The 111,047-nt window shown below is 70.6% G+C and carries 107 protein-coding genes and 3 pseudogenes (2 of these 110 cut by a window edge); 70 read left to right on the plus strand and 40 right to left on the minus strand.

The window, feature by feature from the left end; all coding sequences use genetic code 11:
* Positions 1 to 429: the 5' portion of a chitosanase gene (locus tag ACFYSH_RS12615; RefSeq protein WP_388752190.1), read on the minus strand. It extends 375 nt beyond the left edge of the window; the window shows 429 of its 804 coding nt (coding positions 1-429); its start codon is at positions 427 to 429; its stop codon lies beyond the left edge, outside the window.
* A gap of 64 nt (positions 430 to 493) precedes the next feature.
* Between ACFYSH_RS12615 and ACFYSH_RS12620 the strand changes: the two genes are divergently transcribed.
* Entirely contained in the window at positions 494 to 1,177 is a 684-nt protein-coding gene (locus tag ACFYSH_RS12620) for an alpha/beta fold hydrolase (RefSeq protein ID WP_388752192.1), read from the plus strand.
* A gap of 160 nt (positions 1,178 to 1,337) precedes the next feature.
* Here the strand turns inward: ACFYSH_RS12620 and ACFYSH_RS12625 are convergent, their stop codons facing one another.
* Positions 1,338 to 1,946, minus strand: coding sequence for a TIGR03086 family metal-binding protein (locus tag ACFYSH_RS12625; protein WP_359468276.1), 609 nt, complete (start codon positions 1,944 to 1,946; stop codon positions 1,338 to 1,340).
* A 132-nt stretch (positions 1,947 to 2,078) separates the two neighbouring features.
* Between ACFYSH_RS12625 and ACFYSH_RS12630 the strand changes: the two genes are divergently transcribed.
* The gene (locus ACFYSH_RS12630) at positions 2,079 to 3,056 is read left to right on the plus strand and encodes a fibronectin type III domain-containing protein (RefSeq protein WP_388752194.1); all 978 of its coding nucleotides are present in this window, start codon (positions 2,079 to 2,081) and stop codon (positions 3,054 to 3,056) included.
* A 28-nt stretch (positions 3,057 to 3,084) separates the two neighbouring features.
* Here ACFYSH_RS12630 and ACFYSH_RS12635 read toward each other — a convergent pair whose 3' ends face one another.
* Positions 3,085 to 3,690, minus strand: coding sequence for a GPP34 family phosphoprotein (locus ACFYSH_RS12635; RefSeq protein ID WP_388752195.1), 606 nt, complete (start codon positions 3,688 to 3,690; stop codon positions 3,085 to 3,087).
* Between the two features lie 288 nt (positions 3,691 to 3,978).
* Between ACFYSH_RS12635 and ACFYSH_RS12640 the strand changes: the two genes are divergently transcribed.
* The 3 genes from ACFYSH_RS12640 (at position 3,979) to ACFYSH_RS12650 (ending at position 6,575) form a co-directional block, all read left to right on the plus strand.
* Entirely contained in the window at positions 3,979 to 4,416 is a 438-nt protein-coding gene (locus ACFYSH_RS12640) for a DUF2267 domain-containing protein (RefSeq protein ID WP_388752197.1), read from the plus strand.
* 125 nt (positions 4,417 to 4,541) lie between these two features.
* A complete protein-coding gene (locus ACFYSH_RS12645; protein ID WP_388752199.1) occupies positions 4,542 to 5,114 on the plus strand; it encodes a QsdR family transcriptional regulator in 573 nt (190 codons plus the stop codon).
* Positions 5,115 to 5,225: 111 nt separating this feature from the next.
* Positions 5,226 to 6,575, plus strand: coding sequence for a hypothetical protein (locus ACFYSH_RS12650; protein ID WP_388752201.1), 1,350 nt, complete (start codon positions 5,226 to 5,228; stop codon positions 6,573 to 6,575).
* Between the two features lie 32 nt (positions 6,576 to 6,607).
* Here the strand turns inward: ACFYSH_RS12650 and ACFYSH_RS12655 are convergent, their stop codons facing one another.
* The gene (locus tag ACFYSH_RS12655) at positions 6,608 to 7,270 is read right to left on the minus strand and encodes a lysophospholipid acyltransferase family protein (RefSeq protein WP_359467967.1); all 663 of its coding nucleotides are present in this window, start codon (positions 7,268 to 7,270) and stop codon (positions 6,608 to 6,610) included.
* Positions 7,271 to 7,603: 333 nt separating this feature from the next.
* Between ACFYSH_RS12655 and ACFYSH_RS12660 the strand changes: the two genes are divergently transcribed.
* Positions 7,604 to 7,948 (plus strand): hypothetical protein, encoded by a 345-nt coding sequence (locus ACFYSH_RS12660; protein ID WP_359467964.1) that lies wholly within the window; start codon positions 7,604 to 7,606, stop codon positions 7,946 to 7,948.
* 179 nt (positions 7,949 to 8,127) lie between these two features.
* On the opposite strand, the gene aceB is transcribed toward ACFYSH_RS12660, so the two are convergent.
* Together aceB and ACFYSH_RS12670 are read right to left on the minus strand one after the other, a co-directional pair.
* The gene (aceB, locus tag ACFYSH_RS12665; protein ID WP_388752203.1) at positions 8,128 to 9,747 is read right to left on the minus strand and encodes a malate synthase A; all 1,620 of its coding nucleotides are present in this window, start codon (positions 9,745 to 9,747) and stop codon (positions 8,128 to 8,130) included.
* A 254-nt stretch (positions 9,748 to 10,001) separates the two neighbouring features.
* Positions 10,002 to 10,607, minus strand: coding sequence for an NTP transferase domain-containing protein (locus tag ACFYSH_RS12670; protein WP_388752205.1), 606 nt, complete (start codon positions 10,605 to 10,607; stop codon positions 10,002 to 10,004).
* A gap of 147 nt (positions 10,608 to 10,754) precedes the next feature.
* Here ACFYSH_RS12670 and ACFYSH_RS12675 point away from each other — a divergent pair, with 147 nt between their 5' ends.
* A complete protein-coding gene (locus ACFYSH_RS12675; RefSeq protein ID WP_359467955.1) occupies positions 10,755 to 11,075 on the plus strand; it encodes a DUF5955 family protein in 321 nt (106 codons plus the stop codon).
* A gap of 20 nt (positions 11,076 to 11,095) precedes the next feature.
* On the opposite strand, the gene ACFYSH_RS12680 is transcribed toward ACFYSH_RS12675, so the two are convergent.
* Both ACFYSH_RS12680 and ACFYSH_RS12685 read right to left on the minus strand, forming a co-directional pair.
* Positions 11,096 to 11,728: a response regulator transcription factor gene (locus ACFYSH_RS12680; RefSeq protein ID WP_359467953.1), complete on the minus strand. Its 633-nt coding sequence runs from the start codon at positions 11,726 to 11,728 to the stop codon at positions 11,096 to 11,098.
* Positions 11,725 to 12,951 carry a sensor histidine kinase gene (locus tag ACFYSH_RS12685; RefSeq protein WP_359467951.1) on the minus strand — a complete coding sequence of 409 codons (1,227 nt, stop codon included), beginning with the start codon at positions 12,949 to 12,951 and terminating at the stop codon, positions 11,725 to 11,727. Before ACFYSH_RS12685 ends, ACFYSH_RS12680 begins: the two co-directional genes overlap by 4 nt.
* Before the next feature lie 109 nt (positions 12,952 to 13,060).
* On the opposite strand from ACFYSH_RS12685, the gene ACFYSH_RS12690 reads away from it, so the two are divergent.
* Positions 13,061 to 14,149 (plus strand): ABC transporter permease, encoded by a 1,089-nt coding sequence (locus tag ACFYSH_RS12690; RefSeq protein ID WP_388752208.1) that lies wholly within the window; start codon positions 13,061 to 13,063, stop codon positions 14,147 to 14,149.
* Positions 14,146 to 14,826, plus strand: a complete 681-nt coding sequence (locus ACFYSH_RS12695) for an ABC transporter ATP-binding protein (protein WP_359467946.1) — start codon at positions 14,146 to 14,148, stop codon at positions 14,824 to 14,826. Before ACFYSH_RS12690 ends, ACFYSH_RS12695 begins: the two co-directional genes overlap by 4 nt.
* 32 nt (positions 14,827 to 14,858) lie before the next feature.
* Here the strand turns inward: ACFYSH_RS12695 and ACFYSH_RS12700 are convergent, their stop codons facing one another.
* Positions 14,859 to 15,662 carry an IclR family transcriptional regulator gene (locus ACFYSH_RS12700; protein WP_359467944.1) on the minus strand — a complete coding sequence of 268 codons (804 nt, stop codon included), beginning with the start codon at positions 15,660 to 15,662 and terminating at the stop codon, positions 14,859 to 14,861.
* 231 nt (positions 15,663 to 15,893) lie between these two features.
* Between ACFYSH_RS12700 and ACFYSH_RS12705 the strand changes: the two are divergent.
* Both ACFYSH_RS12705 and ACFYSH_RS12710 read left to right on the plus strand, forming a co-directional pair.
* Positions 15,894 to 16,058: pseudogene (locus ACFYSH_RS12705) on the plus strand (allantoinase); the annotation flags it as partial.
* Between the two features lie 239 nt (positions 16,059 to 16,297).
* On the plus strand, positions 16,298 to 16,627 hold the full coding sequence (locus ACFYSH_RS12710; RefSeq protein ID WP_203183414.1) for a putative quinol monooxygenase: 330 nt from the start codon (positions 16,298 to 16,300) through the stop codon (positions 16,625 to 16,627).
* A gap of 30 nt (positions 16,628 to 16,657) precedes the next feature.
* Here the strand turns inward: ACFYSH_RS12710 and ACFYSH_RS12715 are convergent, their stop codons facing one another.
* The gene (locus tag ACFYSH_RS12715; RefSeq protein WP_359467940.1) at positions 16,658 to 17,494 is read right to left on the minus strand and encodes an aldo/keto reductase; all 837 of its coding nucleotides are present in this window, start codon (positions 17,492 to 17,494) and stop codon (positions 16,658 to 16,660) included.
* A gap of 232 nt (positions 17,495 to 17,726) precedes the next feature.
* Here ACFYSH_RS12715 and ACFYSH_RS12720 point away from each other — a divergent pair, with 232 nt between their 5' ends.
* Positions 17,727 to 18,350, plus strand: coding sequence for a dihydrofolate reductase family protein (locus ACFYSH_RS12720; RefSeq protein ID WP_388752211.1), 624 nt, complete (start codon positions 17,727 to 17,729; stop codon positions 18,348 to 18,350).
* Between the two features lie 24 nt (positions 18,351 to 18,374).
* Here ACFYSH_RS12720 and ACFYSH_RS12725 read toward each other — a convergent pair whose 3' ends face one another.
* A complete protein-coding gene (locus ACFYSH_RS12725) occupies positions 18,375 to 19,019 on the minus strand; it encodes a TetR/AcrR family transcriptional regulator (protein ID WP_359467935.1) in 645 nt (214 codons plus the stop codon).
* Between the two features lie 223 nt (positions 19,020 to 19,242).
* Here ACFYSH_RS12725 and ACFYSH_RS12730 point away from each other — a divergent pair, with 223 nt between their 5' ends.
* The gene (locus tag ACFYSH_RS12730) at positions 19,243 to 20,163 is read left to right on the plus strand and encodes a DMT family transporter (protein WP_359468273.1); all 921 of its coding nucleotides are present in this window, start codon (positions 19,243 to 19,245) and stop codon (positions 20,161 to 20,163) included.
* Between the two features lie 10 nt (positions 20,164 to 20,173).
* On the opposite strand, the gene ACFYSH_RS12735 is transcribed toward ACFYSH_RS12730, so the two are convergent.
* The gene (locus ACFYSH_RS12735) at positions 20,174 to 20,377 is read right to left on the minus strand and encodes a hypothetical protein (protein WP_359467932.1); all 204 of its coding nucleotides are present in this window, start codon (positions 20,375 to 20,377) and stop codon (positions 20,174 to 20,176) included.
* A 143-nt stretch (positions 20,378 to 20,520) separates the two neighbouring features.
* Here ACFYSH_RS12735 and ACFYSH_RS12740 point away from each other — a divergent pair, with 143 nt between their 5' ends.
* Genes ACFYSH_RS12740 through ACFYSH_RS12755 form a run of 4 tightly spaced genes read left to right on the plus strand, consistent with a single transcriptional unit; the run spans position 20,521 to position 24,873 of the window.
* Positions 20,521 to 21,738: a histidine kinase gene (locus ACFYSH_RS12740; protein WP_359467930.1), complete on the plus strand. Its 1,218-nt coding sequence runs from the start codon at positions 20,521 to 20,523 to the stop codon at positions 21,736 to 21,738.
* Positions 21,735 to 22,469, plus strand: a complete 735-nt coding sequence (locus ACFYSH_RS12745; RefSeq protein WP_359467928.1) for a response regulator transcription factor — start codon at positions 21,735 to 21,737, stop codon at positions 22,467 to 22,469. The genes ACFYSH_RS12740 and ACFYSH_RS12745 overlap by 4 nt, the downstream gene beginning before the upstream one ends.
* Before the next feature lie 30 nt (positions 22,470 to 22,499).
* Positions 22,500 to 23,672: a cytochrome P450 gene (locus ACFYSH_RS12750; RefSeq protein WP_359467926.1), complete on the plus strand. Its 1,173-nt coding sequence runs from the start codon at positions 22,500 to 22,502 to the stop codon at positions 23,670 to 23,672.
* 10 nt (positions 23,673 to 23,682) lie between these two features.
* A complete protein-coding gene (locus ACFYSH_RS12755) occupies positions 23,683 to 24,873 on the plus strand; it encodes a cytochrome P450 (RefSeq protein WP_388752344.1) in 1,191 nt (396 codons plus the stop codon).
* Between the two features lie 6 nt (positions 24,874 to 24,879).
* Here the strand turns inward: ACFYSH_RS12755 and ACFYSH_RS12760 are convergent, their stop codons facing one another.
* On the minus strand, positions 24,880 to 25,884 hold the full coding sequence (locus ACFYSH_RS12760; protein WP_388752215.1) for a Gfo/Idh/MocA family oxidoreductase: 1,005 nt from the start codon (positions 25,882 to 25,884) through the stop codon (positions 24,880 to 24,882).
* Between the two features lie 93 nt (positions 25,885 to 25,977).
* Here ACFYSH_RS12760 and ACFYSH_RS12765 point away from each other — a divergent pair, with 93 nt between their 5' ends.
* From ACFYSH_RS12765 to ACFYSH_RS12790, 6 genes are all read left to right on the plus strand, one after another.
* Positions 25,978 to 26,739 (plus strand): GntR family transcriptional regulator, encoded by a 762-nt coding sequence (locus ACFYSH_RS12765; protein ID WP_359467918.1) that lies wholly within the window; start codon positions 25,978 to 25,980, stop codon positions 26,737 to 26,739.
* A 241-nt stretch (positions 26,740 to 26,980) separates the two neighbouring features.
* The gene (locus ACFYSH_RS12770) at positions 26,981 to 27,961 is read left to right on the plus strand and encodes a substrate-binding domain-containing protein (protein WP_388752347.1); all 981 of its coding nucleotides are present in this window, start codon (positions 26,981 to 26,983) and stop codon (positions 27,959 to 27,961) included.
* Positions 27,958 to 29,007: an ABC transporter permease gene (locus tag ACFYSH_RS12775; RefSeq protein ID WP_359467915.1), complete on the plus strand. Its 1,050-nt coding sequence runs from the start codon at positions 27,958 to 27,960 to the stop codon at positions 29,005 to 29,007. Before ACFYSH_RS12770 ends, ACFYSH_RS12775 begins: the two co-directional genes overlap by 4 nt.
* Positions 29,004 to 29,864, plus strand: a complete 861-nt coding sequence (locus ACFYSH_RS12780; protein ID WP_359467912.1) for an ATP-binding cassette domain-containing protein — start codon at positions 29,004 to 29,006, stop codon at positions 29,862 to 29,864. The genes ACFYSH_RS12775 and ACFYSH_RS12780 overlap by 4 nt, the downstream gene beginning before the upstream one ends.
* A gap of 132 nt (positions 29,865 to 29,996) precedes the next feature.
* Positions 29,997 to 31,163 carry an ROK family glucokinase gene (locus ACFYSH_RS12785; RefSeq protein ID WP_033300401.1) on the plus strand — a complete coding sequence of 389 codons (1,167 nt, stop codon included), beginning with the start codon at positions 29,997 to 29,999 and terminating at the stop codon, positions 31,161 to 31,163.
* A 71-nt stretch (positions 31,164 to 31,234) separates the two neighbouring features.
* Complete coding sequence (locus tag ACFYSH_RS12790; RefSeq protein ID WP_359467908.1) at positions 31,235 to 31,894, plus strand: hypothetical protein; 660 nt, start codon at positions 31,235 to 31,237, stop codon at positions 31,892 to 31,894.
* Between the two features lie 9 nt (positions 31,895 to 31,903).
* Here ACFYSH_RS12790 and ACFYSH_RS12795 read toward each other — a convergent pair whose 3' ends face one another.
* The 4 genes from ACFYSH_RS12795 to ACFYSH_RS12810 form a co-directional block, all read right to left on the minus strand.
* The gene (locus ACFYSH_RS12795) at positions 31,904 to 32,884 is read right to left on the minus strand and encodes a TIGR03557 family F420-dependent LLM class oxidoreductase (RefSeq protein WP_359468266.1); all 981 of its coding nucleotides are present in this window, start codon (positions 32,882 to 32,884) and stop codon (positions 31,904 to 31,906) included.
* A 112-nt stretch (positions 32,885 to 32,996) separates the two neighbouring features.
* Complete coding sequence (locus ACFYSH_RS12800; protein ID WP_359467905.1) at positions 32,997 to 33,218, minus strand: DUF6480 family protein; 222 nt, start codon at positions 33,216 to 33,218, stop codon at positions 32,997 to 32,999.
* 218 nt (positions 33,219 to 33,436) lie between these two features.
* Positions 33,437 to 34,105, minus strand: coding sequence for an HAD family hydrolase (locus tag ACFYSH_RS12805; RefSeq protein WP_359467902.1), 669 nt, complete (start codon positions 34,103 to 34,105; stop codon positions 33,437 to 33,439).
* 48 nt (positions 34,106 to 34,153) lie between these two features.
* Positions 34,154 to 34,480 (minus strand): plasmid stabilization protein, encoded by a 327-nt coding sequence (locus ACFYSH_RS12810; RefSeq protein ID WP_359467899.1) that lies wholly within the window; start codon positions 34,478 to 34,480, stop codon positions 34,154 to 34,156.
* A gap of 778 nt (positions 34,481 to 35,258) precedes the next feature.
* Here ACFYSH_RS12810 and ctaD point away from each other — a divergent pair.
* Both ctaD and ACFYSH_RS12820 read left to right on the plus strand, forming a co-directional pair.
* On the plus strand, positions 35,259 to 36,992 hold the full coding sequence (ctaD, locus tag ACFYSH_RS12815) for a cytochrome c oxidase subunit I (RefSeq protein WP_359467897.1): 1,734 nt from the start codon (positions 35,259 to 35,261) through the stop codon (positions 36,990 to 36,992).
* The gene (locus ACFYSH_RS12820; RefSeq protein WP_359467895.1) at positions 36,989 to 37,339 is read left to right on the plus strand and encodes a hypothetical protein; all 351 of its coding nucleotides are present in this window, start codon (positions 36,989 to 36,991) and stop codon (positions 37,337 to 37,339) included. Before ctaD ends, ACFYSH_RS12820 begins: the two co-directional genes overlap by 4 nt.
* Before the next feature lie 443 nt (positions 37,340 to 37,782).
* On the opposite strand, the gene ACFYSH_RS12825 is transcribed toward ACFYSH_RS12820, so the two are convergent.
* The 5 genes from ACFYSH_RS12825 to ACFYSH_RS12845 form a co-directional block, all read right to left on the minus strand.
* Complete coding sequence (locus ACFYSH_RS12825; protein WP_359467892.1) at positions 37,783 to 39,009, minus strand: metallophosphoesterase; 1,227 nt, start codon at positions 39,007 to 39,009, stop codon at positions 37,783 to 37,785.
* A gap of 546 nt (positions 39,010 to 39,555) precedes the next feature.
* Positions 39,556 to 40,842 carry an MFS transporter gene (locus ACFYSH_RS12830; protein ID WP_359467889.1) on the minus strand — a complete coding sequence of 429 codons (1,287 nt, stop codon included), beginning with the start codon at positions 40,840 to 40,842 and terminating at the stop codon, positions 39,556 to 39,558.
* On the minus strand, positions 40,839 to 41,660 hold the full coding sequence (locus tag ACFYSH_RS12835) for a Rossmann-like domain-containing protein (RefSeq protein ID WP_359467886.1): 822 nt from the start codon (positions 41,658 to 41,660) through the stop codon (positions 40,839 to 40,841). The genes ACFYSH_RS12830 and ACFYSH_RS12835 overlap by 4 nt, the downstream gene beginning before the upstream one ends.
* 156 nt (positions 41,661 to 41,816) lie before the next feature.
* A complete protein-coding gene (locus tag ACFYSH_RS12840; protein ID WP_359467884.1) occupies positions 41,817 to 42,851 on the minus strand; it encodes a pyridoxal-phosphate dependent enzyme in 1,035 nt (344 codons plus the stop codon).
* 14 nt (positions 42,852 to 42,865) lie between these two features.
* Positions 42,866 to 43,621, minus strand: a complete 756-nt coding sequence (locus ACFYSH_RS12845; protein WP_359467882.1) for a methyltransferase — start codon at positions 43,619 to 43,621, stop codon at positions 42,866 to 42,868.
* Between the two features lie 993 nt (positions 43,622 to 44,614).
* Here ACFYSH_RS12845 and ACFYSH_RS12850 point away from each other — a divergent pair.
* From ACFYSH_RS12850 to ACFYSH_RS12860, 3 genes are read left to right on the plus strand one after another with little or no spacing between them, the layout of a single operon-like run.
* Entirely contained in the window at positions 44,615 to 45,619 is a 1,005-nt protein-coding gene (locus ACFYSH_RS12850; protein ID WP_359468264.1) for an iron ABC transporter permease, read from the plus strand.
* 1 nt (position 45,620) lies between these two features.
* On the plus strand, positions 45,621 to 46,394 hold the full coding sequence (locus ACFYSH_RS12855) for an ABC transporter ATP-binding protein (RefSeq protein ID WP_359467879.1): 774 nt from the start codon (positions 45,621 to 45,623) through the stop codon (positions 46,392 to 46,394).
* Positions 46,395 to 46,410: 16 nt separating this feature from the next.
* Positions 46,411 to 47,421 carry an ABC transporter substrate-binding protein gene (locus ACFYSH_RS12860; protein ID WP_359467877.1) on the plus strand — a complete coding sequence of 337 codons (1,011 nt, stop codon included), beginning with the start codon at positions 46,411 to 46,413 and terminating at the stop codon, positions 47,419 to 47,421.
* 489 nt (positions 47,422 to 47,910) lie between these two features.
* Here the strand turns inward: ACFYSH_RS12860 and ACFYSH_RS12865 are convergent, their stop codons facing one another.
* From ACFYSH_RS12865 to ACFYSH_RS12890, 6 genes are all read right to left on the minus strand, one after another.
* Positions 47,911 to 48,591, minus strand: a complete 681-nt coding sequence (locus tag ACFYSH_RS12865) for an ATP-binding cassette domain-containing protein (RefSeq protein ID WP_388752221.1) — start codon at positions 48,589 to 48,591, stop codon at positions 47,911 to 47,913.
* Complete coding sequence (locus ACFYSH_RS12870; protein ID WP_388752223.1) at positions 48,588 to 49,547, minus strand: ABC transporter ATP-binding protein; 960 nt, start codon at positions 49,545 to 49,547, stop codon at positions 48,588 to 48,590. The genes ACFYSH_RS12865 and ACFYSH_RS12870 overlap by 4 nt, the downstream gene beginning before the upstream one ends.
* Positions 49,537 to 51,288 (minus strand): ABC transporter permease subunit, encoded by a 1,752-nt coding sequence (locus ACFYSH_RS12875; RefSeq protein WP_388752225.1) that lies wholly within the window; start codon positions 51,286 to 51,288, stop codon positions 49,537 to 49,539. The genes ACFYSH_RS12870 and ACFYSH_RS12875 overlap by 11 nt, the downstream gene beginning before the upstream one ends.
* Positions 51,285 to 52,772: an ABC transporter substrate-binding protein gene (locus ACFYSH_RS12880; protein WP_359467867.1), complete on the minus strand. Its 1,488-nt coding sequence runs from the start codon at positions 52,770 to 52,772 to the stop codon at positions 51,285 to 51,287. The genes ACFYSH_RS12875 and ACFYSH_RS12880 overlap by 4 nt, the downstream gene beginning before the upstream one ends.
* Before the next feature lie 236 nt (positions 52,773 to 53,008).
* Positions 53,009 to 53,377: an STAS domain-containing protein gene (locus ACFYSH_RS12885; protein ID WP_359467865.1), complete on the minus strand. Its 369-nt coding sequence runs from the start codon at positions 53,375 to 53,377 to the stop codon at positions 53,009 to 53,011.
* Positions 53,374 to 55,032 (minus strand): PP2C family protein-serine/threonine phosphatase, encoded by a 1,659-nt coding sequence (locus ACFYSH_RS12890; RefSeq protein WP_388752228.1) that lies wholly within the window; start codon positions 55,030 to 55,032, stop codon positions 53,374 to 53,376. Before ACFYSH_RS12890 ends, ACFYSH_RS12885 begins: the two co-directional genes overlap by 4 nt.
* A gap of 303 nt (positions 55,033 to 55,335) precedes the next feature.
* On the opposite strand from ACFYSH_RS12890, the gene ACFYSH_RS12895 reads away from it, so the two are divergent.
* Both ACFYSH_RS12895 and ACFYSH_RS12900 read left to right on the plus strand, forming a co-directional pair.
* Entirely contained in the window at positions 55,336 to 55,572 is a 237-nt protein-coding gene (locus ACFYSH_RS12895) for a DUF2945 domain-containing protein (RefSeq protein ID WP_359468261.1), read from the plus strand.
* Complete coding sequence (locus ACFYSH_RS12900) at positions 55,569 to 55,910, plus strand: DUF3140 domain-containing protein (RefSeq protein WP_359467859.1); 342 nt, start codon at positions 55,569 to 55,571, stop codon at positions 55,908 to 55,910. Before ACFYSH_RS12895 ends, ACFYSH_RS12900 begins: the two co-directional genes overlap by 4 nt.
* Before the next feature lie 847 nt (positions 55,911 to 56,757).
* Here the strand turns inward: ACFYSH_RS12900 and ACFYSH_RS12905 are convergent.
* Complete coding sequence (locus ACFYSH_RS12905) at positions 56,758 to 57,423, minus strand: OsmC family protein (protein WP_388752353.1); 666 nt, start codon at positions 57,421 to 57,423, stop codon at positions 56,758 to 56,760.
* A gap of 156 nt (positions 57,424 to 57,579) precedes the next feature.
* On the opposite strand from ACFYSH_RS12905, the gene ACFYSH_RS12910 reads away from it, so the two are divergent.
* On the plus strand, positions 57,580 to 57,789 hold the full coding sequence (locus ACFYSH_RS12910; RefSeq protein ID WP_359478238.1) for a hypothetical protein: 210 nt from the start codon (positions 57,580 to 57,582) through the stop codon (positions 57,787 to 57,789).
* Positions 57,790 to 57,869: 80 nt separating this feature from the next.
* Here ACFYSH_RS12910 and ACFYSH_RS12915 read toward each other — a convergent pair whose 3' ends face one another.
* Positions 57,870 to 58,010: a hypothetical protein gene (locus ACFYSH_RS12915; RefSeq protein WP_359478241.1), complete on the minus strand. Its 141-nt coding sequence runs from the start codon at positions 58,008 to 58,010 to the stop codon at positions 57,870 to 57,872.
* Between the two features lie 229 nt (positions 58,011 to 58,239).
* On the opposite strand from ACFYSH_RS12915, the gene ACFYSH_RS12920 reads away from it, so the two are divergent.
* The 4 genes from ACFYSH_RS12920 to ACFYSH_RS12935 all read left to right on the plus strand — a co-directional run bounded on the left by ACFYSH_RS12920 (position 58,240) and on the right by ACFYSH_RS12935 (position 61,578).
* The gene (locus ACFYSH_RS12920) at positions 58,240 to 58,851 is read left to right on the plus strand and encodes a TetR/AcrR family transcriptional regulator (RefSeq protein ID WP_359478244.1); all 612 of its coding nucleotides are present in this window, start codon (positions 58,240 to 58,242) and stop codon (positions 58,849 to 58,851) included.
* Positions 58,852 to 59,016: 165 nt separating this feature from the next.
* Positions 59,017 to 59,757, plus strand: a complete 741-nt coding sequence (locus tag ACFYSH_RS12925; protein ID WP_388752231.1) for an NADPH-dependent F420 reductase — start codon at positions 59,017 to 59,019, stop codon at positions 59,755 to 59,757.
* A gap of 81 nt (positions 59,758 to 59,838) precedes the next feature.
* The gene (locus tag ACFYSH_RS12930; RefSeq protein ID WP_388752233.1) at positions 59,839 to 60,546 is read left to right on the plus strand and encodes a nitroreductase; all 708 of its coding nucleotides are present in this window, start codon (positions 59,839 to 59,841) and stop codon (positions 60,544 to 60,546) included.
* 102 nt (positions 60,547 to 60,648) lie between these two features.
* A complete protein-coding gene (locus ACFYSH_RS12935) occupies positions 60,649 to 61,578 on the plus strand; it encodes a zinc-binding dehydrogenase (RefSeq protein ID WP_388752235.1) in 930 nt (309 codons plus the stop codon).
* A 28-nt stretch (positions 61,579 to 61,606) separates the two neighbouring features.
* Here the strand turns inward: ACFYSH_RS12935 and ACFYSH_RS12940 are convergent, their stop codons facing one another.
* On the minus strand, positions 61,607 to 62,782 hold the full coding sequence (locus tag ACFYSH_RS12940; protein ID WP_388752236.1) for an MFS transporter: 1,176 nt from the start codon (positions 62,780 to 62,782) through the stop codon (positions 61,607 to 61,609).
* A 379-nt stretch (positions 62,783 to 63,161) separates the two neighbouring features.
* Between ACFYSH_RS12940 and ACFYSH_RS12945 the strand changes: the two genes are divergently transcribed.
* Positions 63,162 to 64,043 carry a helix-turn-helix transcriptional regulator gene (locus ACFYSH_RS12945; protein ID WP_359478256.1) on the plus strand — a complete coding sequence of 294 codons (882 nt, stop codon included), beginning with the start codon at positions 63,162 to 63,164 and terminating at the stop codon, positions 64,041 to 64,043.
* Positions 64,044 to 64,090: 47 nt separating this feature from the next.
* A complete protein-coding gene (locus tag ACFYSH_RS12950; protein WP_359478259.1) occupies positions 64,091 to 64,822 on the plus strand; it encodes an SDR family NAD(P)-dependent oxidoreductase in 732 nt (243 codons plus the stop codon).
* 203 nt (positions 64,823 to 65,025) lie between these two features.
* On the opposite strand, the gene ACFYSH_RS12955 is transcribed toward ACFYSH_RS12950, so the two are convergent.
* Positions 65,026 to 65,343: a low temperature requirement protein A gene (locus ACFYSH_RS12955; RefSeq protein WP_388752239.1), complete on the minus strand. Its 318-nt coding sequence runs from the start codon at positions 65,341 to 65,343 to the stop codon at positions 65,026 to 65,028.
* A 265-nt stretch (positions 65,344 to 65,608) separates the two neighbouring features.
* Here ACFYSH_RS12955 and ACFYSH_RS12960 point away from each other — a divergent pair, with 265 nt between their 5' ends.
* The 11 genes and pseudogenes from ACFYSH_RS12960 to ACFYSH_RS13010 all read left to right on the plus strand — a co-directional run bounded on the left by ACFYSH_RS12960 (position 65,609) and on the right by ACFYSH_RS13010 (position 75,338).
* Positions 65,609 to 66,490, plus strand: coding sequence for an aldo/keto reductase (locus ACFYSH_RS12960; RefSeq protein ID WP_359478262.1), 882 nt, complete (start codon positions 65,609 to 65,611; stop codon positions 66,488 to 66,490).
* Positions 66,491 to 66,568: 78 nt separating this feature from the next.
* Complete coding sequence (locus tag ACFYSH_RS12965; RefSeq protein ID WP_388752241.1) at positions 66,569 to 67,825, plus strand: MFS transporter; 1,257 nt, start codon at positions 66,569 to 66,571, stop codon at positions 67,823 to 67,825.
* 91 nt (positions 67,826 to 67,916) lie between these two features.
* Positions 67,917 to 68,249, plus strand: coding sequence for a carboxymuconolactone decarboxylase family protein (locus ACFYSH_RS12970; protein WP_359478268.1), 333 nt, complete (start codon positions 67,917 to 67,919; stop codon positions 68,247 to 68,249).
* Between the two features lie 33 nt (positions 68,250 to 68,282).
* Positions 68,283 to 69,128 (plus strand): SDR family NAD(P)-dependent oxidoreductase, encoded by an 846-nt coding sequence (locus ACFYSH_RS12975; RefSeq protein ID WP_359478272.1) that lies wholly within the window; start codon positions 68,283 to 68,285, stop codon positions 69,126 to 69,128.
* Between the two features lie 148 nt (positions 69,129 to 69,276).
* Positions 69,277 to 70,257: an aldo/keto reductase gene (locus ACFYSH_RS12980; protein WP_388752244.1), complete on the plus strand. Its 981-nt coding sequence runs from the start codon at positions 69,277 to 69,279 to the stop codon at positions 70,255 to 70,257.
* Positions 70,258 to 70,386: 129 nt separating this feature from the next.
* Positions 70,387 to 71,160: an SDR family oxidoreductase gene (locus ACFYSH_RS12985; RefSeq protein ID WP_359478278.1), complete on the plus strand. Its 774-nt coding sequence runs from the start codon at positions 70,387 to 70,389 to the stop codon at positions 71,158 to 71,160.
* A gap of 82 nt (positions 71,161 to 71,242) precedes the next feature.
* A complete protein-coding gene (locus ACFYSH_RS12990; protein WP_388752246.1) occupies positions 71,243 to 71,557 on the plus strand; it encodes a putative quinol monooxygenase in 315 nt (104 codons plus the stop codon).
* 298 nt (positions 71,558 to 71,855) lie between these two features.
* Positions 71,856 to 72,740, plus strand: coding sequence for an aldo/keto reductase (locus tag ACFYSH_RS12995; RefSeq protein WP_388752248.1), 885 nt, complete (start codon positions 71,856 to 71,858; stop codon positions 72,738 to 72,740).
* 193 nt (positions 72,741 to 72,933) lie between these two features.
* On the plus strand, positions 72,934 to 73,914 hold the full coding sequence (locus ACFYSH_RS13000) for a hypothetical protein (protein ID WP_359478287.1): 981 nt from the start codon (positions 72,934 to 72,936) through the stop codon (positions 73,912 to 73,914).
* A gap of 287 nt (positions 73,915 to 74,201) precedes the next feature.
* Positions 74,202 to 74,363, plus strand: a pseudogene (locus ACFYSH_RS13005) (FAD-dependent monooxygenase); the annotation flags it as partial.
* A 222-nt stretch (positions 74,364 to 74,585) separates the two neighbouring features.
* The gene (locus tag ACFYSH_RS13010; protein WP_388752356.1) at positions 74,586 to 75,338 is read left to right on the plus strand and encodes an FAD-dependent monooxygenase; all 753 of its coding nucleotides are present in this window, start codon (positions 74,586 to 74,588) and stop codon (positions 75,336 to 75,338) included.
* Here the strand turns inward: ACFYSH_RS13010 and ACFYSH_RS13015 are convergent.
* The 3 genes from ACFYSH_RS13015 to ACFYSH_RS13025 all read right to left on the minus strand — a co-directional run bounded on the left by ACFYSH_RS13015 (position 75,294) and on the right by ACFYSH_RS13025 (position 78,331).
* Positions 75,294 to 75,947, minus strand: a complete 654-nt coding sequence (locus ACFYSH_RS13015) for an NUDIX domain-containing protein (RefSeq protein WP_359478290.1) — start codon at positions 75,945 to 75,947, stop codon at positions 75,294 to 75,296. The genes ACFYSH_RS13010 and ACFYSH_RS13015 overlap by 45 nt on opposite strands.
* A 109-nt stretch (positions 75,948 to 76,056) precedes the next feature.
* A complete protein-coding gene (locus ACFYSH_RS13020) occupies positions 76,057 to 78,045 on the minus strand; it encodes an ABC transporter ATP-binding protein (protein WP_359478293.1) in 1,989 nt (662 codons plus the stop codon).
* A gap of 106 nt (positions 78,046 to 78,151) precedes the next feature.
* Positions 78,152 to 78,331 carry a hypothetical protein gene (locus ACFYSH_RS13025; protein WP_388752251.1) on the minus strand — a complete coding sequence of 60 codons (180 nt, stop codon included), beginning with the start codon at positions 78,329 to 78,331 and terminating at the stop codon, positions 78,152 to 78,154.
* A 477-nt stretch (positions 78,332 to 78,808) separates the two neighbouring features.
* Between ACFYSH_RS13025 and ACFYSH_RS13030 the strand changes: the two genes are divergently transcribed.
* From ACFYSH_RS13030 to ACFYSH_RS13050, 5 genes are all read left to right on the plus strand, one after another.
* Positions 78,809 to 79,180, plus strand: a complete 372-nt coding sequence (locus tag ACFYSH_RS13030) for a tyrosine-type recombinase/integrase (protein ID WP_388752253.1) — start codon at positions 78,809 to 78,811, stop codon at positions 79,178 to 79,180.
* Positions 79,159 to 80,460: an alpha/beta fold hydrolase gene (locus tag ACFYSH_RS13035; protein WP_388752254.1), complete on the plus strand. Its 1,302-nt coding sequence runs from the start codon at positions 79,159 to 79,161 to the stop codon at positions 80,458 to 80,460. Before ACFYSH_RS13030 ends, ACFYSH_RS13035 begins: the two co-directional genes overlap by 22 nt.
* A gap of 12 nt (positions 80,461 to 80,472) precedes the next feature.
* Positions 80,473 to 81,120 carry an MBL fold metallo-hydrolase gene (locus ACFYSH_RS13040; protein ID WP_359478305.1) on the plus strand — a complete coding sequence of 216 codons (648 nt, stop codon included), beginning with the start codon at positions 80,473 to 80,475 and terminating at the stop codon, positions 81,118 to 81,120.
* A 34-nt stretch (positions 81,121 to 81,154) separates the two neighbouring features.
* On the plus strand, positions 81,155 to 81,934 hold the full coding sequence (locus ACFYSH_RS13045) for an exodeoxyribonuclease III (RefSeq protein WP_359478308.1): 780 nt from the start codon (positions 81,155 to 81,157) through the stop codon (positions 81,932 to 81,934).
* 86 nt (positions 81,935 to 82,020) lie between these two features.
* On the plus strand, positions 82,021 to 82,770 hold the full coding sequence (locus tag ACFYSH_RS13050; RefSeq protein WP_359478311.1) for a Clp protease N-terminal domain-containing protein: 750 nt from the start codon (positions 82,021 to 82,023) through the stop codon (positions 82,768 to 82,770).
* A gap of 17 nt (positions 82,771 to 82,787) precedes the next feature.
* Here ACFYSH_RS13050 and ACFYSH_RS13055 read toward each other — a convergent pair whose 3' ends face one another.
* On the minus strand, positions 82,788 to 83,567 hold the full coding sequence (locus ACFYSH_RS13055) for an SDR family oxidoreductase (protein WP_359478314.1): 780 nt from the start codon (positions 83,565 to 83,567) through the stop codon (positions 82,788 to 82,790).
* A 107-nt stretch (positions 83,568 to 83,674) separates the two neighbouring features.
* On the opposite strand from ACFYSH_RS13055, the gene ACFYSH_RS13060 reads away from it, so the two are divergent.
* The 8 genes and pseudogenes from ACFYSH_RS13060 to ACFYSH_RS13095 all read left to right on the plus strand — a co-directional run bounded on the left by ACFYSH_RS13060 (position 83,675) and on the right by ACFYSH_RS13095 (position 89,403).
* Entirely contained in the window at positions 83,675 to 84,136 is a 462-nt protein-coding gene (locus ACFYSH_RS13060) for a DUF6278 family protein (RefSeq protein WP_359478317.1), read from the plus strand.
* Between the two features lie 102 nt (positions 84,137 to 84,238).
* Entirely contained in the window at positions 84,239 to 84,982 is a 744-nt protein-coding gene (locus ACFYSH_RS13065; RefSeq protein ID WP_359478320.1) for an amino acid ABC transporter ATP-binding protein, read from the plus strand.
* Positions 84,983 to 84,993: 11 nt separating this feature from the next.
* On the plus strand, positions 84,994 to 85,908 hold the full coding sequence (locus tag ACFYSH_RS13070; RefSeq protein WP_359478323.1) for a glutamate ABC transporter substrate-binding protein: 915 nt from the start codon (positions 84,994 to 84,996) through the stop codon (positions 85,906 to 85,908).
* A 16-nt stretch (positions 85,909 to 85,924) separates the two neighbouring features.
* Positions 85,925 to 86,569, plus strand: a complete 645-nt coding sequence (locus ACFYSH_RS13075; protein WP_359478326.1) for an amino acid ABC transporter permease — start codon at positions 85,925 to 85,927, stop codon at positions 86,567 to 86,569.
* Positions 86,566 to 87,438 (plus strand): amino acid ABC transporter permease, encoded by an 873-nt coding sequence (locus tag ACFYSH_RS13080; RefSeq protein WP_359478329.1) that lies wholly within the window; start codon positions 86,566 to 86,568, stop codon positions 87,436 to 87,438. Before ACFYSH_RS13075 ends, ACFYSH_RS13080 begins: the two co-directional genes overlap by 4 nt.
* A 204-nt stretch (positions 87,439 to 87,642) precedes the next feature.
* Complete coding sequence (locus ACFYSH_RS13085) at positions 87,643 to 88,167, plus strand: SRPBCC family protein (RefSeq protein WP_359478332.1); 525 nt, start codon at positions 87,643 to 87,645, stop codon at positions 88,165 to 88,167.
* 86 nt (positions 88,168 to 88,253) lie between these two features.
* Positions 88,254 to 88,441 (plus strand): annotated as a pseudogene (locus ACFYSH_RS13090) (VOC family protein); the annotation flags it as partial.
* 89 nt (positions 88,442 to 88,530) lie between these two features.
* Positions 88,531 to 89,403, plus strand: a complete 873-nt coding sequence (locus ACFYSH_RS13095) for an SDR family oxidoreductase (RefSeq protein WP_359478335.1) — start codon at positions 88,531 to 88,533, stop codon at positions 89,401 to 89,403.
* A gap of 59 nt (positions 89,404 to 89,462) precedes the next feature.
* Here ACFYSH_RS13095 and ACFYSH_RS13100 read toward each other — a convergent pair whose 3' ends face one another.
* From ACFYSH_RS13100 to ACFYSH_RS13115, 4 genes are all read right to left on the minus strand, one after another.
* Entirely contained in the window at positions 89,463 to 90,347 is an 885-nt protein-coding gene (locus ACFYSH_RS13100) for a methylmalonyl-CoA mutase family protein (RefSeq protein ID WP_359478483.1), read from the minus strand.
* A gap of 125 nt (positions 90,348 to 90,472) precedes the next feature.
* Entirely contained in the window at positions 90,473 to 90,664 is a 192-nt protein-coding gene (locus ACFYSH_RS13105) for a ferredoxin (RefSeq protein ID WP_359478480.1), read from the minus strand.
* Positions 90,665 to 90,690: 26 nt separating this feature from the next.
* Positions 90,691 to 91,926, minus strand: coding sequence for a cytochrome P450 (locus ACFYSH_RS13110; RefSeq protein ID WP_359478477.1), 1,236 nt, complete (start codon positions 91,924 to 91,926; stop codon positions 90,691 to 90,693).
* Positions 91,927 to 91,981: 55 nt separating this feature from the next.
* Complete coding sequence (locus tag ACFYSH_RS13115; protein ID WP_388752260.1) at positions 91,982 to 93,214, minus strand: cytochrome P450; 1,233 nt, start codon at positions 93,212 to 93,214, stop codon at positions 91,982 to 91,984.
* A gap of 350 nt (positions 93,215 to 93,564) precedes the next feature.
* Between ACFYSH_RS13115 and ACFYSH_RS13120 the strand changes: the two genes are divergently transcribed.
* From ACFYSH_RS13120 to ACFYSH_RS13160, 9 genes are all read left to right on the plus strand, one after another.
* Entirely contained in the window at positions 93,565 to 94,482 is a 918-nt protein-coding gene (locus tag ACFYSH_RS13120; RefSeq protein ID WP_359478471.1) for a proline iminopeptidase-family hydrolase, read from the plus strand.
* Between the two features lie 65 nt (positions 94,483 to 94,547).
* On the plus strand, positions 94,548 to 95,483 hold the full coding sequence (locus tag ACFYSH_RS13125) for an ACP S-malonyltransferase (protein ID WP_359478468.1): 936 nt from the start codon (positions 94,548 to 94,550) through the stop codon (positions 95,481 to 95,483).
* Positions 95,484 to 95,519: 36 nt separating this feature from the next.
* A complete protein-coding gene (locus tag ACFYSH_RS13130; RefSeq protein ID WP_359478465.1) occupies positions 95,520 to 95,771 on the plus strand; it encodes a phosphopantetheine-binding protein in 252 nt (83 codons plus the stop codon).
* A 25-nt stretch (positions 95,772 to 95,796) separates the two neighbouring features.
* Complete coding sequence (locus tag ACFYSH_RS13135; protein ID WP_359478486.1) at positions 95,797 to 97,365, plus strand: AMP-binding protein; 1,569 nt, start codon at positions 95,797 to 95,799, stop codon at positions 97,363 to 97,365.
* Positions 97,362 to 98,888, plus strand: a complete 1,527-nt coding sequence (locus ACFYSH_RS13140; RefSeq protein WP_388752262.1) for an AMP-binding protein — start codon at positions 97,362 to 97,364, stop codon at positions 98,886 to 98,888. The genes ACFYSH_RS13135 and ACFYSH_RS13140 overlap by 4 nt, the downstream gene beginning before the upstream one ends.
* Positions 98,885 to 100,123: a type III PLP-dependent enzyme gene (locus ACFYSH_RS13145; protein WP_359478459.1), complete on the plus strand. Its 1,239-nt coding sequence runs from the start codon at positions 98,885 to 98,887 to the stop codon at positions 100,121 to 100,123. Before ACFYSH_RS13140 ends, ACFYSH_RS13145 begins: the two co-directional genes overlap by 4 nt.
* The gene (locus ACFYSH_RS13150; protein ID WP_388752263.1) at positions 100,123 to 100,572 is read left to right on the plus strand and encodes a cobalamin-dependent protein; all 450 of its coding nucleotides are present in this window, start codon (positions 100,123 to 100,125) and stop codon (positions 100,570 to 100,572) included. The genes ACFYSH_RS13145 and ACFYSH_RS13150 overlap by 1 nt, the downstream gene beginning before the upstream one ends.
* Positions 100,569 to 101,852, plus strand: a complete 1,284-nt coding sequence (locus ACFYSH_RS13155; RefSeq protein ID WP_388752265.1) for a methylaspartate mutase — start codon at positions 100,569 to 100,571, stop codon at positions 101,850 to 101,852. The genes ACFYSH_RS13150 and ACFYSH_RS13155 overlap by 4 nt, the downstream gene beginning before the upstream one ends.
* A gap of 270 nt (positions 101,853 to 102,122) precedes the next feature.
* Positions 102,123 to 111,047, plus strand: the 5' portion of a protein-coding gene (locus ACFYSH_RS13160) for an SDR family NAD(P)-dependent oxidoreductase (protein ID WP_388752267.1). Its footprint extends 1,890 nt past the window's final position; only the first 8,925 of its 10,815 coding nucleotides appear in the window; it begins with the start codon at positions 102,123 to 102,125; the stop codon falls past the right edge of the window.

A 111,047-nucleotide genomic window follows, 5' to 3' on the forward strand; every position in this document is an offset into this window, starting at 1 on the left:
CTCCGCGTCCTGCGACGACCGGAACACCGGATCGGCCGCCGCCTTCGCCCAGGCTTTCGTGAAGGCACCGCCGAGCCCCTCGTGCGAGTCGCCGCCGTTCACCGCTCGCAGCGCCGGCAGGAACTCCCCGAGCGCGTTGCCCGGGCGCTTGGCCGTGTAGCGCTCGACCACTTTCAGCAGGTCTCCGGTGCCGGAGCAGAATCCGATGATGCCGGCGGTGTAGCCCCGGCCGTCGCCGATGTCCTCGATGTAGCCGTACTGCGCCTTCCAGTCCAGTGTGGAGTTCTCCGCGCTGGACACCAGCCGCATGGCGATGTCCTTCTTCGCGGGGTCGCCGAGCCCCTTCTCGGGGGAGCCGGAACCGGACCCTGAACAGCCGGCCAGGACGAGGGCCAGTGTGGCGGCGAGGGCGGGACGTCTGTGCTTCACGCCCCAAGCGTGCCAGGCCGGGGGCGGTGCCGACGGGGGGCCCGGCGCCTGTAGCGTGCACGATATGGAAGATCAGTCTGTTGTGGACGTCGGCGAAGTGCGGCTGGCGTACAGGACCTGGGGCGACCCCTTCGGCTCACCCGTCGTCCTCTTGCACGGCCTCGGTGGCTCGTCCCTGAGCTGGGAGGCGGTGGGCACCCTCCTCGGCGAGGAATGGCGGGTGTACGCCATCGATCTGCGCGGTCACGGCGAGAGCGACTGGCCCGACGAGTACGGCTTCGAGCAGATGCGGGACGACGTCCTGGAATTCCTCGACGCCTGCGATCTCGACCGGGTCGGCCTCGTGGGCCACTCGATGGGCGGAGTGATCGCCTATCTGCTGGCCGAGGAGCACGCGGACCGGGTGGAGCGGCTGGTGCTGGTCGAGACACCGCCGCCGTTCCCGGGCCAGTCGGCCGACGACAGCCGCCCCATCGGCCCGGTCGACTACGACGAGAACGTCCTGGAGGCCGTCCGGGGCCAGATCGCCGAGCCCGATCCCCGCTGGGAGGAGGAGCTGGGCCAGATCGTCGCTCCGACCCTGATGATCGCCGGTGGCCCCGAGAGCGGTATGCCGCAGGAGCGGCTGGCCGACATGGCCTCGCTCATCCCCGACTGCCGGCTGATCACCCTGGGCGGCGGCCACCAGGTGCACAAGAAGTACGCGGACCAGGTGGCCCAGCAGATCACCGAGTTCTTCACCAGCTGAACGGCCCGCCCGCGGCGGGACTGCTGCCCGTGCCGTCCGGCGCCGCGCACGTCCTGCCAGGGAACGCACCGGGCCGGGGGGCCGACGTCGCCCGTACACGCGGGCCGGGAGTGACTCGGTGGCCCGCCCGGCCCGGAGTCCAGACATCGACCGTCACCTCTCAGTCGCCCGGCTGCCAGTCGGGCCGGCGCCCGCTCAGCGCGATCACCCGGTCGACCAGCGGTGCGCCGGCCGGGACCGGGACCGGAGGACCGAAGATCGCGTCGGGGCCGGACCTGTCGTCGTCCCCGGGTGCCAGCATCGCCTCCGACGAACGCAGGCTCGCCTCGTCCGCCCGGAATTCCTGTCCGGTCGCTCTGGCCAGGTCCCAGCCGTGCACGACCAGCTCGTTCCTGGCGATCGCCCCGGCGATCCGGCCGGGCAGGTCCACGCCGCCGGCCCTGGTCATGCCTTCGAGCGCGGCCGGGGACCGCCATGCCGTGACGAGCTCGTCCAGCAGGGGTGGCAGCGTCTCGCGCCAGTCGGCGGGGAGCACCGGCGTGGCCGATGTCGGGGAGGTGTCGGTCGTCGGGCCCAGCTTCTTGTACCCGGCGTCGCGGAAAGCGACGGCAAGCCCCATCAGATGCCCGAGCAGCTCCCGCACGGCGTAGTCGGGGCAGGGTGTCGGGCCGGCCAGCTGCCGGTCGTCGAGGGAGCCGAGCAGCTCCTGGATCTGGTGCGCCGCCGGTCGGAGGTCGATGCCGGGCGCGGTTCCGTTGTGCGTGTCCATGCTCTTGAGACCGCTGCCGGGCAGGAAACTCATCGCGGACATCGCGGAACGTTCCGATCCGCCCTCTTGTCGTGGCCCCCGCCCGCATGGCATATAGGTCTGGACCATTGCTGTCGGACGGAAGGCATCACCGTGCAACGCCCCCACGCACGCACCGCGTCGGCCTGCTCCGCCGGGTTGCTCCTCGCCGCGCTCACCGCATGTGGCGGGCCTGCGGAAGCGGACGCCGAGAAGCCGACAGCCCCCGCAGGGGTGACGGCGCAGGCCGGCAGCGCCACCTCCGTACACGTCATGTGGGAGCGTGCCTCCGACGACGGGAGGGTCACCGCCTACGAGGTCCACCGTGGAGGGAGGAAGGTCGCCACGGTGGACGCGGCGAAGCTGATGACCGACGTCGACGGTCTGGCCGCTTCCACCGCGTACACCTTCACCGTCCGCGCCCGCGACGCCGCGGGTAACCTCTCCGCCCCGAGTGCCGCCGTCCCCGTCACCACGCCCGCCGCCGCCCCCGGCGACGAGGAAGCGCCGACCGGACCGACGGAACTGCGGGGTGAGGCGGCCGACGCCCGGACGGTCACCCTGTCCTGGGGCGGCTCCACGGACGACGTGGGAGTGACCTCGTACGACATCTACCAGGAGGACTCCAGGATCCACAGCGTCCCCGGCACGCGGACGACCGCCCGGCTCACCGGGCTGCGGCCCGGCACCGTCTACACCTTCACCGTCCGTGCCCGTGACGCCGCCGACCGCTCCTCCCCGGACAGCGGCGCGCTCGACCTCACCACCCCGTCCGCCCCGGGCGCACCCGACAGCACCGCGCCCACCGGGCTGAAAGCGAAGACGACGGCGCGGGGCGCAGAGTTTCTGGTCGACCTCTCCTGGGACCAGCCTGACACCGGCGGCACGATTCCCGCGTACCAGCTGTTCCTGGACGGGAAGCTGACCACCACGATCGTCTGGGGCGGTACACCGCCCACCGGCCGCGCGACGTACCGGCTCACCCTGACCGACCCGCCCGGCACCCGCTACTCACTCAAGATCCGGCCCAAGCTCCCCGACGGGACGTGGGGCGACTTCTCCGCCCAACGCACGGTGGTCCTGCACGGCTGACCCGGGCGGGGCGTCCGGCGCAACCTGCTCACGGTCCCCGCCAGAGGTTGGCGAAGGCCGAGTTCTCGATGGTCCGCCTCTGGCGTACGGCCTCCAGCTCCATCACCGCGTCGTGGACGGCGGCCACCACGGTCGTCACCGCCTCGTCATCGAGCCCGGGGTCGTCGTCCGACCGTCCGCCGTCGATGCCCACGGCCAGCGCGAGGGCGGCCAGGACGGGTTCCTTCACCTCCCAGCGGCCGGCTGCCCGGCGGCGGCTGGGCGTATCGACCGGTTCCACGCCTTTCGAGCCGAAGGACAGCCGGCCGCTCCGCTGCCGGGTCAGCTCGCCGTCCTCCTCAAGGGCGGTCCGATATGTGGCCGCGAGGTCGCGGCCCCGGCGCCACAGCCAGTCCTCGATCCGCTCGCCAGGCGTATGCCGAGTGAGCAGCGCCGCGGCCTCGCCGAGGAGGCGATCGTCCGGCGCCGGCGGCCCGCCCGGCACGATGCGGTCACCGTCCACGGTGACGGCCCCCGCACCGATGAGGTCGATCAGCTCGGCTCCCGCGAGTGCGAGCGACAGGTCACCCTGTCCCACGGCGTGGTCCGGCTTCGGGGCCATGGTGATGATGAACAGGTCTTTCGCCGTGGTCATGCCCGGCTCCCCTCGGAGGCATCGGCAGAGGTGCGCCCCCGCCGCCCCGGCCCCTGCCCGGAGCCGGCGCGCGGCGAGGCGGCTGCCACGATCAGTATCTCTCCGCCCGGGTGGCTTCCGTGCTGGTTCGAGCCGCTCCACGCGGACGGCCCCCTCGCCGGGGCCCCGGCTCAGGCGCCAGGCGACGACACAGGACACGTAACATGTCCTTTATGGGCTAGATGTCGGATCACGGGTGCCCGGTGAGCGCCCCCGGAGTACGCCGCGCCTACCGAAGGGGATGGCTTCATGCAGTACGAGGAGCTGATCGGGAATGTACAGGCCCGGGCGCGGTTGTCCGGCAGGGAAGCCGCCGAGCGGGTGACCGGCGCGGTGCTCCGGACACTGGCCGAACGACTGCCCGACGGGCTCACCGGGCACCTGTTCGCCCAGCTGCCGTCGGCGCCGGCCGCATCGGTGACCGACGGCGCCGGAGAGGCCGGAGTGCCCGCCCATGAGCCGGAGCGCAGCGGACATGGCGAGCGCTTCGACCTCACGGCGTTCGCGGGCCGGGTCGCCTGGCGGGCCGGAGTGTCCGAGGAGGTCGCACTGGAGCAGACCGCCGCCGTGTTCGAGGTCCTGGACGCGGCGGTCGCACCCGAGCTGATGGAGAAGCTGGAAGCCGCGCTGCCCGCCGACATCGGGAAGCTGCTGCCCATGGCGCGGGCACGCGAGGACGGGCGATGAGGGGCGGGCACGGCCCGGCTGCCCTTCCGGCCGGCGGCCGGCCGTCCGGCGACTGCTCGTCCCCGGCCCCGCCCGCGCGCTAAGGTACCGGCCCGGCGGAGGTGCGGGGGAGGAGGCGGTCGGTCATGCGAGGCGCGCGCGCTTCCCGGCGGGTGGTCACCCGAAGTCACGTCGTGCACCGCGCCTGCGGGCTCTTCCTGCGGCACGGCACCGTGGACATGGACGCACTCGCCCAGGACCTCGCGGTCAGCCGGGCCACCCTCTACCGCGTGGTCGGCAGTCGGGACGGACTCCTGGCCGATGTGCTGTGGGAGCTGGGGGACCATCTTCTGGACCGGGCGCGACGCCGCCGTACGGGTACGGGCGTGGACGGCGTCCTGGAGATCACCCGGTACTTCGTCACCGCGCTGCGCGGCTCCGCCCCCTTCAGGGACTTCCTGCGCGCCGAACCCGAGACGGCGCGACGCCTGCTGACCGGCGGTCTCGTCCACCGGCGCGCCGTCCTCGCCCAGCGGAGCATCCTGCTGGAAGCGGGGGAGAGGGACCGGCTCTGGCCCCGTTCCGGCATCGACGATCTGGCCTACCTCTACGTCCGGGTCGTCGAATCCGCCCTGTACGCCGAGCTGTTGAGCAACCGACGGCCGGACCTCGGCCTGGCCGAGCGCACTGCCCGCGCCGTACTCCGGCAAACACCTTGAACGTCACCGGGCAGGACTGAGACCGCTGTCTCACCCTCGGTCCTGCGGCTGGTGGGCCCGGCTCCACCGGCCGTAGTTTCCGACTCCGACGACGGCAACTCGGAGGACACGATGACCGGTTCCCAGTCGGCCCGGACGGGCCGGGCCACGCTGCTCGCGGTGTTTCTGGCACTCGTCGGAACAGTCGCGGCCCTGGCGACCCCGACGCAGGCGGCGACCGCACCGCGCACCACGGTCAATCCCGTGATCTTCGTACACGGCCAGGAGGGTTCGGCCCAGCAGTGGCAGTCCCAGGCCAAGCGGTTCTCCAGCAACGGCTACCGCGACGACCTGCTGTACGTCCACGAGTACGACACCTCCGTCGCGACCGACGACCACGCGATCGCCGGGCTGGAGGACCTCGTCGACTCCGTCCGGGCGCGCACCGGCGCACAGCAGGTCGACATCCTGGCCCATTCGCGCGGTACGCGGGTGGTGCACGCCTACCTCTCCGTGCCGGAAAGGGCGGCAGAAGTCGCCAAGTACGTGAACCTGGACGGCCGTACGGCCGCGGCGCAGCCCGGCGGCGTGCCCACCCTCGCCATCTGGAGCAGCCTCCAGCCGAACGGCTCGATCGGCGGAGCGGTCAACGTCCACGAGCCGCAGGCGGGACACACGGAGAGCGCCACCTCCGCCGAGAGCTTCGGCCACATCTACGCGTTCCTCCGTGACCGGCCGCCGCTCACCACCCGGGTGCTGCCCGAGCTGCCCGCCTCGGTGGAGATCGCCGGCCGCGCCGTGCACTTCCCGCAGAACAAGGGCCTTGCGGGCCGCCTGGAGGTGTGGAGGCTCGACCCCGCCACCGGTGCCCGGGCGGGCCTTGTTCCGCAGCACGTCGTGCGGACCGGCGCGGACGGTGCATTCGGCCCGCTCGGAGTGAGCGGACGCGGACACTACGAGCTGGCGTTCGTCCGCCCCGGCGAGCGCACCAGCCACTTCTACTTCGAACCGTTCGAGCGCGGCGACCGCTTCGTGCGCCTGCTGGTCTCCCCACCGGGGGGCGTCGCGGACTCCATCGACGCCTGCTCCGCGCAGACGGCACTCACCATCGTCCGCGCACGTGAGTGGCGGGCCGGGACGGCGGACGACGACAGGCTCCGCATCGCGGGGACCGATGTCCTCAACCCGGCGGTCTCCCCACAACTACGCCAGATACTCGGGTTGTTCGTGTTCGACAAGGGGTGTGACGGCGTCAGCCACCTCGACGCGGCGCTGCCGCCCTTCGACCGGGTCCCGTTCCTGACGGCCACCGACCTCTCACTGCCGGCCGACGACCAGGCAGGCGGAACGATTCCGGTCACCCGGACGATGCGCGGGACAGCCGGCGTGGAGGAGACCATCGCGGTGCCGAACTGGCCGTCCGACCGGCACACCGTGTCGCTGCTGTTCAAGGACTACGTGGACATCCCGTCCGGCGGGTGAGTCGACGGGGGCGACGGTGCCTGCGAGGCTGCTCACGCGGCGAGTGCGGCGGGTTCTCCGAGCCGCGCGGCGGCCGTGCGCCAGGCGGCGGTCACCGCTGTGCGGGCCTGCTCGGTCCGGGCGGCACCGTCCGCGGTCAGCTTCAGGGGCTCTCCCACGTGAACATGCAGGTGCGGACGGCGCAGCGGCGCCGTGAACAGCCCCGCGAGCTGCTTGGCCGTGCTTCCCGAGGTGACCCGACGGGCGCCGGCCTGACCGACGGGCACCACCGGCGCCCCGGTACGCCGGACGAGCCGGGACAGGCCGCTGCGGAAGGCTTCGGGTGCCGCCTCCGCGGCGTCCGCCCGGCGCGGGATGCCGCCCTCGGCGTAGATCAGGACCAGGCGTCCGCGTTCGAGCGCCTCCGCGGCTTCGTCCAGGGCGTTCGCCGCGCGTCGGTCGCCGCGGTGGACGGGGATGTGCCCTTCGCGGGCGAGCGCGTGGCCGAGCACCGGGACACGCCACAGTCCGGCCGCCGCCATGACGACCGGACGGGCCCCGAGGCTGTGCAGCGCGGCGAGCACGATGGCGGGGTCGGCCAACGAGGTGTGGTTCGCCACGATGACGCTGCCGGGGGCGAACGCGGCGCCCGCGTCGGCTGTGATGGTGAGGCGGCCGACGGCGGGCACCAGAGTTCGGGCGAGGCGGCTGAGCATGTCCGGTCTCCTGAGTTCGACTACGCCGATCCCCATCGTCGGCCGCGCGAGCGCCTGGAGGCCTGAGTAGCCGCACTCATCTCTCACGGGCCCGTGCCCATGAGCGGGCACGGCCCTTCCCGGGGAGCACCGCCGGTCGGTCCCGGCGGTCACCTGCCGGGTGCTCCTCCGCTCGCGGGACGCCACCGGGGTTCGCCGCCCACGAGGCGGTGCGCGCCCTCACGGGGCCGGCGCGTCAGTAGAAATGAACGTGTTCAATAATGGAGCGCATGGCCGGTCGCGCCGCAGGGGCGGCTGACCGCACCGCAGGTGCCATGCCCGGGAGGACCCACGATGAGACGTAACCGCCGGCGCCGTGCCGCCCGGATCGGAGCCGTCGTGTACGTCTCCGCGATGGCGGCGGGCGGGCTCGTCGTCGGCGCACACGGCCCCACCCCCGTGGATTCGCTGCTGTCCGGGCTGTCCCAGCCGGGGCTGAACATCCTGTACGCCTTCATCCTCCTCCCGCTCGCCGCCGTGTTCGACGGTGGCGGGGGCGCGGGCGACGCCGGCCACGCCCTGGCGTGCGGGCTGGGGGCGGCTGTGAACGTCCTGCTGCTGCGCACCGTCGTGTGCTTCGCACTCGCGGTCCGCGCCGACCTCCCCGCACGCAGGAAGCGCCGCACCCCGGTGCGGTGACTCCGGGGTGCGGCGCTTTCGTGGTGGGGGTTGCACCGCCGACCCGCAGGTCGGCTATGGGGGTGAGCGCACATCGGTTCACATGTGTCGGCCTGACGCCTTCCTGAAGCCGATCGCATCGCGACACACGCCGCCCCCGGCGCCGTCGGCACCGGGGGCGTTCGCGCACACGAGAGGTGTCAGCCCAGCTGCTCGTACGCCGGCAGCGTCAGGAAATCCGCGTAGTCCTGGTCCAGCGAGACCTGGAGCAGCAGGTCGTGGGCCTGCTGCCACTTGCCGGACCCGAAGGTCTCCTCGCCGATCTCCGCGCGGATCGCGGCCAGTTCCTCGGCCGCGACCTTGCGGGCCAGGTCAGCCGTGGCGTGCTCGCCGTTCTCGAAGACCACGTCCGCGTTGATCCACTGCCAGATCTGCGAGCGCGAGATCTCGGCGGTGGCCGCGTCCTCCATCAGGTTGAAGATGGCGACAGCCCCCATGCCCCGAAGCCAGGCCTCGATGTAGCGGATGCCGACCGCGACCGCGTTGCGCAGGCCGTCGTACGAGGGCTTCGCGTCCAGTGTGTCGATGGCGATCAGGTCACCCGCCGCCACGGAGACGTCCTCGCGCAGACGGTCCTTCTGGTTCGGCTTGGCGCCGAGGACCGCGTCGAAGGAGGCCATCGCGATCGGGACGAGGTCCGGGTGGGCCACCCAGGAGCCGTCGAAGCCGTCGCCCGCCTCGCGGTCCTTGTCGGCCTTGACCTTCTCGAAGGCGACCTTGTTGACCTCGGCGTCGCGCCGCGAGGGGATGAAGGCAGCCATGCCTCCGATGGCGTGCGCGCCGCGCTTGTGGCAGGTGCGCACCAGGAGTTCGGTGTACGCCCGCATGAACGGGGCGGTCATCGTGACCAGGTTGCGGTCAGGCAGGACGAACTTCGAGCCGCCGTCACGGAAGTTCTTCACGATGGAGAAGAGGTAGTCCCAGCGGCCCGCGTTCAGTCCGGAGGCGTGGTCGCGGAGCGCGTAGAGGATTTCCTCCATCTCGTAGGCGGCGGTGATCGTCTCGATCAGGACCGTCGCGCGGACCGTTCCCTGCGGGATGCCGACGTAGTCCTGGGCGAACACGAAGATCTCGTTCCAGAGGCGGGCCTCCAGGTGGGACTCCGTCTTCGGCAGGTAGAAGTACGGGCCCTTGCCGAGGTCGATCAGGCGCTGCGCGTTGTGGAAGAAGTAGAGGCCGAAGTCGACCAGCGCGCCGGGCACCGGCCTGCCGTCGAGCTGCAGGTGGCGCTCGTCCAGGTGCCAGCCGCGCGGGCGTGTGACGACGGTCGCGAGCTCCTCGGCGGGCTTCAGGGCGTATGACTTGCCGGACTTCGGGTCGGTGAAGTCGATGTTCCGGGTGTAGGCGTCGATCAGGTTGAGCTGGCCGGTGATCACGTTCTCCCACGTGGGGGCGGACGCGTCCTCGAAGTCGGCGAGCCATACCTTGGCGCCCGAGTTCAGGGCGTTGATGGTCATCTTGCGGTCGGTCGGACCGGTGATCTCCACCCGGCGGTCATCCAGTGCGGCCGGAGCCGGGGCGACCTTCCAGGTGTCGTCCACGCGGACCGCTTCCGTCTCCGGCAGGAAGTCCAGCGTGGAGGTGCGGGCGATCTCGGCGCGGCGCTCGCCACGGCGGGCGAGCAGCTCGTCACGCCGGGGCGTGAACCGCCGGTGCAGCTCGGCCACGAACGCGAGGGCCGCATCGGTCAGGACCTCGTCCTGCCTCGGCAGGGGCTCGGCATCGACGATGGCCAGCGGGGACGGCGCTGGTGCGGACATGAGCTGTCACTCCTTCAGCGGATGGTGCGGCGGCATCCCTTGGCCGCCGGGTCGCCCGGGACGGCACGGGGTGCCAGGGCTCCGAGATACGGCCATGCATACCGCCGAGGACCGGAAGCGGAACCATGGGCTTCTGATCAGTGGATATTAGTTTCCTCATGGTGGAAGTTCAATGGTTTGTTGATATCGAGACTCTCCGGGTCGACAGACGTGCCGCCGTGGTGGCGCGGAGTGCCAGGTCCGACACGGTCCGTTCACTCCAGGTGTTTCAGATCCTCCGCCGTGTCGATGTCGTACGCCTGAGCCACATCGGAACACTCGACGAGCCTGATCGCATCGCGGTGCGCCCGCAGATAGGCCCGCGCCCCCTGGTCACCGACCGCGCCGGCCGCGATGTCCGTCCACCGGTCGGACCCGAACAGCACGGGATGACCTCGCTCCCCGGCGTACGAGGCTGCCGCCAGAGCGGTCCGGGAGCGGTACGCCGAGCGGACCCGCGCCACCGCCTCCGCCCCGATCCCCGGCTGGTCGACCAGGAGCACCAGGGCCGCGTCCGCGTCCGCGCCGGCGAGGGAGGCCAACCCGGCCCGGAGCGAGGAGCCCATGCCCTGCTCCCAGAACGGGTTCACCGTCACCGTGCACGCCGAGAGGTCCGCCAGGGCCCGTACCTCCTCGTCCGCAGCGCCCAGCACGACATGGACAGGATCGCACCCGCCGTCACGCAGCACCCGTACCGCGTGCTCGACCAGGGGGCTGCCCCGGTCTTCCAGCAGGGCCTTCGGCCGGCCGCCGAGGCGACGGCCGCCACCTGCGGCGAGCAGCACCCCGGCGATGACGGGAGTTCCTCGTGTGAGAGCCATGTGCCCTGGATATCACTGGGGCATGCGCATCGGCATCGGGGCTGTCACCCCCCGGAGGTACGCTGTTTCTTGTTCGCACAGTGGCGCAGGCTCCCTCGGATGGCGTTGACTTGCGGACCGGCACAGTGACGTGCGAGGGGGAGTGCTTTGTTGCGAAGCGTGGGGCAGGAGCGGTTGGCCGGCAGCGACGAGGACCCGAGGGTGACGGAGCTGAGCGCGGCCGTCTCACGGCTCCGCCGCGAACTGGCCGTACTTCCCACCGAGTTCCCGGACCGGGGCATCGCCGACGAGGAGCTGGCCGCGCTGGCCGCCATGGCGGTCGGCGGAAGGCCCGAGATACCCCGGCTGCGCCGTTCGCTGCTCCTGATCGCGGGGGCCATCGGGTCGGTCAGCGCGCTGGCCCCGGGCCTCCGGGCCGTCCGGGGTGCCGTCGATCTCTTCGGCGAGCCGCCGCGCCGTCGTCCGTGATACCCGTGCTGTTCGCGGCGTCAGCGACGGATCAGGCGGCGCGCCGTCGCCGCGGCCACCGCCGATGTCCGTGAGTCGACACCCAGCTTGGCGTAGATGTGTACCAGATGGGATTTCACGGTCGCCTGGCTCAGGAAGAGCTTCTTGCTGATCTGCTGGTTCGACAGACCTTCGCCGACCAGCTGGAGCACCTCCAGCTCACGCTTGGTCAGAGCCTGAGCCGGTGTCCGCATCCGGTCCATCAGCCGGTGGGCGACGGTGGGGGCCAGCGCCGATCGGCCGGCCGCCGCTGTGCGCACTGCAGCGGCCAGTTCCTCCGGCGGGGCGTCCTTCAGCAGATAGCCGCCGGCGCCCGCCTCGACGGCGGCCAGGATGTCGGCGTCCGAGTCGTACGTGGTGAGGATCAGGACACGGGGTGCGTCCGAAACGGCGGTGATCGCCGCGGTGGCCTCCGCCCCGTGCATGCCCGAGCCGAACTGCAGGTCCATCAGCACCACGTCGCACGCGCCGGTCGCCGCCAGAGCGACGGCCCGTTCGGCGGTGGGGGCCTCGGCGACCACCTGGAAGTCGGGTTCGGTGTCCAGGACCGCGCGCAGCCCGGCGCGGACCACGGGATGGTCGTCGGCCAGCAGCAGCCTGATCGGGTCGGTCATACGGCTCTGCCTTCTCCGGTGCTCGGACGGTCCGGGTCCTGCGCTTCGCCGGCCGGAAGTGGCAGTGTGACGGCGACCGCCGTCCCCTGGCCCGGCCCCGACTCCAGGCTCAGCGTCCCGCCCAGCGAACGGGCCCGCGCACGCATCGCGGGCAGGCCGAACCCGCCGCCGCTGCTCGTCGCCGGTTCGGCGGCCGTGTCGAAACCGTGGCCGTCGTCCACCACGTCCAGGGCCACCGACGTCTCCATGAAGCTGAGCGTGATCTCCGCCCGCCGTGCGCCCGCGTGCTGCACCGCGTTGGCCAGAGCCGACTGCGCGGTACGCAGCAGTGTCACCTCGTACGGGGTGGGCAGCTCGACCGGACTGCCGCTGACCGCGAACTGCACGGTGAGGTCCGGTGCCGAGGTGCGGGAGGACATCCGGGACAGGGCCGCCGCCAGGGAGCCCTGCTGCAGGTCCGGCGGGGTCAACGCGCGGACGAAGCGGCGGGCCTCGGCCAGATTGTCCTGGGCGGCCTCGCGGGCCCGCCGGACGTGTGCCGTCGCGGGCGCGTCCTCGGGCAGCGAACGCTCGGCGGCCCGCAGCAGGAGCTGGATGCTGGACAGTCCCTGGGCGAGGGTGTCGTGGATCTCCCGGGCCAGCCGTTCCCGCTCGGCCAGGGTGCCCGCGGAGCGCTCCGCCTCGGCGAGCTCCGCCCGGGTGGAGATCAGCTCGTCGATGAGCTCGCGGCGCCGCTCGCTCTCGCGGAACAGCGCGTCGTAGCCGAGCACGGTCGCCACGGCCACCGCCGCACCGAGCAGCGGACCGATGAAGGTGCCGGGTGAGACGTCCTGCCCGTGCAGCAGGAACCCGGCGATCGCCGCTGCGGCCGTGATCACCACGGCGGGCAGGCCCCAGCGCACCGGCAGCAGGTGCAGCTGCAGGAAGTAGAGCGGGAAGGCCACCCACAGGGCATCGGGCGACAGGGCGAGCATCGCCAGCCACACGGCACCCAGCGCGGCGAGCCAGACGGCGGCGGCCCGGGTGTGCGGCTGGACCACGGGAGCGAGCGCGCCCGCCGCGTACAGCGCGGCCATCACACCCGCCAGTACGACGACCGCTGTGGTGTGTGGGACGCCGTCGCCGGTCGCGCGCAGCGCGGCGAGCACCAGCAGCCCTGCCAGCAGGGCGTGCAGGCAGAGCCGCAGCGCCGTGGTGACCGAGGTGTGCGCACGCGTGTCCATGGTCTTCCAGCGTAGACGCGAGGGGCGACCGGCCGGTCAATCGAAAGGTTGATGTCGGCCCCGTCCGGCGCGTGATGTTTTCGTAGGTCCGGCGCCCGAGGCTGGAATCATGTTCGTTGCATGGAGAGATCTACGGTTCGCCAGGGGCAGATTCGCCCTCATGGGCACGGTCGTCGTGCTGATCACACTGCTCGTGGGGCTGCTGTCCGGCCTGACCGCGGGCCTGGGCAGGGAGAACACCTCGGCCGTCACGGGGCTGGACGCCGACCGCATCGCGTTCGCGGCCCCGCCGGACGGCGGGGCGGTGTCCTTCTCCGATTCCGTTGTGGAGGTGAGTGCCTGGCGCACCTGGGCGGAGCAGCCGGGGGTCACCGCCGCACAGCCGCTGGGGATCCGGACGCTGAACGCCGCTGTCGGCGAAGGCGACGGCGGCCCCACCGCCGCGGTGTCGGTGTTCGGCGTCGAACCGGACGGCGGGCTCGCCCCCGCCGACGTGGCTGACGGTCGGCTCGTGCTCTCCGAGCAGGCGGCCGAGGACCTCGACGCCGGTGCCGGTGACACGCTGGGCCTCGGCGCCGGCTCCCGGCTGACCGTGGCAGCGGTCGCGGGCGATGCCTCGTACAGCCACACTCCGGTGGTGTGGACCTCGCTCGGCGACTGGCAGCGCATCAGTGGCACCGGGAAGCAGGCCACGGTGATCGCCCTGACCACGACCGGCGGCGCCGATCTCTCCGCCGGCGACGAGGCGGCGGGCACCAGTACGTACACCCTCGACGACTCCCTCACGGCGATCGGCTCCTACCAGGCCGAGAACGGCTCGCTCCAGCTGATGCGGGGCTTCCTCTTCGCCATCTCGGCGCTTGTCATCGGCGCCTTCTTCACGGTCTGGACCATCCAGCGCAGCGGTGACGTCGCCGTGCTCAAGGCGCTGGGGGCGTCCACCCCGTACCTGCTGAAGGACGCGCTGGGGCAGGCCGTGGTGATGCTCGCCTCCGGTACAGGCCTGGGGACCGCGCTGGCCGCTGGGATCGGCGCGCTGGTCGGCGGGGACGACGGCGCCGTGCCGTTCGTGCTCGACGCCTCGACCGTTCTCGTGCCGGCCGGCGTGATGATCGTCCTCGGCGTGCTCGGGGCAGCCCTGTCCATCCGGCGGATCACCGCTGTCGACCCCCTCACCGCACTCGGGAGCGCCCGATGACCCTCACCCTCACCGATGTCACCCTCACCTATGCCGACGGCGACACCAGGCTCACCGCACTCGACCGGGTCTCCCTCGAGGTGCCCGCCGGCACGCTCACCGCAGTCGTCGGGCCGTCCGGTTCGGGCAAGTCCAGCCTGCTCGCGGTGGCGGCCACACTCGTCACCCCGGACCGCGGCCGTGTCGTCGTGGCCGGTACGGAGACCGCAGGGCTCGGCCGCGCCGGCAAGGCGGCCCTGCGTCGCGACCGCATCGGCATCGTCTTCCAGCAGCCTCATCTGCTGCCGTCGCTCACGGCCGTGGAACAGCTTCAGGTGATGGCCCATCTGGCACACGGCTCGGTACGCGCGGCCCGGGGCCGGGCCCTGGACCTCCTGGACGCGGTGGGCCTGGCCGACAAGGCGGACCGCAGGCCGCACCAACTGTCCGGCGGCCAGCGCCAGCGGATCAACATCGCGCGGGCCCTGATGAACGAACCGTCGGTACTGCTCGTCGACGAGCCGACCAGCGCCCTCGACCACGAACGCGGCGCGGCGGTCCTCGACCTGTTGCTCGGCCTGACCCGGGAACGCTCCACGGCCACGGTCATGGTCACCCACGACCGGGCGCATCTGGACCGGGTGGACGGGACGGTGAGCTTGGCGGACGGCCGTCTGTCGGAGCCGGCCCCGGCCTGAGTGGAGCGGAGAGGCGTCGGCGCGGGCCGGTGTCAGCTCGCGGAGCCGCCGTTGCTCGCCAGCGCCTCGGACAGTTCCTTCGCGATCTGCTGCAGGATCGGCACGATCCGCTCGGTCGCCGTCTCCGTCACCCGGCCCGCGGGCCCGGAGATCGAGATGGCGGCCGAGGTGGGGGAGTCCGGTACCGGGACCGCGAGGCAGCGGACCCCGATCTCCTGCTCGTTGTCGTCCACCGCGTAGCCCGCCCTCCGCACCTGCTCCAGTGCGTCGAGGAAGCCGTCCGGCGTGGTGATCGTCTTCTCGGTGGCCGCCGGCATGCCCGTACGCGCCAGCAGGGCCCGCACCTCGTCCGCCGGGGTGTGCGCGAGGAGGGCCTTGCCGACTCCGGTGGAGTGGGGAAGCACCCGTCGGCCGACCTCGGTGAACATCCGCATCGAATGCCTGGACGGCACCTGGGCGACGTAGACGATCTCGTCCCCGTCGAGCAGCGCCATGTTCGCCGTCTCGCCCGTCTCCTCGACCAGCCGCTGGAGATACGGCCGTGCCCAGGTGCCCAGCAGCCGGGACGCGGACTCGCCGAGGCGGATCAGACGCGGGCCCAGCGCGTAACGCCGGTTGGGCTGCTGGCGCACGTAGCCGCACACGACCAGGGTCCGCATCAGCCGGTGGATGGTCGGGAGGGGCAGTCCGCTGCTCGCGGAGAGCTCGCTGAGCCCGACCTCGCCCCCGGCATCCGCCATACGCTCCAGCAGATCGAAGGCGCGCTCGAGGGACTGCACACCGCCACTGGGACCGGCGGGCTTGGTGTCGGAAGTGCTGGCGTGGGACGGCGGCACGTCAACGGTCCTTTCGAAGCGGAGGCAAGGCAGCAGCCTACCGGGCTGTTCCCGATCGGCCCACTGCTCCCGGTCCGGCGTCCTTGCCGGTCAGGGCCTGTTTTGTCCTGGTGTCGGCGGTCCGGGCCGCGTTCGGCCCCACGGTGTGGTGGTGCCGCCCCTGGCCCATTCTACGTTCCACATCTCGAAATTGAACTTCTACGGTGTGGAAATCTCCGAGCGGCCACGCTCCTGCTTCCCTGGTTGCCTGAGGGGACCCGCGCCGCAGCGGTCCTCGTCGCCGACGGGACGATCGAGGCGGTCCTGCCGTACGACGCGGAGGTACCGGACGGCGCCCGCCTCGAGGACTTCGGCGACGACGTCCTGCTGCCGGGACTCGTGGACACCCATGTCCATGAGGTCCCTGCACGGTGTCGTCAGATCCACCTGGCTGCGCGGCACACGGATCGCGGCCGACGGCGTACTCGCCGAACCCACCGGCCGGCTCATCGAAAGGAACCACTGACCCGGGACCGTGCACCCGGGGCCACTGACCCGGACGGCGAAACGGCGGAGTGTCCACGGAGGAATCAGGTGACCGTCCTGAGGGATATGCGACTCTGGTCGGTACTTCGCCGTACCGACCAGGAGCCACCATGATCTTCATCGCCGTCAAGTTCACCGTGCGTACCGCCGAGCGGGACAACTGGCTCCCGGCAGTCGAGGACTTCACCCTCGCCACCCGTCAGGAGCCGGGCAACCTCTTCTTCGACTGGTCCTACAGCGTCGAGAACCCGGACCAGTTCGTCCTGCTCGAGGCGTTCGCCTCGCAGGAGGCGGGCGTGGCGCATGTGAACTCCGAGCACTTCAAGGCGGCGATCGACACCATGTCGGAGCTCGTCAGCGAGGTCCCGGAGATCATCAACGTCGAGGTGCCCGGCGACGACTGGTCCCGGATGTCGGAGGTCACACCGCGCAACCGGTGAGCGCCGCGCCCGCGCGGGCGTCGGCCGCCGTCAGAACTCCTCGTGCGTAGCTGGGTCCCCGCCGAAGCGGTGCGGCGGCCGGGCCCCGATGCGGTCCAGTTCCCGTTGTGTCAGCTCGAAGCCGAACAGGTCGAGATTCTCCCGCTGCCGCCCGGGATCGGCGGACTTCGGGATGGGCACCGCACCCAGCTGGGTGTGCCACCGCAGCACGACCTGGCCGGGCGTCACACCATGGGCCTCGGCGGCGGCGACCACCTCCGGCGTCTCGAGCACCTGCCGCCCCCGGGCCAGCGGACTCCAGCTCTCCGTCACGATGCCCTTCGCGGTGTGCAGGGCCCGCAGCTCCTCCTGGGGCAGCAGCGGATGCATCTCGATCTGGTTCACCACGGGGAGCACCCCCGTCTCCCGCTCCAGCCGGTCCAGGTGCTCCGCCGTGAAGTTGGAGACGCCGATGTGGCGCACGAGGCCTTCCTCGCGGAGCTTGATCATCGCCTTCCATGTGTCGACGTACTTGTCCACCCGGGGCAGTGGCCAGTGGATGAGGTACAGGTCGACGTAATCCAGCCCCAGGTTGCTCCGGGACTCCTCGAAGGAGGCGAGCGTCTCCTCGTACCCGTGGTGGCGGCCCGGGACCTTGGTGGTGACGAAGATTTCCCGGCGGGGTACTCCGGAGCCGGCGATCCCTCGGCCCGTGCCGGTCTCGTTCCTGTAGTTCAGCGCGGTGTCCACGAGTCGGTAGCCGAGCCGCAGCGCACCGGCGACGGCCTCCTCGGCCGCGTCGTCGTCCAGTGGCCAGGTGCCGAGGCCCACCGCGGGGATGGTGCTGCCGTCGTGGAGGTTGCGGACCGGGGCCGGTGTCTGGCTCATCGTCTTCCGTTTCGTTCGCGTGCCGTCCCCGTCAGCGTAGGACGGGGCACGGGAGACGGCCCCCTCAGCACAGGTCGTTGTGCCTCCCAGCACGACCGTTGCGGGGGGCCGGGCGGCGGGTCCCGCCGGGCAGACCGATGAGTTCCGGCCGAGAGTGGGGTCGGAACAGGTGGAAGCACGCGTACTGCCGGATGGACCACGGCCTCCGGCAGCGGGACGAAGGAGCGGGACCATGGCGAAGCTGACTCTCACCACGTTCGTGTCCCTCGACGGCGTGATGCAGGCGCCCGGAGGCACCGAGGAGGACACCACCGGGGGGTTCGAGTACGGCGGCTGGGTCGTGCCCTTCGCCGATGAGGGCATGGGGGCCTTCGCCGACGAGGTCTTCGACCGGGCGGGCGCCTTCCTCCTCGGGCGGCGTACGTACGACATCTTCGCTGCGTACTGGCCCAAGGTCACCGACCCGCAGGACCCGATCGCCTCACGTCTCAACACCCTCCCCAAGCACGTCGTCTCCACCACCCTGACCGACCCGGCGTGGGAGAACACCACGGTGATCTCGGGGGACGTGCCCGCCGAGGTCGCACGGCTCAAGGAGCGGACGGCGGAGGGGGAGCTCCAGGTCCACGGCAGCGGCACACTGGCGCAGACCCTCCTCGCGCACGACCTGATCGACGAGGTCAACCTGCTCGTCTTCCCCGTCCACCTGGGCAGCGGCAGGCGGCTCTTCCCGGACGGCGGGCAGCCGACGGCCTTCGAGCTGATCGGTGCCCGGACCACCGGGAGCGGCATCGCGATCCACACCTACCGGCCCGCGGGACGGGCGCAGTTCGGCACCTTCGAGGCCGGGACGTGACGGACGGGGCCCGGGCCCACCGGCTCAGGGGGCGGCCGGCAGCAGGGAAGGGTCGGTGGCCGCGGCACGCAGCCGCCCCAGGATGGCCCGCGCCGCCTTGGTGTAACCGGGGTTGTTGTTGTGCAGTACGGATTCCGCGTTGGCCAGCTCCATGAACGCGATGAGCTCGAAGGCCAGCTGCGAGACGTCCGTGCCCGCGGCGATTTCGCCCCGCACCCTGGCCTCCTCGATGGTTGCCTCCACGAAGGTGACCCAGCCGGTCTGCGTGGCGGCCAGCGCGTCGTGCACCTTGCCCTCCCGGGAGTCGAACTCGGCGATGGTCGCGTAGAAGAAGCAGCCGCCGCTGAACACCCGGCGCTGCGAGTAGGAGAGCCAGCTTTCGCACATCCGCCAGGCGCGCCCCAGGCCGGGTGGTGCCGCCCGGGTCGGAGTCAGCACATGCTCGACGAAGACGGTCACGGCGGCGCGCACGGTGGCGAGCTGCAGCTCCTCCTTGGAGCCGAAGAGGGCGAACACACCGCTCTTGCTCAACTTCAGCTCCGTGGCGAGACGGCCGAGTGACAGTCCCTCCAGCCCCTCGGTCGAGGCGACGTGGACCGCGCGCCCCAGCACCAGCTGTCTGGTCTGGTTCCCCCGCTCGATCCGTCCGTCCAGCCGCGCTCCACCCATGTGCCAACTCCGTGTGTCCGAGCGTCCCGAGACCGACATTCTAGGAGGAGCCCACCCCGGCGGGAGACCGCTTCGACCGGTGACGACCCCTGCGAACACGTGGCCGAGCCGCCCTGTTGACAGAGGTTCCCGAGGGCGGTGTCCGTTCGGTACGGTGAGCGCTCCCCGTGTGAGCCGGCGAGGTCTCCACATCGCTCCGTCCGTGGAGAACCAGGAGAACCAGGTGTCCTCTGCCGTCCTGCCCGCGCTCGCCCCCTCCCGCCGCGCATGGGTCACCGACCTTCCGCTCCTGCTCGTCGCCGCCGTCTGGGGCGCCAGCTACCTCGCGGCCAAGGGCATCACCACCACGCACACCGTGATCGCCGTCCTCGTGCTCCGCTTCGCGATCGTGCTGCCCGCCCTCGCCGTCGCCGGGTGGCGCGGGCTCCGGGCGCTGACCGGAGCGCAATGGCGTGGTGCGGGCCTGCTGGGTCTCGTACTCAGCGGCATCTTCCTGCTCGAGACGTACGGTGTCGTGCACACGTCGGCGACCAACGCGGGTCTCATCATCAGTCTTACGATGATCTTCACCCCGCTGGCCGAGGCGGCCGTGACCCGGGTCCGGCCCCCGGCCGCCTTCCTCGCGGCGGCGGGCCTCTCCGTGGCCGGGGTGGTGCTGCTGACCCAGGGCGGCGGTTTCACCAGCCCCTCCGCGGGTGACCTCCTGATGCTGCTCGCGGCCCTCGCCCGTACGGTGCACGTGCTGGCGATGGCGCGCATCAAGGCGGTACGGAACGCGGACTCGCTCTCCCTCACCACGGTGCAACTCGGCAGCGCGGTCGCCGTCTTCGCCGTACTGGCCGTCGTCCCAGGGACCGGGCCGGCGCCCTGGACGGTGGCGGCGGACTTCGGCGCCGCCGAATGGGCGGGGCTGCTCTTCCTGTCCGTGTTCTGCACGCTGTTCGCGTTCTTCGTGCAGATGTGGTCGGTACGCCGCACCTCGCCGTCCCGGGTCAGCCTGCTCCTCGGCACGGAGCCCCTCTGGGCCGCCGCCGTCGGCATCGCGATCGGCGGCGAGCGCCTCGGCGCGCTGGGCGTGCTGGGCGCGGGGCTCGTGCTGGCGGGCACGGCGTGGGGGCGCCGGAGTGTTGACGGCACCTCCTGAGCGTCCCACGTCAGGTCCTGATCGAGTCCGCGGCGATCATCACGGCTCCGCCCGTCACGACCAGCACGATGTTGACGAAGAGCCCGTAGTCGTCGAGGAAGTCGAGCTTCGCCACGAGGGCCCACAACCGGAACCAGCCCGTCCACTCGTACAGCAGTCCGGCGGCACCCTGCGCGAACACGATGAAGCCCACGGACTCCACGAATTTCTTCATGGTCCGAGCCTGGCGCGGGCCGGCGCCGGTCCGCGTCGGCCACCGGTCTGCGAGGTGCCGACGAAAGTCTCCGATCGTACGACTTCGGTATCTCCCCTCCCCGGAACGGCCGTTCCCCGTCTACCTCTGCGTAGCTTGTCGACATGACACGTACGGAGTACCGCTGGCTGCTGCCCTCGGCCCTGGCCGACGACGAGCTGCCCGGCGACCGGGGCAGAGCACGGCGGACCGTGCGGGACTGGGCCGTCGACATCACCGCCTTCCTCTGCGCCGCGGGTTTCGGGATGGCCGCCCTCGCGGCGATCGAGGCCGACCCGACCACACCGGACGGTGTGGTCCTCGCCGACTCACTCATCGGGGCGGTGTCGTGCTGCGCGCTCTGGGCCCGCAGAAGGTGGCCGGTGGGAATCGCCGTGGCCCTTACGACCCTCTCCCTCGTGGAGCCGGTCGCGGCCGGAGCCATGCTGATCGGTCTGTTCAGCCTGGCCGTGCACCGGCCGTTCAAGCCGGTGGCCCTCGTCGGCGCGGGCGCACTCGTCATCGCCCCGGGACAGCCGATGCTGCGCCCCGATCCCGAGACGTCCTTCGTCGCCTCCACCGTCATCGGGGTGCTGCTGGTCCTCCTCGTGCTCAGCTGGGGCATGGTCGTACGGTCGCGGCGCCGACTGGTCGTCTCGTTGCGGGAACGGGCGCGCCGAGCCGAGACCGAGGCGGCCCTGCGGGCCACGCAGGCCCAGCGGCTGGCCCGTGAGGCCATCGCCCGCGAGATGCACGACATCCTCGCTCACCGGCTGTCCCTGCTCAGCGTCCACGCCGGCGCCCTGGAATTCCGGCCCGACGCGCCCCCGGCCGAGGTCGGCAGGGCAGCGGGGGTCATCCGGGACAGTGCCCACGAGGCGCTCCAGGACCTCCGCGAGATCATCGGGGTGCTGCGCGCTCCCGGGGAGGGGGACGGGGACGACCGGCCGCAGCCCACCCTCGTCACCTTGGACGCGCTGATCGAGGAGTCCCGCTCGGCCGGTATGGAGGTCAGGCTGGACAACACCGTCGCCGATCCGACCCAGGCGCCCGGGGCCACCGGGCGCACGGTCTACCGCATCGCCCAGGAAGCACTGACCAACGCCCGCAAACACGCGCCAGGAGCGCCCGTCCGTGTCACGGTGGCCGGTGGACCGGGCGACGGGCTGACCATCGAGGTCGGCAATCCGGCCCCCGCCGAACCCTTCGAGCCGGTCCCCGGATCCGGCCAGGGACTCATCGGCCTCACCGAACGCGCGAGCCTGGCCGGCGGCAGCCTGGAGCACGGCCCCCTGCCCGACGGCGGGTTCACGGTCCGGGCCCGGCTACCGTGGCCGGCATGAGCACTCCTACGCCGCCGTCGCCGGAGGCACGACCGGTCCGGCTGGTCATCGTCGACGACGACCCGCTCGTGCGGGCCGGTCTCACCCTGATGCTCGGCGGCGCCGACGGCATCGACCTGGTCGGGGAAGCCGCCGACGGCACCGAGGTCGCCGCCCTCGTCGACCGGGCACACCCGGACGTCGTACTCATGGACATCCGGATGCCCGGCGTGGACGGGCTGGCCGCGACCGAGGCTCTGCGGCGCCGGCCCGGCGCCCCCGAGGTCATCGTCCTGACCACCTTTCACGCCGACGAACAGGTGGCCCGGGCCATCCGCGCGGGGGCGGCGGGATTCGTCCTGAAGGACACACTCCCCGCACAGATCGTCGAGGCGGTCCTGCGGGTCGCCGCCGGTGAGCCCGTCCTCTCGCCCGCCGTCACCCGCCGGCTCATGGCCCGAGCGGCGGGAGACCCGGCGCACGACGGTCAGGCACGCAGGGCACGCGCCCGGCAGCGGTTCGCCGAACTGGGCGAACGGGAGCAGGAGGTGGCGTCGGCCGTCGGACGCGGCAGCTCCAACGCCGAGATCGCCGCCGCGCTCCACCTGAGCGTCGCCACGGTCAAGACGCACGTCTCCCGGATCCTGGCCCGGCTCGCACTCGACAACCGTGTACAGATCGCCCTGTTGGTCCACGACGCGGGTCTCCTCCATGAGGACGAGGACGGGGGGCGGGGCGGCAGCCTAGGCTGAACCGATCAGACCGGTTGAGGGGGCGGGACGATGACAGTGGTCGATCTGCGCGGGGCGAGGGACTTCACCGCGAATCCGTATCCGTACTACGCCAAGCTGCGCGCCGAAGGGCCGGCGCACACCGTCCGCACCGACGACTTCGAGCGGATCTGGCTGATCGTCGGTTACGAGGAGGCCCGAGCGGCTCTCGCCGACCAGCGGTTCAGCAAGGACTGGCGGACGACGGAGCTCTTCTCCGCGACGAGCAATCCCATCAACGCCAACATGCTGGAGATGGACGCCCCGCACCACACCCGCCTGCGCAAGCTCGTGGCCCGCGAATTCACCGCCCGGCGGATCGAGGCGATGCGCCCGCGCGTCGAGCAGATCACCGCGGACCTTCTCGACGCGATGGTGCCCGCCGGGAGCGCCGACCTCATCGACGCGTTCGCCTTCCCGCTGCCGATGACCGTGATCTGCGAGCTCCTCGGCGTACCCGACATCGACCGGGACGCCTTCCGCCAGCTGTCCAACGCCGTCGTCACGCCCCTCTCGCCGGAGGAGGAGAGCAAAGCGGTCCACGACATGGGCGCCTACCTCGTCGAGCTGATCGAGGAAAAGCGGCGCGCCCCGGGTGACGACCTGATGAGCGCCCTGATCCAGGCACGTGACGACGAGGGCGACCGGCTGTCGCCGGACGAACTGATCGGCATGGCCTTCCTGCTCCTGGTGGCCGGGCACGAGACCACCGTGAACCTGATCTCCAACGGCGTACGGGCACTGCTCGACCATCCGGAGCAGTTGGCGCTGCTCCGCGCCGAGCCGGAGCTGATCGACGGCGCCGTCGAGGAGATGCTCCGCTACGACGGGCCCGTCGAGACGGCGACCTTCCGCTTCACCCGTGAACCCGTCCAGGTCGGCCCGGCCGTCATCCCGCAGGGCGAGGCGGTGCTGGTGGCCCTGGGCTCAGGGGACCGGGACCCCGGCCGCTATCCGGACCCGGACACCTTCGACATCCGTCGTGAGGCGCAGGGGCATCTGGCCTTCGGACACGGCATCCACTTCTGCCTGGGCGCGCCGCTGGCCAGGATGGAGGGCCGCATCGCGATCCGCACGCTGCTGGAACGCTGCCCGGCACTCGCACATGACCCGGACGAAGGGGAACCCGACTGGCTGCCCGGGCTGCTGCTCCGCGGGGTCCGTCGTCTGCCCGTGCGCTGGTGAGGTGAAGACCATGGAAGCCCTGCTCGATCTCGGCGCACTCGGTGATGACTTCATCCGCGACCCCTATCCGGTCTATGCGGGGTTACGCGCCCGGGGCCCGGTGCACCGGGTCCGTATCCCGGAGGGGGCGGAGGCCTGGCTCGTCGTCGGGTACGAGGCAGGCAGGGCACTCCTCGCCGACCAGCGGCTCTCCAAGGACTGGCGCAAGGCGTCGCCCACGCTGGGGGTCAGGAAGGTGTCCGTGGGGACGTCCATGCTGGGCTCGGACGCCCCGGCCCACACCCGGCTGCGCAGGCTCGTGGCCAGGGAGTTCACCGCCCGCCGGATGGAGCAGCTCGCACCGCGCGTCCAGGAGATGACGGACGACCTGCTCGACTCCATGCTCGCCGGGCGGGGCCGGAGCGCGGACCTGGTCGAGGCGCTGTCGTTCCCCCTGCCGATGGCCGTCATCTGCGAACTCCTGGGTGTGCCGTCCCTGGACCGGCAGGCCTTCCGGGAATGGTCCAACACGGCGGTGTCGTCCCTCGACGCCGAGGCCCGGGGTGAGGCCACCGCCGCCATGACGACGTACCTGGGCGATCTGATCACCGAGAGGCGCGCGGCCCCCGGGGACGATCTCATGAGCGCGCTGATCCACACGTCTGACGACGACGGCGATCGTCTCTCCGCCGAGGAACTCATCGGCATGGCGTGGCTGCTGCTCGTCGCCGGACACGAGACCACGGTCAACCTCATCTCCAACGGCGCCCTGTCACTGCTGAACCACCCGGACCAACTGGCGGCACTGCGCGCGGACTTCGCTCTCATCGACAACGCAGTCGAGGAGACACTCCGTTACGAGGGGCCCGTCGAGACGCCCACGTACCGCTTCACCACCGAACCGCTGGACGTAGCGGGCACGGTGATCCCCGGCGGCGGCGAACTGGTCCTGGTCGCGATGGCCGACTGTGACCGCGACCCGGCCCGGTTCCCGGACGCCGACCGCTTCGACATCACCCGGGACGCCCGCGGACACGTCGCCTTCGGCCACGGCATCCACTACTGCCTAGGCGCACCCCTGGCCCGCATCGAGGCCCGCATCGCCCTGCGGTCGCTCCTGGAACGCTGTCCGGGTCTGCGGCTCGACACCGACCCGGCCGGCCTCTCCTGGCGTACGGGGATGCTGATCCGGGGGCCGCTCGCCCTGCCGGTCGCCTGGTAGGGAAGCTCAGACCGCGGCGATCTCCGTCATCCGTACGGGGCGGTGCCGCGCGCGCGACAACTCGCACGCCTCGGCGATGCGCAGCGCGTGCAGCGCCTCCCGGCCGTCGCACGGGTTCGGCAGCTCTCCGCCCACGACGCGCAGGAACGCGTCGAGTTCCGCCTCGTACGCCGGGGCGAACCGCTCCAGGAAGCCGGGCCACGGCTTGGCCGGTGCGGGCGGCCCCTGCGGCTCGGTGGAGGCCAGCGGCGTACGGTCGTCCAGGCCCACCGCGATCTGGGCCTGCTCGCCCGCGAGTTCCATGCGTACGTCGTAACCCGCCCCGTTGCAGCGGGTGGCCGTCGCCGTGGCCAGTGTGCCGTCGTCCAGGGTCAACAGAGCCGCCGCCGTGTCCACGTCGCCCGCCTCCCGGAACATCGCCGGCCCCGCGTCCGAACCCGCGGCGTACACCTCCGTCACCTCGCGGCCCGTCACCCAGCGCAGGATGTCGAAGTCGTGCACCAGGCAGTCCCTGAACAGGCCTCCGGAGAGGGGCAGATACGCGGCCGGCGGGGGAGCGGGGTCGGACGTCGTCGCCCGTACGGTGTGCAGCCGGCCCAGTGCGCCGCCGCGTACGGCGGCGCGTGCCGCGGCGTAACCCGCGTCGAACCGGCGCATGAAACCGAGCTGGAGCACGCTGTCCGCCCGGTCGACCTCGCGCAGCGCTCCCAGGGTCCCCGCAAGGTCCAGTGCGATCGGCTTCTCGCAGAAGGCGGGCAGGCCGGCCCGTGCCGCCCTGCCGATGAGATCGGCGTGCGCCGAGGTGGCCGAGGCGATCACGACCGCGTCCACCCCCGCCCCGATGACCTCGTCGGCGGACGCGACGGCGGTCGAACCCGTCCGCGCCGCGACCTGTGCGGCACGGACGCCGTCCACATCCGTCACCACCAGGCCGGCGACCGCGGGATGGCGTGCCAGGACGCCCGCGTGGAAGGAACCGATCCGGCCGGTGCCGATGAGTCCGATGCGCATGCACCCAACGTGCCGCCCCCCGGACGCACTGTCAACTATATGTCCTGACAAATTGAAGGGTGCGGCTCGACCGTACGGGGTACGCTCCGTGCCGTGCCCAGACCCGCTGCCGACTCCGCCGCCCTGGGGCTGGGCGTGGACCGCACCAGCCCCGTCCCGCTGTACTACCAGCTGGCCCAGCAGCTGGAGGCGGCCATCGAGCACGGGCGACTCGCACCCGGCACTCTCCTCGGCAACGAACTGGAGCTCGCCGCACGGCTCGGACTGTCCCGGCCCACCGTCCGCCAGGCCATCCAGTCGCTCGTCGACAGGGGACTGATGGTGCGCCGACGCGGCGTCGGCACGCAGGTCGTACACAGCCGCATCAAGCGCCCGCTGGAACTGAGCAGCCTCTACGACGACCTCGAGACGGCCGGCCGACGTCCCGCGACCCGGGTGCTGCGCAACACGGTCGAGCAGGCGACCCCCGAGGTCGCCGCCGCGCTCGGTGTCGAGGAGGGCAGTGACGTCCATCTCGTCGAGCGGGTGCGGTCCGCGCACGAGGAGCCCGTGGCGCTCCTGCGTAACCACCTGCCGCCGGGGCTGCTCGACCTCGGCACCGAGCGGCTGGAGTCGACCGGCCTGTACCGGATGATGCGTGCCGCCGGGATCACCCTGCACAGCGCCCGCCAGACCGTGGGGGCCCGCGCGGCCACCGCCGAGGAGGGCGAGCGGCTCGCGGAGCCCGTCGGGGCACCGCTGTTGACGATGGAGCGCACCACCTTCGACGACGGTGGCCGGGCGGTCGAATTCGGCTCGCACGTCTACCGGGCCTCGCGCTACGCCTTCGAGTTCCAGCTGCTGGCCCGGCCCTGACACCACCGGCCGACAGCCTCGGGTAAGAACGTTCGGACGAAAATATTGACCCGGTCATGCTAGGTCGCTAGAACGACGGGAGGGCGCGGCCCGCGCCCCTGCCGGGCCATGCCGGTACGGGCTCGGGGATACTTGGCCCGCCGGGCGGCGAGTCCGCCCTCCCCGGCTTCACCAGGCAGCACAGCGAGCAGCACAAGAAGGGCACGGCGTCGTGGCAAGGGTTCGGACAGGGGTACGCGCGATGGGCGCCGTGCTGGCAGCGGTACTGGCGGCCTCCCTCGCGGGATGCAGCAGCACCGGCGGCAAGCGGGCGGAGGAGCGCGCCCAGCAGGCCGCCGAGGGCCGGTCCGCGGTGAACACGCCCCGCTGGACGTTCGCCATGGTCACCCACTCGGGTGATGGCGACACCTTCTGGGACATCGTCCAGAAGGGCGCCGACCAGGCAGCCGACAAGGACAACATCAACTTCCTCTACTCGCACAACGACGAGGGCCAGCAGCAGGCCGAGCTCGTCCAGACGGCGATCGACAAGAAGGTCGACGGCCTGATCGTCTCGCTGGCCAAGCCCGATTCGATGAAGGCCGTCGTGGCCAAGGCGGTCAAGGCCGGCATCCCCGTGATCACGGTGAACTCCGGTTCCGCCGAGTCCAAGGCCTTCGGCGCGCTCACCCACATCGGCCAGGACGAGTCCATCGCGGGCGAGGCCGTCGGTGACGAGCTCGACAAGCGTGACCGCAAGAAGGTGCTCTGCGTCCTGCACGAGCAGGGCAACGTCGGCCACGAGCAGCGCTGCGCCGGGGCCAAGAAGTCCTTCGGCGGGACGATGCAGAACCTCTACGTCGACGGCACCAACATGCCCGACGTCCAGGCGTCCATCGAGGCCAAGCTCGACTCCGACCGGAGCATCGACGCGGTCGTCACGCTCGGCGCTCCCTTCGCCGCCGCCGCCGTCAAGGCGAAGCAGACCGCGGGCAGCAAGGCCGAGATCGACACCTTCGACCTCAACGCGAGCGTCGCCACCGGCCTGCAGAACGGATCGCTCGGCTTCGCCGTCGACCAGCAGCCCTTCCTCCAGGGGTACGAGGCCGTCGACCTGCTCTGGCTCTACCGCTACAACCAGAACGTGCTCGGCGGCGGCCGGCCCGTCCTGACCGGCCCGCAGGTGATCACCGCCGACGACGCCGACGCGCTCGCCGAGTACACGAAGCGGGGGACGCGATGACAGCGACCGGGCAACCGGCGGCGCCCCACACCGACGAACGCCTGCTGCGCACCTCCCCGCTGCGCAAGCTGCTGGGCCGGCCCGAGCTCGGCTCGGTCGTCGGGGCCGCGGCCGTCTTCCTCTTCTTCGCACTCGTCGCCGACAGCTTCCTGCAGGCCTCCAGCCTCGGCACGGTGCTGTACGCGGCCTCCACCATCGGGATCATGGCGGCGCCCGTGGCGCTCCTGATGATCGGCGGCGAGTTCGACCTCTCCGCCGGTGTGATGGTGACCAGCTCCGCGCTGATCTCCTCGATGTTCAGCTACCAGATGACCGCCAACGTCTGGGTGGGTGTCTTCGTGTCGCTGCTGGTCACCCTCGGGTTCGGCGCGTTCAACGGCTTCATGCTGACCCGCACGAAACTCCCGAGCTTCATCATCACCCTCGGCACGTTCCTGATGCTGACCGGCCTGAACCTCGGCTTCACCAAACTGATCAGCGGCACCGTGTCGACCAAGGCCATCGGGGACATGGAGGGCTTCGAGTCCGCCCGTAAGGTCTTCGCGTCCTACCTCACCATCGGTGACGTCGAGCTGAAGGTCACCATCCTGTGGTGGGCGGCGCTCGTCGCGATCGCCACCTGGATCCTGATCCGTACGCGCTTCGGGAACTGGATCTTCGCCGTCGGCGGAGAGGCCGACGCCGCCCGCGCGGTCGGCGTGCCCGTGATCCGTACGCGCATCGGGCTCTACCTCGGTGTCGCCTTCGCCGCCTGGGTCTCCGGCCAGCACCTGCTGTTCTCCTACGACGTCGTGCAGTCCGGCGAGGGTGTCGGCAACGAGCTGATCTACATCATCGCGGCCGTCATCGGCGGCTGTCTGATCACCGGCGGTTACGGCTCCGCGGTCGGCTCCGCGGTCGGCGCGATCATCTTCGGCATGACCAGCAAGGGCATCGTGTACGCCGAGTGGAACCCCGACTGGTTCAAGTTCTTCCTGGGAGCGATGCTGCTCCTGGCCACCCTGCTCAACGCATGGGTACGCAAGCGTGCGGAGGCGACGACATGACGGCCACCCAGGCTCCGGCTCCCCGGGACACGGCCGGCCCGGCGCTCGTCCGGCTCGACGACGTCAGCAAGTACTACGGCAACATCAGGGCCCTGGAGAACGTCTCGCTGGAGGTCCGCGCGGGTGAGATCTCCTGTGTCCTCGGCGACAACGGAGCCGGCAAGTCCACCCTCATCAAGATCATCGCGGGTCTGCACCGGCATGATGCCGGCACGTTCCTGATCGACGGTGTCGAGACCACGCTCGTCAACCCGCGCGACGCTCTGGACCGGGGTATCGCCACCGTCTACCAGGACCTGGCCGTCGTCCCCCTCATGCCGGTCTGGCGCAACTTCTTCCTCGGCTCGGAGCCGACGAGGGGATCCGGACCGTTCAAGCGTCTCGACGTACGCCGGATGCGGGAGACGACCCGCGCGGAACTGCTGCGCATGGGCATCGACCTGCGCGACGTCGACCAGCCCATCGGTACCCTGTCGGGCGGCGAACGTCAGTGCGTGGCCATCGCCCGCGCCGTGTACTTCGGTGCGAAGGTCCTCGTCCTCGACGAGCCGACGGCGGCGCTCGGGGTCAAGCAGTCGGGGGTCGTGCTGAAGTACGTCGCGGCCGCCCGGGACGCCGGGCTCGGCGTGGTTCTCATCACGCACAACCCTCATCACGCCTATCTGGTGGGTGACCGGTTCGTGCTGCTCAAGCGTGGCGCCATGTCCGGAAGCCACACCAAGGACGACGTCACGCTGGACGAGTTGACGCGCCAGATGGCGGGCGGGAGCGAGCTCGACGAGCTCAGCCACGAGCTCGAAAGAGCTTCCACACCGGACGGCTCCGGCGGCCGTCCGGCCGAGGACGACACCCCATAAGTCCCTTTTCGGCCCCCCCGCTCCCGGGCCGGACGCCGATCCGGAGGGCGGGGGAATGGCAGAATCGTGCACGGCGGGCGCCGTCCGCCGCCGGACGGATCACCGCCCGGCCCCCCGACCTGCGCAGGGACGATGAGCACGTACCGCGACTTCACCCACCGCGGCTCCGCCCGCGCGACCGTCCTGCGAACCGTCGGCACCAGGGAGCGGCGCTCGCACCTCACGGCGCCCAGAGTCCCGACCGTCGGCATCGACATCGGCGGGACGAAGGTGATGGCCGGCGTCGTGGACGCCGACGGCAACATCCTGGAGACCCTGCGCACCGAGACGCCGGACAAGTCCAAGAGCCCCAAGGTCGTCGAGGACACCATCGTCGAACTGGTCCTCGACCTCTCGGACCGGCACGATGTGCACGCCGTCGGCATCGGTGCCGCGGGCTGGGTCGACGCGGACCGCTCCAAGGTGCTGTTCGCCCCGCACCTCGCCTGGCGCGACGAACCCCTGCGTGACGCCATCGCCTCCAGGCTGGTGGTCCCCGTGATGGTCGACAACGACGCCAACACGGCGGCCTGGGCGGAATGGCGCTTCGGCGCCGGCCGCGGCGAGGACCACCTGGTCATGATCACGCTGGGGACCGGCATCGGCGGCGCGATCCTGGAGGACGGGCACGTCAAGCGCGGCAAGTACGGCGTGGCGGGTGAGTTCGGCCATATGCAGGTGGTGCCCGGCGGGCACCGCTGCCCGTGCGGCAACCGCGGCTGCTGGGAGCAGTACAGCTCGGGCAACGCCCTCGTGCGCGAGGCCAGGGAGCTGGCCGCCGCGGACTCCCCGGTGGCGCACGGCATCATCGAGCGGGTCAAGGGCAACATCCCCGACATCACCGGGCCGCTCATCACCGAGCTGGCCCGCGAGGGCGACGCGATGTGCGTCGAACTCCTCCAGGACATCGGTCAGTGGCTCGGCGTCGGCATCGCCAATCTGGCGGCCGCCCTGGACCCGTCCTGCTTCGTCATCGGCGGCGGGGTCAGCGCGGCCGACGACCTGCTGATCGGCCCGGCGAGGGACGCCTTCAAACGCCACCTCACGGGCCGCGGCTACCGTCCTGAGGCCCGGATCGCGAAGGCCCAGCTCGGCCCCGAAGCGGGTATGGTCGGCGCCGCCGACCTCGCACGCCTGGTCGCCCGGAGGTTCCGCCGGACCAACCGCCGCCGGGTCGAGCGCTACGAGCGGTACGCACAGTTCTACGACCAGGCCGCGAGCACCATCCGTAACACGCGCAGCACCCGTACCGCAGACTGACCGCGGGCCGCGCGCCGCGGCCCGTCCATCCGCACTCCGCTCCGTACCGCAGCTTCGAGGGATCACCGACCATGACCGCAGCCGAGAACCACATCGCGCCGCGCCAGCCCCCTTCGTCAGGCTCCGCGGGTTCGTCCGGTTCCTCCGGTACGCCGGGGTCCACCGGGCCCGCCGCATCCTCCGGGGGCGGTGACGGGACGCCTCCCCAGGACCGGCGCAGGGTGATCCGCCGTCGCCTGATCACGCTGACCATCATCGTGCTGCTCATCGGCATCCCTGCCGGCTACCTGGTGATCTCCGCAGGGCAGAGCCGCCGCTCCGGCAAGGACAAGGAGGCCGAGGCCGCCGCCCAGGGGCTGCGCGAGGACTGGCCGTCCGGTATGCAGCGCCGGATCTTCGAACTGCCCATTCCGGGCAACGCGGTCGGGGTCCAGTACTACGAGACGAACAACTGGAAAGCCAGCCGGATGTACGTGAAGTTCCGTACGACGTCCGCGGGGCTCGACCGCTTCCTGAGCGGTGTCGGCACCGGCCGTGCCGCGCTGGACACCGGCAGGGTCACCATCAGTGAACGGGACGTCAAGATCACCGGGTGGTACTTCGGGCCGGGCGTCGACTGGGCGGGCACGGTCCACAAGAACAAGGACCCGCGCCCCACCCAGAACATCACCGTCAACATGACCGATCCGGCGGCTCCGGTCGTCTACGTGGTCTCGGCGGCGACCCCCTGACGGCCTGCCTCAGGCCTGCGGGCTGTTCGGCCGCAGCCGGCGGATGCGCCCGTCCAGTTCGCCCCGGTAGAAGTCGATGAAGCCGTCGGGGTCCGGGCCGGCGTTCTGCATGACCAGCCTGTCGAATCCCGCGTCGACGAACTTCTGCGCCACCTCGACGTAACGTGCGGGGTCGGTGCCGCACGCGAACTTCTCCAGGATGTCCTCCTCGCGCACCGTCGTGGTCGCCGCGTCGAAGTTGACCGGATTGGGCAGTTCGCTCATGACCTTCCACCCGGTCACGGCCCAGCGGGACGTCTCCAGGGCGGCCCGGGCCGCAGTGTGCTCGTCGGAGGCCCAGGCCATGGGAACCTCCGCGTAGCGCGGGCCCTCACCACCCGCGTCGCGGTAGTCCCGGACGATCTCCGGCTTGTCCTCGGTGGCGAACAGGCCGTCGCCCAGTTCCGCGGCGATCCGTGTCGAGACCCCGCCACTGGCGGCCACCGCGATCAGGGGCATCTCCTGGGGGAGGTCGAAGAGCCGGGCGTCCTCCAGCCGCAGGTGCTTCCCCTCGTAGGACCGGTACCCCCCGCTCCACAGCAGCCGGATGATCTCCAGGGCCTCCCTGAGCATCTCGTGCCGCGTACGGACGGCATCGGGGAAGCCCTGGCCGACCACGTGCTCGTTCAGCCGCTCCCCGGATCCCACGCCCAGGACGAAACGGCCGTCCGACAGCAGCGCCAGCGTCGCCGCCGCCTGCGCGATGACCGCCGGGTGATAGCGCACGGTCGGGCACGTCACACCGGTCGCCAGCCCGATGCGTGACGTCTTGGCCGCGATGCTGCCCAGCACCGTCCAGGCGAAGGGTGAATGGCCCTGGTTGTCGAGCCAGGGATGGTAGTGATCGCTGATCTCGACGAAGTCGAAACCCGCCTGCTCGGCGAGGACCGCCTGCCGTACGAGTTCCGCCGGGCCGAACGCCTCGGCGGCCAGCTTGTAACCGATCTCCATGCTTCCTCGTTCTCTCGTCATGCGGCACGGACTGCGTCACGGACGTGTCGTCCGGACGGCGGTTCCCGTCGGCCCGGGGACGTCACAAGCCCCTTCGTCGTCCTTGCGCCGGTCACAGGAGCAGGGCGTAGACGAGGAAGAAGGCCGCCACCAGCACCACGAGCGTCAGGATGACGATCAGTGGGCCCTTGGCCCATCCTTTGGGTGGTGCGTGTCGCGGTCCCGCTTCCGACGTGCTGCCCTCGCCGGGCGGAGTCTCGCCGGCAGGCACACCGCCACCGGGTTCGAGTCCGGAGGTGTCACGCGGGTCGGGGTCGGGATTCCCAGTGCTCATGTCCTGCGGATACCCGTTCGAGGGTGAAAGCACCACAAATAGTCCTGAACAGGTGCAAAAGATTCCTGCGGTCAGGTGCGGACAGGTGAATACCCCGGCTCGGGAGGGTGAGGGAGCACCGGTCGGCCGGAAGAGTGACGGCCGACCGGTGCCGACACGTTGCTGATCACGAAACCGTCCTGGGCGCCGGGGGATGCGGCGCAGGGCGTGCGGCGGCGTCAGGCCGCCGTCTGTGCGAAGGGGCTGTCATCGATGCGGGCGAGCAGTTCGGCGGCATCCTGGTACACCGCGTCGGCGCCCGCACGCTCCAGGTCGGCCCGTGGGATCCCGCCCGACAGCAGGGCCACGGCCCGCACCCCGGCACGGCACGCCGCCTCCATGTCCCACACGGAGTCACCGACGAACACCGCCTGCCCGGCATCGGCCCCGGCCAGTTCCAGGGCCAGCCGCACGGGCTCCGGGGAAGGCTTCCCCTCCGAGGCGTCGTCCGAGCTCGCCGAGTCACGGATGGCCTCGTCCGCGTCGACGGCCCGGCGCAGGGCCGCCAGCTCCGAGCCGCTCGCCGACGTGGCGAGCACGACCCGCCACCCACGCCCGGCCAGGGTGCGCAGCAGGTCACCCGCACCCTCGAAGGCGGGAAGGCGGTCGAAGTAGGTCCCGTAGAGGGTCTTGTGCGCGGCACTGATGGTGGAGTCCTGGTCCCGGTCCCGGTGGGATCCGAGCAGCCGCTCGATCAGGTCGGTGGAGCCGAGGCCGATCGCCCGGTGGATGTCCGGCATCGGCACGGTGTGCCCCGCCTGCCGGAACGCCTCCCACCAGGCCACCACATGGAGGTGGTTGGTGTCGGTCAGCGTGCCGTCGACATCGAAGATCGCCGCGCCCGTCATGTTCGCCCGCTTCCTTTCCACTGCCGACATGGCACCGGCCCGAGGACGTCACCGCCCGAGGGCCTTGCGCAGTTCGTCCTTGTTCATGGTGGAGCGCCCGTCGATGTTCTTCTTCTTGGCCTCCTCGTAGAGCTGGTCCTTCGTGGGCCCCTGTGCACCCTTGTGGGAGCGTTCACCCCCGCGGCGGTAGGCGGACTTCGTGTCCTGCGTCGAGGTCTTGGAGGCGGTCTTCGACTCGCCGGACCGGGCCCGCTCCTTGTTCACCGTCCTGGCGGCGATCTCCTTCGCGCGCTCCTCGGAGGCGCCCCGTTCTTCCTGGCTGTCCTTGATGTGTTCGTACTGGCGTTCGCGCTTCGCGTTGGATCCAGCAGGCATGACGTCTCCTTCTTCGCCGGTTCGGTCCGGTGCGTCCGGTGGACGCCCCATCCGCGCCCATCCGCGTGTCCCGTACGAGCACCACTAAACAACGCCGGACGGAGCGGGGCATGCTCGCCCGGGGGTTCCCGGCATCTGCCGGCGGCCGACGCCGGAGTGCGGGAGGCGTACACGCACGCCTCCGAGGCGTTCCCGTCCGGCCTCGTCGTGCCCGGGGGATTCCTGCCGAGGAAGTCCCCGCACACCCACTCGGGTGACGCCGCTCGTGACCGACGTCCCCGCGGCGCCGGAGGCAAGCGGTCAGGGATCGCGGGTCCGGGGAGTCGCGGCAGCTCTTGCGCCCGTCACGTCGGCCGCCGTCCCTGCGCGACCAGTCGATCAGCCGGTCCCGGTGGCCGGGTTCGTAGCGGGTCACCGCCGTGATGGACACCCGCCTGCGGGACCGGCCGCGGACACCCGCGCGTTATGGGTGTGGCCGCGCTGTGAGCAGGCCCCGGCGTGCGGCGACGTCATGAGATTCCGGCTTCGTCGTCGAGGACCAACCAGCGCCACGGCCGCCGCGAGCCCTCCGAGCGGGGCCACTTGCCGTGTTCGATGTCTCGCCCGCCCGCCGTCTTCGAGGTCAAGCTCCTGGCCTGGCTGCCGTGTCACCCGTACGCGCGGGTGGTGGACGCACGTGCCGTGGTACCGGTGCCGGTAGACAAGGATCTTCATCGTGCAGCTCGGGGCACGGGATGCGCGCCCGAACTGCTTTCCCGTTGCGTGAGGGAGTCTGCGCATGAACGTTTCCACCACCGAGCCACCCACGTTGGTGCCCGTCGAGGGCCGGGGCGCCGGCAGCGTCGTGATCAGCTGGCTGATCACGACGGACCACAAGAAGATCGGCCACCTGTATCTGGGCGCGTCCTTCTTCTTCTTCATCGTCGCCGGTGTGATGGCACTGTTGCTGCGTGCGGAACTGGCCCGCCCCGGGCTGCAGATCCTGTCCGCGGAGCAGTACAACCAGACCTTCACGCTGCACGGCACGATCATGCTGCTGCTCTTCGCCACTCCGACGTTCGCCGGGTTCGCCAATGCGATCATGCCGTTGCAGATCGGCGCCCCCGATGTGGCCTTCCCCCGCTTGAACATGCTGTCGTTCTGGCTGTTCCTCTTCGGCGGGCTGATCGTCCTCAGCAGCCTGCTGACCACGCAGGGCGCGGCCGATTTCGGCTGGACCGCCTACACACCCCTGAGCAGCGGTGAGCGCGCCCCGTACGTCGGCGGCGACTTGTGGGTCATGGGTCTGGCCCTGGCAGGGTTCGGCACCATTCTCGGCGCGGTCAACTTCATCACCACGATCATCTGCATGCGTTGCCCCGGCATGACCATGTTCCGCATGCCGATCTTCACCTGGAACATTCTTCTGACCTCTGTGCTGGTCCTGCTGGCCTTCCCCATGCTGGCCGCCGCCTTGTTGGTGCTGGAGGCCGACCGGCGCTTCGGCGCCGAGGTGTTCAACCCCGAGAACGGCGGCGCGCTCCTGTGGCAGCACCTGTTCTGGTTCTTCGGCCATCCCGAGGTCTACGTCATCGCCCTGCCGTTCTTCGGCATCGTCACAGAGATCATTCCGGTGTTTTCCCGTAAGCCGATCTTCGGTTACGTAGGGCTGGTCGGCGCCACCATCGCGATCTCCGGACTGTCGGTGACGGTGTGGGCGCACCACATGTTCGCCACAGGAGCGGTGCTGCTGCCGTTCTTCTCCTTCATGTCGTTCCTCATCGCCGTGCCCACCGGTGTGAAGTTCTTCAACTGGATCGGCACCATGTGGAAGGGCTCCCTGTCCTTCGAGACACCCATGCTGTGGTCGATCGGCTTCCTCGTGACGTTCCTGTTCGGCGGGCTGACCGGCGTTCTCCTGGCCTCTCCGCCTCTGGACTTCCACGTCCACGACAGCTACTTCGTCGTAGCTCACTTCCACTACGTCGTCTTCGGCACGGTCGTCTTCGCCACGTTCGCCGGCTTCCACTTCTGGTGGCCCAAGATGACGGGCACGATGCTCGACGAACGCCTCGGCAAGATCCACTTCTGGACCCTGTTCACCGGCTTCCACACCACGTTCCTCGTCATGCACTGGCTCGGCGCCGAAGGCATGCCCCGCCGCTACGCCGACTACCTGGCCGCCGACGGCTTCACCGCCCTGAACACCCTCTCCTCCATCGGTGCCTTCCTCCTGGGAGCCTCCACCCTCCCGTTCATCTACAACGTCTGGAAGACCGCCAAGACTGGGAAGCGCATCGACGTCGACGATCCTTGGGGCTACGGCCGCTCCCTCGAGTGGGCCACCTCTTGCCCGCCCCCGCGGCACAATTTCGTCACTCTGCCCAAGGTCCGCTCCGAATCACCCGCGTTCGACCTCCACCACCCGGCCATCGCCGAGCTGGAGGAGGCCAGGCAGTCAGGCCGACGAGACGTCTTCGAACCCGGCAAAGGCATCGCTCATCCACTGGGCAAGGACCGTAACGACACATGAAGCCCGCACCCGCGGATGACGCCGCCCCAGATCCTGCCGCCGGACTCCACGCGCTCGAGCGCTACCTCGCGGCCGAAACCGAACACACGAGAGCTCGGCGCGCGGCGGAGGCGTTCGCCAACCGCATGCCCCACCTGACCACCACGGAACGCCGACAACTCGTACGTCTTTACGCACATGAGCACCTCCTCTCCTCCCAGCGCTTACGGACGGAGCTGGCCTGGCAGCGCGCCGCTCACGACGCTCGCGATCTGCTTCGCCGCCGGTGCGTCACGGTGGCGCTGCTCGTCAGCACGGCCTGCGGCGGCTTCACACTCCTCACCCTGCAGGCCCTTACGGCCCGCTGAAAGGCCAAGGGAAAGAGGCCCCCGGTCGAGCTCGCCCCACCGATCAATGCACACCGGCATTCCTGCGACACGGTCCACCCGCACGGCCACCGCGAACCGTCCACCGGGGGGCCACCTCGTGCGGAGAGTGCTACCGCGCCCCGTTGCTTTGACCATCAAGTAGGTCTCAGCAATTCCGGCGTTTCTGCCGGGACGAGGAGGATGTGCTGCTGCCCGGCCTGCAGTCCCTGTCCCCCCAGCGCCTGCGCCAATGGGGAGCGGTGTGGGGATCGTGCGGCGGACTGCGCCCACCCATCCGCACCCACGCGTGCCCTGCTCGTCGTCGCCCTACGACGCGCGACTCGGAGAGGCACAGCCAAGCCGAGGTAGTGCGCGACGCTGGACTCGCGGGCGGCAGTGACTAAACCCTTGCAGTGGGATGAGAAGGTTTGCCAGGACCCTGCTCACCGGGGCTGTGCGGGAGGCCGCTGCGGGGAGCGGAGTACGAGCAGGGTGATCTCGCTGGGGGCGAAGACGCGGAACGGCGGGCCCCAGAAACCGGTGCCGCGGCTGGTGTAGAGCAGGGTGCGGGCACCGTGGCGGCTGAGGCCCGCGAGGGCGGGCTGGTCGATGCGGACGAGGTGGTGGAAGGGCCATATCTGGCCGCCGTGGGTGTGGCCCGAGAGTTGGAGGTCGATGCCGCCAGCTGCGGCCCGGTCGATGAACTTGGGCTGGTGGGCCAGGAGCAGGACGGGCAGGTCGGGGTCGGCGCCGTTCAGGGCTCCGGCGAGGTGGGCTCGGTGGCCGGCCAGGCCGGAGGACTCGGCGGTGACGTCGTCCACGCCGGCGACCACAAGGGTGTCGCCGCCGCGTTGGAGCAGCAGATGACGGTTGCGCAGCGGCTCCCAACCGAGCTCGTCCATCAGGTCGACCCAGCCCTGGGCCTCGCTGTAGTACTCGTGGTTACCGGTGACGTAGACCCGGGCCCGGGTGGCTCGCACGGTGGCGAGAGGAGCGGCCTGGGCGCGGCGGCGTTCTGCCGTGCCGTCCGCGATGTCGCCGGTGTGGCAGACCAGGTCGGCCTCCAGGGTGTTGACCTTCGCGCAGACCCGCGCCGACCAGCGGGCGCGGTCGAGTGGGCCGTAGTGGGTGTCGGTGATGAGGACGACGCGGGTGCCGTCCAAACCGGCTCCCAGGCGCGGGAGTCGCACGTCGAGCTGGCGCACCCGTGGTACGCGGCGGGCCTCGGCGTAGCCCCAGGCGAGCAGCGCGGCGGTTACGCCGAGGACCACCCAAGTGACGATCCGGGCGCGGTCCTGACCGTCGCCTACGCCGGTCACGGTCAGGGCGGGGCGCAGCAGGGACCCGAGCAGTACGGACCAGGTGAACAGTACCCAGCTGGCGCCGAGGAGGGTGTCCCCTATGATCGCCGCCCAGTCCTGCTGCCGCCGGCCGTGGCCGCGCGCCATCGCGAGCGGCATGACGATCAGGCCGAGGACGAACAGGGCGGTGCCGCCCAGCGCCACGGGGAACGGCCAGTGCTGGCCGGCGTGCAGCAGCACCCAGCAGGGCACAGTCCACAGCAGGACGGGGGCGATCGAAGGGGCGTAGCGCATCAGGCGGCGCAGTCGACCCTGCTGGGTCGCACGCGCCGCACCGTCCGCGGATCGGGTTTCGCTGGTGTCGGTCACGCTTCCCCTCCTCAAGTAACCAGACTGCCGGCGCGCACTGTACCCGGTCGTCCTGGTGAGGTCGGGCTGGGTGGCGCGGAACTGTTCCGCGCCTGCCGCTGCGCAAGCACCGCTTGACCCGGCTCGCGGAATGCCATGTCCCGCGGACGCTCGCATGGGTGGGTAGGGGCCCGGCTGCTGGGGCGGCCCGGAGCGTCTGGGAAGTGAGGCATCGACGAAACGATCAGTCACCACGGTCACGGACGCGACGCGCACACCGGTGAGCGCACCGTCCGCATCCTGACCCTGCGCACGGCCGACGCCTGCTGAGTGTCGGGGATGCGGATGCCCTTCAGCCTGGTGCCCACAGCCTGCGGCTGCGTGCCTGGCGACGGTCACCGGCCCGCAGCCGCCCCTCCGCGCCGGTGTCCCGGACCGCGCGGTGACGCCGGATCACCCGGCACCGCACCCGTGTCACTGTCTGCCACACGACACCGAGCAGGGAGATCACACTGACCCCGACGTCGTCGACCGCGTAGTGTCGTGTGCCAGGCGGGCGGCGGTGTCTCAGGCCGTGGTGGACGCAGGAGCGGACCGGGCCACCACTCGAGCGAGGACGAGTGCCAGGAGCGTCAGCCCGCCCAGGACCGCCGCCGTACCGGGGTACCCGCCGAGCGTGAGCCCCACGCCGCCGAGACCGGCGCCGAGGAAGACACCGAAGCTCATTCCGGCGGCGTTGACGCTCAGTGCCGTGCCGCGCAGGGAGCCGCATCGGCGTACGAGCAGTGTGGTGACGCAGGCCGCCACCACAGCGTGTCCGGCGCCGGCCAGTGCGGTCAGCGGGAGGGCGAGGAACAGTGACCGCGTGAGGAAGACGCCGACCAGGGCGGACATCGCCACCAGCAGGGCCACTGCCATCAGGCGCTCGCTCGGTATCCTCGGCCGTTCCCCACTCAGCAGCCGCCCGGCGAACAGGTTCCCGAGGAAGAACGACGTGCCGCTGAGCGTCCACACGATCGCGAACGTCTCGGGCCCGAGGCTGAAGCGTTCGTCGTAGAAGGCAGCCAGGTAGGCGAGGTATCCCATGAAGGCCGCCGTCCGCAGCATGGCGACCAGGAGCAGCGGGACCACTCCTGGCAGAGCGCCCAGCAGCCGGAACGATTCCAGATAGCCCGGCTTCTCCACCCGGTGTAGCGGCTCCCCGGCCCCACCGTCCGCATCCTGGCGACGGCCCCGCAGGAGCAAGTAGAGGGCGAGCACGCACGAGATCGCGGCGATGGCCCACAGATCGCCCTGCCAGCCCCACAGCAGGGCCGGCAGGGCCACGAGCGGCGCCGCGAGGAGGGCGGTCAGCGACTGGGTGGCGGTGATCAGGGTCGCCGCGCGCCCCGCGGCGGCGTCGTGGTCGAAGCGGTCGGCGGCGGCCGCCGTGAGCGCCGGGTTCAGCACCGCTGTGCCGGCGCCGACGAGCAGGCAGAACGCCGCCAGGAGCAGGAAGTCACCGCTCGCACCGAGCGCGGCGGAAACGGCCAGGACGGCGAGCCCGCCCGCAGCCGCCCATTCCTTTCGTACGCGGTCGATCAGCGGCGCCAGCGCGGCTCCCACGGCCAGAGCCGCCAGTCCGCCGAGGCCGCGCAGCTGGCCGAGTGAGGCGACGCTCCCGTCAGCCGCGTGGGCGATCGGCACCAGGAAGGTGCTGTAGATGGTGAAGGGCACCAGCCCGACGGCCGAGGCGAGCATGTACGGCCACAGGAGACGGGTCATCTTCAGATCGCCAGGTACCGCACCTTCGCCCGCGTCGGCGGCCGCACCCGGTGCCAGGGGGGCTGCCGCCCCCAGGGGCTCACCGCTCACGCCTCCTCCGCCCGGTACCGGTACAGCGCGGTGGCGTCGGCGCTGAACTGGGAGAAGGGGAAGGGCTCGGCCGACAGCGCGGTCACGCCCGTGCCCAGGAAGGCGCGCGCGACGGCGCTGCCGGTCTGGGCGTACACCACCAGAGGCAGCCCCCGCTTGCGGCAGTGTTCGAGGATCTGGTCGAAGCTGCCGTTGCTGAGGGTCATCCCGGTGGCGACCACGGCATCCGCCTCGGCCAGCACCTGCGTCATGTCGTCGGTGACGGGGTCGCCCCAGTTGGTCGTACCCAGGTTGAAGTCGCAGGGCAGCGGGACACCGCCCCGCTCGCGGATCGCGGCGACGAGCGGGTTGACGACGCCGATGAGGGCGACCTTCGCCCCGTGGGTGATGTCGAGGAGTCCGGCGACGGCCGCGTCCCTGGCCTGCGCTCGCTCCTCCGGCGTTCCGGTGGGCAGGATGACGGTCTCGGCGTTCGCAGCGCTGCGATGTGGCTGTACCCGCCCGAGGTAGGCGTCGAGCGCGGCGACGCGCACCGGCGCGGAGTCGTGCCGGATGAGGGTCTCGAGGGTGTGCCCGGAGGCGTCGGCACAGAAGTCGGGGGTGACCTCGCCTGCTTCGAACGAGCAGGCGCCGAAGGCGTCGCCGGACCTCATCAGCAGGTAGTTGTTGCGGTAGGTGACCTGGCTGCCGGCGAGCCGGGTGGTGTGATGAAGCCAGAAGGCGCTGGTGACGGCCAGCTCCTGTGGACGGGGGCCGTGAGCGCCGTCGAGGACGGCCTGCTGGAGCTCGGGTACGGAGTACGGCTGTGAGGGGGACAAGTCGGTTCCTTCTCGGGCGGTTGACGAAAGAAGTGGAGGAGTCGGGGAGTGAGGGGCGAGCCGCCCGCCCGGTGCCTCGACGGTCACCGTGTCCCTCGGACCGGTACGCGCGGTGTCCGCCGGCCGGGCCGGTGGGCTCGTCTGGGTCCTGCGACGTCAGGCCCTCTCGGGCACCAGCTCAGGGCCGCCACGCACCAATGCGTTGTCACCGGGCGGCCAGTCCATCGCCGACCACGGGTGCCGCAACTCGTCGTGCGCCGTCACCTCATGCGGTCGCATCGATCCCAGGCCCACGGCGTCGGCGTGGTTGGCGTAGGCGCTGTCCACGTAGCGGTGTCCGGTGTCGGCGGCGAGGAAGACGTACGTCCTGTCGGTGTCGCGCCGGAGCTCCCACAGCGTGGCGAGGTACGCGGCCCCCGCCGACAGGCCCGCGAAGATGCCGCCGACCCGCAGGAGTTCGACGGCGCCGGACATGGCGTAGTCGAAGTTCACCCAGTGGATGCGGTCGTACAGGTCGTGCCGGACGTTCTGGAAGGGGATGGAACTGCCGATACCGGCGATGATCATGTCCGGGTCGGAGACGTGCTCGGCGCCGAAGGTGACGCTGCCGAACGGCTGTACCCCGATGAGCGTCACCTCCCGGCCCGCCTCGCGCAGGTAAGTGGTGATGGCGCCGGTCGATGCCCCGGTGCCCACGCCCCCGACGAGCGACAGCGGGCCCTCCGGCACCTCCTTGCGGATGAGATCGGCGACGTCGCGGTACCCCAGGTAATGAATCGAGTCGTGGTACTGCCGCATCCAGTGGTGATGCGGATTCTCGCGCAGCAGTTCGCCGATCCGCTCGACACGCAGGTTCTGGTCGAGGCGCAGGTTCCGGGAGGGGCGGACCTGCTCCAGGGTGGCGCCGAGGATCTCCAACTGGACACGGAGGGTGCGGTCGACCGTCGTCGACCCGACGATGTGGCAGCGGAGGCCGTAGCGGTGGCAGGCCAGGGCGAGCGCGTGGGCGTAGATGCCGCTGGAGCTGTCGACGAGGGTGTCGCCGGGCTTGACCTGTCCGGTGTCCAGCAGGTGGCGTACGGCACCGAGGGCCGAGTACAGCTTCATCGTCTCGAAACGCAGGCAGATCGCGCCCGGCGGGACCGCCACGACGTCTGGTTCCTTGACGGCCTCGGCTATGTGCTCATGCATAGGTGTCCTCCCGGTCAGGCGGCGTCGTGGCGGATGAGCTTGAACAGGTACGCCTGGCAGTCGTCGCCCTCCCACGTCTGACGGTGCACGATCTCGGGACGGAACCCGCAGTCCACCCCGTAGCCGACGATGCGCCTCAGTTCCGCGGTGTTGGACACGATCAGGTAGATCTCACCCTCGGGTGCGAGCAGGTCGCGCGTGACGATCTGGTCGAAGAAGCGCATGACGATCCCGGCGCCCACACAGACGTTGCGGACCACGGTCGGGTCATCGCTGGTCCGTGCGCTGACCGCAGGCGGGTTGAAGGTGATGATGTCCAGGTGGGGGGAGTCCGGGAACTCCTCGAAGAGATTGGACGCCAGGGGTCGGAAGATGGTGTCCGGGCGGTCCCCGACGATGCGCCGGTAGTGCTCGGCGGCCGTTGCCACACTGTCCGGGTGGATGTCGGCGGCGTAGATCTCCTTCGCCCCGAGGGTGCCGGCGATGACGGCCTCGACGCCGAGGCCGACGCCCATGGCCGCGTACGACCGGCCCCTGACGGGAATTGTGCCGTCCAGCAACCGGTCGTGCACGATGCGGCTGGTGTCACCAGGCTTGAAGACGCCCGGCGGCAGTGTGAAGGCCCAGCCGTTGTAGTCGTACGTCCGCGTGGTGTGGATGTCGGACCTGGAGCTGTTGATCGCGAGGATCTCGTCCGGGGGCAGCGTGTCGGGCAGCGAGTCCAGCAGGGCACGGGCATCGTCCTGGGACGCTGCGGTCCGGTCGGTCATCGGTCCTCCGATGGTCGGGGTGTGTGGTGGAAGCGCTTGGAGTCAGGAACCGGGTGCGGCCGGGTCAGGCTGGTGTGAACCGTCGCGGGCCGGGGAACGCCACACGGCCCGGCAGCACTTGGCCGTGTCGGCGTTCGTGCGGCTCGCGACACGGCAGGACGGCCCACGGTGGGAACAGCAGGCCCTCACTGCTGTGCGGGACGCTCACCGCTCGGGCGGGCGTGGCTGGATCCTGGCTGGATCCGATACTCGCCCTGCACCCGCAGGACCTCGGGATGAGGCCGCTCGCCACGTCCGGTGGCGGTCGTGCAAGGTCGACATGCTGCTCCCAGCAGATCACGTGGAGGGGCCCCGACACCGCGGCCGCTGGACGGGGAGGATGGCCCGGGGCTCGAGCAGCATCCACCAGATGAAAATGACTGTCAATGCCGACTTGGGTCCGTGCGAGGTGTGATGCAGCCATCGCGTTTCGCCCTACTCGCTTGCGGGGCCCTCTCGTTGACCGGGTGTGGCGGATCCGCGCGCTCCAGGAGTGGCGGCGCCGGCGGGTGGGTCCGGAAGGGTCCGGAGTGCGACCTCCGGCCTCCGCGGTCCGGCGAGGTGCCGCCTGCCGGAGAGGGTAGTACTGATTATCATTTTCATATATGTTGGTCCCGCTGTCACCCTCGGACGGGAGGGATGTGGCGCCGCTGAGCGCCACCGTCCCCCTGCATCGCGCCGGTCAGGCGGGCAAGGCCGAGGCGAGCGGTGCGTCTGCTCCCGCGTAGCCGGAGCGGCACCGGCGTCCGCCCGAGAGCGAGGGGTGGACGCCACGCGCCTGGCACGTACGTTCCGTTCGATACGGGAAGGCCCAGTTCTATGTCACCGCCAACAACCTCCGCGCCATCGACGGGCAGCGGCGCCGATACCTCAGCCGACGCGCCCCCCTTCGAACCCGTCACCGACGTGAAGAGCCGGCTCGTCTCCCGTAACGTACTGGCGTCGGCCTGCGCCATGCTGTTCGTCGTCCTCCTCGTCTCGGTCGTGGCGGCCATCGGTCTGGGAGCCGCCGTGATCACGCCGGGGGAGACCGCCCGGTACATGTGGGCGGCTGTCAGCGGTGGTCGCGTCGCCGCTGACGAGGTGACCACGTACCAGATCGTCTGGCAGATCCGCACGCCACGGGTGCTGCTCGCGGCGCTCGTGGGGGCTGGGCTGAGCGCGGTCGGCGTGGCCATCCAGGCCATGGTGCGCAACGCGCTCGCCGACCCCTTCGTGTTGGGTGTCTCCTCGGGCGCCTCGGTCGGAGCCGTCGGTGTCACCATCTCCGGGGGACTGGCGGCGCTGGGCATCTACGCGGTATCGGCCGGCGCCTTCATCGGTGCTTTGGCCGCGTCACTCCTGGTGTATGTCGCCTCGTCCAGCCGGGGTGTGCTCTCCCCGCTGCGTCTCGTCCTGACGGGCGTGGCCATGTCGCTGGGCTTCCAGGCGGTGATGAGCCTGATGATCTACTTTGCGCCGGACAGCGAAGCGACCAGCATGGTTCTGTACTGGACGATGGGGAGCTTCGGCGCCGCCAGTTGGGGTGCGCTCCCGGTCGTCTCCGTGGTCGTCCTTCTCGGCCTGGTCGTGTTGTACCGGTACGGCCGGGCCTTGGACGTGCTGGCCCTCGGGGACGAGACCGCCGCAAGTCTGGGGATCAGCCCCGACCGGCACCGCAAGGTCCTGCTCGTCGTGGTCTCGCTCGTGACGGGGGTGATGGTCGCCGTCAGTGGCGCCATCGCCTTCGTCGGGCTGGTCATGCCCCACCTGGTGCGCATGGTCGTCGGCGCAACCCATGCCCGTGTGCTGGCCGTGGCACCCCTGGCCGGAGCGATTTTCATGGTGTGGGTCGACCTGGTGTCCCGGACGCTGGTGGCACCACGCGAGCTGCCCCTGGGCGTCATCACCGCCCTTGTCGGGGTGCCGGTGTTCATCACGTTGATGCGCCGCAAGGGCTACATGTTCGGGGGGCGTTGAGATGGACCTCAGGCTTGACGGGCTCTCGGTGGTCACCGACGGCAGGAGCCTGGTACGTGACCTGTCCATGGACGTGGGGAGCGGCCAGGTCGTGGGCCTGGTCGGTCCGAACGGCAGCGGCAAGTCCACCGCCCTCAGGTGCGTGTACCGCGCACTGCGTCCCAGCTCCGGTACCGTCTGGGTGGGCGAGCAGCAACTCCCCCAGCTGACGATGCGTCGCTCTGCGCAGGTCATCGCGGCCATGACCCAGGACGGCGCCGTCGAACTCGACTTCACCGTCGACGAGGTCATCGCACTCGGACGCACGCCGCACCTCCAGGGCAACCAGGCGCTCAGCCGCCGGGAGCGGGAGCTGTGCGAACGGGTGATGGACCAGCTCGACATCCGCCACCTCGCCAGGCGTGGAGTCCTGACGCTCTCGGGCGGGGAGCGCCAGCGTGTGCTGCTGGCCCGGGCGCTGGTCCAGGAGGCGAAGATCCTGGTACTCGACGAGCCGACCAACCACCTCGACGTGCGCCATCAGGTCGAACTGCTGTCGATCCTGCGTGACTCGGGGCTCACGGTCCTGGTCGTGCTGCACGACCTCAATCTCGCCGCGGCCGCCTGCGACCGCCTCGGCGTGCTCCGTGAGGGGCGCCTCGTCGCCACCGGCACACCTGAGGACGTCCTCACCACGGCACTCGTCGACGAGGTGTTCGGCGTCAAGGCCAGCATCGTGTCCCACCCGCTGACCGGTGATCCGCAGTTGTTGTACTCCCTCCCTTCCTCCCGGTGAAAGGCACCACCACGTCATGATCACGAACCGTTTCCCCGGCTCGGTGCGGCGTCACTCCGCGCTCGGATCCGCGCTCGCGGCTGTTCTGCTGCTCAGTGGCTGCGGCGCCGAGATCGAATCGGACGCCAGGGCGCCCCAGGAGGTCACCGTCAAGAGGTGCGGCGAGCCGGTCTCCTACACGATCCCCGAGCGTGCCGTGGCGTACGAAGGCGGAAGCGCCGACAAGTTGTTCAGTCTCGGTCTGGCCGACCACGTGTACGGCTACGTGATGCCGCCGGCGAATCCGCCGGTGGAGGAGTCACCGTGGGCGAGTGACTACGCCAAGGTGAAGATGCTCAGTGACGATCTCCTCAACAAGGAACTCGTCGTCGAGGCCAAGTCCGATCTCGTGGTGGCCGGCTGGAATTCGGGCTTCAAGGACGAGCGGGGTATCACCCCGGAGATCCTGGACAAGCTCGGCATCCAGAGTTTCATGCACAGTGAGAGTTGTTACAACTACCCCGAGTTCCCGGAGAAGCTGACCCCGTTCGAGGCCCTCTACACCGACCTCGAACGGCTGGGGCAGATCTTCCAGGTGGAGGACAGGGCGAACGAGGTCGTCTCCGGGCTGAAGAAGCGGGTGGAGGCCGTCAAGGAGGAGGCGCCCCAGGGCGAGCAGGTGCCGGTCTTCCTGTACGACTCGGGCACCGACCAGCCCTTCACGGCGGGCAACCAGGTCCCGCCCGACGACATCATCAAGACCGCCGGCGGCAAGAACGTGTTCGGCGGCCTGGACCAGCGGTGGACCCAGGTGAACTGGGAGGCGGTCGCGGAAGCGGAGCCGGAAGTCGTCGTCATCCTCGACTACGGGGACCTGCCTGCCCAGAAGAAGATCGACTTCCTGAAGAAGTCCCCCCACACGAAGGGACTGCCCGCTGTCAGGGAGAACAACTTCTTCGTCCTCGACTACAACGAGGGCATCAGTGGACCGCGCAACATCGACGGCCTGGAGAAGTTCGCGAAGTACCTGCGCGAGCTCCGGAGCTGACCGCGACACGGCGCGCCGGGGCCGTGCCCGATCCGCGCGGCCCTGGCGCTTTCGAGGTGCAAGCGCTGAGCCCGGGCGGTCGCCACGCCGTGGAAGGCGGCGTGGCAGCCCCCGTGTCTCGTGCCAGGTGACGGGGAGGCGGCGGACGTCCGAACCGCCAGGTCGGTCAGCTGGACGTCATGGGCGGTCGTGACGAGCGGGCCGGGGCGCCTTGTTGCGGCGGGGCGGTGGAACCGCAGTTCGGCTGCCGCGGCCGGTCTGCGACACCGGGCGCTGCCACGTCCGCCGGCCGGATGCCCGCCGCTACGTCCGCCGCCGGGGACGCGCCACCTTGTGCGCCCTCCAGCATTCCGTGGGGCCGCCACCCGTTCCGGCGTCCCAGCGACGCATGATGTCTGTCCGGCGAAGGAGAGGAACGCGGCGCAGCGCGTTGTCAGCACTCAGGAGTCCCATGCACCGCCGTCCGTCCGGCGGAGCCTCGTCCCCATGTCAGGTGGAGACGGTGCGCCCGTCCCGCATCTCGATCACCCGGTCCGCGAAGTGCCGTACGACCGCCCGGTCGTGGCAGATGAACAGGTAGCCGAGGCCCAGCTCGTCCTGGAGGTCGGCGAGCAGGTTCAGCACGCCGGCCCGCACGGAGGCGTCGAGCGCCGACACCGGTTCGTCGAGGACGAGCAGCCGCGGTCCGGAGGCGAGGGCACGGGCGATTCCGGCCCGCTGGCACTGGCCACCGGAGAGTTCGTGGGGTCGCCGGTCCCCGCACGACGGGTCGAGGCCGACCCGGTCGAGAAGCTCGGCCACCTGGGCGGGTCCGTCGGCAGGGTCCCACCTGCCGTGCACCTTCAGTGGCTCGGCCACTGCGTCGCGGATGCGGTGGCGAGGGCTGAGGGAGCCGTAAGGGTCCTGGAAGACCGGCTGCATGCGGGGGCGCAGCGGGCGCAGTTCGCGTTCCGTCAGGGGTGTCAGGTCCCGTCCTTCGAAGCGGACCGTCCCGGCGTCAGGCCGGCGTAGCTGGAGTACCGCGAGGGCCGTGGAGGACTTGCCGCACCCGGAGGGGCCGTTGAGGGCGAGGGTCTCACCGGCCTCCAGTGCGAACGAGACGTGATCGACGGCGGTCACCGGGCCGTAGCGGACGACGAGGTCGCGGACGTCCAGCAGGGGGTGGTTCATACGAACTCCCGAAGAGGGTCGGGCACGTCGGCGGCGTGATGGCAGGCGACCAGGCGTCCGTCCACGGTCCCTGGTTCGGGTTCGCGGTCGCGGCACAGGTCCGTCGCCAGGGGGCAGCGCGGAGCGAAAGCGCAGCCTGGCCCGAGGGCGTCCGGTGCGGGTGGGGTGCCGCGGAGCACCGGCAGCCGGGGGCGCCGGGGACCGTCCTGCGGGAGTGAGGCCAGCAGGCCCGCCGTGTACGGGGCACGCGGACGGCCCAGGACCTGGTGGGCCTGTCCCAGTTCGGCTGCCCGCCCCGCGTACACCACCAGCACGCGGTCCGCGTGGTCCCGCACCACGTCCAGGTCGTGGGTGACGAGGACCAGCGCGGCGCCGACGCCCTCCCGTTGCTCGGCGAGCACCCGGAGCACCTGTTCGCGGCGGTCCTCGTCCAGTGCCGTGGTCGGCTCGTCGGCGACGACGACGTCAGGTTCGTTGACCGTTGCCATGGCGATCACCGCCCGCTGCCGCATGCCGCCCGAGTACTCATGGGGGTAGGCCCGGGCCCGGCGCGCGGCGTCCGGGATGCCGACCCGGTCCAGTGCCGCCACGGCCCGGGCGCGCGCCTCCCTGCGGGACAGACCCCGCACCGACCGTACGGCGGCGGCGAGCTGGTCGCCGACAGGGTGGACGGGGGAGAGGGCGGACAGGGCGTCCTGGGGGACGAGGGTGATCCGGCGTCCGCGTGCGGCGGCGAGATCCGCGGAGTCCCGCAACCGCACGCTGCCGCCGACGGTCGCGCCGCGCGGCACCATGCCCAGCAAGGCCCGGGCGGTGAGGGACTTGCCCGCGCCCGACTCCCCGACGAGGGCGAACACCTCGCGCGGACGGACGTCGAAGGTCAGTCCTCGCACCGCCTCGACCGCGCCGAACGCGATCCGCAGGTCACGGACCGACAGCAGAGCTTCAGACCGCATGGGCGGTCTCCTTCCGTTTCCGTATGACACGACCGGTCGTGCGCCGGTCTCCCCGGCCCTGCGCGTACGCCGCACCCGACACGGCCAGTCCCGCCAGCAGGGCCAGTGCGGCGGCCGGGGCCAGGGCCGCCCAGGGGGCGCGTTCCACGTAGGCGCGGGACTCGTCGAGGAGCAGACCCCACTCCGGGGCGGGCGGCTGGGCGCCGAGGCCCAGGAATCCCAGGGAGGCCAGGGCGAGGGCGATGCCGGGTAGTCGCAGCAGGGCGTGGCGGGCGACCGGGGCGGCGACGGACGGCAGGACGTGCCGGGTGAGGATCCACGACGGCGGTGCGCCGATGGCGCGCTGGGCGGTCAGGAACGCCGACGCCCGTACCTCCTGCACCAGTGCCGCCGCATGCGCCGCCAGGGGCGGCCAGGAGATCAGCGCGACCGCGAGGGCCGCTCCGCCGGTGCCGGGACCGGCCGCCGCGGCGACCAGGATGCCGACGATGACCGGCGGCAGGGCGTTGGCGATGTCTGCCGCGCCCGCCGCGATGCCGGGCAGGAAGCCGAGGGCCAGGGCGACCACCAGGCTCAGCAGGCACACGGCCACCGCCGTGCCGACCGTGGAGGCGGCCCCGTGGCCGAGCCGGGCCAGCACGTCGCGGCCCAGTCCGTCGGTGCCCATCGGGTTCGCCCAGGAGGGCGGAGCCAGCCGAACGGTGGTGTCGAGCGTGTACGGGTCGCGCAGCAGACCCCAGCCGATCGCGACCAGCAGCAGGGCGCCGAGGGCGGCCGGGACCGCAGGACGCGCGCGGACGGGGCGGGTCGGCGGCAGCGAGAGCCCCGCGTCGCGCAGGGCAGGGCCCAGCAGCCGACGGCGTACGAGGGCGGCCAGCGCGCCGATGACCAGGCCCAGGGCGAGCAGGGCGAAAACGGCACCCTGGAGCAGCGGCAGGTCCTGCGACTTGGCCGCACCCAGCGCGGTACGTCCGATGCCGGGCACCGCGAAGACGGTCTCCACCGCGACCGCGCCCCCCGTGAGGCCGACGGCGACCATCCCGAACTGCGGTACCAGGGGCGGCAGTACACGCCGGAGCGCCGCAGCCGAGACACGGGCGCGGCTCACTCCGGCTCCCCGCCACAGCTCCACCCACCGTTCGTCCAGTACGGCGGGCAGCGCGTCCGCCACGAGCCGCCCGAGCAGGCCGCCCGCAGGGACGCCGAGCGCGAGTGCGGGCAGGAGCACGTACTCCGGGCCCTGCCAGCCGGACGTCGGCAGCCACCCCAGCCACACTCCGCACACCAGGAGCGCCACGGTGGCCAGGAGGAACTCGGGCACGGCGGCGGCCATGGCGGCGCATGCCCCGGCCGACCCCCGGCCCCGCACGAGGACGGGTACCACCAGGGCCACAGCCAGCAGCACCGCCACCGCCAGCGCGGCGGCCATCAGCCCCAGTGACACCTGGAGTCCGGAGACGACGGACGGCAGGATGTCCGTCCCCGACACCCAGGAAGTGCCGAAGTCGCCACGCAGGAGTCCGGTGGCCCAGTCGCCGAGCAGGGAGAGCGGTCCTGCGTCCAGGCCGAGGTCCTGGCGGATCGCGGACAGGGCCTCCTCGGTCGGTTCCTGTTCGGCGGACCGGGCGCGTAGCACGGTCAGAGCCGGGTCCCGGCCGGAGAGCCAGGGCAGCAGGCCGACAGCGGCCAGTGCGGCGACGAGACAGACAGTGCGGGTCACCCCCGCTGTGGTCGGCCTCACTTGACGTGGGTGTCCAGCGTGACCAGTTCCCGCTCGCGCGGGTCGTGGGCCGCGCCGGCCACGCCGGCGGCGTCGCCCTGGATCACACGCTCGTGGAGCATCGGCACGGCCGCGTCGGTGGCCAGCACGGCAGCCTCGGCGTCGACGACGGCTCGGCGGCGGGCGTCACCGGTCGGTGTCGCGCCCGCCTCGTCGAGGGCCTTGTCCACGGCCGGGTCGGCGAGTTGGGGGATGTTGAACGAACCGTCGGAGGCGAAGTCGCTGTACAGGTACGCGGCCGGGTCGCCCGAATCGAGGACGGTGGCCCGGGAAAGGATGAACGCGTCGAACGCGCCCGCCAGGGCGTCGGACTCGATGTTGGCGTACTCGCGGACCTCCAGCTTCACCTGGAACCCCGCCTTCTTCAACTGCTGTTGCAGCGTGGCGGCCACCTCGGGCAGTTCCGCCCGGTCGGTGAACGTACCGATGGTGATGCTCCTGCCCGCCGGATCCCCCGCTTTGACCCGCCGCGCAGGCTCGCGCAGGTCGGCCGCCCAGGGCAGCGCGGGCCCGAGCAGCCCCTCGGCCACGTCGGCCCTCCCCTCGTAGACGCCCTTCACGATCGACTCGGCGTCGATCGCCTCACGGGCCGCAGCCCGGAGCGCCGGATCCCTGAAGGCGCCCTTCCCCGTGTTCAGGTACAGCGTGTTCGTGCGCGGCATCGGGACTTCGGTGATCAGGTCCTCGTCCAGCAGAGCGGCCTGCGAGACGGGCACCGCCTCGACGATGTCGGCCTCGCCGCTGCGCAGGGCGGCGGCGCGGGCGGTGCCGTCGGGCACGAACGTCACGTCGATGCCGGGGGCCTTGGCCGTACCGCCCCAGTAGTCGTCGTAGCGGTCAAGGGTGGCGGAGGAGGTGCCGTTGACCTCGGTCAGCTCGAAGGGACCGGTGCCGGCACCGACCGGATTCACCGTCTTCCCCCCGTACGCCTTCGCCGCGAGGATCGACAACTGCGGGGAGCTGAGCCGCTGCGGGACCAGAGGGTCCTCTTCGGCGGTGGTGACGACCACGGTGCCGGGACCCCCCTTCTTCACGGTCAGCTCGACGCCGTCGAGGATGCGGGGCTTGGGGGAGGCGCCGGCAGCGGTGGTGAGGGAACGGACGACGGCCTCAGCGGTCAGCCCGGTGCCGTCGTGGAAAGTGACGTCCTCGCGGAGCGTGAGGGTCCAGCTCCGGCCGGACTGCTTCCACCCGGTGGCCAGCGAGGGCTCGGCGTCGCCGTCCGTGTCCAGCTTCACGAGTGTCTCCGCCGTGGACCAGCGGGACAGCTTGAACGCGTCGTCGGAGAGCGGGGAGAGGCCCGATCGCGGCGGCTGCATCATCGCGACGCGGAGGCGCTCACCCGTGTCGCCGTCGGTGGTCTCCGCGGTCGCGAAGCAGCCGGTGAGCAGGACGGAGGCGGCCAGGACCGCGGGGAGGATCAGGGGACGGGACGAGACGCGCACGGGTCACTCCGAGTAAAAGGCAGGTCAAAGGTTGAGCGTGCGACGACCGTAGCATGATGATAATCATTTTCACCGGTGGGCGTCGATCCGAGGGTCCAGGCCTGCTCACCCATCGAGAACCTCGATCCCCTGGGTGCGGGAGCAGGTCCGGCCGGACAAGCCCTCGTGAGGCGTGGGCGTGGTGGAGAGGGTCGCCGGGGGCCATGTGCGCCCGGGGTCGTGTGACGGGCTCGGCGTCAGGTGTTCCCGTGGTGCGGGATGTGGGTTTCTGCTTCCGCGAGGCTGCTGAACATGGGGAAAGCGGTCTCGGCACCCGAGAGGGTCAGGAGTTGCACCACCTGTGCGGGCGCGGCAGCAAGCGCCAGGTCGGTGCCGGTTTCCTGGGCGCGACGTCGCAGGCGGAGCAGGGCGTTGAAGCCGGACGAGTCGCAGAAGGTGACACCCGACAGGTCGAGGATCACGAGAGGGCAGTGCGCGATGGCCTCCGTGGCCTGGTGGTACACGGCAGGGGCGGTCGCCACGTCCAGTTCTCCCGTCACGGTGGCCACGGCGTACCGGCCGTCCGGCTCTTCGGTGACGCTTACCTGCTGGTCGTCGGTACTCATGGTCGGCGGCTCCTGTGCTCACTGTGCTGCTGAAAGTGTTCGTCTGGCAGGCCGGCCAGGGCAGAGGCCTGATCGGTGGCCTCCGCGGATGGGCCGAGCCATTCACACAGCAGGACGGTGGCGTCGTCCTGCAAGGTGCCGTTGTGGTAGACGAGGACGGCGTGGACCAGGCGGCGTAGCGTCTCGGGGACGGGCAGGCCGTCCGCATGGTGGCGGATGATGAAGTCGGTGAAACGGGCAAGCCCGAATTCCTCGCCTCCGGGACTGCGCGCTTCAGTGACTCCGTCGGTGTACAGCACGATGCGGTCACCCGGCTCCAACTGCTCACGACACGTGATCACTTCCACCCCCAGGTCGGTACCCATCGGATGGGAGGGCGGGCACTCGAGATGGGTGGACCAGCGGCTGCCGCGGATGATGAGAGGTTGGTGGTGACCGCGGTTCACCCAGCTCAGCATGCCCGTGCGGGTGTCGAGGGTCGCCAGGATGCCGGTGGCGTAGCGGTGGTCGCCGTACTGCTCGATCAGCGCCGCTTCCACGGCTTCACTTTTGGCGACCAGGCCGGCCCCAGTCCGGCGGGCGTTGCGGCAGGCCCCCAGAGCGAGTGCAGCGCAGAGACCGGCAGCGGTGTCGTGTCCCATGGCGTCGAAGATGGACAGGTGGGCCAGGGGGCCGTCGATCGCGTACTCGTAGGCGTCGCCGCTGATCCGGTAGGCCGGCTCCATCGACGCGGAGATCACCACCCGCCCATCGGCATAGGTGCTGGGCGGCATCAAGTTCCACTGCATCTCGGCGGCAAGGCTCAGCCGCTCCGTACGGCCCAGCTTCGCCAGGGTGTCGCTCGAGGTGCGCTTGCTGACGATCATGAGTGCGAGAAGGGCCGCGAGCCGGTCCATGTCCTCTTGCGTACGGTCGTCGTCCTGTTCCGCTTCGACATAAAGGACCCCGAGCCGCTCGGTACCGTCCAGCAGCGGCACCCACCAGGACGTGCCCGAGCTCTTCGTGGGGCCGGCCGGCAGGATGTGGCCGTATTGATAAGCCCGTCCAGGGGTGGTGCCGTCGATCTGCAGTTCCGTCTCGTGCCCCTGGGATTCAGCCTCTCCGGCGAGCAGTCGCAGTACTCGGCGTTGCAGGTCACCGAGGTAGAGCAGGACCTGGGTGAACCCTGCGGCCTGGGCATGGTCGGCAACCACGTATGGAAGCCGGTCGATCGGCGTGAGATGACTGGCAGCCAGTAGGCCGGCGAGCATGCGCCTGCCGCCCGCCTCACGCTCCAGGTCCATGCTTCTGCAACCTTTCTGGGCGTCGGTCTGCTGAGGCATGCGGGGGCTCGGATCCGACGGTTGCGGCGCCTGCTGCTCGGACCTGTTGGATTGCACTTTGCAATCGTTTGCCGTCCGCGGTGTCGAGGACGAGATCGAAGCCGCCTTCAGCCAGTTGCTCGGCCAACTCGAGGCCGATGCCGTTGGAGGCGCCAGTCCGAGGCGAGAGGTCTGACAGTGGTCATGGGCGGGGTCCCTCGCAGGCGGAAAGTCGAGGCAGCGACGTAGCAGGCGCTCAGAGCCGAGGACGATCGCTCGGCCGGCCGGTTGACTCCGCCGACCGCGCGTCTGCTCTGCGCCGGTCGCCTCGCTCTTCGTTCGAGCGAGCGTCATCCGGAGCTATCCGTCACTCCGCTTCTTCAACTCCGCGAGTGGCCGGACCCTGGCTGTGACCAACTCTGCCATTCCGGTCATCGGTCCTCCGTTCGCCGGAAGCGTGCCCTTCGCCCAGCCTGACATATCGACTCCGGCCACGCTTGCAGACCTACGTGCCCTGCGGATGTCCGCTGTTACGCCCGACACCGACCCGGAGAAGGCGCCGCCCACATGCGAGAACGCCGCGCACCCGTGATGCTGGCGGAGACCGTGCGCTGTTCGGCGGAGGCCCCGGCGCTCGACGCGAGAGAGGACGGTCCGATGGCCGACAAGGACAAGAAAAAGAAGCTGTCCCGTGGCGACGACGTCACATGGAAGAGCCATGGACAGGAGGTCGACGGCACCGTCACGCGGAAGGTCACCAAGCGGACAAAGGCTGCCGGCCGGACCGTGGACGCGTCCAAGGACGAGCCGCAGTATGAGGTGGAGAGCGACAAGACGGGCAGGGCCGCGGTCCACAAGCCCGAGTCGCTGCGCAAGAAGGACGGCGGCTCGTGAGTGGTGAACGGGACGAAGAGCGCCAGGACACCCTCGACCGCTTCGGTGAGGCCGTCAACATGACGGCCGGCGAGCTGGAGAAGTGGCTCGAGACGGAACAGGCGCAGGAGGTGGGACAGAAGAACGACGGCGGGGAATCGACCGGTCACGCATCCGGTCGGCGGATCGTGGATCTGCTGCGCACCAGGAAGGCCGACCTGAGTGACGACGACGTGGCGCACATGCGCAAGGTCGTCGGCTACGTGCACAGGCACACCGGACAACGCCCCGCGGGAGACGTCACCGATACCCCGTGGCGGTACTCGCTGATGAACTGGGGGCACGACCCCGAGAAATAGGTGCCCCGCACACCCGCGCCCGCCTGGGTGTAGGCCGCCGGGCCCGGCGGCCGGGAAGGCTCCCGCTCCTGATTCCCGTGAACCGGGTGCAGGCCGGTTTCCCCTGTGCAGGTGCTCATACAGGGCAGGGACGGGGGTATGAGGAGTCGTCCCCTACCGGGTTGTGGATCGGCTCTCTACATTGGCGCGGGTGCGTCACTGCCAGCCGCGCCACCGTCGGCCCGTCCGCCGCGCTGCTCTCGGCTCGGTTGCGTGTGGCCTCATGGACGCATCCTGCCCCGGTCAGCTCGACGAGGAGCCATGCTCGAACTGTGAGTGCCGCTGAGTGAGCACGGCCGTGCCTCCGGTCACACCGACGGGCTGTGGAGAGAGGCCGCCTGGCGTCTGCCTGTGGATTGCAGGGCCATTGGCCACCAGGCCCATGTGGCCGACTCCTGGTAAGGCAAATTTCGAATGGGGTGTGCATTGCCCGGCCTACTTGCAGGCAGGTGGCATCGAGGAGAAACGCGAAGCACTCAAGGATCGAAGTGGAGATAGGGGCCTTTCCAACGAAGAGGAGCGCCTTGCTCGCACTCACCGATCAGTTCACTCGACACGTTGACGTCGATGCCGCGGTCATCCAAGAACTGAAGCGCCTGTTCGGTGAGACCGGAACAGTGGAAGCGGTGGCCACCGTCGCCGCGTACAACATGGTTTCGCGCTTTTTGGTGGCGCTGGCCATTCGAACCGCCAGGGCAGGCGGGCCTCCGCGCGGAGGCCCGCCTGCCCTGGGCGCGGACGGTCCCGACCGCGTATGCCTCTTCGAGGCGGTGCGGTCGGGGCCGTTGTGTGAGGTCCGTTCCTGCGCTCAGGCGAGGGTGGTGACGACGTCGACCGGGCTGACCAGGGTGTTCCGGAGGGGCGAGCGGCTTTCGACGAGGGATATGAGCTCGTCGAGGTGCTCGCGGGGGGTGTTCGGGGCGTCGATGTGGAGGCGGACGCGTACCTGCTGAAGGCCGGGACGGACCGTCAGGTCGACGCCGAGGAAGCCTCGGAGGTCGATATCGACTTCCAACTCCAGGCGGTAAGCCTCGAGTTCGGTACCCTGCGCGGAGGCGAGGGCGGCAAGGGTGACGGTGTAGCAGCCGGCGAGTGCCTGCAGCAGGTACTCGGCGGGCGAGTGCTCCCAGGCTTTGGCGACCACGGTGGTGGGTTCCATCAGCACCCCCACGCGTTCCAGTCCGGCGTCGAGTTTCACGGCGTAGTCCCATTCCACGGACCAGGACTGGGAGGCGTAGCCGTCTCTTTCCTTGATGCCCCGCTCGGTGTAGCGGCCGTTGCGGCACATGTCGAACTCACCGTGTGCGCACGCCCCGCACGGTTCGAGGTCGGGCCGACGGACCACTCCCACCACCAGGTCACCGCCTTCGAACCCGCTGCCGACGGGAGCCTGGCGTACCCGGCCGAGCGATTCGTGGCCCAGGATCAGGCGCTCACGTCCCTGCGGGGCCCAGCCGTACTGGCCTGCTGCGATCTCCGCCCGCGAACTATTGACTCAGGACACCAGGTGCGCCCTTACGGCTGCGCCGATGAGGCCGGGTGCGCCGCACCGACACAGCGAGGAAAGGTGCTCGGAACTGGCGGGAGCCTTCAGCATGCTGTGACTGGTGATGAGTCGCACCCTGGAGACATGAGCGCGCCGATAGTCATTCACCGCCTCTCTCCCACGGGTGGGCGCCGGGTTACGATCCGTGGCCAGATCACCGGGCTGGCCTACGAGGACCAGGACGTCGTGGAGTTCCTGCGCCGGGCAGGGCTGCCGGACGGGGTGGAGCTGCTGGACCGGCCGGAGTGGGTGGAATGGCGGGGCGGGCGTGCGCATTCGTACGTGGCGGCGTAGCCCGTGGCGGGCCGAGTGCAGCGCCGTAGGCTCAGCTCGCAGTCCAGTGGCCGGGTGAACCTCGCGCGGCTCGATGTATTTCAGGTGGGCCTGTCCGCAACGCGATCACCCCGGAGCTTCGCGACCAGTTCCTGATCGCCGCCCAATCGGGACAGGGTCCGGTAGCGCAGGGCGCTCTCCCTGAGGGCCGGGACGTCCAGCGCCTCGGTCGTGACGGGCACCTTTGCGATCGTGTTGCTGAAGCTGAACCGGCTGCACACCCCGACAGCCTCGCGCAAGCCCTCGGTAGGGCGGCCGCGGCCGGTCCGGCTGGAGGCGTGGCGCCCCGGCATCTCTTCGTTGTCCGGAAGGGACGAGTTGACCGGAGGTAATCTCCGTTTTACGCTCGAAAAGGCACGGAGGCGGTCTCCGTTTCGTGCGGTGGCCGGATCGTGTACCGCAGGAGGACATATGAGCGGCAACAGGGAGCAGCAGCAGGGGCGCAGGCCCCGTGCTGACGTCCAGCGCAATCGCGCGACTCTCCTGGAGGCAGCCCAGCGTCACTTCCTGCAGCACGGTGTCGGCGCATCGCTGGATGCGGTGGCCAAGGATGCGGGCGTCGGGGCCGGCACGCTGTACCGGCACTTCCCCACCCGGGAGGCTCTGCTGGCGGCCGTGCTGCAGACACGCTCCGAGGAGCTGGTGGCCCGCCGTGAGGACATCGCGCGGCTCGGCGACGCCTCTGAGGCGCTGCGCCAGTGGCTGCGGGCGATGGAGGAGTACTTCAGTGCCTTCAGCGGACTGCCGGAACCGCTCATGGCCGCGGCCCGTGCACAGGAACCGGGCAACCCCCTCACCCTCCCGTGCGACCAGCTCATCGCCACCACCGACGAGTACGTACGGGCCGCGCAGCAGGCCGGGGACACGAGAGCGTGGGTGAAGGGGTACGACCTCTTCCTCGCGTCTGTCTCGGTGGCCTGGGTCAGGGGCACCGGCACCGTCGACGAGGAATCGCTCGACCGCCTGCGCGCGCTCATCGAAGACGGTTACCGCGAGCGCGACATCCAGAACGACCGCACGTAGACCACCGGCCACCGCCCTGCCCCGGGCGGGCTGCCGGGAGAGCCATGGGAAGGGTGCCGCGACACCCTTCCTCCTGAACCGCGGGCCATCCGGCCCGCACGCCCACGGTCATCACATCTCGCCCCCCTTGCCCGGGGAGAGATACACCTCCAGTAAGGACAAATTATGCGAATTGGCATTCTCGGAACGGGAGCGATCGGGGCGGAGCTGGCGCGCGTCTTCAGCGCGGGCGGGCACGAGGTCGCCGTGGCCAACTCCCGGGGCCCGGAGACGATCGATGCGGACGTGCTGAAATTCGGGGCGCAGGCGGTGACATCTGCCGACGCCGTACAGAAAAAGGACGTCGTGATCCTGTCCGTCCCGTTCTTCAAGGTCCCGGACGTGGCCGGCCTTTTCGCCTCCGTACCCAGCGAGACCGTCGTCATCGACACCACCAACTACGTCCCCTTCAGGGCGTGGAACGTTCCTGTCGAGGGAGTGGGGCAGGGTCAGGCCGAGAGCGTGTGGGTGGCCGAGCAACTGGGGCGGCCCGTGGTCAAGGCGTGGAACGCGGTCCTGGAGGCCACCTTGAAGACCAGGGGCGTTCCCGCGGGAACGCCGGGCCGGATCGCGCTTCCGGTCGCGGCCGACTCCGACGAAGCGCGGGACGTGGCCATGCGCCTGGTGGACGAGACCGGCTTCGACCCCTTCGACGCGGGCAAGCTGGCCGACTCCTGGCGCCAGCAGCCGGCGACGCCCGTGTACTGCACCGAGCTGACCGTCGACGAGCTGGGACCGGCCCTGCAGGCGGCCGACCGGGAGAAGACCCCGGCCATCCGTGACCGTCAGCTGGAGTACCTCGGGACTCTCGCCTCCCTGCCCACGCGGGACGAACAGGTGGAACTCAACCGCTCCCTCCACCGCTGACGCCGCTTGCACCGCTGACACACCTGGTAGGTGGGGGCACAGTCGTGCCCCCACCTACCAGGCATCTTGAGAGGGACCGTCTTGTCCACCGCAGCCATCCCCTTTCCCGAACTCGCGCGGTCCCGGCACTCCGTGCGCAAGTTCCTGCCCGAACCGGTGGCGCCTGCGGAGATCCGCGGCGTGCTGGAAGACGCCCAGGCGGCGCCGTCGAACTGCAACACGCAGCCCTGGACGGTGCACGTCGTCTCCGGCGCGGCACGGGACGCACTGAGCAAGGAACTCCTCCAGGCCGACGAGGAAGAACGGCTCTCGCCCGACTTCACCTTCGACTACGCCGACTTCGGCGAGGGCACCTACCTCGACCGGGCACACCACCATGCCGCGACCCTCTACGAGGCCATAGGCATCGCCCGCTCGGACAAGGCGGCCAGGAAGGCGGCAGCCCGCGAGAACCTGGACTTCTTCGGCGCACCCCACGTCGCCTTCCTCTTCATGCCGGCCTTCGGCGACGGAGTGCGGGCGGCAGGAGACATCGGCATGTACGCCCAGAACTTCCTGCTGTCGCTGACGGCCCGAGGACTTGGCGGCATTCCGCAGACCATGCTCGGTTTCTACGCCGACACGGTCCGCGAGGTTCTGGACGTACCCGCGGACCTCAAGCTGCTGTTCGGCATCTCCTTCGGCGCCGCCGACGAGACCGCGCAGGCCAACGGCTTCCGCATGGAACGGGCCGCGCTTGAGCAGAGTGTCGTCCTGCACGACACCCCCGGAGTCCTCGGCCGGCGGTAGGCGCCCGTTTCACCGGGCGCGCCTGCTGTGCGGCCGCACCCGGACAAGGCGTCCGCCTCGACCGGCTCGGCGCTGCTCCCCTGACTGAATAGGAATGCCTTCATGAAACGCTGGCAGGCAGGCGAGTTCGGCGCGCCGGACACCGTCCTGGAGAAGGCGGAAGTCCCCCTTCCCGAGCCTGGCCCGGACGAGGCCCGCGTGCGTGTCCTGGCCGCGAGTGTGGCGCTTCCCGACCTGATGACGGTCCAGGGCCGCTACCCGCTTGTTCCCTCGGCCCCCGTCTCTCCCGGCCAGGAGATCGTGGGCATCGTGGACAAGCCCGGCCCCGGATACCCGTTCCCCGCGGGCACCCGGATCATGGGCAACAGCCGTACCGACATCGCCATCGGCGGACTCGCCGAATACACGCTCAGCCCCGTTCCCGGAGCGATGCCGGCCCCCGCCGAACTCAGCGATGCCCAGGCCGCCGGCTTCCCCGGCTCGTACCACGTCGCCCACATCGCCCTTGCGCACCGGGCCGCGCTCCGCAAGGGCGAGACTCTCCTGGTCCTGGGTGGCTCGGGGCGTACGGGATCGGCCGCCATCCAGCTCGGCAAGGCCCTGGGCGGCACCGTCATCGCCAGCGCCCGCAACGAGGACAAGGCGCGCTTCTGCCGGCTCCAGGGCGCCGACCACATCATCGACCTCAGCGAACACGACCTCGCTCAGACGGTGCTCGAACTCAGCAGCGGGCACGGCGCCGACGTCATCTACGACACGGTCGGCGGTGAAACATACGCCCAAGCCACCTCGGCCGTCAGCCGCGGGGGGCGCGTGCTCCTGGTCGGCTTCGCCAGCGGCAAGTGGGGGCAACCCGACGCCCAGCACATCCGTTCATCCGGTTGGAAGAAACGGGCCGGGGGCACCGCAGCTCGCGCGCTTGCGCGGTGGTCGTCGTGGCCTTCTTGCTACTTGTCCGCTGATGCGCCGGTTGTCTGCGCATACTGGCGGGCGGTCCACTTCCGTCTCGGCGACGGGATCACGTTTCCATGAGATTCCTTCGGCGGGATGTGAGGCGGGGTCAGTTCTGGGCGGCGGTCGCGGCTTTCAGGGTGCGGCGGCCGGCGGCCCAGACCAGGAGGGCGAGCACGCTCAGGGCCGCTCCAGCGGCGCAGATGGAGCTCCAGCCGCCATGCGCCCACAGGATGCTCGCGCCGGCGGAGCCGATGGCGCCGCCGATGAAGTTGCCGGCGACGAAGGCGGTGTTCAGGCGGGAACGGGCCTCGTGCGAGACGGCGAAGAGGCGGGCCTGGTTGAGCAGGTTCAGGCCCTGGATGGCCACGTCGAGCACGACGATCGCGATGATGACGAGGACGACGGAGGTGCCGACTGTCGCGGAGATGCCGAAGGCGATCAGTGTCAGGACGAGGGCCGCGCCGGTGGCGGGCAGTGACCAGCCCCGATCGTGCAGGCGCCCGGCGCGCTGGGCGGCCAGGGCTCCGGCGAGGCCGGCCAGGCCGAACAGGCCGATCACCGAGACCGAGTAGGAGAAGGGCGGGTTACTGAGCAGGAAGGTGAGGCCGGTCCAGAACATCTGGAAGACGGCGAAACCGATCGCTCCGAGGACCAGCGTCCAGCGTACGGCCGGCTCCCGGCGGATCACCTGGCCGACGGAGGCGATGAGCGCCGGATACGGCATGCGGGTCTTGGGCTCCATCGCGGGGATGGAGCGGTACAGGAGCGCTGCGAACAGGACCGCGAGGACCGCGGCCGCGGCGTAGACAGCGCGCCAGCCGGCGGCTTCGGCGACCAGTCCGCTGATGGTGCGCGAGACGAGGACGCCGGTGAGCAGCCCGGAGACCACGGTGCCGACCACAGCGCCCCGGTTCTCGTCGGCGGCGAGATCTCCGGCGAGCGGGGTCAGCAGCTGACCGGAGACGGTCGTCATGCCGAGCAGAGTGATCGCCGCGGCCAGGGACCCGAAGGACGGGGCGAGCGCGCAGGCGGCGAGGGCGACGGCCGAGGCCAGCGTGATGAGCGGGATCAGGCGGCGGCGGTCGAGTACGTCTCCGAGCGGCACGATCAGCACGATCCCGACTGCGTAGCCGATCTGGGTGACGGTGATCAGCCAGCCCGCGCTGGCTGGGGAGGCGTGCAGGTCGCCCGCGATGAAGTCGATCAAGGGCTGGGCCCAGTACAGGTTACCGACGGCGAGACCGCCGGCGAACGCGAACAGCAGGGTCAGTGAGCGGGTCATGCCCCGCGAGGGGGTGGCGGGCTGCACTGTTGAGCTGGTGGAAGTGGACACGAGAGGGTCTTTCGGGGACGAAGGGGCGGAACGCCGGTGAGAGCCGTGGCCCGGTCTTACACGGCAGACGTGGAGGAGCAATGTCCGGTGGCGACCAGGCGCCGCAGCACTGCCGAGCCGATGAAGCTGATGCCCCGGGCAGGAGCACGTTGACGGTGGTCTTCAGAATCTTTCGTGCCCCAAACCTGCAGGAAAGTTCCTGCGGGCTCGAACCTGCACATGAGGGCAATGACCAGACAACCGGCTTTCATCCGCGCGAGGGAGTCCACGCTGTGAGGGGTACCGACAGGGACCCCCACCAGCCCCTTTGGTTTCCTACGCTGGACACATGGACAACCGGGACGAAGTCAGCGCATTCCTCACATCGCGCCGCGCCAAAATCACCCCTGAGCAGGCGGGCCTGCCGGTGTACGGGCAGCGGCGGGTGCCTGGGCTGCGCCGCGGCGAGGTCGCGATGCTCGCCGGGGTCAGCGTCGAGTACTACACGCGCCTGGAACGCGGCAACCTCGGCGGTGTCTCCGACAGCGTTCTGGACGCGCTGGCCAAGGCCCTGCGCCTGGACGACACCGAACGCGATCACCTCCACACCCTGGCCCGCGCGGCCAACGCGGGCCCGCCCCGCGTACGCCGCCGCCCGAAGGCCCTCACGGTGCGGCCCAGCGTGCTGCGCATCATCGAAGGGCTGCACGACCAGCCGGCCTACGTGCGCAACAGCCGCCTGGACATCCTGGCGGTCAACCCCCTTGCCCGCGCCCTGCACCACGAGACCCTTGAGCAGGACCCCGCCAACAACGCCCGCTACGTCTTTCTCGACCCGCGCGCCACCCGCTTCTACCCCGACTGGGAACGCGTGGCGCACGACGGGGTCGGCGCCCTGCGGGTCGCCGTCGCCAAGGATCCCTATGACCGTGAGCTGTCGAACCTGATCGGCGAGTTGTCCACGCGCAGCGATGCCTTCCGCACCCTGTGGGGGGCCCACGACGTCCACGTCTTCACCGAAGGCACCAAACGGTTCCACCACCCCGCGGTCGGCGACATGGAACTCGTCCACGAGTCCCTCGACCTGCCCGGCGAGGGAGGACTCTGCATCACCGTCTACAGCGCCGACCCGGGCACTGCGGGGGCTGACGCCCTCAAGCTCCTGGCCAGCTGGGCCGCCACCCAGGAGCAGGACGCCGCCGCCGCGCCGCAGCCCGGCACCGAGCACTGACAGAGGCTCCGGCATCCATGTACACGGCACTAGGAAGGAACTTTCTCATGGCTCGCATCTTCGTCACCGGCTCCGTGGAAGGGCTCGGCCGCAACGCGGCCGAGGACCTGATCTCGGACGGTCACGAGCTCGTCCTGCACGCCCGGAACGACCAGCGCGCCGACGCGCTCGAGGACCTCGTCGCCAAGGGAGCACACGTCGTCGTCGGCGACCTGGCGCGCATGGACGAGGTCCGGGCTGTCGCCGAACGCGTGAACCGCCTGGGCAGGACGGACGCGGTGATTCATAACGCGGGCGTCTTGCAGGGCGCATCGCTTCTGCCGGTGAACGTAGTGGCGCCGTACGTGCTGACCGCGCTCATCGAGCGGCCGGCACGGCTCGTGTACGTCAGCAGCGGAATGCACCGCGGCGGGCGGCCGGATCTCACCGACGTGGACTGGTCGGGCGCGCGCCAGACGCACTCCTACTCCGACAGCAAGCTGTTCGTCACGGCGCTGGCGCTCTTCATCGCCCGCACGTGGCCGCAGGTGTTCACCAACGCTGTCGACCCGGGGTGGGTGCCCACCCGCATGGGCGGCACAGCGGCCAGCGACGACCTCCGTCTCGGTCACGTCACCCAGGCATGGCTCGCAGGGAGCAACGCCCCCGCAGTACAGGTCACCGGACGGTACTGGTTCCACCAAGCACAACAGCAGCCGGCCCCGGCCACTCGGGACGAGGTATTCCAGGAAGAACTCGTTGATGCGCTGGCCCGATACTCCGGTGTCACCCTCCCCTGAGCCGTGACGCGTCGGGACATTGTTGACAATGATCTACACCGCCTGCCCGGTATCGCCGACGGGCGGCGCCGTGGCCTGGGCGTCGAGCCCATGATCGGTCCGTCCAGTGCTCTGGCCAGCGGCGACGATGTCGTACGCCTCGAAACGGGCGCCTCCTGTACCGGCAGCTGGGGCATGGCGGCGGGTTGAGTGTGACCCGTGTCTTAGTGGCGCACGTTGCGTCGTAGTTCGCTGTACCGCCAGGTCTCGACGGCGGCTACGGCGGCGAGGATCACCACGACGCCTGCGAGCGCGGCGAGGGGCGGGAGCGCGGCGGCGGCCGGGAGCCAGGCGAGCAGCACGAGCATGGTGCCGAGGCGGAACGGGGCCCAGACGGCGACGGTGGCCCGGCCGAACAAGGTGAGCCCGCCCAGGTACAGGGCCGCGCCGCCGCACAGGGCCGAGGCCGAGAAGGTGCCGAGGCCCTCTGTGCTTCCCGCGTCCGCGGACGCCCTGACACTCCTGGCGAGCTGGTCCGCCACGGCCGAGGCCGCGGATGTGCAGGCCGCTGAGGCGGACTCCGGAAACTGAACCGACCTTCACAGCCCCGCCTTCTCCGGCTGCCGTCGGCAGTGGGGGGCGGGGCTTTGACCTGTACATATGCCGCTGGGGGTCCCTGACGTTACCCCTCACAGCGGAGACTCCCTCATCGTGTCCGTTCGCGGTTGCATGGTTGGTGCCCCGCTTTGGGGCCGACCGGTATCGACCCTCGTATCGGTCCGTCCCCGCTCATGCAAGGGAACCCTCATGACTGGCAAGAGCACGATGATCACGCTGAACAACGGCATGCAGATGCCCGCGCTCGGCCTGGGCGTCTTCCAGAGTCCACCGGAGGAGACCGCCACCGCGGTCACGACCGCGCTCCAGCACGGCTACCGACTGGTCGACACCGCCGCCGTCTACGGCAACGAGAAGGAAGTCGGCGAGGGCATCGTCGCCTCCGGCGTCGACCGCCGCGAGGTCTTCGTGACCACCAAGCTGTGGCTCTCCGACTTCGGCCACGACGCGACCCTGCGTGCCTTCGACACCAGCCTGGACAGGCTGGGCCTGGACTACCTGGACCTGTACCTGCTGCACTTCCCGTACACGTCCGCGTTCGACTCCACGGTCGCCGCCTACAAGGCGGCGGAGAAGCTGCTGGCGGAGGGGCGGGTGCGGGCGATCGGCGTCTCCAACTTCAGCCTTGAGCGTCTGAACGGCCTGATCGAGCGCACCGACGTCGTACCGGCGGTCAACCAGGTCGAGCTGCACCCTTACTTCATCCAGCGCGAGCTGCGCGAGGCGCACACCGGCCTCGGCATCGTCACCCAGGCGTGGTCGCCCCTCGGCGCGGTGAACCTGTACTGGCCCGACGCCCCGCACGCGGGCAAGAGCCCGCTGCAGGAGCCGGTCATCACGCAGATCGCCGCCAAGTACGGCAAGACCCCCGCGCAGATCGTGCTGCGCTGGCATATCGAGCACGGCCTGTCCGCGATCCCGAAGTCCGTCACGCCGCACCGCATCGCGGAGAACATCGGCCTCTTCGACTTCGCGCTCACCGCCGACGAGAGGGCCGCCGTCGACGCCCTCGACACCGGCCTGCGCGGCGGTCCCGACCCGGACAGCATCAAGGCCGACTCCTTCGGCTGAACCGGCGCCGGCACTCGGCCGCTCCCGCGACGCGGCCCCCTGATTCACCCCCACATTCAGCAAAGGCTCTACCTCCGCATGTCTTCTCACCGAGAAAAGCCCGCCAGGCTGCCGTTCGTCGTTCCGCTGCTGGCCCTCGGCACCTTCGTGATGGTCACCAGCGAGTTCATCATCGCGGCCCTCCTGCCCGAGGTGTCCGCCGACCTGGGCGTCAGCGTCTCCACGGCCGGCCTGCTGATCACGGCGTTCGCGGTCGGCATGATCGTGGGTGCGCCCACGATCTCCATCGCCACGCTGCGCCTGCCCAGGCGCTCCACCCTGGTTCTGGCGCTTGCCGTCTTCGCCGTCGGCCACGTGATCGCCGCACTCAGCTCCTCCTTCACCATCGTGCTCGCGGCCCGTGTGATCACCGCGCTGGCCACCGGTACCTTCATCTCCGTCGGCTCGGTCGTGGCCACCTCCGCCGCAGGACCGGCTGCCACCTCCCGCGCCATGGGCGTGATGATGAGCGGCATGAGCCTGGCCATCGTGGCCGGTGTGCCGCTGGGCTCCTGGGCCGGTCAGACGATCGGCTGGCGCGGCACGTTCTGGGCACTGGCCGCCCTCGCGGGCATGGCTGCCCTGGTCATCGGCCGGTTCATCCCCGCCGAGGACCGCGCCGAGGTGACACCCTCCATCCGCTCCCAGCTCGCCGTACTGCGCCATGGACGTATGTGGCTGGTCCTTGCCGCCACCGTGCTCGTCACGGGTGGCTTCATGGCCGCGTACAGCTACATCTCTCCGCTGCTCACCGAGCGGACCGGGATCTCCGAAGGAGCCGTACCGCTCGTTTTGGTCGGCTTCGGCGTCGGTGCTCTGCTGGGCACGAACATCACCGGGCGCCTCGGCGACCGCAAGCCGCTGGCCACGTTCATCACCACCTCCGTCGCCTCGGTGCTGGTGCTGCTCCTGCTGATCCCGCTGTCCACCAGCCCCGTGGCGACCGCCGTCCTGGTGGTGCTCCTGGGTGTGACGGGCCTGGGCATCACATCGATCGCCACCCCGCTGGCCGTGCGCTTCGGACACTCCTCGCCCGCCCTCGCCGCGGCCTTGGCGGTATCCGCCTTCAACGCGGGGATCGCCCTCGTCTCCTGGCTGGCGGGCACGACCTTGGACACCTCCCTGGGCGTGACCGGACCGGAGGTGGTCGGCGCGGTCATGGCCGGCCTGGGCCTGATTCCCCTGCTCGTCCTGGCCGCGATACGCGCCACCCGGACGGCCGCACCTCAGGTATCCCTGCCCGCGGCGGACGAGGAGACCTCGCACAAGGCTCAGGCTGACCGCGTGGCGGCCTGACCACGGAACACCACCGAGTTCCCCATCAAAGCCCACTAAATCGGCTGATTGTGGTCTGTGAAAGACCAAACGCTTGCAAAGGATGAACTCCATGGCTGAAGAACAGACCGCCGCACAGAAGCTGCTCGGCGACTTCGCGCCCGAACTGGTCCGGCTCACCGACGACGTCCTCTTCGGCGAGGTGTGGGCCGGCGAGGGCCTGTCCCAGCGGGACCGCAGCCTCATCACCGTCGCCACCCTGGTCGCCCTCTACCGCGCCGACCAGCTCGCCTTCCACCTGCCGAAGGCCCTGGAGAACGGGGTGACGAAGGACGAACTGGTCAAGGCCATCACCCACATCGCGTTCTACGCCGGCTGGCCCAACGCGATGTCCGCGATCACCCAGCTGAAGAGCATCGTCGAGTCGGAGCCCGACACGCGCTGACTCCGCACCAAAACCCTCTGGAGCACCCGTCCCATGAGCAAGGTCTTCTTCATCACCGGCGCCGGCCGTGGCCTGGGCGTCGACATCGCCCGCCAGGCGCTGGAAGCCGGTCACCAGGTGGTGGCCACCGGCCGCCGGCCCGAAACCGTCCTCAAGGCCCTGGGCGGCGAGCACGACAACCTTCTGGTCGCCGCCCTGGACCTCACCGACCCCGGTACTGCCGACGCGGCGGTCAGCGCGGCCGTCGACCGGTTCGGGCGGATCGACGTCCTGGTGAACAACGCGGCGAACTTCTACGCCGGCTACTTCGAGGTCGTCTCCGACCAGCAGATGCGTCAGCAGATCGAGACCAACGTGTTCGGGCCGATGAACGTCACCCGCGCCGTGTTGCCCGTCATGCGCCAGCAGCGCGCCGGGCACATCATGACGATCTCGTCGCTGGCCGGACTGGTCGGCCAGGAGTTCACCGCCGCCTACACGACGTCGAAGTTCGCCGTGGAGGGCTGGATGGAGGCCCTGCACCTGGATGTGGCGCCGTTCGGGATCCGCACCACGACGGTGGAGCCGGGGTTCTTCCGCACCGAGCTGCTCGTGGAAGCCTCTACCACCTGGCCGGCGCTGACGGTCGATGACTACGCCGAGAACACCGCGGCGCAGATCGCGGGCTGGAAGACGATGAACGGCCAGCAGGCCGGTGACCCGGCCAAGCTCGCCGAGGCGCTGCTGAAGGTCGCCGGCCAGGCGGAGCCGCCGGTGCGGTTCGTGGCCGGCGCCGACGCCATCGCCGCGATCGAGACCCACGCCAAGGAACTGCTGGCCCAGGTGGACGCCTCGCGCGCCCTGGGAATGGACCTGGCCCACGACGACGGCCCGGCCTGACCAGCACCACCCCCGCGGACCCGCTGTGTCAGGGGTCTGAGAGAGGGCTTCGTGGAAGTCCACGGAGCCGGATGTACGGCCACGAACACGCGGCGCGCCCCCCGCACGCCGCAGGTGGCCACGACGCGACGACGACAGGAGAAACGACATGAACAAGCGTGAACTGGGAACCAGCGGCCTGGAAGTGTCCTCGATCGGACTCGGCTGCATGGGCATGACCTTCGGCTACGGGCCGGCCGCCGACACCGGTGAGGCGATCAAGCTGATCCGCGCGGCTGCCGAGCGTGGCGTGACCCTGTTCGACAGCGCCGAAGCCTACGGCGAAGCGAACGAGAAGCTGGTGGGCGAGGCCCTGGCCCCTGTGCGGGACCAGGTCGTCCTCGCCACGAAGTTCGGCTTCAAAGACGGCAACTCCGCAGCCGGCCTGGACAGTCGCCCGGAGCGGATCCGTCTGGTCGCCGAGCAATCCTTGCAGCGGATGCAGACCGACCGCATCGACCTGTTCTACCAGCACCGGGTGGACCCCAGTATCCCCATCGAAGAGGTCGCGGGCACCGTTCGCGAGCTCATCCAGGAGGGCAAGGTCAAGCACTTCGGTCTGTCCGAAGCCGGTGCGGACATCATCCGCCGGGCCCACGCGGTGCAGCCGGTCACGGCCGTACAGAGCGAGTACTCGATGTGGTGGCGCGAGCCCGAGCAGGTCATCCTGCCGACCCTCGAAGAGCTCGGAATCGGGTTCGTGCCGTTCAGTCCGCTCGGCAAGGGCTTCCTGACCGGCGCGATCAAGGAAGACACGAAGTTCGCGGAGAACGACATCCGCAACGTCCTGCCGCGCTTCGAGGACGAGGCCCGCCAGGCCAACCTCGCGCTGATCGCGCTGATCGGCGACATCGCCGAGGCCAAGCAGGCCACCCAGGCGCAGGTCGCCATCGCCTGGCTCCTCGCGCAGAAGCCGTGGATCACCCCGATTCCGGGCACCACGAAGCTGCACCGGCTCGAGGAGAACATCGGCGCCGACAACGTCGAGCTCACCGCCCAGGACCTGCAGCGCATCGAAACTGCCCTGTCCGAGGTGCAGATCAAGGGCGAGCGGTACACCGCACAGCAGCAGAGCACCATCAACCGGTAGGACAAAACCAGCAGGAGAAGCCGGTTTCTCAGCGGAGCCCGGCTCGCCACACACCGTCCTTCCTGCCCGGTGCAGCGCTCGTGGCGCTGCACCGGGCAGGGGGTGGCCCCAGCTCATAGGGAAAGACTCATGGAACAGCACGTACTCCAGGGCCGTGTAGCTCTGGTCACCGGCGGCACGACCGGACTCGGTTTCGGCGCCGCCAAGCGCCTCATAGAAGAGGGGGCCTTCGTCTACATCACCGGCCGCCGCCAGAACGTCCTCGACGCCGCCGCCGAGCGGCTCGGTCCGTCCGCCCGGGGCATCCAGGCCGACGTTTCGAGTAAGAGCGACATGCTCAGTGTGGCCGAAACGATCAAGGCAGGCCACGGCCATCTCGACATCGTCTTCGCCAACGCGGGCGGCGGGCACGCGACACCGCTGGCCGAGCTCACCGAAGAGCAGATCAACAGCGAACTGGGCATCAACATCAAGGGCGTCGTCCTGACGGTGCAGAGCATGCTGGACGTCCTTGGCGACGGCGCGTCCATCATCCTCAACGCATCGATCACCGCCGACATGGGACTGCCCGGCTTCGCCGCCTACGCCTCGTCGAAGGCAGCGGTCCGATCTCTCGCCCGCAGCTGGACGACCGACCTCAAGGACCGACGGATCCGGGTCAACTCCGTCAGCCCCGGCGTCGTGCCCACCGAGGGCTACGGCCATGAGCAGAAGCTCAGCGACGACGACATCGCTGCCTACGTCGAGCGTGTCGCCAAGGAGATTCCGGCCGGCCGCGTGGGAACGGCGGAGGACATCGGCAACGCCGTCGTCTTCCTGGCCTCCGACGCCAGCAGCTACATCAACGGCATCGACCTCATCGTCGACGGCGGCATGACCCGCGTCTACGCCGGCCAGAACTGAGCATCACACCACCACACCGGCCGGCGCAGACCGTCCCCGCAAGCCGTGCGTGTCCGCATACGCGAGAACGAAAGCAGGACCCATGAGTGCCAAAGCCCAAGAGCGCCACATCATCTGCGAGGTACGGGCGAAGGCTCCGCACCGCGAACGGGTCAAGGAACTCCTGCTGGAGCTCGTCGGCCCAGCGCGCGCGGAACCCGGCTGCCTCTACTACGACCTGTACGAACAGGCCGATACGCCCGGCACCTTCTTCATCGTCGACGGCTGGACCTCGGCCGAAGCGATCGCTGAACACGCCGACCACCCGAACGTCACCCGTGTCCTCAACCAGCTGACACCCCTGCTCGATGTCCCCCTCAAGGTCACCACCAGCACCCGCGTCAGCGACCCGCAGTAGACGAACCACGCCCTCGACGCGCACCCACACCCATCGGGGAGGCTCCATGGCCCGCATCTTCATCACCGGCTCCTGGTACTGCGCCGACCTCACCCAGGTGCACATCCCAGCCGCCTGAACCCGGAGCCCCGACTCCCTGCCGCGAAGCCGTCAAGGGAAAGCTCCCCGCTCTCCACGCACCGCTGGACCACTGCGGCCACCCCCGCCGCCGCAGCGGCTCCCACGCGTCGTCCCGTCGGGAACAACGGGACAACCGCTGCACCGCACCGGCAACCCCCTACTCGACAAGGAACCCGCCATGACCAGCCAGAGCCCGCTCCTCACCCTGAACAACGGCGTGCAGATGCCCGCCCTCGGCCTCGGCGTCTACCAGAGCGCCCCGGAGGAGACGACCGACGCGGTCCTCGCCGCACTCAACGGCGGCTACCGCCTCATCGACACAGCCGCCGCCTACTTCAACGAACGCCAGGTCGGCGAGGCCATCGCCCGCTCGGACGTCGACCGCTCCGACATCTTCCTGACGACGAAGCTGTGGATCAGCGACTACGGCTACGACTCGGCCCTTCGGGCGTTCGACGTGAGCCTGCGCAAGCTGGGCGTCGAGCAGCTCGACCTGTGGCTCCTCCACCAACCGCTGCCCTCCGACTTCGAGAAGACGATCGCCGCGTACAAGGCGGCGGAGAAGCTCCTCACCGACGGGCGCGTGCGTGCGATCGGCGTCTCCAACCAGACGCCGGGGGAGCTCGATGAGCTCATCTCCCGCACCGACATCGTCCCGGCCGTCAACCAGATCCAGGTGCACCCGTACTACTCCCAGAGCGAATGGCGCAGGGCGAATGACCGTCACGGCATCCTGACCCAGTCGTGGTCGCCCCTGGGCGGCTCCTACATCTACGGAGACGCCGAAACGAATCCGCTCGAAGACCCCGTCATCGTCGCTCTCGCCGACAAGCACGCGAAGACGCCCGCGCAGATCGTGCTGCGCTGGCACCTCGAACACGGCTTCTGCGCGATCCCCAAGTCCGTAAAGGCCCACCGCATCGCCGAAAACTTCGACGTCTTCGACTTCGCCCTGACCCCCGACGAGGTGGCTGCGATCGACGCCCTCGACACCGGCGTACGCGGCGGACCCGACCCGGACTCGCTCAACCTGGACAACGCCGGCTTCCCGATCCCCGAATAGAAGCTCCCCAGCCGATCAGGCATGTCGTCAGCGCCGCTGACGCTCCACTGCGGCCGGGCCCCAACGGCTCACGGGCCTGGGCCCGGCCGTGCGCGGCTCTCCCCACTTCTGACACCAGGCCCCTGAACACCTCGGTACCCGTCGGCGCCGACGGTAAGAACGAAAGAGCGCAATGATCACGAAAAACATATCCATGAAGAAGCCGTTCAAGCTCGCGGCGATCTCCGCGACGGCAGCCGTCATCGTCTCGGCACCGTACGCGTCCGCCGCGACCGGACGCGCGGACGCGCGGCCCGCCGTCTACCAGGTGAAGACCGTGGCCGCCTTTGACTTCGCCACCGGCGACGTGCCCGAGAACATCACCGTCGCCCCCGACCAGTCACTGACCGTCTCGATGGTGGGCACGCCCGCGGGCGAACGGCCCGCCCTGGTGCGGATCGCGCCGTCCGGGCACCACACGGTGCTGGTCACCGGGCAAAAGGGCGACGGCATCACCGGCAACACCCGCGACCACGACGGCACCGTCTACTACAACGTGTGGTCCTCCGACGCCTCCCGCAACGGGGTGTGGAAGCTGCCGCCCGGCGGCACTCCTCACCGCATCGCGGCACTGCCCGCGGGCGCAGTCCCCAACGGGCTGGCCATCGATCCGGCCGGCCGCACCTTGTACGTAGCCGACAGCCAGATGGGCACCGTCTGGGCCGTCCCGGTCTCCGGCGGCCTTGCGACCGCGTGGCTGGCCGACCCCGCCCTCGCGGTCGAGGCGTCCGCGCCCGTGCCGTACGGTGCGAACGGACTCCGTTTCCACAACGGCGCCGTATGGGTCTCGAACCTCAGCAAGGGCACCCTGCTGCGGATCCCCGTCACCGCCACCGGAACTCCGGGCCAGGTCCACCCCGTCGCCAGCGGCCTCACTGGCATCGATGACTTCAACTTTCTCGGCGAACACTCCAACGTCGTGTTCGCCGCGCTGAACACACAGAACCAGATCGCGGTCGTCTACCCGAACGGCACCACCAGGACCGTGCTGACCGCCTCGGACGGCCTCTCCTCGCCCACCGCCACCGCGGTGCGCGGAAAGCGGCTATACATCGCCGACGGCGGACTCAACGAGCCCCACGACGCGCCGGTGCAGAGCGGGAAGATCGACCTCGGCGCGCTGCTCTCACACTGAGTGCCCGTCAGCTCCCAGTAATGCAGAAGACGTGGTTCGCAGGGATGCCACCTGGGGGTCCCTGCAGGTACCCCTCACAACCGAGACTCCCACGTCATCGCCCTTCCCGGTTGCATGGTCAGTCCCCCCTTACGTGGGGGGGGTGGGACACCTCTGGCAAGAGCCCGGTGATCACGCCGGACAGCGCCGACGAGATGTCCACCGAAGCCTCGGCGCCTGCCACAGCGCGCCGGCCCCGACCAACACCGTGACGACTCCGTGAGGAGAACAACAGCATGACCACAGCTATGCGCGACGTGCCCCGTTCCGGGAACCGGGACGAGCGCCAGGGCGCCGCCATCGTCGTCGGGGCATCTCTCGCGGGTCTGATGACAGCGTTGGCCCTGTCGCAGGCCGGAGTGGACGTGACGATGCTGGAGCGATCGGGGGCCGCCCCTCGGGCCCGGAAGGGGGCTGCTCTCGGCGGGGTGAGTGAGGGCCTTCTCAGACGAATCACGGGACCCCGTCACTCGAAGAACGGTTCGGCGCCACTGAGTTCAGTGGCCCCCGGTGTGCAGAGCTGGATGGCGGTCCACGCCCGGCTCCGGGCGGCCGTCGACGCCGATCCCTCCATCGAGCTTCGCCCCCACACCATCGCACGGAGCGTCGGCCAGGACGCGGATTCCGCGTGGGTGATCACCTCGGACCAGCAGACGTTCCGAGGTGATGTCGTGATCGGGGCGGATGGCCACGGAAGCGTCGTGCGCGTCGGCGTCGCACCCGACAAGCCCGACGCGACGTTCGCCGGCTACCTGATCTGGCTCGGCCTCACCGACGAGTCCTCGCTCGCGCCTTCACGCCGCCTGCCACGAGACGTTGCCATCCTCAGCGGCGGAGAAGACTACCTTCTCGGTTACCCACTGCCCGGCCCCGACGGCTCCGTCGCCCCGGGCTCCCGCCAGGTCGGCTGGGCGTGGTACGACGCGAGCCATAACGATCTCCTCCGCGAAACGGGCAGTGTCGTCGGCAACGTCGTGCGCCGGTCGCTCACCTCCGCCGACATACCGGAGGCGACTTTCCGCGAGCTCGCGGACAAAGCCGAGAACCTGTGGCCGTCGCCCTGGCGTGAGGCCATCCTCGATTGCATCGAGCGGCGTACCGTCATCGGCACCCCCATCGCCGAGTACGTCCCCGACAAGCTTGTCAACGGGCGTCTTGCCCTCGTGGGAGATGCCGCACATGTGCCGACCCCGATGACCGGCTCGGGCTTCAGCGCGTCGCTCTACGACGCCGAGGCCGTCGCCGAGGCCATTCGAGTGGGCGTGCGTGGATCGACGGTGGCGCAGGCCCTCACAGGGTACGAAGGAAAGCGGCTCGGCAACGTCCGCGTCATGGTCCAGTCAGGACAGCAATTCAGCCGCTCTTTCACCGGTCAAGCCCCCTGAGCTCCCGGGCGCCGGCGTATCGCCCGGCGCCGAATCCGCACCGTCACCAGCAGCCTCACCGGCGCGGACGACTCCGACGTGGGGCTGGAGTTCTCGCGGATCACCGTTCCAGCGGCCTGCGAAGATGGCGATGTGCACGGTCGCGCCGTCGTCGTCGGTGGCGTACTCGGTGCCGAACGAGGTCAGGTCGGTGAGGTCGAGGCCGGCTTCCTCGACCAGTTCGCGCCGGACGGTGTGTTCCAGGGTGGCGTCCTGGGGCTCTCTGCCGCCGCCCAGAAGGGACCACATGCCCGGCTCCCAGACCTGGCCGGGGAAGTAGTCGCGCAGGTGCAGCAGGTACTCGCCGCGGTCGTTGTGGATCAGGGCCGAGGCTTTGGCCGTCTCCGGTTCGACCTGGAGCGGGAGCTTGAGCAGCTTCTCGCGCAGGGCCGGTGAGCTCAACCGGTCCGCGGGTCGCCACTCGATGCCGCCGACTTCGTCCTCCTGAAGCACGACCGGCACCTCGGTCGAGGTGCGCAGCCGGAAGAGGAACCGGAGGTCGAAGTGCTGGTGGCCGGGTTCAACGCGGCTGACCTGGTCGGTGGTGATCGCGGCGGCGCCGAGCCACACAGCGTGACGGGCGGCGGCGTACTGCGCTGTTGACAGGACGGACTGTGAGGCAACTCGTGCTGACGGGGGGGAGAGAGGAGGACATGGCTCTGCCTTTCGGTGGGGCGGGTCATGCCTTGTCTACGACGCTGGGCGAAGCAGGCTTTGGGACGCTCGGGGCCGGGGCGTACTGGGCGGCCTGTGTGTCGAACATGGCGGCATACCGGCCACGTGCGGCGATGAGGTCGTCGTGTGTGCCGTGTTCGGCGAGGCGCCCTTGGTTGAGGACGTAGATGTGGTCGGCATGGCGGACGCCGGACATGCGGTGGGTGACCAGGACAACGGCCCGGTGCGGGGCGGCGAGGCGGCGGATGCGGTCGAAGGCAGCGATCTCGGCTTCGGGGTCGAGCGCGGAGGTCGGCTCGTCGACGATGAGGACGCTGTCCTCCTGCGATGTCGAGCTGCGCCAGTGGGTGCGGGCCAGGCCCACCTTCTGCCATTCGCCGCCGGAGAGTTCGATGGCTCCGCGGAACATGCGGCCGAGCATGCTTTCCAGGCCGTTGGGGAGTTTGGCGGTGACGGATCCGGCTCCGGCGTAGTCGACGGACATCTGCAGGTCATGCATAGAGGCGTCGTGGCCGGGGCGGCCGATGCGGATGTTCATCGCGGCGGTCACGGGCCAGCGCTGGAAGTCCTGCGTGAGAAGCGAGACGCGGTCGAAGACCTGGGAGCGCTTCAGCCCGGAAACGTCGAACTCGCCCCACCTCACCGACCCGGCGTGAGGGAGGAGCAGACCGGACAGGATCTTCATCAAGGTGCTTTTGCCGGAGCCGTTCTCGCCTACCACGGCGATGACCGACCCCATGGGGAAGGTGAGCGTCACGTCGTCCAGGGCCGGTGCGTCGCGGTCGGGGTACCGGTAGGTGACGTGTTCAAGGGAGACCTGCTTGACCTGCGCGGGGACGGGACTGCCGGTCTGAGGAATGGCGCGTTGCGCAGCTTCGATGAGGAACTGTCCATGGTCCCGGACGTAGAGGGACTCTTCGTGCAGCTGGTTGATGTTCATCACCAGGGCACCCAGGCTCGCTGACCCGGTCCGTACCGCGATTACGGCGGTGCCGGCGACGGCGAGGCTCATGTGCCCGGCCGTGATCAGCCAGATCATCGTTCCGTAGGTGGCGGCCATTGCCAGTCCGGACAGTGCGGAGGCGACCCATTCGGTGACGGCCTTGCTGGAGGCCAGACGTTCCTGCTCCGCCTCTGCGCTGTCGGCCATGCGCCGGTACCGGTCGAGGAGGAAGGGACCGACGGCGTGGATGCGCACTTCTTGTGAGGCGGTGCGTTCGGTGAGGAGGTTGCCGATGAGGCGACTGGCCCGCAGGTGCTCGATCCAGCTCATCACCGACACGTAGCGTTCCTGTGCCACCCGCATGGCGCCCCACCCGCGGGGTGCGGCGATGACCAGCAGCATGGGCAGCAGTGCCGGATGCAGGATGGTGAGCACACCGGCCGTGGCGATCAGCGAGATACTGCTGTTCAGCGCGGAGACACAGGCGCCGATCATGCGGCGCGCCGAGGCGGGCCCGTATTGGGCGATGTCGATCAGACGACGGAAGTCCGGGTCGTCGATGGCTTCGAGTTCGACGGCGGTGGCCGCGGCGAGGTACTGAGTGGTGGCGATCCGCTCGACCTTCGGCTCCAGACGGCCGGCCCGAGAGGTCGACCAGCCGGCCAGAGCGGAGTTGACGACGGCGACGCCTGCGGCGGCGAGCAGTCCCGGCAGCAAGGCGTGCAGTCGCTCAACAGCGTCTCCGCCCCCTAACAGTGCGTGCATGACCGCGTTGATGGCAAGCAGGCCGACCGCGGCGGCGATGCCCTGGCCGAGTTCGCTGATCGCCACTGCCACGAGCGCGCGGCGATCCGCGCTCCAGGCCATCCGCAGGGCAGCACCGACGAGTCTGGGCATCTGGCGCAGCGCTGAGCGCATGGTCAAGTCCAGGCCCGCGTGCTCATGTTGGGACCAGCCCATGTCGTAACGCAACGGCCCGCCGAAGAGCTCGCGTTCTGCCTCGGATACCTGGGGCTCCGCCATGCGGACCTTGCCGAAGAATCGCTTCACTCGCTGCCTCCCTGCGTCGGCCAGTTAAGAGCCCGGTAGGACGGGCCAGCCGCTCGCGCGGAGCAGGACATGGGCACGTCAGCGATCAGCAGGTGAGGCGCGTGGCTCACAGGTGGACCTCCTGCAGCAGGCGTTCGACGGTGCGCCGGCCGCGTGCGGTCACGAGCGGGTCTCCGTGCCGGGGGCCGTAGGCGAGAGCGCCGGCGGCGTCAGATTCTGCGAGGGGGCCCAGCACGCTCTCCACCCAGGCGTGGAGGGGGAAGGGAAGACGCGTGGAGTCCGTCATGCGAGGTACCTCGTATCCGGTCGTGCTCCGTTGGAGAGCAGGGCGGCGCGGTCGGAGGCGAGGTGAAGGCTGACGCCCGAGGAAGCAGCGGTGCTTTCGAACGCAGGATGAACGAGCGCAGGGCGGCGTACGGGATGCATGTGGGCTCCTCGGGGCGGGCTGCGGACAGGTGATCGGGTAACGGCGGGTCTGCTGTCGCCGTAACGGGTGGGGGCGGGGGAAATCTGGAACCTGATTTCGAATAGCGGGTCCTCTCCTTTTGTGGTCGGGCGAGGCGGGCTGTGATGCTGTGTTCGATCACTCGTGTGGGTTGCGGTACCTCCTGCGGGGGATTGCCGGGTGCCGCCTGGTCGGTCATGGCGTGGAGAGGTCCGGGCGGAGGGCGATGGCGTCGCGAAGGAGGCTGAAGGTGGGCCGGTCTGCGCAGCGAGCTGCTGCCCGAGCCCGCAGCCGTGGCTGTGCATTCCTACCGGGCAGATGGCCGAAGAGCTCGCGGCAGGGGAAAGGTACGAGGACCACGGGTACGTGCTCGTGGACGGTCTCGGCAGGGCGCTCAACGGGCGGCAGTTGCGTGAGCGGGCCTACACAGTCATGGCCGAGAACTCGCTGCGCCGGGTCCGTTTGTACGACGCTCGCGCGAGCTGCCTCACGTACCTGGCGAACAACGGCGTGCCCGACCATTTGCTCGCTCGTTGGGCCGGGCACAGCGACGTCCGCACGACCAATCGCTGGTACGTGAAGCCGGACGTGGAGGATCTACGGCCGGCCGCGGATACGTGGGGAGGACTGGCGAGCGCCCCGGCCCCCGCTCACGGAGCGAATGTGAGATGTGGGAGCGTGAGCGGGTGAGTGAGAAGAGCCTTGAAACCCTGCAATACCGCTTCGACGGGCCAGAAGACGCCCCGGTCCTCGTCCTGGGGCCCTCCCTCGGTGTGACATGGCACATGTGGGACCGCCAGATACCCGAGCTGTCCAGACACTGGAGAATCTTCCGGTACGACCTGCCGGGACACGGCGGAGCCCCCGCACACCCGGCCGCCGCCGTCTCCGACCTCGCCGACCGCCTCCTCGCCACCCTGGACAGTGTCGGCGTGCAGCGCTTCGGATACGTGGGATGCTCCATCGGTGGCGCCGTCGGTGCCGACCTCGTGCTGCGCCACCCCCACCGGGTCGCCGCACTGGCCCTCGTGGCCGCCTCGCCCCGCTTCGGCACCGCCGACGAATTCCGGCAGCGCGGCGTGATCGTGCGTACGAACGGCCTGGAGCCGATCGCCCGAACCAGCCCGGATCGCTGGTTCACCCCCGGATTCGCCGCCGCCCAGCCCGCCATCGTCGAGTGGGCCGTCCAGATGGTCCGCACCACCGACCCCGGTTGCTACATCGCCTCCTGCGAGGCCCTGGCCGCCTTCGACATCCGTACGGAACTTCCCCGCATCGGTGTCGCGACCCTGGTCCTGGTCGGCGCCGAGGACAAGGTCACCGGACCCGCCGAGGCCCGGACCCTGGTCGCGGGCATCCCGGACGCCCGGCTCGCCCTCGTCCCCGGTGCCTCCCATCTGGCGCCGGTCGAGCAGCCAGCCGCCGTGACCGATCTGCTGCTCACGCACTTCTCGACGGCCTGGCAGGACACCTCGGCCTCGATCCCCGCACCCGCCGCCCCGGGCTTCGGCGCACCGTTCGCGCCCGTCGTCCCCGTCGCGGAGATCGCTCCGGCGCCCGACCTGCCCGACACCACGCCGACGGGGCGCAGCGACCGTTACGACCGAGGGATGAAGGTCCGGCGTGAGGTGCTGGGGGATGCCCATGTGGACGCCGCGACGGCAGCCTCCGACGGCTTCACCGACGACTTCCAGGAACTCCTCACCCGCTACGCCTGGGGCGAGGTCTGGAGCAGGGAGGGCCTGGACCGCAAGGCGCGCAGCTGTGTCTCCCTCACCGCGATCGTCGCGTCCGGACACCTGGGCGGTCTCGCCCAGCACGTCAGGGCCGCACTGCGTAACGGGCTCACCCCCTCCGAGATCAAGGAGGTGCTGCTCCAGACGGCCGTCTACTGCGGCATCCCGGCGGCAGGCGCGGCCTTCGAGATCGCGCAGTCCGTGATCCAGGAGGAAACCACCCCGCCCGCGTAGCAGGATGGTGGCATGAACGCTTCGTCTCTCACGCTCACCAAGAAGGCCCACTCCTGCGTCCGTCTGGAGCGGAACGGGCAGTCGCTCGTCATCGACCCCGGCGGATTCACCGAGGAGGACGCCGCGCTCGGGGCGGATGCGATCCTGGTGACGCACGAACACCCCGACCACTTCGACGAGGCGCGGCTGCGCGCCGCGTTGGAGTCCAACCCCGCCGCACGGGTGTGGACCCTGCGCAGTGTGGCCGAGCAGGTGTCCGCCGCGTTCCCGGGACGCGTGCACACGGTCGGCCACGGTGACACGTTCACCGCCGCCGGCCTGGAGGTACAGGTGCACGGCGAACTGCACGCCGTGATCCACCCGGACATCCCGAGGGTCACCAACATCGGATTCCTCGTGGACGGTTCGGTCTTCCACCCGGGCGACGCCCTCACGGTGCCCGACCACCCGGTGGACACGCTGATGCTGCCGGTCATGGCCCCCTGGAACAAGATCTCGGAGGTCATCGACTACGTACGCGAGGTGAAACCGCGCCGTGCGATCGACATCCACGACGCCCTGCTCACCGATCTTGCCCGCCCGGTCTACGACAGGCAGATCGGCGCCTTGGGCGGGGCGGACCACGACCGGCTGAGCCCGGGCGACGCGACCCGTCTCTGACCCGGTTGTCAGTGGGAGCGGTTAGGTTTACTGCATGCGCATCGCCACCTGGAACGTCAATTCGATCACCGCCCGGCTGCCGAGGCTGCTGGCCTGGCTGGAGAGCAGCGGCACCGACGTGCTGTGCCTCCAGGAGACCAAGTGCACGCTCGAGCAGTTCCCCGCCGAAGCACTGCGCGAGGCGGGTTACGAGTCGGCGGTCAACGCCACGGGCCGGTGGAACGGCGTCGCGCTGCTCTCCCGCGTCGGCCTCGCGGACGTCGTGACGGGCCTGCCCGACGGTCCGGACTACGAGGGCGTGCAGGAGCCGCGAGCGATCTCGGCGACCTGCGGCCCCGTCCGTGTCTGGTCCGTCTACGTCCCCAACGGCCGCGAGGTCACCCACGACCACTACGCCTACAAGCTGCGCTGGCTGGAGGCCCTGCAGAAGGCCGTCGCCGGGGACGCGGCGGGGACACTGCCGTTCGCGGTCCTCGGCGACTTCAACATCGCACCGACGGACGAGGACGTCTGGGACCCGGCTCTCTTCGCGGGCGCCACCCACGTCACCCCTGCCGAGCGGGCGGCGCTCGCCACGCTGCGCGAGGAAGGGCTCTCCGACGTGGTGCCGCGCCCCCTCAAGTACGACCACCCGTACACCTACTGGGACTACCGCCAGCTCAGCTTCCCGAAGAACAAGGGCATGCGCATCGACCTCGTCTACGGGAACGCCACCTTCGCGGCGGCTGTCAAGGACGGCTATGTCGACCGCGAGGAGCGCAAGGGCAAGGGGGCCTCCGACCACGCCCCGGTGGTCGTGGACCTCGACTTCTGACGGTGACGCCGGCGCGGGGGACGGGAAAGCCGTCCGACTGTCAACGATGGGTTGACGCCCCATGGGTGTCAACCTAGGGTTGCCTCATGACGAAACCGCTGCGCGCCCATCCGTCCATCCGTCTCGACGACCTGATCGACGCGATCAAGGAGACGCACACCGACACGCTGGAGCAGCTCTCCGGGGCCGTGGTCGCCGCGGATCACCTGGGCGAGATCGCCGACCACCTCATCGGTCACTTCGTGGACCAGGCGCGCCGCTCGGGCGCGTCATGGACGGACATCGGCCGGAGTATGGGAGTCACCCGGCAGGCCGCCCAGAAGAGGTTCGTGCCCAAGAGGCCCGGCGAGGCCTCGGAGCTGGATCCGAGCCGGGGCTTCGGCCAGTTCGACCAGCAGGCCAGGAACGTCGTGATGGGTGCCAACAACGAGGCGCACGCCGCCCGCAACGACGAGATCGGGGTGGAGCACCTGGTCCTGGGGCTCCTCGCCGAGCCCGACTCCCTCGGTGCCCAGGTGATCGCCGGGCAGGGAGTCCCGCTGGAGGCGGTCCGGGAGGCGGCGGCGCTCGCCCTGCCGGCCGCGGCCGACGAGGTGCCCGAGTTGGTCCCGTACGACGCAGGGGCCCGCAAGGTCCTGGAGCTCACCTTCCGCGAGGCACTGCGCCTCGGTCACCACTCCGTCGGAACGGGGCACATCGTGCTGGCCGTACTGGAATACGAAGGAGGTGCGGGCGTCCTGTCGGGTCTTGGCATCGACAAGGACGTCGCGTCGTCCGACGTCGCCGCGGCGGTCGCCGCCGAAGCCGAGGACGCGACTTTGGGCGCCGAAGGCTGAAAGGTCCCCGGATCGCCTCAGTGCACCGAAAACCCACCGTCGACGAACAGCGACTGCCCCGTGACGTAGGAGGAGGCGGTGCTCGCCAGGAACACCGCGGCGCCCGCGAAGTCCCCGGCCAGCCCGTTGCGCCCCGCCATCGTGCGAGCGGCCAGTGCCGCCACCCGCTCGGGGTCCGACGACAGGCGTTCGTTGAGCGGCGTCATGACGAATCCGGGCACCAGTGTGTTGCAGGTGACACCGTGCGGTGACCAGGCCTCGGCCTGCGAGCGGGCCAGTGACTCCAGGGCGCCCTTGGAGACCCCGTACGCACCGCTCTGCACGAACGCACGGTGCGCCTGCTGGGACGTGATGTGGATGATCCGGCCGAAGCCGCGCTCCGCCATACCCGGTCCGAACCTGCGGCCCAGCAGATAGGGGGCCTTGAGGTTCACCGTCATCGTGGTGTCCCAGACGTCCTCGTCGAGTTCGCTCATCGGCGGCCGGAGGTTGACTCCGGCGCAGTTGACGAGGATGTCGGGCTCACCGAACGTGGCCGCCGCCTCCTCTGCGGCCGTACGCGCGCCCTCGGTGGTGCCGAGGTCGGCGCTCACCCAGGCCGCCCGGCAGCCGTCCTCGCCGAGTTCGCCGACGGCGCGCACCAGTTCCGCCTCCCTGCGCGCCACGATCACCACGCTCGCACCGGCATGGGCGAGCGCACCCGTGATGGCCCGGCCGATGCCGGAGCTGCCGCCGGTCACCACGGCGACCCGGCCTTCCAGCGAGAAGAGTTCGGAGAGATAGTTCTGCGGCGTCATGGCCGTATCCTAGGTATAGGGCCAGGTCATGTACGGGGCGGGCCCTCGAGAGGGTACAGTCGCGCGCCCTGTGACGCGGAAGGCATCCGGGATGGGATCCTGGTGGGATGAACATCCCTTTCCTGGACAACTGGCGTAAGCGCCAGGGCGGTGCGCCGGAGGTGGCTCTCGAGGCCGTCGTCGAGACCGATCCGGACGGCGTCGCCGAGCTGTTCGCGGAATGCGAGTTGCTGCGCGCCCGGGCAGGACAGTGCGGCCTCGAACTCGACGACACCCCCGCCTCGTTGTCCGCGCTCGACCAGCTGCCGCCGATCTGGCGCGACGACCCCGAGGAGCTGCCCTGGGTGGGGAACGACGCCGGTCTCTACCTCGGCACCGTACTGGTGCGTACCGTCCCCGGTGCCGTGTGGGACATCCTGGCGGGCGGAAAGCCCGTGGTGCGGCTGGCCTCGGGGCGTGAGATCGATGTGGTCTCCGCCGGTCTGGACTGGGCGATGTCGGGCAGCCCCGAGCTCTCCGAGATGTACGCGGAGTCCGCGGAGAGCGGCCCCGGGGCCAAAACGCGATAAACAGCCTTATGTGCTGTCGGTGCGTGTCGGGACCGAGGCGCGCACCCGCCCCGGATAGTTTGCGCTGACCTCGACACAAGCGATAAGTGGGTAGGGCAGCGTATGGCCGTCGATCCGTTGATCGAACTGCGGGACGTCAACAAGTACTTCGGGAAGTTGCACGTCCTGCAGGACATCAATCTCACCGTCGGCCGCGGGGAGGTGGTGGTGGTCATCGGCCCATCCGGATCGGGCAAGTCGACGCTCTGCCGGACCATCAACCGGCTGGAGACGATCGAGTCCGGCCACATCGCCATCGACGGGAAGCCCCTTCCGGAGGAGGGGAAGGGGCTCGCGGAGCTCCGGGCCGAAGTGGGCATGGTCTTCCAGTCGTTCAACCTGTTCGCCCACAAGACCGTGCTGGCGAACGTCTCGCTCGCCCAGCTCAAGGTCCGTAAGCGCAAGAAGGACGAGGCCGACCGGCGCTCCCGGGAGCTGCTGGAGCGGGTCGGGCTCGCCTCGCAGGCGGACAAGTTCCCCGCCCAGCTCTCCGGCGGCCAGCAGCAGCGCGTCGCCATCGCCCGCGCCCTCGCCATGGACCCCAAGGCGCTGCTCTTCGACGAGCCCACCTCCGCGCTCGACCCGGAGATGATCAACGAGGTCCTGGAGGTCATGCAGCAGCTCGCCCGGGAGGGCATGACGATGGTGGTCGTCACGCACGAGATGGGCTTCGCCCGGTCCGCGGCCAACCGCGTGGTCTTCATGTCCGACGGATGCGTCATCGAGGACCGCACTCCGGAGGACTTCTTCACCTCCCCGGAGAGCGACCGCGCCAAGGACTTCCTGTCCAAGATCCTCAAGCACTGACAGGGGGCGTCGTGTTGCGTACGAGGAACATCGCGGCCGTGCTGGTCTGCTTCCTGATCGCCGCGCTCTGCGCCGGCTGCGGAAGGGAGGGCAGCCCGCCGGTCAAGGGACCCAAGGCCGGGGAGCTGCCCCGGTACGAGGTCGACACCGGCTTCGAGCTGCCGGAATCCAAGACCTGGAGGAAGGCCAAGAAGCGTGGCCACCTGGTCGTCGGCGCCAAGGAGGACCAGCCCTACCTCGGCGAGAAGGACCCTGCCACCGGGATCTACTCCGGCTTCGACATCGAGATCGCCCGCATGATGGCGGCATCGCTCGGCTTCGACCCGGACACGATCCGCTTCCGGACCATCGCCTCCGCCAACCGCGAGACGGCGCTCCAGAACGGGCAGATCGACTACTACGTCGGCACTTACACGATCAACGACATGCGCAAGAAGCTCGTCGGCTTCGCCGGGCCGTACTACATGGCGGGGCAGGGGCTGCTGGTACGCACCGACGAGAACGACATCCACGGACCGCAGGACCTGGCAGGCAAGACGGTCTGCTCGGCGGCGGGGTCCACGCCGTACCAGCGCATCGCCGCGGATTTCCCCGAGGCGGACCTCGTCGCGTACGACACCTACTCGATCTGTGTCGACAACCTGCTGACCTTCCAGGTCGACGCCGTCACCACGGACGACGCGATCCTGCTGGGCTTCGCGGCCAAGGCGCCGGAAGAGATGAAGGTGGTCGGAAAGCCCTTCTCGGAGGAGCCGTACGGCATCGGCGTACCGCGCAGTGACAACGCGCTGCGCGCGGCGCTCGACGACGCACTGGAGGCTAACGAGAAGAACGGCAATTGGAAGAAGGCGTTCGAGGCGACCCTGGGGCTTTCCGGAGTGCCCGCGCCGAAACCTCCGCCCATCGACCGCTACCCGTCGAACTGAGGGGCCGGCCATCACCATGGACGTACTGACAGAGAATTTCTCGCTCTACGGCAAGGGCTTCCTCGGCACGCTCGAACTCACCGTCTACGCCTCGATCCTGGCATTGGTGCTCGGCTTCGTCATGGCGTCCTTCCGGGTCGCGCCCGTCGGCGCCCTGCGGGCGATCGGCACCGTCTGGGTGGCGGTGCTCCGCAACACCCCGCTGACGCTGCTGTTCTTCGCCGTACTGCTGGGTCTGCCGCGCTTCGGCCTGGTCCTGCCCTTCCAGGTCTTCGCGGTTCTCGCCCTCGGCTGCTACACCTCGGCCTTCATCTGCGAAGCCCTGCGCTCCGGCATCAACACCGTGCCCACGGGACAGGGCGAAGCCGCCCGCAGCCTGGGCATGTCCTTCGGACAGACGCTGAACAACGTGGTCCTGCCACAGGCCTTCCGGTCGGTGATCCCACCGGTCGGGTCGACGCTCATCGCCCTCGCCAAGAACTCCGCGATCGCCGGGGCCTTCAGCGTCACCGAGCTGCTGGGCACCTACAAGACCCTCAACGAACTCGGTTACAGCATCATCTGGTCCTTCATCTGGATCGCCGTCGGATATCTGATCATCACCCTCGCCATCAGCGCGCTCTTCAACGTGTTGGAGAAGCGCTGGGGAGTCGCCCGATGACCCACGCCATCCCTTCCGCCACCGCGCTCTACGACATCCCCGGGCCCGCCACCCGCAAGCGGCACCTTCTCTACGGCGTCCTGTCGACGGCCGTGATCCTCGCGCTGTCCGGCTGGATCCTGTATCTGCTCATCGACACGGACCAGTTCACCGGCGCCAAGTGGACGCCCTTCACATACGAGGGCATCCAGGAGTTGCTGCTGCGCGGGCTCGGCAACACCCTCAAGGCCTTCGCCTACGCGGCGGTCCTCTCCCTGGTCCTCGGTGCCGTGCTCGCCGTCGGCAGGCTCTCCGCCCACAGACCGGTGCGCTGGATCTCGACGCTGCTGGTCGAGTTCTTCAGAGCCATGCCCGTGCTGGTCATGATCTTCTTCATCTTCGTCGCGCTCAAGGTCCAGCCACTGCCGGCACTGGTCGCGGGGCTGACCCTCTACAACGGGTCGGTGCTCGCGGAGATCTTCCGTACGGGGATCAACTCCGTGGAGCGCGGGCAGCGGGAGGCGGCGTACGCGCTGGGCATGCGCAAGACGCAGGTCACCACCTACGTTCTCGCCCCGCAGGCCGTCCGCGCGATGCTGCCCACCATCATCAGCCAGCTGGTCGTGGCGCTCAAGGACACATCGCTGGGCTATCTGATCACCTACGAGGAGTTCCTCCACGCGGGCAAACTGATCGCGTCGAACCTCGACTACGACCTGCCGTTCATCCCCGTCGTCATGGTGATCTCGCCCATCTACATCGGCATGTGCATGCTGCTCTCCTGGTTGGCCACCTGGGTGGCGAGACGGGAGCGGCGCAACCCCAAGACGGAAGCGACCGGCGTCGCCGCCGCCGAGCCGGGAACACTGCTTCCCGGCCGCCCGCACTGACCACCGGGTAGTCCGCCCGGCGAGCAGTCGGTGATCACTCCTCGTACCGCGGAACCGGGACGCGATCCGTATCCGTGTCCGGTGGGGGAGAAGGTCAGCTGCGAGCCGGCGGGCCGTCCGGTGCCACTGTCGTGCGTGACGAGGGTGGTCATAGGATTCTCGCGGCGGAGGCGGCGAACGCCCGTCTTCGCGGGGGGAGTTGCTATGCGATACGCCGACGGGCCGAGCGCGCGTCGTGAGGTCCGGATCTCCGCCGGCCCCGAGCGCGTCTGGGAGATCCTGGCCGACGTGGAGGCCATGACCGGGTGGAGCCCCGAGCTCGTGAAGGTGGAGTGGCTGGACGGCGCGGTCTCCCCGGCGGTGGGCGCCCGTTACATCGGGCACAACGAGCACCCGGTGAACGGAAGCTGGCGCGCCATCGCCCACTTCACCGAGTACGAGCCCGGCAGGAGGCTCACCTGGTGCGTGCTGGACGTCGACGGCCGCTACGGCACGCGGGCCGAGGACGTGGAAGACCGGATGGCGAGCTGGTCCTTCTCGCTCACGCCGGATGCCGAGGGCGTCGTGCTGCGTCAGACGGTCACCCTCGGGCCCGGCCGCAGTGGGCTGAACGCGTACATCGAACGCGCGCCGGAGAACGAGGCGGCGATCATCGCCTACCGCTTCGACGAGCTGGGCAAGGGCATGGACGCCACGCTCAAGGGCATCAAGGACGCGGCGGAGCGCTGAGGGTACGAAAACTTCGGACGGCGCGGCCGGAACCCGTCGAGTCCCGGCCCCGCCGTTCAGCACGCCTCCCGCCGGGCCCCGGCCACCCGATCGACGGCAGCACCGAGGACGAGGTGACCGGACTGCTCGGCCTCGGCGCCACCAGGACGGATGTGGGCCGGGGACCGGACCGGAACCGGTGGTCATGGCAGCCCCCGAAGGTAACGGATTCGACGTCCTGCGCACCCTGGCCCCGCGGAAGCAGCACGGACAAGGGCCCCTGCGAGGTCGTTAGGGGGGCTTAGGGGTGCAGTCCCCAGGGGCGTGTTCATAGGCTGCCGACCGAATCCCTTCATCCGACGCCCCGAAAGCAGGCGGTACCTCATGACGTCGGTCCTCATCACCGGTTGCAGCAGCGGTATCGGCCTGGAGACCGCGCTCGCTTTCGCCCGCAGAGGAGACCGGGTCCACGCCTGTGTGCGCGATCCCGCCACCGCCGGTGCACTGCTCGACCGCGCCCGGGCGGAGAACCTCGCCCTGGACGTGCCCCGGCTCGACGTCACCGACGACGCCTCCGTCACCGCCGCCGTGAGCGCGGTGCTGGAGCGGCACGGTGCGGTCGACGTGCTGGTCAACAACGCCGGCATCGACCGCACCGGGGCCGTCGAGACCATGCCGCTGGACGACGCGCGCGCGGTGCTGGAGACCAACCTCTGGGGGCCGCTGCGCACCGTGCGCGCGGTGCTGCCCCACATGCGCGCCCGCGGCAGCGGCGTCATCGTCAACGTCTCCTCCCTCGCCGGCCGTACGTTCGCCGTGCCGCACGGCGGGTTCTACGCTGCCAGCAAGGCCGCCCTGGGCACGCTCAGCGAGGCCCTGTCCGCGGAGGTCCGGCCCTTCGGGATCCGCGTGGTGTGCCTTGAGCCCGGCAGCTTCGCCTCCCGTATCAACCGGGGCGGCGCCGGGGGCGCCGCCCCGTCGGAACCGTCCGCGGCCGACCCGTACGCCGCCGACCGGGCGTGGACCGCGCGGTTCCTCGCCCGGGTCCAGGAGGGCGCCGGTGACTGCGGGGAGGTGGCCGAGGCGGTCATGGCCGCCGTGGACGATCCCGGGACGCCGCTGCACTCGCCCGTCGGCAAGGACGCGGAGACGGCACTGGAGTATCTGGGCACCGCGTCCTACGAGCAGTGGCTTCCGCTGTTCCTCGAGCAGGCCGAGTCCCTCGTCGGCCCCCGGCCGGGAGCGGTCCAGGAGTGAAGGCGGCCGCGCGGCCGGTGGCGACGCCCCGCTGACCCCCGGCCCGGCCGGGCCGGGGGTCAGCGGGGCACGCCAGGTGCGTACGTGCCCCAGATCTCGCGCAGCGCGTCGCAGACCTCGCCCACGGTCGCACCGGCGGAGAGGGCTTCCTTCATCGGGTACAGCACGTTGTCGTCCCCGGCCGCAGCCTTCTGCAGACCGGTGAGGTGGCGGTCCACCCGGTCCTGGTCGCGCCAGGCACGGAGCTTGGCGAGACGTTCGGCCTGCTGGGCCTCGATCCCGCTCTTCCGGGATCCGCGGCCGATGCCTTCCGCGAGGGTGCGGGCGATCTCCTGCGCGGGCGAGGCACCCGCCGCGGCCCTGCGGCGGCCGGAGACCGGGATCGTGTCCCACTTCGGGATCTCGGCCTTGCAGTACGTGAGGACGTCGGCGGTCAGCCGCAGCGAGGGCGTCGGCGGGAAGATGTGGGGGCCCCGCGCGACATGCTCCATGCGTACGTCGTTGTGGATCGTGCCCCTGAGCCGGTCGGCCGGGACGCCCTGCTCCTCGGCGACCAGCTGGTAGAGGAGCAGGAGGAGCGCCGCGGGGGCGTCGACGGTCATCGAGGTGGAGACCTCGTCCAGCCGGATCCCGCCGAAGAGGACACGCATGTCGTCGATGGAGTCGATCGCCACGCCGGCCTCGCCGACCTCGCCGGAGGCCAGAGGGTCGTCGGAGTCGTGTCCCATCCGGGTGGGCACGTCGAAGGTGACGTACAGCCCCGTCGTGCCGTGGGTGATCAGCTGTCTGTAGCGGGCGTTGGACTCCCTGGCGGTGCCGGAACCGGCGTACGGCATCGTCCGCGGCAGGCGCGTGAACAGGGTGGGGCGGGCCCCGCGCGTGGAGGGGGCCACCGGGTCGACGGGCTGTCCGGATCCGGAGGAGCGAGGTCGGTTCGGCACCATGGGTTCACGTCCTCGGTCGTCGTCACGGTGCGGGCGGGCGGCCGGCCCTGCGGTACGCGGGCGGGCACCCGCCGGGTGCCGTGCGCAGGCCGCACGGCACCCGCGGCGCACAGTGGTGGAACGGATCAGCTGGTGACGTGGATGGATCGCGACGGGCACAGTTCCGCCGCACGGTGGACATCGTCCAGCAGCTCCGCGGCCGGCTTCTCCTGGAGGACGACGACGAGACCGTCGTCGTCCTGGTCGAAGACCTCGGGGCTGAGCATCGCGCACTGGCCGGAGCCCACGCACCGGTCGTGCTCCGTGGTGACACGCATGACAGGGGTTCCGATCGGCTCGGCCGTCACCAGGTGACGGGCAGTTCGTAGACGCCGTAGACCATGGCGTCGTCCTTGAAGCGCAGTTCCTCCGCGGGCACGGCCAGGCGAAGGCCCGGAACGCGGCGCAGCAGGGTGCTGTACACGATCTCCAGCTCCGCGCGGGCGAGGTTCGCCCCCATGCACTGGTGGATCCCGTATCCGAAGGCGAGGTGACTGCGCGCCTCCTGACGGTGGAAGTCGAGGACGCCGGGGTCGGCGAAGACCGCCTCGTCGTGGTCGGCGGCGTTGTTCAGCGCGAGGATGCCCTCACCGGCGCGGATGGTGACACCACCCACCTCGATGTCCTCCACCGCGACACGGGCGGTGCCCGAGTCCGAGATGGAGAAGACCCGCAGCAACTCCTCGATCGCGTTCGGCAGCAACGCGGGGTCCGACCGCAGCTCGGCCATCTGGTCCGGGTGTTCCAGCAGCGCCAGCACGCCGAGCGCGATCATGTTGGCCGTCGTCTCGTGGCCGCCCACCAGCATCATCCGGGCCATGGTCACCACGTCGACGTGGTCGGCGGCCTGCTCGACGCGGTTCTTCTCCAGGAACCGGCTGATCAGGTCGTCACCCGGCTCGGTCTCCTTGAGGGTGACCAGCTTGTCGAGGTACATGTCCAGGGCCTGCACCGCCGCCCCGTACTCCTCGGGGCTGAGGTCGTGGTTCATCATGGCCGCCGACCACTCCTCGAACTGGGCGTGGTCCTCGTAGGGAACCCCGAGCAGTTCACAGATGGTCAGCGACGGCACCGGCAGGGCGAGAGCGGCGACCAGGTCCACCGGGCCGCCCGCGGCCAGCATGGCGTCGATGCGCTCGTCGACGATCTCCTGGATGCGCGGGCGCATCTCCTTCGTCCGTCGCGCCGTGAACTCCGGTATCAGCATGCGGCGTTGTGCGGTGTGGTCCGGCGGGTCCATGGAAAGCAACATCAGCCGGACGTGGGCCAGCATCTCCTCGGAGATGTGGAACTGGTGCGGATATCCGGGGCGCTTGAGGTTGGAACTCACCCGCGGGTCCCCGAGCACCTGCTTGACGTGCTCGTGCCGGGTGACCAGCCAGGTCGGCTTGCCGTTCACCTTGAGCGAGGCACGGGACACCGGCTCGTCCGCGCGCAGCCCGGCGTACTCGGCCGGCTCGCTGAACGGGCAGGTGCGTCGCATCGGGAACTGCGGATACGGCGACGCCGTCTCGGGCGCCGGGTCGGCGGACTGGGTCATGGCTGCCTCTCGAACGGAACGGTGGGGGAAGGGATGCGTGACGAGGTGGCCGGTGTCACCACGCGACGGGCAGCTCGTACAGGCCCCAGACGATGGCGTCGTCCTTGAACCGCAGCTCCTCGGCCGGCGTGGCCAGGCGCAGCGTCGGTATCCGGCGCAGCAGCGTGGAGTAGACGACGTCGAGTTCCATCCGGGCCAGGTTCTGGCCGACGCACTGGTGGACGCCGTACCCGAAGGCCACGTGGCTGCGGGCCTCGCGGCGCACGTCCAGCCGGTCCGCGTCGGGGAACACCTGTTCGTCGTGGTTGGCGGCGTTGTTCAGCGGCAGGATGCCGTCACCGGCGCGGATGGTGACCCCACCCAGCTCGATGTCCTCCATGGCCACGCGCGCCGTACCGGCGTCCGAGATGGAGAAGAGACGCAGCAGTTCGTCCACCGCGCCCGGCATCAGCGCGGGCTCCTCGCGCACGGCGGCGAGCTGTTCCGGGTGCTCCAGCAGGGCCAGCACTCCCAGCGCGATCATGTTCGCGGTGGTCTCGTGACCGGTGACCAGCATCAACTTGGACATGCTGACGATGTCGGAGTGCTCCACCGCCGGCGTCTCCCGGTTGAACGCGATCAGCCGGCTGATCATGTCGTCGCCGGGATCGCTCTCCTTCGCGGTGACCAGGCCGTCGACGTAACGGTCGAGCTCGTAGTGAGCCATGCCCCGGTCCTCGTCGCTGACCTCGTGGTTCATGATGGCCCACGCCCACTGCTCGAACCGGGCGTGGTCCTCGTAGGGGACCCCGAGCAGTTCGCAGATCACCAGGGACGGCACCGGCAGCGCGAGGGCCGTGACGAGGTCCACCGGGCTGTCACAGCCCTTGGCGAGCATGTCGTCGATCTGCTGATCGACGAGCTCCTGCACCCGGGCGCGCAGCTCTCGCATGCGGCGCACGCTGAACTCCGGGGCCAGCATGCGGCGTTGCACCGTGTGGTCCGGCGGGTCCATGGACAGGAAGGTGAGTGGTACCGACTGGAGCGTCTCCTCCGGCACCGGCACCTGGAGCGGGTATCCCGGAAGCTTCAGGTTGGCGCTCACCCGCGCGTCACCGAGCAGCTTCTTGTACAGGTCGTGCCGGGTGACCAGCCAGGTCGGCTTGCCGTTGACCTTCAGCTGCGCCCGGGAGACCGGCTCGTTCTCGCGCAGCTCCGCGTAGGCGGCGGGCGGACTGAAGGGGCAGGCCCGGCGCAGCGGAAACTCCGGGAGGGCGCCCTCGTTGGCCGCTTCGGCAGGTGCAGTCATGGTGTCCTCTTCGCGCGGGAGGGGGTGGGCCACGTCGTTCACCCGGGGGAGGGCTCCCGGCTCGGCGCCGGCGCGGTCCACGGGCCGTTTCCCGCACGCTAGGGAGCGGGGCCCGGGGCCTCCCACCCCTACGCGCCCCTACGCCGCACCCCGGACGGAGCGCGGGCGTGGTTCCCGTCACTTCCCCTACCACTAGGGGCGGTTAGGGGTCCGTCGAACGTCTGGGCGACGGTTAGCGTCGGCGGCGGACCACGGCGGAAGCACGGTTCACCAGCGCCACACCCTCCGCGGTCCCGGCCGGATCTGACCGGGCGGCCGCCGCACTCCGCAGCCGAGCAGAGGTGATCAGCGTGTCCCCGAAATCCAGTGCGCAGGGTCTCGTACCCAGCGTGAAGGGCACCGTCCCCTTCGGGGAGTACCGGACCTGGTACCGGGTGACCGGCGAACTCGGTTCGGGCCGCCCGGCGGTCGTCGTCGTGCACGGAGGCCCCGGCAGTACGCACGACTACCTGCTGCCGCTGGCCCGCCTCGCCGAGGACGGCTGGCCGGTCGTCCACTACGACCAGCTGGGCAACGGTGGTTCCACCCATCTGCCCGACACGGAACCGGACTTCTGGACGGTCGACCTCTTCCTCGACGAACTGGACAACCTGGTACGGGAGCTGGGCATCGCGCAGGACTACGTCCTGTTCGGCCAGTCCTGGGGCGGCCCGTTGTGCGCCCGGCACGCCATGGGACGACCGCCCGGCCTGCGCGGCCTGGTCGTCGCCAACGCGCCGGCCTCGTACCCCATCTGGCTCCAGGAGATGGCCAGACTGCGGGCCGACCTGCCACCGGACGTGCAGGAGACCCTGGTGCGGCACGAGAACGCCGGCACCTACGACACCGAGGAGTACCTGGCCGCGATGCGGGTCTTCTACGACCGCCACGTGTGCCGCCTCACTCCGTGGCCCCGTGACTTCCTCTCCTCCTTCATGGAGATCTACAACGATCCGACGGTGTACTACGCGATGAACGGCCCCACCGAGTTCCACGTGATCGGCTCCCTCAAGGACTGGTCGATCGTCGATGAACTGGACACCATCCGCACGCCCACGCTGCTCCTGAGCGGACGTCACGACGAGGCCACCCCGGCCGTCGTCCAGCCCTACATGGACCGTGTGCCCGGGGCCCGCTGGGAGATCTTCGAGGAGTCCAGCCATCTGCCGCACCTGGAGGAACCCGACCGGTTCTTCGAGGTGCTCACCGCCTTCCTCGCAGACCTGTGACACGCCGCGCCACGACGCCGGCCCGGGCGTCGCAGACCACCGTGAAAGGGGGCGGGGACACCGCCATGGCGTACGACACCGCTCTCGTCTTTCCTGGAATGGGCCCGGTCCCGTTCGCCGAGGTGGGCCGCTTCATGGTCGCCAACCCCGTGGCCCGGGACCTGGTCGCCGTCGCCGACGACGCCCTCGGCTACTCGCTGGTGGACGCCTTCCGCAGCTCCGACAACGACTACTCGGAGGCCGCCCAGGTCGCGTTCTTCGTGAACTGCCTGGCCAGTGCGTACTGGGCGAGTGAGCACCTGGACGTCGTACCCGACATCGTGGCCGGCCCCAGTTTCGGGGAGAAGGCGGCCCTCGCCTACACCGGCGCCCTCGAGCTGCCCGACGCGGTACGGCTCACCGCCGAGATCGCTCGGTGCCTCGAGTCGTACTTCGCCGAACACCACCGGGACATCGTCACCCTGTCCTTCGTCCGCGCCCCGCGCGAGGAACTGGACGTCATCCTCGCCGAACTCGACGAGGCCGGGGAGTGGCACGAGATCTCGTGTCACATCGACGAGGGCTTCTGGATGGTCTCCCTGGCCGAACGGCGCGTGGAGTGGATGCGAGAGCGGCTGCGAGGCATCGGCAGCCTTCCCCTGTACACCATGCGGCCCCCCATGCACGCGTCGGCGTTCGCGCCCCTGCGCGCCAAGGCGGAACGTGAGGTCGTCTCGCGCTACACCTTCGCCGATCCCGCGCTGCCGGTCGTCGCCGACCAGGACGGCAGGCTGCTGCACACGGGCGAGGAAGTGCGCACCATGCTGCTCGACGGCTTCGACCACCCCATGAACTGGCCGAGCGTGACCACGGCCTTGCAGGACGCCGGAGTCCGGCGCCTGTGCGTCGCCGGACCCGACAGCCTCTTCGGCCGGGTCCCCTGCACCACCCGCACCTTCGAGGTCGTCGCCGCGCATCCCCGCGTGGCGATGACCCCCCGGCGCCGTACGCGCGCCGCCTGACCCGCCCGATCCGCCCTATCCGCTGGAGGCACACCCATGTGGGACGACCAGTTCGAAGAGATACTCCGCACCTTCCTGCCGTTCCTGCCCCCGCAGGAGCCGCTGACCACCGACGACGAGCTCAAGGACCTCGGCCTGGACTCGCTGGGCATGGTCCAGCTGCTCGGCACGCTGGAGGAGGCGTACCAGGTGCGCTTCCGCGACAGCGCGCTGACCATGGACACCTTCCGTAGCGCGGGAGCGCTGTGGGAGACGGTCGACGGCATGCTTCAGCGCGCCACGAGCTGACGGGACGGACTCCGTGGACCCCACCGTGGACGGAGCCCTGTCCGGACGGTTCCTGCGCGGGCTGGCCGTGGCGCCCGACCGGCCCGCGCTGCGCGCCGACGGCGCCGCTCTCACCTACCGCGAGCTGCACGAGCGGGCCCTCCTGCTCGCCGGTTCCCTGCTGTCCGGCCTTCCCGGCCGGCCGCCCGCCGTGGGCGTGCTGGCCGGCAAGGGACCGTCGGCGTACACGAGCCTGCTGGCGGGCCTCTACAGCGGGGTCACCGTCGTCCCGTTGCAGCCGGCCTTCCCCGCCGCCCGTACCCGGCAGATGATCGAGGCCGCCGGCGTGAGCGTCCTGCTCGCCGACGACGAGGCCCTGCCCGCGCTGACCGCGCTGCACGAGGACGGTGTCAGCCTGCCCACCCTGTTCGCCCCCGGCGGGCAGCCGATGCCGGAGCTCGCCGTCGACCCCGACGGCGCCCTGAAGACACCGATGCCCGTCCGCCCGGACGACATCGCCTACGTACTGTTCACCTCCGGCTCCACCGGACGGCCCAAGGGCGTGCCGGTCACCCACGCCAACACCGCGCACTACTTCTCCCTGCTCGACGAGCGGTACGACTTCGGCCCCGAGGACGTCTTCTCGCAGACCTTCGACCTCAACTTCGACTGCGCGATGTTCGACCTGTTCTGTGCCTGGGGCGCCGGAGCCACCCTGGTACCGGTCCCCGCGCGGGCCTACGCGCGTCTGCCCGAGTTCGTGGCCGAGCAGGGGATGACCGTGTGGTTCTCCACCCCCAGCGCGATCACCCTGGCGCGGCGTACCGGCGGCCTCGCCCCCGGGGCCCTGTCGACGCTGCGCCGGAGCTTCTTCGCGGGGGAGGCGCTCAGCTCCCGGGACGCCGAGGACTGGGCGGCCGCGGCGACCGGCACGGTGCTGGAGAACCTCTACGGACCGACCGAACTGACCATCACCGTCACCGCGCACCGATTCCAGCCGGGCAGCCGGCACCTGCACGGCATGGTGCCGATCGGCGCCGTGCACGGGGGCCACGCGGTCCTGCTGCTCGACGCCACCGGCGCGCCGAGCACCACCGGCGAGGGCGAACTGTGCATCGCCGGACCCCAGCTGACCCCCGGCTACCTGGACCCGGCCGACGACACCGGACGCTTCCTCGAACGGGACGGCCTGCGCTACTACCGCACCGGCGACCGGGTACGCGGCACCGACGGCGACGGCCTGCTGTACCTGGGCCGGCAGGACGCCCAGGTGCAGGTGCACGGCATCCGGACGGAACTGGCCGAGGTCGACGCCGCGGCACGCACCTGCCCGGGCGTCGAGGACGCGGTGACCGTCGCCGTCCCCGTGGACGGCACGGTCGAACTCGCCGTCTTCCACACCGGCGATCCCGTGCCGCCCGCCCGGCTCGCCCGTCACCTGCGGGACCTGCTGCCGGCCGCGGTCGTCCCCCGGGCGTACCACCACCTGAACGCACTTCCGCTCAACCCCAACCGCAAGACCGATCGCAGGAAGCTCACCTCCCGCGCCACGGCCCTGCGACAGCAGCCCGCCGGAGCCGGGAACAGGACCGAAGGACGGCAGGAGTCGCAGTGAACGGTCAACCGACAGCGCACGCCCGCACAGACGCCCGGGTGCACGACCTGCTCGACGAGGCCACCGCAGAGCACCCCGACGCGGCGGCGGTCGCCGACAGCACCGGGCGATGGACCTACCGGGAGCTCACCGCCTGGAGCCATGCCGTCGACGCGTGGCTCCAGGCCCAGGGCATCGGCCACGGCGACCGGGTCCTGGTGCAACTGGCCAGCACCCGCGAGCTGGTCGCCCTGCTGTACGGCACCGCCCGCCGCGGCGCCGTCCTCGTCCCCGTCAACACCGGCATGAAGGACTACCACCTCGGTGCCGTCGTCGAGAACTCCGAGCCGTCCCTGGTGGTCGTCGCCGACCCCGCGGTGGCCCGGGTCTCCGCGCTCGCCGGGCAGGTCCCCGTCCTCGGGCTGGACGAGGTCTGGCAGGCGGTCACCGATCTGCACGGCAAGGAGGCCCGGGGCGACGGCGCCCCCGTCCACAGCGACGACCTCGCCGTCCTCGTCTACACCTCCGGCTCCACGGCTGCGCCTAAGGCCGTCGTCTGCCCGCACGGTCGGATGGTCTTCGCCACCGAGGCCATCAACCTCGAACTCGGCTACCGCCCCGACGACGTGGTCTTCTGCCGCTTCCCCATCTCCTGGGACTACGGCCTCTACAAGGTGCTGCTCACCGCCGCCGGCCGCAGCGAGATCGTGCTCGCCGACGGTGAGTCCGACCTGGTGCTGCTGCGCCGCATCCGGGAGACCGGGGCCACCGTCGTCCCCATCGTGCCGTCCCTGGCCACCATGATCTGCGCCCTGGCCGAACGCGAACCGCGGCAGGACTCCACCGTCCGCATGTTCACCAACACCGGCGCCGCACTGCCGAAGCCCACAGCGGACGGGCTCCGCGCGGCCTTCCCCGGATGCGAGGTGGTCATCCAGTTCGGCCAGACCGAGTGCAAGCGCGTCTCCGTCCTGCCACCGGACCAGCAGGACGCCCGGCCGGAGTCGGTCGGCCGCCCGCTGCCCGGCACCCGGGCCTTCGCGGTCGACGTCGAGGGCAACCAGCTGCCGCCCTGGCAGACGGGGGAGATCGTCGTCGAGGGCCCCCACGTCATGCCCGGCTACTGGCGCGCGCCGGAGCAGACCGCACGGGCCTTCCGGCCCGCGCCCGACGGCGGACTGAGGCTGCACACCGGCGACTTCGGACACGTCGACGAGGACGGATTCCTGTACTACGAGGGCCGCAGGGACGACATGTTCAAGCACAAGGGCGTCCGCATGAGCACCACCGAGATCGAGGCCGCGGCCGTGGACGTACCCGGGGTCCGCGCCGCCGCGGTCCTGCCGCCCGCCCCCGGACGCGACCTCGCGGTGTTCGCCGAAGGCGGCATCGACGCGCACGTGCTGCTCAGGGAACTGTCCCTGCGGCTGGAGCCCGCCAAGGTGCCCGGCGTCAGCCGTGTCGTCGACGAACTTCCCCTGACCGCGCACGGCAAGCACGACCGCAAGCAGCTCGTCAGCCTCCTGGAAGGAACCACGCCGTGACCGGCACCACCGACCTCGCCCGGCGCTTCGGCACCCCCTCCTACGTCTACGACCTGGACCGGGTCGCGGAGGCGCGGGACGACCTGTTCGCCGCGCTGCCCGACGAGGTCGCCGTCTACTACGCGGCCAAGGCCAACCCGCACCCCGAGGTCCTGCGCGAGATGCGGGCCGGCGGTCCCCGCGTCTGCCGCGCGGAGATCAGCTCCGTCGGGGAGCTCGACGCCGTCCTGCGGGCCGGCTTCGAGGGCGACGAGATCCTGTACACCGGCCCCGGCAAGACCACCGAGGAGCTGGCCGAGGCCATGACCCGGGGCGTGCGGACGTTCTCCGTGGAGTCGCCCGGCGACCTGCGGCACGTCGGCGAGACGGCCGTGCGGCTCGGTATCACCGCCGACTGCCTGATCCGGGTCAACAATCCCACCGGAGCCGCGGCCACCAGCATCCGCATGACCGGAGTGCCCTCGCAGTTCGGCTTCGACGGTGAGACCCTGGCCGGCCTCGCCGCCGAACTGCGCGACGTACCCGGCACCACCCTGGCCGGACTGCACTTCTTCCCGCTGAGCAACGCCAAGGACGAGGCGAGCCTGATCGCCGAGTTCCGGCACACCATCGCCACCGCCGCCGCACTCCAAGGCGAACTGGGCGTCGACTTCCGCATCGTCGACCTCGGCGGCGGATTCGCCGCACCGTACGCGGTGCAGGGACAGCGGCCGGTCTACGGCGAACTGCGTGACGCCCTGTCCACGTCGCTCGACGAGCACTTCCCCGGCTGGCGCGACGGCGCCCCGCGCATCGCCTGCGAGTCGGGACGGTACCTGGTCGCCGACAGCGGAACCCTGCTCACCAGCGTCGTCAACGTCAAGGACAGCCGCGGCACCCGCTACGTCGTCCTCGACGCCGGCATCAACACCTTCGGCGGCATGTCCGGTCTCGGCCGCATCCTGCCGGTCTCCATCGAGCCGCACGAGTCCGTCGGCACCGACGGCGTTCCGGCCCACCTCGCCGGACCGCTGTGCACACCTGGCGACCTGCTCGGACGACAGGTCCCGCTGACCGACCCGGCCCCCGGAGACCTGCTGACCGTCCCCAACGCCGGTTCCTACGGGCCCACCGCGAGTCTCCTGATGTTCCTCGGCAGGCCCGCCCCCGCGGAGATCGTCGTCCGCGGGGACGACCTCGTCTCCGTCTCCCGCATCGAGCACACCCGAACCTACGAACACGGACAGGCCCTGTGATGAGCAATCCCCTCACCCCCACCCCCGGCGACCAGCCCGTGCTCGTGGCGGGCGGCATCTCCGACTCGCACACCTGGAACCTGGTCTACCTCCAGCTCCTCATCGAGGAGCACGGCCACCGCGTGGTCAACCTCGGCCCCTGCGTCCCCGAGGACCTCCTGATCGCCGAGGCCCTGGCGTGCGACCCCGCGATGGTCGTGATCAGCAGCGTCAACGGGCACGGCTACCACGACGGCATGCGCACCGTCACCCGGCTGCGTGAGCACCTCGGCCTCGGCGGCGTGCCCGTCGTCATCGGCGGCAAGCTCGGCATCGCCGGGCCCTGCGGCGAGGAGGAGACGACCGCACTGCGCGCCGCGGGCTACGACGCGGTGTTCGAGGACACCGCAGAAGGAGTCGCGGCCTTCCGCCGGATGCTCGACGCGCTGCCCCAGCGGGCCCTGGTGTGACCGGTGCCGGATTCGGCGCGTTCGTGCGCCGGGCCCACGACGCCGGCCGGCTGGTGGTGCAGCCCCGGATGGGAATGAGCAGCCCGCAGCGCATGCGCGCCGGGCTGCTCGCCACCCGGGACGCCGACGCGACGACCGTCGGCACCCTCACCCTGGACAGCTACACCCGCGTCGGAGACCTGGATTCGGCACAACTCGCCGTCCTCGAAGGGGTCGACCTCAACGGCTATCCGCTGGTGAGTCACGAAACGGCCACCACCCGCCGGGTCCTGGACCGCATCCACGGCCCGCGGTTCCCGGTGCAGGTGCGGCACGGCTCGGCCGCGCCCCAGCACATCTTCCGGGCGCTGACAGCCGTGGGACTCGACGCCTCGGAGGGCGGGCCCGTCTCCTACTGCCTCCCTTACGGCCGGGTCCCGTTGCGCGAGTCCGTCGCCCACTGGACGGAATCCTGCGAACTGTTCGCCGCACTCCGTGAGACCGGCGCCGAACCGCACCTGGAGACCTTCGGGGGATGCGTGCTCGGCCAGCTCTGCCCGCCCGGCCTGCTCGTCGCGGTCAGCGTGCTCGAGGCGATGTTCTTCCGCAGTCACGGAATCCGGAGCGTTTCGGTGAGTTACGCCCAGCAGACGAATAGGCGTCAGGACTCCGAAGCGGTGGCCGCGTTACGCAGTTTGTGCGCGCGTTTCCTTCCGGACACCGAATGGCACGTAGTCGTCTACGCGTACATGGGATTGTTCCCGGAAACCGAGTCGGGTGCCCGTCGATTGCTCGCGCAGGCCGCCGAACTGGCCGTCGAAACCGGATCCGAGCGGCTGATCGTGAAAACCGTCGCCGAATCCCGTCGCATTCCGTCGGTGGCGGAGAACGTGGCCGCCCTGGAATACGCGGCCGCGGTTGCCGAGCGCACCGCCCAGGACCCCTTGGAAGGGACCGTGACGGAGACGTACGCCGAGGCGTACGCGCTGGTCGACGGGGTGCTCAACCTGGCGGACGACCTCGGCACCGCACTGCTCAGAGCGTTCGCGGAGGGCCGGCTGGACGTGCCCTACTGCTTGCACCCGGACAACGCGGGACTGAGCCGGAGTTACATCGCCGAGGACGGCCGGCTGCGCTGGTCGGACGTGGGAAACATGCCGCTGTCCGGCGTCACGGACGCCCGCACGGCCCACACCGTCACGTCCACGGAACTGCTCGATTCCCTGTCCTACGTCCGGCGTTCGTTCGACCACGACATCCCCCCGAAGGCGGAGGACCAGCCCTTGGGGCCTCTCGTCTGAATCATGCTGGGCTCGCAGGGTCCGGCACCGCACCTCGCAGCGTTTTCGTCGATCGACAACGCTCCGCGTTGCCTCGATTCTCCGCCTTGCGATGCCTCCCACAGCCTGAACGGTGTGAAAGGTGCCCCCAGCACCAAACCCTGCTCCCTGATCCAACCTGCTTCGAACGAAAGACCCTAGGGGTACCTAAGGGTGTGGCCGTTCCGGGGTTCGTCATTACGGTAAGAAAAAAGGTGGAAAACGGTGTCGGTCGAAGGTGGAGATGCGTGGATGAACGGGCCCGGAGCCGAATCAGCCCTGGCGCGAATGCTCGCCGAGGCCGCACCGACACAGCACCGCAGACTGGTGACGGATCTGGTGCGCACCGCCGTGACCGAGGCGGTCGAGGCGGCCCGGCCGGGCACCTCGCGGACGCTGGACCCTTCTGTACCGCTGGCGGAGCAGGGACTCGACTCGCTCGCGGCGGTGGACCTGCACCGGAGGCTGACCGAACGGACCGGGCTCGACCTGCCCGTCGGCCTCGCCTACGACTGCCCCACCGTGCGCGACCTGGCCGACCGGCTGCTGGCCGGGAACCGGTCCGCGGACGAGGCACCGCCTGAGCCGGCCGGTGCCGGTGACGGCCGCGCCGACGAACCCGTGGCGATCGTCGGCATCGGCTGCCGCTTCCCCGGCGGCATCGAGACGCCGGCCGACCTGTGGCGCCTGCTGGCCGACGGCGGCGAGGTCCTCTCGGAATTCCCCCAGGACCGGGGCTGGGACCTGAAGCAGCTCTTCGACGAGGACCCGGACGTCCCCGGCAGCTCCTACGCCCGCACCGGCGGATTCCTCGACACGGCCACCGAGTTCGACGCCGAGTTCTTCGGCATCAGCCCGCGCGAGTCGATGGCCATGGACCCGCAGCAGCGGCTCATCCTGGAGACCTCCTGGCTGGCCCTGGAGGACGCCGGCATCGACCCCACCACGCTGCGCCGCACCGCGGCCGGCATGTTCTTCGGGGCCGAGGTGCAGGAGTACGGCCCGCGCCTGCACGACGCGCCGGACGGACTCGACGCCCATCTGCTGGCCGGCAACGCCTCCAGCGTCATCTCCGGCCGCGTCGCCTACGTGCTGGGCACCGAGGGACCGGCGGTCACCGTCGACACCGCATGCTCCGCCTCCCTGGTCGCCGTCCACCTGGCCTGCCGGTCACTGCTGCAGGGCGAGTCCTCGCTGGCACTGGCCGGAGGGGTGGCGGTGATGGGCGGACCGGGCGTCTTCACCGCGTTCAGCAGACAGCGCGGTCTGTCCGCCGACGGCCGCTGCAAGGCCTTCGCGGCCGCCGCGGACGGCACGGGCTTCGCCGAGGGCGTCGGTGTCCTCGTCCTGGAGCGGCTCTCCGACGCCCGACGCAACGGCCACCAGGTGCTCGCCGTCGTACGGTCCTCCGCCGTCAACCAGGACGGTGCCTCCAACGGGCTCACCGCCCCCAACGGCACCGCACAGCAACGGCTGATCCGCCGGGCGCTGGCCGTCGCCGGACTCGGCCCCGCCGACGTCGACGTGGTGGAGGCGCACGGCACGGGGACCCGCCTCGGCGACCCCATCGAGGCGACCGCGCTCCTGGCCACCTACGGACAGGGCCGCCCCGAGGGGGCCCCACTGCTGCTCGGCTCGGTCAAGTCCAACCTGGGGCACACCCAGGCCGCGGCGGGTGTGGCCGGTGTCATCAAGACGGTCCTCGCCATGCGGCACGGTCGGATTCCCGCGACCCTGCACGTCGACGCCCCCACCCCGCACGCCAACTGGACCTCCGGCAGCGTGGAACTGGTCACCGAGCCGAGGCCCTGGCCGACGACCGGCCGCCCCCGCCGGGCCGGAGTCTCCTCCTTCGGCGTCAGCGGCACCAACGCACACGTCATCCTGGAGCAGCCGGACTCCGCCGACCTCCCCGAGGACCCGGACGGTGCCCAGGCCCCGGACGTGGAGGCTCCGCAGGCCGCCCACGAGGCCGTGGCGGACGCCGCCCCGGTCCCGCTCGTCTTTCCGCTGTCCGCCCGGGGCGAGGCCGCCCTGCGGGCCCGCGCCGCCGACCTGCTGCCGCTGGCCGACACCACGGAACCCGCCGACCTGGCCCACGCTCTGGCCACCTCCCGCGCGGCGCTGCCCGACCGTGCCGTCCTCGTCGCCGCCGACCGGGACGAGCTGCGGGAGGCGCTCACCGGCGTGGCATCGGGCAGCACCCCCGTCACCGGGCGGGCGGGCGGTGAACTCGGCTTCCTGTTCACCGGGCAGGGCAGCCAGCGGCTGGGCATGGGCCGTGAACTCGCCGCCGCCTACCCCGCGTTCGCCGATGCCCTCGACGACATATGTGCCCACTTCGACCTCCAGCTCCCGAAGCCGCTCAGGAGCGTCCTGTTCGCCCCGCCGGACACACCCGACGCGGAACTGCTGCACCGCACCGAGTACGCGCAGCCCGCCCTGTTCGCCGTCGAAGTCGCCCTCCACCGACTGCTGGAGAGCTGGGGGATGCGGCCGGACCACCTCGCCGGGCACTCCGTCGGCGAGATCGCCGTCGCGCACGTGGCCGGGGTCCTCTCCCTGCAGGACGCCACCATCCTGGTCGCCGCGCGCGGCCGGCTCATGCAGCGGCTGCCCGAGGGCGGCGCCATGGTCGCGGTCCGCGCCGGCGAGAGCGACGTCGCGCCGCTGCTCACCGAGCGCACCGGCATCGCCGCCGTCAACGGCCCCACCTCCGTCGTGATCTCCGGCGACCTGGACGACGTGGAGCGCATCGCCGGCGAACTCGCCGCGCGCGGGCACGACACCAAGCGCCTGAGGGTGAGCCATGCCTTCCACTCACCGCTGATGGAACCGATGCTGGCCGAGTTCCGCCGGGTCGCACAGGTACTGGACTACGCCGAACCCACCGTGCCGGTGGTGTCCACGGTGACCGGCGCCCCCGTCGGCAGCGAACTGTGCGATCCCGAGTACTGGGTGGAACACGTCCGTGCCCGGGTCCGCTTCCACGACGCCGTGCGGTGGCTCGCCGACGCCGGTGTCCGGACGTTCCTGGAGATCGGCCCCGACGCGGTGCTGACCGCCATGGGGCCGGACTGCACGGACGTGCCCGGCACCGCCTTCCTGCCGGTACTGCGGCGCGATCGTCCCGAGGCCCGTGAGGCCGTCACCGCGCTCGCCGCGGCCCATGCCCGCGGCGTCCCCGTCGACTGGACACGGCACCACGCCGGCCAGGACGCACGCCCCGTCGCGCTGCCCGGCTACCCCTTCCAGCGACGCCGCTTCTGGCTGGAACCGGGCACGCCCGCCGACGCGGTCGGCCTCGGGCAGATCGCGGCCGGGCACCCGCTGCTGGCAGCCGTCGTAGCGGTCGGCGCGGAGGGTGTCGTCCTGACCGGGCGCCTCTCCACCCGCACCCACTCCTGGCTCGCGGACCACGTGATCGCCGGCCGCGTCCTGATGCCGGGCACCGCCTTCGTCGAGCTCGCCCTGCGGGCCGGCGACCACGTCGGCGCCACCGCCCTGGAAGAACTCACCCTCGGCGCACCGCTGGTGCTCGCGCCCGACGAGCACGTAGCCGTCCAGGTGGCCGTCGGCGAACCCGACGACGCCGGACGGCGCACCGTCTCCGTCCACTCGCGCGCCGACGAGGACGCGCCCTGGACCCGGCACGCGGCCGGTGTGCTCACCGACACCGCCCCACCTGCCGCCACCACCGAGCCGGGCGCGTGGCCGCCGCCGGACGCCGAACCCCTGGACACCACGGAGGTCTACGCGGACCTCGCCGACGAGGGATACGCCTACGGGCCCGTCTTCCAGGGCCTGCGTGCCGCCTGGCGGCACGGCGAGCACATCCTCGCCGAGGTCGCCCTGCCCGAGGACGCCACCGCCGACGCGGCGCGCTTCGGACTCCACCCCGCGCTGCTGGACGCCGCGCTGCACGCCGCCGACCTCGGTGCCCCGCCGCGCGGCGAGGTGCTGCTGCCGTTCGCCTGGACCGGCGTACGCCTGCACGCCACCGGCGCCTCCGCCCTGCGCGTACGGATCACCCGTGGCGACGGCGACACCATCGGTCTTCACCTCACCGACACCACCGGCGCCCCCGTCGCCGAGGTCGAGGCCATGACCTCTCTGCCCGTACCGGACACCGACGTCCTGTACGCCGTGCAGTGGGCGCCGCACCCCAGGCCGGCGACCACCGCGCCCCTGCGCACCGCCGTCCTCGACGGCGCCCCGGCCGGCCCGCCGCACGACGGTCCCGCCGAAGACGTGCTCGCCGACGCCGTGGACGCGCTGCTCGACGCTCCCGCGCCGGACGCCGTGGTGTACCGCCCGGCCGGCCCGGCGGGTGCCGACGCCGTCGAGGCGCGCGCCCACGTCCTGGACGTACTGCGCCTGCTGCAGACCTGGCAGTCCGACGAACGGGCGGCCGGCACCCGTCTCGTCCTCGTCAGCGCGCCCGGCAGCCCCGCCCACGCCGCGATGCGCGGCCTCGTCCGCTCCGCACAGGCCGAGAACCCCGGCCGTTACGTCCTCGTCGAACACGACGGCCTGCCCTCCGAGGCCGAGCTGCGCCAGGTGCTCGCCACCGGCGAACCCGAACTCTCCCTCGCCGGCGGACGGTTCGCCGTCCCCAGGCTCGCCGTCGAAGCGGCCGCCGCACCCCGGCCGGCAGGCGACTGGGGGACTGTCCTGATCACCGGTGGCACCGGTGGCCTCGGCGCCCTCCTGGCCCGCCACCTGGTACGCGCCCACGGAGTGCGCCGCCTGGTCCTCGCCGGACGCCGAGGGCACGCCCCCGAACTGCACGCCGAACTGACCGCGCTGGGCGCCGAAGTGACCGTCGCCGCCTGCGACGTCGGTGACCGGGAGGCCCTGCGCGGTCTGCTGGCCCGGCATCCGGTCGACTCGGTCGTCCACGCTGCCGGCGCCGTGCGCGACGGCATCGTCGAGAGCCTCACCGACGACATGGTCGACGAGGTCTTCCACGCCAAGGCCGCAGGTGCCTGGCACCTGCACGAACTCACCCTCGACCGGGACCTGTCCCACTTCGTGCTGTTCTCCTCGCTCGCCGCCGTCCTCGACGGACCGGGCCAGGGCAACTACGCAGCCGCCAACGCCTACCTGGACGCTCTCGCCGCCCACCGCGCGGCGCGGGGACTGCCCGCCACGGCCCTCGCCTGGAGCCTGTGGGCCACCGGCACCGGCATGGGCGCCGCACTGGACGCCGCCGCCGTGGAGCGCGTGGCCGCGTACGGCGTCCCCGGGCTGTCCGCCGAACACTCCTTGCGGCTCTTCGACGCGGCCGTCCGCTCCGGCAGCCCGCACCTCGTCCCCGTGGAGATCGACGCCGTCGCCGTACGCCGCCGGCCCGACGGCCCGCCGCCGCTGCTGAGCGCCCTCGTCCGCCCCGTCGCCCGCCGGGCCGCCGCCCACACCGCGCCCCACCAGGAGCGGCGGATGGCGGAACTGCCCGCCGCCGACCGGGAACGCGCCCTGCTGGACCTGGTCCGCACCGAGGTGGCCGGGGTGCTGCGGCACGACTCCCCGTCAGCCATCGACCCCGGGCGGGCCTTCACCGAACTGGGCTTCGACTCCCTGGCCGCCGTCGAACTGCGCAACCGGCTCAACACCGTCACCGGACTGCGGCTGCCGGCCACCCTCGTCTTCGACCACCCCACCTCCCGCGCCCTGGCCGATCACGTCCGAGACGCCCTCTTCGGCACCTCGCGGCCGACCGGCGAGCCCGCCGCCGGTCCGCGCCCCGCCGACGGGGACGATCCCGTCGTCATCGTCGGCATGGGCTGCCGCTATCCCGGTGGCGTCCGTTCCCCGGAAGACCTGTGGCGCCTGGTCGCCGACGGTGTCGACACGGTCGGCGACTTCCCCGCCGACCGCGGCTGGGACACCGACACCCTGTACGATCCCGAGCCCGGGACCCCTGGCCGCACCTACACCCGCGAGGGCGCCTTCCTCTACGACGCGGCCGACTTCGACCCCGGCTTCTTCGGCATCGGCCCTCGCGAGGCCACCGCCATGGACCCGCAGCAGCGCCTGCTCCTGGAGGTCTCCTGGGAGGCCCTGGAGCGCTCCGCCATCGACCCGGCGGCCCTGCGCGGGTCACGTACCGGCGTGTTCGCGGGCGTCATGTACCACGACTACGGAACCTGGCTGACCGAGGTCCCCGACGACCTCGCCGCCTACCTCGGCAACGGCAGCCTGGGCAGCGTCGTCTCCGGCCGGGTCGCCTACGCCCTCGGCCTGGAGGGCCCGGCCGTCACCGTCGACACCGCCTGCTCCTCCTCGCTCGTCACCCTGCACCTGGCCGCCCAGGCACTGCGGCAGGGCGAGTGCGACCTCGCCCTGGTCGGCGGCGTCACCGTGATGTCGACCCCGGACACCTTCGTCGACTTCGCCCGGCAGCGCGGGCTGGCCGCCGACGGCCGCTGCAAGTCGTTCGCCGAGGCGGCCGACGGCACCGGCTGGGGCGAGGGCGTCGGCATGCTCGTCGTCGAACGCCTCTCCGACGCACGCCGCAACGGCCACCGGGTGCTGGCCACGGTGCGCGGCTCCGCCGTCAACTCGGACGGGGCGTCGAACGGCCTGACCGCTCCCAACGGCCCCTCCCAGCAGCGGGTGATCCGCGCCGCGCTGAGCGCCGCCGGGCTGACCCCGGCCGACGTCGACGCCGTCGAGGCGCACGGCACGGGCACCACGCTCGGCGACCCGATCGAAGCCCAGGCGCTGCTGGCCACCTACGGCCAGGAACGGCCGGACGACGAGCCGCTGTGGCTGGGCTCGGTCAAGTCCAACATGGGGCACACCCAGGCCGCCGCCGGGGTCGCCGGCATCATCAAGATGGTCATGGCGATGCGGCACGGCACCCTGCCGCGCACCCTCCACGTCGACGCGCCCTCGACCCAGGTGGACTGGACGGCGGGCGCGGTGCGGCTCCTCACCGACGAGCGGCCCTGGCGTGCCCCTGACCGGCCGCGCCGCGCGGGGGTCTCCTCCTTCGGGATCAGCGGCACCAACGCCCACGTCATTCTGGAGGAGTTCACCGGCGGCGAGCCGGAGAGCGCGGATCCCGACCCGGCCACCCTGCCGCCCGTGCCCGTCCTCGCCGTCTCCGCGCGTTCGCCCGAGGCACTGCGCGGCCAGGCCGCCCGACTGAGGGACCTGACCGGTACCGCACCCGCGGACCTCGGTCTGGCCCTCGCCACCACCCGCGGCACCCACCCGCACCGCGCCGTCGTCCTGGCCACCGACGAGCGGCGGACCGCCGAAGCACTGGACGCCCTGGCCCGCGGACACGAGGCACCCGGCCTGCTCGTCACCGGCGCCGCCACCGACGGCACCCTCGCCCACCTGTTCTCCGGGCAGGGCGCCCAGCGGCCCGGCATGGGCCGCGACTGGTACGACACCTACCCCGTCTACGCCGAACACTTCGACCGCGCCGCCGAGCTCTTCGCCAAGCACCTGGAACGGCCGCTCGCCGAGGTGGTCCTCGGCGACCACCCCGACGTACTGGAGCAGACCGCCTACACCCAGGCCGCCCTGTTCACCACCCAGGTCGCCCTCCACCGCCTGCTGGAGTCCTTCGGAGTGCGGCCCGCCTGGCTGGCCGGCCACTCCGTCGGCGAGTTCGCCGCCGCGCACGTCGCGGGGGTCTGGTCACTGCAGGACGCCGTGACCGCCGTCGCGGCACGCGGCCGGCTCATGCAGGCGCTGCCGGCGGGCGGCGCGATGATCGCCGTACAGGCCTCGGAGGACGAGGTGACGCCGCTGCTGGACGAGCGGTGCGGCATCGCCGCCGTCAACGGCCCACGCGCCGTGGTCGTGTCCGGCGAGGAGGACGCCGTCACCGCCGTCGCCGCGCACTTCACCACCACCCGGCGGCTGCGTGTCTCGCACGCCTTCCACTCACCCCGCATGGAGCCCATGCTGGAGGAGTTCCGCCGGGTCATGGCGGCCCTCCCGGCCGCGGAACCGGTCCTGCCGATCGTCTCCACCCTCACCGGGGTCCAGGCCACGGCCGCCGAACTCGGCTCCGCCGACTACTGGGTGCGGCACGTACGCCAGACCGTGCGCTTCGCCGACGCCGTGGGGACACTCGCCGCGCAGGGCGTCGACACCTTCCTCGAACTGGGCGCCGCACCCGTCCTGACGGCCCTGGGCCCGGACTGCCTCCCCGACAGCGAGGGAACCGACTTCGTCCCCACGGCCCGCAAGGACACCGCCCAGGTCCCCGGCCTTCTCGCCGCGCTGGCCGCGGTGCACACCCGGGGCACGGACGTCGACTGGTCGGTCCTGTACGACGGTTACGCGGGACGCCGCACCGAACTCCCCACCTACGCCTTCGAGCACCGCCACTACTGGCTGCCCACGACCACCGCCAGGGGCGACGCCGCCGGACACGGCCTCGCCGCCGCCGACCACCCGTACGTCAGCGCCCGCCTGGACCTGCCCGGCGACGCCGGACTGCTGCTCACGGGACGGATCTCCACCGCCACCCACCCCGTGCTCAGCCAGCACGCCGTGCTCGGCTCCGTGCTGGTACCCGGCGCCGCCCTGGTCGACCTCGCCCTGCACGCCGGCCGGCTGACCGGCCGGCCCGTCCTGGAGGAACTCACCCTCCAGGCCCCGCTGGCGCTCCCCGGGGACCACGCCGTACGTCTCCAGGTCGCCGCGCGGCCCGACGGTTCCGTGGAGATCCACTCCCGGGCCGAGAACGCCCACGAGGACGAGGGCTGGACACGGCACGCGACCGGTACCCTCACCGGCGCCGGCGCCCTCACCGGCACCGTGGAGGCAGGCGCCTGGCCGCCACCGGGCGCCGTCCCGCTCGACACGGACGGCCTCTACCCGCGCCTGCACAGCGAGGGCTACGACTACGGCCCCGTCTTCCGCGGCGTACGGGCCGCCTGGCGGCTCGGCGACACCGTCCTGGCCGAGCTGGAACTGCCCGCCGACGCCCGGCAGGACGCCGCCCGGCACACCCTGCACCCCGCGCTGCTGGACTCCGCCCTGCACGCGACGTCCCTCACCGGCGAAGACCCCGGCGAGGACACGCCCGCCGGTACGATCGCCCTCCCCTTCGCCTGGACCGGCGTCACCGCGCACGGCCGGGGGGCGCTCACCGCACGCGTCCGTGTCACCCGGGGGGAGGACGGCACCCGGCTCGACCTGACGGAC

Origin of the sequence: Streptomyces sp. NPDC005791, assembly GCF_042871485.1 — a bacterium.
Classification (GTDB): Bacteria; Actinomycetota; Actinomycetes; order Streptomycetales; family Streptomycetaceae; genus Streptomyces.

Excerpts from the sequence above, each read along its gene's own strand:
- ACFYSH_RS13035 (WP_388752254.1), top strand. The coding sequence starts at position 79,159 with ATGTGGGAGCGTGAGCGGGTGAGTGAGAAGAGCCTTGAAACCCTGCAA.
- ACFYSH_RS13040 (WP_359478305.1), top strand. The coding sequence starts at position 80,473 with ATGAACGCTTCGTCTCTCACGCTCACCAAGAAGGCCCACTCCTGCGTC.
- ACFYSH_RS12660 (WP_359467964.1), top strand. The coding sequence starts at position 7,604 with ATGAGACGTAACCGCCGGCGCCGTGCCGCCCGGATCGGAGCCGTCGTG.
- ACFYSH_RS12990 (WP_388752246.1), top strand. The coding sequence starts at position 71,243 with ATGAGTGCCAAAGCCCAAGAGCGCCACATCATCTGCGAGGTACGGGCG.
- ACFYSH_RS12635 (WP_388752195.1), bottom strand. The coding sequence starts at position 3,690 with ATGACCACGGCGAAAGACCTGTTCATCATCACCATGGCCCCGAAGCCG.
- ACFYSH_RS12890 (WP_388752228.1), bottom strand. The coding sequence starts at position 55,032 with ATGACGCTCGCTCGAACGAAGAGCGAGGCGACCGGCGCAGAGCAGACG.
- ACFYSH_RS12780 (WP_359467912.1), top strand. The coding sequence starts at position 29,004 with ATGACGGCCACCCAGGCTCCGGCTCCCCGGGACACGGCCGGCCCGGCG.
- ACFYSH_RS12685 (WP_359467951.1), bottom strand. The coding sequence starts at position 12,951 with ATGGACACGCGTGCGCACACCTCGGTCACCACGGCGCTGCGGCTCTGC.
- ACFYSH_RS13000 (WP_359478287.1), top strand. The coding sequence starts at position 72,934 with ATGAAGAAGCCGTTCAAGCTCGCGGCGATCTCCGCGACGGCAGCCGTC.
- ACFYSH_RS13050 (WP_359478311.1), top strand. The coding sequence starts at position 82,021 with ATGACGAAACCGCTGCGCGCCCATCCGTCCATCCGTCTCGACGACCTG.
- ACFYSH_RS13030 (WP_388752253.1), top strand. The coding sequence starts at position 78,809 with ATGGCCGAAGAGCTCGCGGCAGGGGAAAGGTACGAGGACCACGGGTAC.
- ACFYSH_RS12695 (WP_359467946.1), top strand. The coding sequence starts at position 14,146 with ATGACCCTCACCCTCACCGATGTCACCCTCACCTATGCCGACGGCGAC.
- ACFYSH_RS12715 (WP_359467940.1), bottom strand. The coding sequence starts at position 17,494 with ATGAGCCAGACACCGGCCCCGGTCCGCAACCTCCACGACGGCAGCACC.
- ACFYSH_RS12680 (WP_359467953.1), bottom strand. The coding sequence starts at position 11,728 with ATGACCGACCCGATCAGGCTGCTGCTGGCCGACGACCATCCCGTGGTC.
- ACFYSH_RS12885 (WP_359467865.1), bottom strand. The coding sequence starts at position 53,377 with ATGAGTACCGACGACCAGCAGGTAAGCGTCACCGAAGAGCCGGACGGC.
- ACFYSH_RS13110 (WP_359478477.1), bottom strand. The coding sequence starts at position 91,926 with ATGACCCAGTCCGCCGACCCGGCGCCCGAGACGGCGTCGCCGTATCCG.
- ACFYSH_RS12855 (WP_359467879.1), top strand. The coding sequence starts at position 45,621 with ATGGACCTCAGGCTTGACGGGCTCTCGGTGGTCACCGACGGCAGGAGC.
- ACFYSH_RS12690 (WP_388752208.1), top strand. The coding sequence starts at position 13,061 with ATGTTCGTTGCATGGAGAGATCTACGGTTCGCCAGGGGCAGATTCGCC.
- ACFYSH_RS12755 (WP_388752344.1), top strand. The coding sequence starts at position 23,683 with ATGGAAGCCCTGCTCGATCTCGGCGCACTCGGTGATGACTTCATCCGC.
- ACFYSH_RS13025 (WP_388752251.1), bottom strand. The coding sequence starts at position 78,331 with ATGACGGACTCCACGCGTCTTCCCTTCCCCCTCCACGCCTGGGTGGAG.
- ACFYSH_RS13065 (WP_359478320.1), top strand. The coding sequence starts at position 84,239 with ATGGCCGTCGATCCGTTGATCGAACTGCGGGACGTCAACAAGTACTTC.
- ACFYSH_RS12850 (WP_359468264.1), top strand. The coding sequence starts at position 44,615 with ATGCTGTTCGTCGTCCTCCTCGTCTCGGTCGTGGCGGCCATCGGTCTG.
- ACFYSH_RS13130 (WP_359478465.1), top strand. The coding sequence starts at position 95,520 with ATGTGGGACGACCAGTTCGAAGAGATACTCCGCACCTTCCTGCCGTTC.
- ACFYSH_RS13100 (WP_359478483.1), bottom strand. The coding sequence starts at position 90,347 with ATGGTGCCGAACCGACCTCGCTCCTCCGGATCCGGACAGCCCGTCGAC.
- ACFYSH_RS12740 (WP_359467930.1), top strand. The coding sequence starts at position 20,521 with ATGACACGTACGGAGTACCGCTGGCTGCTGCCCTCGGCCCTGGCCGAC.
- ACFYSH_RS12735 (WP_359467932.1), bottom strand. The coding sequence starts at position 20,377 with ATGAAGAAATTCGTGGAGTCCGTGGGCTTCATCGTGTTCGCGCAGGGT.
- ACFYSH_RS12935 (WP_388752235.1), top strand. The coding sequence starts at position 60,649 with ATGAAACGCTGGCAGGCAGGCGAGTTCGGCGCGCCGGACACCGTCCTG.
- ACFYSH_RS12750 (WP_359467926.1), top strand. The coding sequence starts at position 22,500 with ATGACAGTGGTCGATCTGCGCGGGGCGAGGGACTTCACCGCGAATCCG.
- ACFYSH_RS13055 (WP_359478314.1), bottom strand. The coding sequence starts at position 83,567 with ATGACGCCGCAGAACTATCTCTCCGAACTCTTCTCGCTGGAAGGCCGG.
- ACFYSH_RS12620 (WP_388752192.1), top strand. The coding sequence starts at position 494 with ATGGAAGATCAGTCTGTTGTGGACGTCGGCGAAGTGCGGCTGGCGTAC.
- ACFYSH_RS13060 (WP_359478317.1), top strand. The coding sequence starts at position 83,675 with ATGAACATCCCTTTCCTGGACAACTGGCGTAAGCGCCAGGGCGGTGCG.
- ACFYSH_RS12910 (WP_359478238.1), top strand. The coding sequence starts at position 57,580 with ATGAGCGCGCCGATAGTCATTCACCGCCTCTCTCCCACGGGTGGGCGC.
- ACFYSH_RS13150 (WP_388752263.1), top strand. The coding sequence starts at position 100,123 with ATGAGCAATCCCCTCACCCCCACCCCCGGCGACCAGCCCGTGCTCGTG.
- ACFYSH_RS12925 (WP_388752231.1), top strand. The coding sequence starts at position 59,017 with ATGCGAATTGGCATTCTCGGAACGGGAGCGATCGGGGCGGAGCTGGCG.
- ACFYSH_RS12645 (WP_388752199.1), top strand. The coding sequence starts at position 4,542 with ATGCGAGGCGCGCGCGCTTCCCGGCGGGTGGTCACCCGAAGTCACGTC.
- ACFYSH_RS13080 (WP_359478329.1), top strand. The coding sequence starts at position 86,566 with ATGACCCACGCCATCCCTTCCGCCACCGCGCTCTACGACATCCCCGGG.
- ACFYSH_RS12760 (WP_388752215.1), bottom strand. The coding sequence starts at position 25,884 with ATGCGCATCGGACTCATCGGCACCGGCCGGATCGGTTCCTTCCACGCG.
- ACFYSH_RS12800 (WP_359467905.1), bottom strand. The coding sequence starts at position 33,218 with ATGAGCACTGGGAATCCCGACCCCGACCCGCGTGACACCTCCGGACTC.
- ACFYSH_RS12790 (WP_359467908.1), top strand. The coding sequence starts at position 31,235 with ATGACCGCAGCCGAGAACCACATCGCGCCGCGCCAGCCCCCTTCGTCA.
- ACFYSH_RS12650 (WP_388752201.1), top strand. The coding sequence starts at position 5,226 with ATGACCGGTTCCCAGTCGGCCCGGACGGGCCGGGCCACGCTGCTCGCG.
- ACFYSH_RS12980 (WP_388752244.1), top strand. The coding sequence starts at position 69,277 with ATGAACAAGCGTGAACTGGGAACCAGCGGCCTGGAAGTGTCCTCGATC.
- ACFYSH_RS12860 (WP_359467877.1), top strand. The coding sequence starts at position 46,411 with ATGATCACGAACCGTTTCCCCGGCTCGGTGCGGCGTCACTCCGCGCTC.
- ACFYSH_RS12960 (WP_359478262.1), top strand. The coding sequence starts at position 65,609 with ATGACTGGCAAGAGCACGATGATCACGCTGAACAACGGCATGCAGATG.
- ACFYSH_RS12940 (WP_388752236.1), bottom strand. The coding sequence starts at position 62,782 with ATGACCCGCTCACTGACCCTGCTGTTCGCGTTCGCCGGCGGTCTCGCC.
- ACFYSH_RS13095 (WP_359478335.1), top strand. The coding sequence starts at position 88,531 with ATGACGTCGGTCCTCATCACCGGTTGCAGCAGCGGTATCGGCCTGGAG.
- ACFYSH_RS12775 (WP_359467915.1), top strand. The coding sequence starts at position 27,958 with ATGACAGCGACCGGGCAACCGGCGGCGCCCCACACCGACGAACGCCTG.
- ACFYSH_RS12810 (WP_359467899.1), bottom strand. The coding sequence starts at position 34,480 with ATGCCTGCTGGATCCAACGCGAAGCGCGAACGCCAGTACGAACACATC.
- ACFYSH_RS12865 (WP_388752221.1), bottom strand. The coding sequence starts at position 48,591 with ATGAACCACCCCCTGCTGGACGTCCGCGACCTCGTCGTCCGCTACGGC.
- ACFYSH_RS12710 (WP_203183414.1), top strand. The coding sequence starts at position 16,298 with ATGATCTTCATCGCCGTCAAGTTCACCGTGCGTACCGCCGAGCGGGAC.
- ACFYSH_RS12845 (WP_359467882.1), bottom strand. The coding sequence starts at position 43,621 with ATGACCGACCGGACCGCAGCGTCCCAGGACGATGCCCGTGCCCTGCTG.
- ACFYSH_RS12895 (WP_359468261.1), top strand. The coding sequence starts at position 55,336 with ATGGCCGACAAGGACAAGAAAAAGAAGCTGTCCCGTGGCGACGACGTC.
- ACFYSH_RS12870 (WP_388752223.1), bottom strand. The coding sequence starts at position 49,547 with ATGCGGTCTGAAGCTCTGCTGTCGGTCCGTGACCTGCGGATCGCGTTC.
- ACFYSH_RS13105 (WP_359478480.1), bottom strand. The coding sequence starts at position 90,664 with ATGCGTGTCACCACGGAGCACGACCGGTGCGTGGGCTCCGGCCAGTGC.
- ACFYSH_RS13085 (WP_359478332.1), top strand. The coding sequence starts at position 87,643 with ATGCGATACGCCGACGGGCCGAGCGCGCGTCGTGAGGTCCGGATCTCC.
- ACFYSH_RS12995 (WP_388752248.1), top strand. The coding sequence starts at position 71,856 with ATGACCAGCCAGAGCCCGCTCCTCACCCTGAACAACGGCGTGCAGATG.
- ACFYSH_RS12785 (WP_033300401.1), top strand. The coding sequence starts at position 29,997 with ATGAGCACGTACCGCGACTTCACCCACCGCGGCTCCGCCCGCGCGACC.
- ACFYSH_RS12670 (WP_388752205.1), bottom strand. The coding sequence starts at position 10,607 with ATGGCTCTCACACGAGGAACTCCCGTCATCGCCGGGGTGCTGCTCGCC.
- aceB (WP_388752203.1), bottom strand. The coding sequence starts at position 9,747 with ATGTCCGCACCAGCGCCGTCCCCGCTGGCCATCGTCGATGCCGAGCCC.
- ACFYSH_RS12770 (WP_388752347.1), top strand. The coding sequence starts at position 26,981 with ATGGGCGCCGTGCTGGCAGCGGTACTGGCGGCCTCCCTCGCGGGATGC.
- ACFYSH_RS13075 (WP_359478326.1), top strand. The coding sequence starts at position 85,925 with ATGGACGTACTGACAGAGAATTTCTCGCTCTACGGCAAGGGCTTCCTC.
- ACFYSH_RS12625 (WP_359468276.1), bottom strand. The coding sequence starts at position 1,946 with ATGGACACGCACAACGGAACCGCGCCCGGCATCGACCTCCGACCGGCG.
- ACFYSH_RS12965 (WP_388752241.1), top strand. The coding sequence starts at position 66,569 with ATGTCTTCTCACCGAGAAAAGCCCGCCAGGCTGCCGTTCGTCGTTCCG.
- ACFYSH_RS12970 (WP_359478268.1), top strand. The coding sequence starts at position 67,917 with ATGGCTGAAGAACAGACCGCCGCACAGAAGCTGCTCGGCGACTTCGCG.
- ACFYSH_RS12725 (WP_359467935.1), bottom strand. The coding sequence starts at position 19,019 with ATGGGTGGAGCGCGGCTGGACGGACGGATCGAGCGGGGGAACCAGACC.
- ctaD (WP_359467897.1), top strand. The coding sequence starts at position 35,259 with ATGAACGTTTCCACCACCGAGCCACCCACGTTGGTGCCCGTCGAGGGC.
- ACFYSH_RS12655 (WP_359467967.1), bottom strand. The coding sequence starts at position 7,270 with ATGCTCAGCCGCCTCGCCCGAACTCTGGTGCCCGCCGTCGGCCGCCTC.
- ACFYSH_RS12795 (WP_359468266.1), bottom strand. The coding sequence starts at position 32,884 with ATGGAGATCGGTTACAAGCTGGCCGCCGAGGCGTTCGGCCCGGCGGAA.
- ACFYSH_RS13045 (WP_359478308.1), top strand. The coding sequence starts at position 81,155 with ATGCGCATCGCCACCTGGAACGTCAATTCGATCACCGCCCGGCTGCCG.
- ACFYSH_RS12975 (WP_359478272.1), top strand. The coding sequence starts at position 68,283 with ATGAGCAAGGTCTTCTTCATCACCGGCGCCGGCCGTGGCCTGGGCGTC.
- ACFYSH_RS12805 (WP_359467902.1), bottom strand. The coding sequence starts at position 34,105 with ATGACGGGCGCGGCGATCTTCGATGTCGACGGCACGCTGACCGACACC.
- ACFYSH_RS13125 (WP_359478468.1), top strand. The coding sequence starts at position 94,548 with ATGGCGTACGACACCGCTCTCGTCTTTCCTGGAATGGGCCCGGTCCCG.
- ACFYSH_RS12985 (WP_359478278.1), top strand. The coding sequence starts at position 70,387 with ATGGAACAGCACGTACTCCAGGGCCGTGTAGCTCTGGTCACCGGCGGC.
- ACFYSH_RS12720 (WP_388752211.1), top strand. The coding sequence starts at position 17,727 with ATGGCGAAGCTGACTCTCACCACGTTCGTGTCCCTCGACGGCGTGATG.
- ACFYSH_RS12820 (WP_359467895.1), top strand. The coding sequence starts at position 36,989 with ATGAAGCCCGCACCCGCGGATGACGCCGCCCCAGATCCTGCCGCCGGA.
- ACFYSH_RS12745 (WP_359467928.1), top strand. The coding sequence starts at position 21,735 with ATGAGCACTCCTACGCCGCCGTCGCCGGAGGCACGACCGGTCCGGCTG.
- ACFYSH_RS13115 (WP_388752260.1), bottom strand. The coding sequence starts at position 93,214 with ATGACTGCACCTGCCGAAGCGGCCAACGAGGGCGCCCTCCCGGAGTTT.
- ACFYSH_RS12945 (WP_359478256.1), top strand. The coding sequence starts at position 63,162 with ATGGACAACCGGGACGAAGTCAGCGCATTCCTCACATCGCGCCGCGCC.
- ACFYSH_RS12840 (WP_359467884.1), bottom strand. The coding sequence starts at position 42,851 with ATGCATGAGCACATAGCCGAGGCCGTCAAGGAACCAGACGTCGTGGCG.
- ACFYSH_RS12920 (WP_359478244.1), top strand. The coding sequence starts at position 58,240 with ATGAGCGGCAACAGGGAGCAGCAGCAGGGGCGCAGGCCCCGTGCTGAC.
- ACFYSH_RS12640 (WP_388752197.1), top strand. The coding sequence starts at position 3,979 with ATGCAGTACGAGGAGCTGATCGGGAATGTACAGGCCCGGGCGCGGTTG.
- ACFYSH_RS12950 (WP_359478259.1), top strand. The coding sequence starts at position 64,091 with ATGGCTCGCATCTTCGTCACCGGCTCCGTGGAAGGGCTCGGCCGCAAC.